This is a genomic window from Pedobacter sp. GSP4, from assembly GCF_051857575.1.
Taxonomy (GTDB): domain Bacteria; phylum Bacteroidota; class Bacteroidia; order Sphingobacteriales; family Sphingobacteriaceae; genus Pedobacter.
In genome coordinates this window covers 634245-749587 of sequence record NZ_JBPZIR010000002.1, presented here as the reverse complement: position 1 = coordinate 749587, position 115343 = coordinate 634245, and the positions used below count along the sequence as shown (strand labels likewise).

At 39.6% G+C, this 115343-nt stretch carries 102 protein-coding genes and 1 other RNA gene; 42 read left to right on the top strand and 61 right to left on the bottom strand.

What is annotated here, in order from left to right; all coding sequences use genetic code 11:
- Positions 1-148: 148 nt before the first annotated feature.
- The 6 genes from ACS5PU_RS06725 to ACS5PU_RS06700 form a co-directional block, all read right to left on the bottom strand.
- Positions 149-598 carry a hypothetical protein gene (locus tag ACS5PU_RS06725; RefSeq protein WP_439458510.1) on the bottom strand — a complete coding sequence of 150 codons (450 nt, stop codon included), beginning with the start codon at positions 596-598 and terminating at the stop codon, positions 149-151.
- Positions 599-809: 211 nt separating this feature from the next.
- Entirely contained in the window at positions 810-962 is a 153-nt protein-coding gene (locus tag ACS5PU_RS06720; RefSeq protein WP_439458509.1) for a hypothetical protein, read from the bottom strand.
- A 65-nt stretch (positions 963-1027) separates the two neighbouring features.
- Positions 1028-1456 (bottom strand): hypothetical protein, encoded by a 429-nt coding sequence (locus ACS5PU_RS06715; protein ID WP_439458508.1) that lies wholly within the window; start codon positions 1454-1456, stop codon positions 1028-1030.
- Positions 1457-1654: 198 nt separating this feature from the next.
- Complete coding sequence (locus ACS5PU_RS06710; protein ID WP_439458507.1) at positions 1655-2065, bottom strand: hypothetical protein; 411 nt, start codon at positions 2063-2065, stop codon at positions 1655-1657.
- A 24-nt stretch (positions 2066-2089) separates the two neighbouring features.
- Positions 2090-4216, bottom strand: coding sequence for a hypothetical protein (locus tag ACS5PU_RS06705; RefSeq protein ID WP_439458506.1), 2127 nt, complete (start codon positions 4214-4216; stop codon positions 2090-2092).
- A gap of 59 nt (positions 4217-4275) precedes the next feature.
- On the bottom strand, positions 4276-4986 hold the full coding sequence (locus ACS5PU_RS06700) for a hypothetical protein (protein WP_439458505.1): 711 nt from the start codon (positions 4984-4986) through the stop codon (positions 4276-4278).
- A gap of 555 nt (positions 4987-5541) precedes the next feature.
- On the opposite strand from ACS5PU_RS06700, the gene ACS5PU_RS06695 reads away from it, so the two are divergent.
- On the top strand, positions 5542-5775 hold the full coding sequence (locus ACS5PU_RS06695; RefSeq protein ID WP_439458504.1) for a hypothetical protein: 234 nt from the start codon (positions 5542-5544) through the stop codon (positions 5773-5775).
- 258 nt (positions 5776-6033) lie between these two features.
- On the opposite strand, the gene ACS5PU_RS06690 is transcribed toward ACS5PU_RS06695, so the two are convergent.
- The 5 genes from ACS5PU_RS06690 to ACS5PU_RS06670 form a co-directional block, all read right to left on the bottom strand.
- On the bottom strand, positions 6034-6816 hold the full coding sequence (locus tag ACS5PU_RS06690) for an HAD-IIA family hydrolase (RefSeq protein WP_439458503.1): 783 nt from the start codon (positions 6814-6816) through the stop codon (positions 6034-6036).
- 140 nt (positions 6817-6956) lie between these two features.
- Entirely contained in the window at positions 6957-7685 is a 729-nt protein-coding gene (locus ACS5PU_RS06685) for an esterase family protein (protein ID WP_439458502.1), read from the bottom strand.
- Between the two features lie 66 nt (positions 7686-7751).
- A complete protein-coding gene (locus tag ACS5PU_RS06680) occupies positions 7752-8339 on the bottom strand; it encodes an SGNH/GDSL hydrolase family protein (protein WP_439458501.1) in 588 nt (195 codons plus the stop codon).
- A 603-nt stretch (positions 8340-8942) separates the two neighbouring features.
- Positions 8943-10052 (bottom strand): fatty acid desaturase family protein, encoded by a 1110-nt coding sequence (locus tag ACS5PU_RS06675; protein ID WP_439458500.1) that lies wholly within the window; start codon positions 10050-10052, stop codon positions 8943-8945.
- Positions 10053-10411: 359 nt separating this feature from the next.
- Positions 10412-10579 (bottom strand): hypothetical protein, encoded by a 168-nt coding sequence (locus ACS5PU_RS06670; protein ID WP_439458499.1) that lies wholly within the window; start codon positions 10577-10579, stop codon positions 10412-10414.
- A gap of 431 nt (positions 10580-11010) precedes the next feature.
- Here ACS5PU_RS06670 and ACS5PU_RS06665 point away from each other — a divergent pair, with 431 nt between their 5' ends.
- The 4 genes from ACS5PU_RS06665 to cysM all read left to right on the top strand — a co-directional run bounded on the left by ACS5PU_RS06665 (position 11011) and on the right by cysM (position 17389).
- Positions 11011-13620: a DUF7133 domain-containing protein gene (locus ACS5PU_RS06665; RefSeq protein ID WP_439458498.1), complete on the top strand. Its 2610-nt coding sequence runs from the start codon at positions 11011-11013 to the stop codon at positions 13618-13620.
- Positions 13621-13670: 50 nt separating this feature from the next.
- The gene (locus tag ACS5PU_RS06660; RefSeq protein WP_439458497.1) at positions 13671-15509 is read left to right on the top strand and encodes a heparinase II/III domain-containing protein; all 1839 of its coding nucleotides are present in this window, start codon (positions 13671-13673) and stop codon (positions 15507-15509) included.
- A gap of 177 nt (positions 15510-15686) precedes the next feature.
- Complete coding sequence (gene epsC / locus ACS5PU_RS06655; protein WP_439458496.1) at positions 15687-16499, top strand: serine O-acetyltransferase EpsC; 813 nt, start codon at positions 15687-15689, stop codon at positions 16497-16499.
- A 17-nt stretch (positions 16500-16516) separates the two neighbouring features.
- Positions 16517-17389: a cysteine synthase CysM gene (cysM, locus tag ACS5PU_RS06650; protein ID WP_439458495.1), complete on the top strand. Its 873-nt coding sequence runs from the start codon at positions 16517-16519 to the stop codon at positions 17387-17389.
- Between the two features lie 34 nt (positions 17390-17423).
- Here the strand turns inward: cysM and ACS5PU_RS06645 are convergent, their stop codons facing one another.
- The 3 genes from ACS5PU_RS06645 to ACS5PU_RS06635 all read right to left on the bottom strand — a co-directional run bounded on the left by ACS5PU_RS06645 (position 17424) and on the right by ACS5PU_RS06635 (position 20274).
- Positions 17424-17801, bottom strand: a complete 378-nt coding sequence (locus ACS5PU_RS06645) for a response regulator transcription factor (protein ID WP_439458494.1) — start codon at positions 17799-17801, stop codon at positions 17424-17426.
- Between the two features lie 24 nt (positions 17802-17825).
- On the bottom strand, positions 17826-18143 hold the full coding sequence (locus ACS5PU_RS06640) for a hypothetical protein (protein ID WP_439458493.1): 318 nt from the start codon (positions 18141-18143) through the stop codon (positions 17826-17828).
- Between the two features lie 544 nt (positions 18144-18687).
- Positions 18688-20274 carry a 7TM diverse intracellular signaling domain-containing protein gene (locus ACS5PU_RS06635; RefSeq protein WP_439458492.1) on the bottom strand — a complete coding sequence of 529 codons (1587 nt, stop codon included), beginning with the start codon at positions 20272-20274 and terminating at the stop codon, positions 18688-18690.
- A gap of 156 nt (positions 20275-20430) precedes the next feature.
- On the opposite strand from ACS5PU_RS06635, the gene ACS5PU_RS06630 reads away from it, so the two are divergent.
- Positions 20431-22044 carry a Na+/H+ antiporter gene (locus tag ACS5PU_RS06630; protein ID WP_439458491.1) on the top strand — a complete coding sequence of 538 codons (1614 nt, stop codon included), beginning with the start codon at positions 20431-20433 and terminating at the stop codon, positions 22042-22044.
- Positions 22045-22145: 101 nt separating this feature from the next.
- On the top strand, positions 22146-23441 hold the full coding sequence (locus ACS5PU_RS06625; RefSeq protein ID WP_439458490.1) for an ATP-binding protein: 1296 nt from the start codon (positions 22146-22148) through the stop codon (positions 23439-23441).
- A gap of 546 nt (positions 23442-23987) precedes the next feature.
- On the opposite strand, the gene ACS5PU_RS06620 is transcribed toward ACS5PU_RS06625, so the two are convergent.
- Positions 23988-24215, bottom strand: a complete 228-nt coding sequence (locus ACS5PU_RS06620; protein ID WP_439458489.1) for a helix-turn-helix domain-containing protein — start codon at positions 24213-24215, stop codon at positions 23988-23990.
- Between the two features lie 326 nt (positions 24216-24541).
- On the opposite strand from ACS5PU_RS06620, the gene ACS5PU_RS06615 reads away from it, so the two are divergent.
- Entirely contained in the window at positions 24542-27103 is a 2562-nt protein-coding gene (locus ACS5PU_RS06615) for a M1 family metallopeptidase (protein WP_439458488.1), read from the top strand.
- Positions 27104-27255: 152 nt separating this feature from the next.
- On the opposite strand, the gene ACS5PU_RS06610 is transcribed toward ACS5PU_RS06615, so the two are convergent.
- From ACS5PU_RS06610 to ACS5PU_RS06590, 5 genes are all read right to left on the bottom strand, one after another.
- The gene (locus ACS5PU_RS06610) at positions 27256-27390 is read right to left on the bottom strand and encodes a hypothetical protein (RefSeq protein WP_439458487.1); all 135 of its coding nucleotides are present in this window, start codon (positions 27388-27390) and stop codon (positions 27256-27258) included.
- A 246-nt stretch (positions 27391-27636) separates the two neighbouring features.
- Positions 27637-28707: an aminotransferase class V-fold PLP-dependent enzyme gene (locus ACS5PU_RS06605; RefSeq protein WP_439458486.1), complete on the bottom strand. Its 1071-nt coding sequence runs from the start codon at positions 28705-28707 to the stop codon at positions 27637-27639.
- Positions 28708-28714: 7 nt separating this feature from the next.
- Positions 28715-29917 (bottom strand): acetate/propionate family kinase, encoded by a 1203-nt coding sequence (locus ACS5PU_RS06600; RefSeq protein WP_439458485.1) that lies wholly within the window; start codon positions 29915-29917, stop codon positions 28715-28717.
- A 1-nt stretch (position 29918) separates the two neighbouring features.
- Entirely contained in the window at positions 29919-32006 is a 2088-nt protein-coding gene (pta, locus tag ACS5PU_RS06595; protein WP_439458484.1) for a phosphate acetyltransferase, read from the bottom strand.
- Between the two features lie 218 nt (positions 32007-32224).
- On the bottom strand, positions 32225-32443 hold the full coding sequence (locus tag ACS5PU_RS06590; protein ID WP_439458483.1) for a DUF6965 family protein: 219 nt from the start codon (positions 32441-32443) through the stop codon (positions 32225-32227).
- A gap of 177 nt (positions 32444-32620) precedes the next feature.
- Between ACS5PU_RS06590 and ACS5PU_RS06585 the strand changes: the two genes are divergently transcribed.
- Positions 32621-33298 carry a competence protein gene (locus tag ACS5PU_RS06585; RefSeq protein ID WP_439458482.1) on the top strand — a complete coding sequence of 226 codons (678 nt, stop codon included), beginning with the start codon at positions 32621-32623 and terminating at the stop codon, positions 33296-33298.
- Between the two features lie 169 nt (positions 33299-33467).
- Entirely contained in the window at positions 33468-33869 is a 402-nt protein-coding gene (locus tag ACS5PU_RS06580) for a LytR/AlgR family response regulator transcription factor (protein WP_439458481.1), read from the top strand.
- A 30-nt stretch (positions 33870-33899) separates the two neighbouring features.
- Here ACS5PU_RS06580 and ACS5PU_RS06575 read toward each other — a convergent pair whose 3' ends face one another.
- Positions 33900-34487, bottom strand: coding sequence for a DUF4142 domain-containing protein (locus ACS5PU_RS06575; protein ID WP_439458480.1), 588 nt, complete (start codon positions 34485-34487; stop codon positions 33900-33902).
- A gap of 449 nt (positions 34488-34936) precedes the next feature.
- Complete coding sequence (locus ACS5PU_RS06570; protein WP_439458479.1) at positions 34937-35143, bottom strand: hypothetical protein; 207 nt, start codon at positions 35141-35143, stop codon at positions 34937-34939.
- Positions 35144-35378: 235 nt separating this feature from the next.
- Between ACS5PU_RS06570 and ACS5PU_RS06565 the strand changes: the two genes are divergently transcribed.
- Both ACS5PU_RS06565 and ACS5PU_RS06560 read left to right on the top strand, forming a co-directional pair.
- Positions 35379-36023 (top strand): Crp/Fnr family transcriptional regulator, encoded by a 645-nt coding sequence (locus ACS5PU_RS06565; RefSeq protein WP_439458478.1) that lies wholly within the window; start codon positions 35379-35381, stop codon positions 36021-36023.
- Positions 36024-36034: 11 nt separating this feature from the next.
- Positions 36035-36619, top strand: a complete 585-nt coding sequence (locus ACS5PU_RS06560) for an NTP transferase domain-containing protein (RefSeq protein WP_439458477.1) — start codon at positions 36035-36037, stop codon at positions 36617-36619.
- Here ACS5PU_RS06560 and ACS5PU_RS06555 read toward each other — a convergent pair.
- Genes ACS5PU_RS06555 through nirB form a run of 7 tightly spaced genes read right to left on the bottom strand, consistent with a single transcriptional unit; the run spans position 36614 to position 46963 of the window.
- Positions 36614-38092 (bottom strand): rubredoxin, encoded by a 1479-nt coding sequence (locus ACS5PU_RS06555; RefSeq protein WP_439458476.1) that lies wholly within the window; start codon positions 38090-38092, stop codon positions 36614-36616. The genes ACS5PU_RS06560 and ACS5PU_RS06555 overlap by 6 nt on opposite strands.
- Position 38093: 1 nt before the next feature.
- Entirely contained in the window at positions 38094-38600 is a 507-nt protein-coding gene (locus tag ACS5PU_RS06550; protein WP_439458475.1) for a nitrate reductase associated protein, read from the bottom strand.
- Positions 38601-38611: 11 nt separating this feature from the next.
- Positions 38612-42160, bottom strand: coding sequence for a molybdopterin-dependent oxidoreductase (locus ACS5PU_RS06545; protein WP_439458474.1), 3549 nt, complete (start codon positions 42158-42160; stop codon positions 38612-38614).
- Between the two features lie 46 nt (positions 42161-42206).
- Complete coding sequence (locus ACS5PU_RS06540; protein ID WP_439458473.1) at positions 42207-43574, bottom strand: MFS transporter; 1368 nt, start codon at positions 43572-43574, stop codon at positions 42207-42209.
- 40 nt (positions 43575-43614) lie between these two features.
- Complete coding sequence (locus ACS5PU_RS06535; protein WP_439458472.1) at positions 43615-44010, bottom strand: hypothetical protein; 396 nt, start codon at positions 44008-44010, stop codon at positions 43615-43617.
- Between the two features lie 48 nt (positions 44011-44058).
- Entirely contained in the window at positions 44059-44409 is a 351-nt protein-coding gene (gene nirD, locus ACS5PU_RS06530; protein WP_439458471.1) for a nitrite reductase small subunit NirD, read from the bottom strand.
- A 43-nt stretch (positions 44410-44452) separates the two neighbouring features.
- The gene (nirB, locus tag ACS5PU_RS06525; RefSeq protein WP_439458470.1) at positions 44453-46963 is read right to left on the bottom strand and encodes a nitrite reductase large subunit NirB; all 2511 of its coding nucleotides are present in this window, start codon (positions 46961-46963) and stop codon (positions 44453-44455) included.
- A 244-nt stretch (positions 46964-47207) separates the two neighbouring features.
- On the opposite strand from nirB, the gene cobA reads away from it, so the two are divergent.
- Positions 47208-47972 carry a uroporphyrinogen-III C-methyltransferase gene (gene cobA / locus ACS5PU_RS06520; protein WP_439458469.1) on the top strand — a complete coding sequence of 255 codons (765 nt, stop codon included), beginning with the start codon at positions 47208-47210 and terminating at the stop codon, positions 47970-47972.
- A 118-nt stretch (positions 47973-48090) separates the two neighbouring features.
- On the opposite strand, the gene ACS5PU_RS06515 is transcribed toward cobA, so the two are convergent.
- Positions 48091-49440, bottom strand: coding sequence for an alpha-L-fucosidase (locus tag ACS5PU_RS06515; protein ID WP_439458468.1), 1350 nt, complete (start codon positions 49438-49440; stop codon positions 48091-48093).
- Positions 49441-49785: 345 nt separating this feature from the next.
- Here ACS5PU_RS06515 and ACS5PU_RS06510 point away from each other — a divergent pair, with 345 nt between their 5' ends.
- Entirely contained in the window at positions 49786-50610 is an 825-nt protein-coding gene (locus ACS5PU_RS06510) for an ion transporter (protein ID WP_439458467.1), read from the top strand.
- Between the two features lie 41 nt (positions 50611-50651).
- On the opposite strand, the gene ACS5PU_RS06505 is transcribed toward ACS5PU_RS06510, so the two are convergent.
- Positions 50652-50963: a hypothetical protein gene (locus ACS5PU_RS06505; RefSeq protein ID WP_439458466.1), complete on the bottom strand. Its 312-nt coding sequence runs from the start codon at positions 50961-50963 to the stop codon at positions 50652-50654.
- Positions 50964-51303: 340 nt separating this feature from the next.
- Here ACS5PU_RS06505 and ACS5PU_RS06500 point away from each other — a divergent pair, with 340 nt between their 5' ends.
- Complete coding sequence (locus ACS5PU_RS06500) at positions 51304-53253, top strand: glycoside hydrolase family 97 protein (protein ID WP_439458465.1); 1950 nt, start codon at positions 51304-51306, stop codon at positions 53251-53253.
- A gap of 161 nt (positions 53254-53414) precedes the next feature.
- Entirely contained in the window at positions 53415-54011 is a 597-nt protein-coding gene (locus ACS5PU_RS06495; RefSeq protein ID WP_439458464.1) for an FMN-dependent NADH-azoreductase, read from the top strand.
- 52 nt (positions 54012-54063) lie between these two features.
- Here ACS5PU_RS06495 and ACS5PU_RS06490 read toward each other — a convergent pair whose 3' ends face one another.
- Entirely contained in the window at positions 54064-54426 is a 363-nt protein-coding gene (locus tag ACS5PU_RS06490) for a response regulator transcription factor (RefSeq protein WP_439458463.1), read from the bottom strand.
- Between the two features lie 297 nt (positions 54427-54723).
- Between ACS5PU_RS06490 and ACS5PU_RS06485 the strand changes: the two genes are divergently transcribed.
- Complete coding sequence (locus ACS5PU_RS06485) at positions 54724-55038, top strand: hypothetical protein (protein WP_439458462.1); 315 nt, start codon at positions 54724-54726, stop codon at positions 55036-55038.
- A 186-nt stretch (positions 55039-55224) separates the two neighbouring features.
- Here ACS5PU_RS06485 and mnmA read toward each other — a convergent pair whose 3' ends face one another.
- Positions 55225-56316 (bottom strand): tRNA 2-thiouridine(34) synthase MnmA, encoded by a 1092-nt coding sequence (gene mnmA / locus ACS5PU_RS06480; RefSeq protein WP_439458461.1) that lies wholly within the window; start codon positions 56314-56316, stop codon positions 55225-55227.
- A gap of 253 nt (positions 56317-56569) precedes the next feature.
- On the opposite strand from mnmA, the gene ACS5PU_RS06475 reads away from it, so the two are divergent.
- Positions 56570-58855, top strand: coding sequence for a GH92 family glycosyl hydrolase (locus ACS5PU_RS06475; protein ID WP_439458460.1), 2286 nt, complete (start codon positions 56570-56572; stop codon positions 58853-58855).
- Positions 58856-59013: 158 nt separating this feature from the next.
- Here ACS5PU_RS06475 and ACS5PU_RS06470 read toward each other — a convergent pair whose 3' ends face one another.
- The gene (locus ACS5PU_RS06470; RefSeq protein ID WP_439458459.1) at positions 59014-59427 is read right to left on the bottom strand and encodes an EamA family transporter; all 414 of its coding nucleotides are present in this window, start codon (positions 59425-59427) and stop codon (positions 59014-59016) included.
- Positions 59428-59571: 144 nt separating this feature from the next.
- On the opposite strand from ACS5PU_RS06470, the gene ACS5PU_RS06465 reads away from it, so the two are divergent.
- Genes ACS5PU_RS06465 through ACS5PU_RS06455 form a run of 3 tightly spaced genes read left to right on the top strand, consistent with a single transcriptional unit; the run spans position 59572 to position 60937 of the window.
- A complete protein-coding gene (locus ACS5PU_RS06465; RefSeq protein ID WP_439458458.1) occupies positions 59572-59901 on the top strand; it encodes an ArsR/SmtB family transcription factor in 330 nt (109 codons plus the stop codon).
- A 37-nt stretch (positions 59902-59938) separates the two neighbouring features.
- Entirely contained in the window at positions 59939-60505 is a 567-nt protein-coding gene (locus tag ACS5PU_RS06460; RefSeq protein WP_439458457.1) for a DUF6428 family protein, read from the top strand.
- 12 nt (positions 60506-60517) lie between these two features.
- Entirely contained in the window at positions 60518-60937 is a 420-nt protein-coding gene (locus ACS5PU_RS06455) for an arsenate reductase ArsC (protein WP_439458456.1), read from the top strand.
- Between the two features lie 39 nt (positions 60938-60976).
- On the opposite strand, the gene ACS5PU_RS06450 is transcribed toward ACS5PU_RS06455, so the two are convergent.
- The 3 genes from ACS5PU_RS06450 to ACS5PU_RS06440 all read right to left on the bottom strand — a co-directional run bounded on the left by ACS5PU_RS06450 (position 60977) and on the right by ACS5PU_RS06440 (position 63689).
- Entirely contained in the window at positions 60977-61828 is an 852-nt protein-coding gene (locus ACS5PU_RS06450; protein ID WP_439458455.1) for an SDR family oxidoreductase, read from the bottom strand.
- 27 nt (positions 61829-61855) lie between these two features.
- On the bottom strand, positions 61856-62695 hold the full coding sequence (locus ACS5PU_RS06445; RefSeq protein ID WP_439458454.1) for an SDR family NAD(P)-dependent oxidoreductase: 840 nt from the start codon (positions 62693-62695) through the stop codon (positions 61856-61858).
- Positions 62696-62777: 82 nt separating this feature from the next.
- On the bottom strand, positions 62778-63689 hold the full coding sequence (locus ACS5PU_RS06440) for a helix-turn-helix domain-containing protein (protein ID WP_439458453.1): 912 nt from the start codon (positions 63687-63689) through the stop codon (positions 62778-62780).
- A 202-nt stretch (positions 63690-63891) separates the two neighbouring features.
- Between ACS5PU_RS06440 and ACS5PU_RS06435 the strand changes: the two genes are divergently transcribed.
- The 4 genes from ACS5PU_RS06435 (at position 63892) to fabF (ending at position 66842) form a co-directional block, all read left to right on the top strand.
- Positions 63892-64479: a TetR/AcrR family transcriptional regulator gene (locus ACS5PU_RS06435; RefSeq protein ID WP_439458452.1), complete on the top strand. Its 588-nt coding sequence runs from the start codon at positions 63892-63894 to the stop codon at positions 64477-64479.
- 97 nt (positions 64480-64576) lie between these two features.
- Entirely contained in the window at positions 64577-65344 is a 768-nt protein-coding gene (locus tag ACS5PU_RS06430) for an SDR family oxidoreductase (protein WP_439458451.1), read from the top strand.
- A gap of 16 nt (positions 65345-65360) precedes the next feature.
- The gene (locus ACS5PU_RS06425; protein ID WP_439458450.1) at positions 65361-65486 is read left to right on the top strand and encodes a DUF2798 domain-containing protein; all 126 of its coding nucleotides are present in this window, start codon (positions 65361-65363) and stop codon (positions 65484-65486) included.
- 105 nt (positions 65487-65591) lie between these two features.
- Positions 65592-66842, top strand: a complete 1251-nt coding sequence (gene fabF / locus ACS5PU_RS06420; RefSeq protein WP_439458449.1) for a beta-ketoacyl-ACP synthase II — start codon at positions 65592-65594, stop codon at positions 66840-66842.
- Between the two features lie 574 nt (positions 66843-67416).
- On the opposite strand, the gene ACS5PU_RS06415 is transcribed toward fabF, so the two are convergent.
- Positions 67417-68067: a YceH family protein gene (locus tag ACS5PU_RS06415; RefSeq protein WP_439458448.1), complete on the bottom strand. Its 651-nt coding sequence runs from the start codon at positions 68065-68067 to the stop codon at positions 67417-67419.
- Between the two features lie 132 nt (positions 68068-68199).
- Here ACS5PU_RS06415 and ACS5PU_RS06410 point away from each other — a divergent pair, with 132 nt between their 5' ends.
- The 4 genes from ACS5PU_RS06410 (at position 68200) to ACS5PU_RS06395 (ending at position 73303) form a co-directional block, all read left to right on the top strand.
- The gene (locus ACS5PU_RS06410) at positions 68200-68865 is read left to right on the top strand and encodes a (2Fe-2S)-binding protein (protein ID WP_439458447.1); all 666 of its coding nucleotides are present in this window, start codon (positions 68200-68202) and stop codon (positions 68863-68865) included.
- Positions 68862-69845 carry an FAD binding domain-containing protein gene (locus tag ACS5PU_RS06405; RefSeq protein WP_439458446.1) on the top strand — a complete coding sequence of 328 codons (984 nt, stop codon included), beginning with the start codon at positions 68862-68864 and terminating at the stop codon, positions 69843-69845. The genes ACS5PU_RS06410 and ACS5PU_RS06405 overlap by 4 nt, the downstream gene beginning before the upstream one ends.
- A gap of 2 nt (positions 69846-69847) precedes the next feature.
- The gene (locus tag ACS5PU_RS06400) at positions 69848-71971 is read left to right on the top strand and encodes a xanthine dehydrogenase family protein molybdopterin-binding subunit (protein WP_439458445.1); all 2124 of its coding nucleotides are present in this window, start codon (positions 69848-69850) and stop codon (positions 71969-71971) included.
- Between the two features lie 285 nt (positions 71972-72256).
- Positions 72257-73303, top strand: a complete 1047-nt coding sequence (locus ACS5PU_RS06395) for an NAD(P)-dependent alcohol dehydrogenase (RefSeq protein WP_439458444.1) — start codon at positions 72257-72259, stop codon at positions 73301-73303.
- A gap of 169 nt (positions 73304-73472) precedes the next feature.
- Here the strand turns inward: ACS5PU_RS06395 and ACS5PU_RS06390 are convergent, their stop codons facing one another.
- From ACS5PU_RS06390 to ACS5PU_RS06375, 4 genes are all read right to left on the bottom strand, one after another.
- A complete protein-coding gene (locus ACS5PU_RS06390; protein WP_439458443.1) occupies positions 73473-75086 on the bottom strand; it encodes a S8 family peptidase in 1614 nt (537 codons plus the stop codon).
- 150 nt (positions 75087-75236) lie between these two features.
- A complete protein-coding gene (locus ACS5PU_RS06385) occupies positions 75237-75833 on the bottom strand; it encodes a DUF4142 domain-containing protein (RefSeq protein ID WP_439458442.1) in 597 nt (198 codons plus the stop codon).
- Between the two features lie 56 nt (positions 75834-75889).
- Complete coding sequence (locus tag ACS5PU_RS06380) at positions 75890-76333, bottom strand: GNAT family N-acetyltransferase (protein ID WP_439458441.1); 444 nt, start codon at positions 76331-76333, stop codon at positions 75890-75892.
- Between the two features lie 123 nt (positions 76334-76456).
- Positions 76457-76948 carry a YajQ family cyclic di-GMP-binding protein gene (locus ACS5PU_RS06375; protein ID WP_439458440.1) on the bottom strand — a complete coding sequence of 164 codons (492 nt, stop codon included), beginning with the start codon at positions 76946-76948 and terminating at the stop codon, positions 76457-76459.
- Positions 76949-77024: 76 nt separating this feature from the next.
- On the opposite strand from ACS5PU_RS06375, the gene ACS5PU_RS06370 reads away from it, so the two are divergent.
- From ACS5PU_RS06370 to ACS5PU_RS06360, 3 genes are all read left to right on the top strand, one after another.
- Entirely contained in the window at positions 77025-77654 is a 630-nt protein-coding gene (locus ACS5PU_RS06370; RefSeq protein ID WP_439458439.1) for a hypothetical protein, read from the top strand.
- 100 nt (positions 77655-77754) lie between these two features.
- Positions 77755-79815 (top strand): polyphosphate kinase 1, encoded by a 2061-nt coding sequence (ppk1, locus tag ACS5PU_RS06365; RefSeq protein WP_439458438.1) that lies wholly within the window; start codon positions 77755-77757, stop codon positions 79813-79815.
- Positions 79815-80696, top strand: a complete 882-nt coding sequence (locus ACS5PU_RS06360; protein ID WP_439458437.1) for a Ppx/GppA phosphatase family protein — start codon at positions 79815-79817, stop codon at positions 80694-80696. The genes ppk1 and ACS5PU_RS06360 overlap by 1 nt, the downstream gene beginning before the upstream one ends.
- A gap of 283 nt (positions 80697-80979) precedes the next feature.
- On the opposite strand, the gene ACS5PU_RS06355 is transcribed toward ACS5PU_RS06360, so the two are convergent.
- The 5 genes from ACS5PU_RS06355 to ACS5PU_RS06335 all read right to left on the bottom strand — a co-directional run bounded on the left by ACS5PU_RS06355 (position 80980) and on the right by ACS5PU_RS06335 (position 85980).
- Positions 80980-81330: a DUF5655 domain-containing protein gene (locus ACS5PU_RS06355; RefSeq protein WP_439458436.1), complete on the bottom strand. Its 351-nt coding sequence runs from the start codon at positions 81328-81330 to the stop codon at positions 80980-80982.
- Positions 81331-81336: 6 nt separating this feature from the next.
- Complete coding sequence (pgl, locus tag ACS5PU_RS06350; protein WP_439458435.1) at positions 81337-82062, bottom strand: 6-phosphogluconolactonase; 726 nt, start codon at positions 82060-82062, stop codon at positions 81337-81339.
- Positions 82063-82172: 110 nt separating this feature from the next.
- A complete protein-coding gene (zwf, locus tag ACS5PU_RS06345) occupies positions 82173-83687 on the bottom strand; it encodes a glucose-6-phosphate dehydrogenase (RefSeq protein WP_439458434.1) in 1515 nt (504 codons plus the stop codon).
- A 30-nt stretch (positions 83688-83717) separates the two neighbouring features.
- Positions 83718-85133 carry an NADP-dependent phosphogluconate dehydrogenase gene (gene gndA, locus ACS5PU_RS06340; protein WP_439458433.1) on the bottom strand — a complete coding sequence of 472 codons (1416 nt, stop codon included), beginning with the start codon at positions 85131-85133 and terminating at the stop codon, positions 83718-83720.
- Positions 85134-85221: 88 nt separating this feature from the next.
- On the bottom strand, positions 85222-85980 hold the full coding sequence (locus ACS5PU_RS06335; RefSeq protein WP_439458432.1) for an ROK family protein: 759 nt from the start codon (positions 85978-85980) through the stop codon (positions 85222-85224).
- Positions 85981-86084: 104 nt separating this feature from the next.
- Between ACS5PU_RS06335 and ACS5PU_RS06330 the strand changes: the two genes are divergently transcribed.
- The 8 genes from ACS5PU_RS06330 (at position 86085) to ACS5PU_RS06295 (ending at position 98539) form a co-directional block, all read left to right on the top strand.
- Positions 86085-87365, top strand: a complete 1281-nt coding sequence (locus ACS5PU_RS06330) for a sterol desaturase family protein (RefSeq protein WP_439458431.1) — start codon at positions 86085-86087, stop codon at positions 87363-87365.
- A gap of 515 nt (positions 87366-87880) precedes the next feature.
- Entirely contained in the window at positions 87881-91210 is a 3330-nt protein-coding gene (locus tag ACS5PU_RS06325; RefSeq protein WP_439458430.1) for a SusC/RagA family TonB-linked outer membrane protein, read from the top strand.
- Positions 91211-91220: 10 nt separating this feature from the next.
- A complete protein-coding gene (locus ACS5PU_RS06320; protein ID WP_439458429.1) occupies positions 91221-92792 on the top strand; it encodes a SusD/RagB family nutrient-binding outer membrane lipoprotein in 1572 nt (523 codons plus the stop codon).
- 24 nt (positions 92793-92816) lie between these two features.
- Positions 92817-94436 carry a DUF5689 domain-containing protein gene (locus tag ACS5PU_RS06315; RefSeq protein ID WP_439458428.1) on the top strand — a complete coding sequence of 540 codons (1620 nt, stop codon included), beginning with the start codon at positions 92817-92819 and terminating at the stop codon, positions 94434-94436.
- 139 nt (positions 94437-94575) lie between these two features.
- Entirely contained in the window at positions 94576-95988 is a 1413-nt protein-coding gene (locus ACS5PU_RS06310) for a calcineurin-like phosphoesterase C-terminal domain-containing protein (protein ID WP_439458427.1), read from the top strand.
- Between the two features lie 5 nt (positions 95989-95993).
- Complete coding sequence (locus ACS5PU_RS06305; RefSeq protein ID WP_439458426.1) at positions 95994-96893, top strand: glycerophosphodiester phosphodiesterase family protein; 900 nt, start codon at positions 95994-95996, stop codon at positions 96891-96893.
- Positions 96894-96913: 20 nt separating this feature from the next.
- Positions 96914-97819: a glycerophosphodiester phosphodiesterase family protein gene (locus ACS5PU_RS06300; RefSeq protein WP_439458425.1), complete on the top strand. Its 906-nt coding sequence runs from the start codon at positions 96914-96916 to the stop codon at positions 97817-97819.
- A gap of 27 nt (positions 97820-97846) precedes the next feature.
- Complete coding sequence (locus ACS5PU_RS06295; RefSeq protein WP_439458424.1) at positions 97847-98539, top strand: GDSL-type esterase/lipase family protein; 693 nt, start codon at positions 97847-97849, stop codon at positions 98537-98539.
- A gap of 739 nt (positions 98540-99278) precedes the next feature.
- Here ACS5PU_RS06295 and bioD read toward each other — a convergent pair.
- The 4 genes from bioD to ACS5PU_RS06275 form a co-directional block, all read right to left on the bottom strand.
- Complete coding sequence (gene bioD / locus ACS5PU_RS06290) at positions 99279-99887, bottom strand: dethiobiotin synthase (RefSeq protein ID WP_439458423.1); 609 nt, start codon at positions 99885-99887, stop codon at positions 99279-99281.
- Positions 99888-101009: an aminotransferase class I/II-fold pyridoxal phosphate-dependent enzyme gene (locus ACS5PU_RS06285; RefSeq protein WP_439458422.1), complete on the bottom strand. Its 1122-nt coding sequence runs from the start codon at positions 101007-101009 to the stop codon at positions 99888-99890.
- A 72-nt stretch (positions 101010-101081) separates the two neighbouring features.
- The gene (locus ACS5PU_RS06280) at positions 101082-101534 is read right to left on the bottom strand and encodes a hypothetical protein (RefSeq protein WP_439458421.1); all 453 of its coding nucleotides are present in this window, start codon (positions 101532-101534) and stop codon (positions 101082-101084) included.
- Positions 101535-101614: 80 nt separating this feature from the next.
- Positions 101615-102391: an XRE family transcriptional regulator gene (locus tag ACS5PU_RS06275; protein ID WP_439458420.1), complete on the bottom strand. Its 777-nt coding sequence runs from the start codon at positions 102389-102391 to the stop codon at positions 101615-101617.
- Positions 102392-102524: 133 nt separating this feature from the next.
- Here ACS5PU_RS06275 and ACS5PU_RS06270 point away from each other — a divergent pair, with 133 nt between their 5' ends.
- Positions 102525-102875 carry a GIY-YIG nuclease family protein gene (locus ACS5PU_RS06270; protein WP_439458419.1) on the top strand — a complete coding sequence of 117 codons (351 nt, stop codon included), beginning with the start codon at positions 102525-102527 and terminating at the stop codon, positions 102873-102875.
- 156 nt (positions 102876-103031) lie between these two features.
- On the opposite strand, the gene ACS5PU_RS06265 is transcribed toward ACS5PU_RS06270, so the two are convergent.
- Entirely contained in the window at positions 103032-106184 is a 3153-nt protein-coding gene (locus tag ACS5PU_RS06265) for a peptidase MA family metallohydrolase (RefSeq protein ID WP_439458418.1), read from the bottom strand.
- A 235-nt stretch (positions 106185-106419) separates the two neighbouring features.
- A complete protein-coding gene (locus ACS5PU_RS06260; RefSeq protein WP_439458417.1) occupies positions 106420-108870 on the bottom strand; it encodes a transglycosylase domain-containing protein in 2451 nt (816 codons plus the stop codon).
- Between the two features lie 143 nt (positions 108871-109013).
- Here ACS5PU_RS06260 and ACS5PU_RS06255 point away from each other — a divergent pair, with 143 nt between their 5' ends.
- Complete coding sequence (locus ACS5PU_RS06255) at positions 109014-109892, top strand: polyphosphate kinase 2 family protein (protein WP_439458416.1); 879 nt, start codon at positions 109014-109016, stop codon at positions 109890-109892.
- On the opposite strand, the gene rnpB is transcribed toward ACS5PU_RS06255, so the two are convergent.
- From rnpB to ACS5PU_RS06215, 8 genes are all read right to left on the bottom strand, one after another.
- An RNA gene (gene rnpB / locus ACS5PU_RS06250) (RNase P RNA component class A) lies at positions 109892-110272 on the bottom strand. The two genes, ACS5PU_RS06255 and rnpB, sit on opposite strands and share 1 nt — an antisense overlap.
- Before the next feature lie 183 nt (positions 110273-110455).
- Entirely contained in the window at positions 110456-110878 is a 423-nt protein-coding gene (locus ACS5PU_RS06245; protein WP_439458415.1) for a c-type cytochrome, read from the bottom strand.
- 73 nt (positions 110879-110951) lie between these two features.
- The gene (locus ACS5PU_RS06240; protein WP_439458414.1) at positions 110952-111602 is read right to left on the bottom strand and encodes an SCO family protein; all 651 of its coding nucleotides are present in this window, start codon (positions 111600-111602) and stop codon (positions 110952-110954) included.
- Between the two features lie 136 nt (positions 111603-111738).
- Positions 111739-111996, bottom strand: a complete 258-nt coding sequence (locus ACS5PU_RS06235) for a YHS domain-containing protein (protein ID WP_439458413.1) — start codon at positions 111994-111996, stop codon at positions 111739-111741.
- A gap of 87 nt (positions 111997-112083) precedes the next feature.
- Positions 112084-112515, bottom strand: coding sequence for a hypothetical protein (locus tag ACS5PU_RS06230; protein WP_439458412.1), 432 nt, complete (start codon positions 112513-112515; stop codon positions 112084-112086).
- A gap of 11 nt (positions 112516-112526) precedes the next feature.
- Entirely contained in the window at positions 112527-113504 is a 978-nt protein-coding gene (locus tag ACS5PU_RS06225; RefSeq protein WP_439458411.1) for a transporter, read from the bottom strand.
- Positions 113467-114504, bottom strand: a complete 1038-nt coding sequence (locus ACS5PU_RS06220) for a cytochrome-c peroxidase (RefSeq protein WP_439458410.1) — start codon at positions 114502-114504, stop codon at positions 113467-113469. The genes ACS5PU_RS06225 and ACS5PU_RS06220 overlap by 38 nt, the downstream gene beginning before the upstream one ends.
- On the bottom strand, positions 114504-115274 hold the full coding sequence (locus tag ACS5PU_RS06215) for an MbnP family protein (RefSeq protein WP_439458409.1): 771 nt from the start codon (positions 115272-115274) through the stop codon (positions 114504-114506). The genes ACS5PU_RS06220 and ACS5PU_RS06215 overlap by 1 nt, the downstream gene beginning before the upstream one ends.
- Positions 115275-115343: the final 69 nt, after the last annotated feature.

Here is a 115343-nt window from a genome sequence, read left to right as displayed (position 1 = left end):
CCCCTTGGAATTTATTTATCCCCAAAAAGCTCACCATTTTCCTTTTCCATTGCTACCCAGTCCAACCAATAATCTTTACCAGTTTGTCCTGCGCCCGAGGGGTCGATTTGAAAAAAGTCAGGAATGATTTCAAAATTTTTCCGGGTTTCTAATTCATGTATGTAATGTGTAAAGCATTCCGAAAGGATGAAAAGATAATTTCACTCAACCCTTCAATATCTCCACCATAGTCATGATCATAAACCCTAATTGGGTATTCATTATTCTCTACCTCATATCTTCCGTCAAAAACCAAAGGACCGGCATCGTTGCCCTCATCTCCAAAAGGATATAATTTAGCTTCAATAAGATCCTCTGCTAAAGAGTAATCCAGGTTATCAATAATTTGCTGTAAAGGCTCATTTGGCGATGAAACAGGAAGATCTATGAGTTGACATGAACAATCCAAGAAAAAATATTGCTTATGCCACTCAACAAAACTTTTGGGGAATTTTATACCAAACTTATGTTCAACTTTTTGATAATCGCTATCAATTAATGTACCCTTAATAGGTTTCCATATATACCAGCCTTCTTCATCAACAGGTGAAGTCATCATATTTTCAGGCGTTCTTCCTTTAACCTATACCCTACTAAAACTGCTATATTTAAAATAGGCAGTAAAAAAAGATTTTATTGTACCATCCATAATGTAATATTGTTGCTTTGGTATTTGGCAATGTTTATATAATGTTCAGTGAAAAGAATATCTGTGATTTTTATTTATTGGTTGAAAAATGGGAATCATGTGAAATTGAGAACTCATCAACTTAAGATATCGTATTTTTTTTTTCTCCAACTTGGATAATTTCAAATTCGTTTATAGACCTTTCGACAAAACTTTTCGAAATATTTGTATTTTTAAAATCCTCTTCGCTTGGCTTTAATTTTTGAATTTTATCAACAAAATCTTTTGCTTTCATGCTTTTAACCGCAATTAAAAAAAGTGTTTATATCAATTTTTATAGACAACAGTGGTTTCGCATTTTTATGGATGAATAGATACCTCAACGTTAGGCAAACTTTCTTTTATTTTTTTTAATTGAGCATCTGGTATAATTGCAGTCATAAAAAGTAAAGCTTTAAGGTGTTTACAGGATTTTAAAACAGCTATGATTTGTGTTACGGAACTAGCATCTCCGATCGAAAAAGAGATGTTCTCCAAATTTGGCAGTTCCTGTAATTCAACTGGTAATTCCTTGATAAATAAACCATCTAAATGAAGGTTTACGAGTTTGCTATAAAATTTAATATAATGTGGAATCTCGTAATACGTTGCATCGGTCGGCATTTTATTAAAGGGTGGGTATACCGTAGTCTTATTATTCCTTATTAACATTGTTGTTGCCTCAACTGATGTAGGATTTCTTTTAAGGTATCCTTCATTGAAATGATGTATAGGAAGATCTAAAATCATAGGTTTGGTAAAATTAATTGAAGAAAAGGTTGCCTCATAAAAAATGGCAACCTTTTTATAATTTTAAATGTGATTGCTAACGATAATAAAAATTACATTTTATCTTGAAAACTTTACACTTTTATAAGGTGAGTCTAAAAACTTTGTGGCAGGCTTGTGTAACAGATTTATTGTGGGTTAATGCTTATAGATAGATTGTTAATTTTTTTTATCAACGAAAAAATGGATTGCCGTAGCAAAAAGACAACTGTAAATAGATGAACCAATTAAATAATATATATTTTTCCAGTAGGGCGACATCCATATATTATGAAATGTCCCAATTATACAAATACAGATAATAATTATCAGTTCAAATAAAATAATTTTACTAATTAGATTGCTTTTTTTCCTTCTAGTAATTATCAGATTATATGGTAGTAATATAAAAATTGCAAAACCTAATGGTAGGATCAAAAAAGTTGTTAACGCCATTAATTTCTCATATTCGATAAATGATCCCAAAAAAAATGAACTACCATCTTTGATTTTTATATAATCAAAAATTAATTTAATAATTGGTACAATAATAAATGCTAAAACGATATTTGATATAATTCTTCTTTTCATTTTATAAAACTAATTTAAAGCATTTTAATCTGGACATTTTTTTGATAGGGCACTTAATGGTTTTCTTCCTTCCATTACATCTTTTACCAAAGTCCAATCAGTTCTTTTAATTTCTTTCTGATCTATAATCGCACTTCCTCCATGGGAATCAACGAATGTTTTAATCCCCACTTGAAGAGAATTCCATAACCCATCTGCTTGGCTAAAGGGTACTCCATTATTTATGCCAAAGAATCTAGGTAAAAACTCCATTATATCACCAGATACTTTTGTGAGTCTATCGACCCCTCTAGTAAAAAATGTGTAGGTACCATTTGCATTGGTAATATAGCCAAAATCACGATGACCACTCACAGGATGATCGCCATACATGGGCTCGTAAATAGTTGTAAATGTCCAACCATTGGATGCTGATTTCGATGTTATTACGGAAGCATTTTCGGGACCCGAAATATCTAAGGCAATGATGCTGCCTTTAGGATTATTAGAATACCATAAATCTCTATCATCTATACCATTATTATTATAAGGTTTGAAAGTCTTAGATTGGTTGGTAAATTGATCTAAATTAACTCTTAAATAATGTAAAAATTGGTCAGCAGACAAACGTTGATTGTTAACAATAGGAAGTTCATTAATTGTAACAGGGAAATAATCCATATTAATTATTGGGCTAGATGCATCAGATATTTTTTGTATTCTGGCAATTTGTATTCCGATTAAAACCTGACTTAGTCTTGAATTTTTCAATTGATCCAATTTACTCCTTATGCTTAAATCAGGTGAAAAATTTGCTGTTGCAATCCACTTTTTTATTAAATCACAAGGAGCATCAGAAATAAGACCGAGTGGATTGTTAATAATAAACTCTCTAAATTCGAAAATACTATTAACGTTAACATTACTATTCTCCATCAAATAGCCAACCGCCCATTTTCCAAATTCCTTCGTTTCTGATGATTCCGAAATTAGATTAAGAAACAGTTCATTTGCGATTAAAGGATTATTATTCAGAAATGTTGCTTCAGCAACTGATAAATGTAAACCCAGATCAGGATCTGAATTAAACCAATCCAATAAAAGATCTGCTGTAGATTTCGGCGTGGGCAAGGGATCATTTCCTGGTAGTGGTGTACCATCTGTTGGTACTAATATTGACGAACAGGGTAGGATATATTCCATTCCGGGTGGCGGTGGGGTTGTTGGTACCACATAATTGGGATCTGGATTGCAACTGATAGGGGTATAGTCTCCCGGATTGGGAGTACCACCACCAGGTGTATTCGGCGACCCGGTTTCTCCCGTTCCTCCAGGGTTTCCTGTTCCTGTTGTTGGTTTATCCGGGTCAAAGGGTAAATCACAGTCATATTCTTTTGTTACCTGTATTGTACGCTGATATCCCTTTTCCGGTTTTACGGTGCATTTGCAAATTGCTGCTTGTTCGTAGGTATGTCCGAGGCAGGGACAGGTTTTTGGAGAGGTTTTAATTGTTGTTGTAGTGGTAACAAAACATTGTATATCGCTGTTTCCGGCATCCATTTTGGTGTCTTTAACACTTGCAAGCATTGTCTTTTTTAATGATGTTGTTTTGATCGGTACTCCATCACTAAAATTGTACAGCATTTTGATCCTGCCGTCCCAATCTTTCACCAATATCTTTCCATCATACTTACGCGAAAATTTGGCATCTATCCACTTTTCTGATGGCTTGAGCTCTACCCATTCTGTAATAATTTTGTTTTCCGAATCCTTACACATCATGAGATAGTTCAAAAAGCCATACTTCACCATTCTTTTTTCAGAAATGTGGATATATACGCCCGGCCTATATAAAGGTGTTAGAATAGCATTTGTACCGATACTTAAATCCTTAAGCTGAGAAGCATCCCACATAGGTAATTTATCATCAACAATTTCATTGGTGTTATTAGTACCGAATGGAATTATTCCGGTAGAGGAGAGTTTGGTTCCGGGCTTAAGCTTTAAAATATTTTGTTCGAAATACTGCTTAGCTTCCTCAACAGAAATTGATTTTTTTAAAACATTTGAATTAGGTTGTAATAGCTCTTTTTTACAACCTTCTACCAAGAACAGGTACATTAGAATTAGGCAAGCCATGGCAGTGCCTTTAATAAGCGTTAATTTGTACATTGTTAATTTAGTTTTTAAATGGAGAGGGATTTAGCAATAACAGCCATTGGATTTCGCAGCTAAGCATTCATCCTGGTGAAAGTAAGCGCTAAAATATGCTTGCGTTGCGGATGATCATCTTTTAGTGATGCTTTAATATAATTTTTAACCCCTAATACAATATCAATCAAACCAATTTGTTCGGCGTAAAAAATAGTAAAGCGTTTCTTCCGGGCATCATCAACAGGTGTTTTGGCTAGTGCTACAGCTGTAATGTTAGCCTCCATGCTGCTAAGCAAGTTTTGAAAAGAAGCAATGCTAATATCGGTTTCGACAGGTTGGTAAACTTTGCTTGTGATCAGTACATCAAGGTATTGTTTGAAATTTTCTACCCTAGCATCGTAAGATACCCTAGCATTAATACGCAAACTGGCTTCTTCTGCCGTTGTGTTTTTTTTGCCTATTCCCCTTAATTTATCGGCCAATGTTTTTGCCGTTTGTAATTCGGCAGGATTATTAATTGCTGCCTTTAAATAATTATAGCTACGGGTAATTAGACTGCTAAAGGGTTTAAAAATAAGTTCTTGGTCATCTACAGCTTTGCTGTAAACAGGTAAAACCTGGCTAACAGCGCGCGTAGCATCTTCTGCACTTTTTGATAACTGTTCTAAGTCATCTATCGAAAATTTTGGTTGAGGGGGCTGGTAATCGTCACCTAGGGTCTTTAAACGGATAATTAAATCTTTTAAATTAGCTGCATTTTTTGCAAAACCGCTTTCTGTGTTCGACATTGTTCTTCTGGTTTAGGTAAGTGTTAAGTTTTTGTGGCTTAATATTTTGTTCTACTAGGCAAAAGTTAAACCACATAATTTTTAACCCATTCTTAATAAGTTGTTTTAAGTGCTTTTATGGCGTTTTAAGGTTAACCAGGGCAATTAATTAGTACACAAGAAAAATTGTGATGTTAAAAAGTATAGCGCTGCTATTGGGGATTCTCTGAGTTGTCGTGGAAATTGTTCCCCAAAATTACCCGATTGAATAAGCTTTTCCCCATTTTTTTTGTTCGGTGAAATGAGCTTGCCATTCTAATAATATTTATGAATAGCAGTTATATGCTGTAATATGAGTTTTGTAAATGGCTGAGGTATTTCATACTTGATTTAAATGGATTATATATAAAAGATCGATCACTTAATATTTGGTTAATTTTTAAACACCGATTTTAACAATTTCATAACCCTATCTCCTTATCTAGCTAATAGTTTACATTCATCTTTGTAAACGGAAACAGCAGGATAAAGTCAGGTGAGGTATAATTTTTTTGTCGAACAATTAAGCAGCAAGATATGAGATTGGTAACATGTGTAGGTCTTTTAATGGTAATACCCGCCATTGCGCTGCTGACTCAAAACAATAATATTCCGGATCATAAATTGCCTGCTGTAAAAACGCATCAATACGTTAAACCGATGTCGAAGGAGCGGAGCGATTCTGTACAGTTGACTAAAACGACAGATGTACAGCTAGCAGCCCAAAACCATCCGGGGGTAATCTCAGGCAGTTCTGGAAAAGATAAATAGAAATAAACAGGTATTAAAATCTTCAATTATCATTAAGCCGGTTAAGCTCTATTTCTTAAGGATGATAAATTGGTGCCATCGTTTAAAAAGACCATTAAGGCATTAAGTTAGTTAAGACTTATTTCTTAATGTCCTTAATTTCTTAATGGTGAAAAATTAGTGGGGTGTTTTTTTTACTAACCATTAAGGCATTAAGTTAGTTATGACTTATCTATTAATTTTCTTAATGATAATAAATGGTTACGAGCTAAGCCCCAACTATTTCCCTTCCCACCAAGCCAAAGGAAACTGGATTTCATCAACCGAGCTAGCAATCATATCAGGTTTAAACGCATAATGCCCTAAAGTATCTTTGCTCGATATACCCGAAAGCACCAAAATAGTTTTATAACCCATCTGTACGCCGCCCTGGATATCCGTTTCCATGGTATCACCAATAACGGTAGTTTCACTAGTTTCAAGCCCAAGAAATTTACGTGCTGAACGCATCATCACTGGACTTGGTTTGCCTGTAACAAATGCTTTTCTCCCTGTTGCTTCTTCAATCATGGCCGTGGTGGCCGCAATGCCCAAGTTGTTCCAACCCGGTTTTTTAGGCGATGGGTCTCTGTTGGTGGTGATGAATTTTGCCCCTGCCAATATCATATCAACGGCGCGCTGTACCATTTCGAGGGTAAAGTTTCTACCTTCACCTAAAACTACAAATTCAGGGTCGGTATTAACCAATGTAATGCCATGATCGTGCAAGCTGCTCAACAAACCACCTTCGCCAAGCACATATGCAGTACCATTGGGACTTTGATCTGAAAGAAATTTTGCCGTTGCCATTGCACTGGTATACACATGGCTTTCTTCTACTTTTATGCCCAGCCCTTTAAGTTTGCGCACCACTTCCAGTGCCGTTCTTTGGCTGTTGTTGGTCATAAAGGCAAAAGGAATGCCTTCATCTATCAATTGTTTTATAAATTTATCTGCACCCGTTATCAATGCCTCCCCACTATAAATCACCCCGTCCATATCTATTAATAAGCCTTGTTTCATGTTTAAAAGATTTAAGTTTTATAAGCAAATTTAGTGTTTCCGTGTTCAATCTAAGTTAACAGAAGATATAAGAAACATGGCTATTCGGTGCGATTATGCCAAAGGCCCACTAGCTCGAAAGATGAAGTATCCAAAGTGGTTTAAATGTAGATGGGAGCCATTTTGCGCCAGTAGTGTGGCCGATGAGCATTACTTTCCCAGGTGTGGAACTGGTTCGGAATGCCTTTTTCCCACAAAAGACTACTGAGGTGTTGGTTGCCACTTAAAAAAGGATCCGTTTCGCCCACAGCCAGGATAATTTCCATATTCCTTACTGCTGATAATAAGCTATCATCGTTCAGGTTGGCAATGTACTGAGCAGGCATATTAAAATACACTTTTTCATCATGAAATCCGTTTAACAGATCCCTGAAATCGCCAATGCTATCCGTAAGATCATATCTTCCGCTAATACCCACCGCCTTTTTAAATAACCAGGGATATTTCATGGCTAAGTTAATGGCATGGTAGGCACCCATGCTACAGCCTGCCGTTTCAACGTAATTGCCATCGTTTTTTTGGTAAATGAGCGGCATTACCTCTTCTAAAAGATACTTTTCGTATTGGAGGTGCCGTTCAATCCTCACGGATGGAAAAACACTTTCATTATAAAAACTTTCGCCATCAATACTGTCCACACAAAAAAGCTGAAGTTCACCGTTTTCTATCTGGCTGTTTAAAGAAGCAATGATCCCCCAGTTTTCATAATCATAAAATCGGGCCATCCTGGTGGGGAAAAAAAGAACCGCTCTTCCGCCGTGGCCAAAAACCAGCAGTTCCATGTCTCTTTGCAGATTATGGCTAAACCATTTGTGGTATTCCCTGTTCATTGCATCAATTCTTTTTACCGAAAATTAACGCTCCGATATTATCAGTATATTAATTAATGGTAATGATTAACCTAATTTTTCGCTAACAACCTGGGCCCATAGGCGATAACCTGCTTCACTTAAATGTAAGCCATCACCATCATATAAACTAGGGTCGGGCTGACCGGATTTATCGAGCATTTTTTTAAATACATCTATAAATTTCCAGTTGCCATTCTGTTTTATAATCTCGCTTTCAATCAGGTTATTCGTATACCTAAACTGATCGGCCATATGCCAGCGTGTTAGACTTGGTTTTAGTGAAATAAAATAACAGGGCAGTGCTCCGAACCTTAAATTCGCCTTAACCATCAATTGCTGAAAAAAGATAAAAATTTCTTCCGGGTTCCGTCCATCGCCCAGATCGTTATCACCTGCATACACCACAAGCGATTTAGGGCGGTAATCGGTCATAATCCTTTCGAAAAACCATACGCATGCGGCAAGTGTTGAGCCTCCAAAACCTAAATTGGTTACTTTCGAATGTGGAAAATCATCTTCGAGGCTATTCCATAAACGTATAGAAGAGCTTCCATAAAAAACAATACCAGGATGCTCCCGGTCTAAGCGGTGCGTTTTTTCCAATTGTTTAACCTCTTCTTCGTACCAGTACATGTGCTAAAGATATAAAGATCTGTCAGTTCAAGAAATGGATTGTATGTTAAGTTTGTGTGAAGTGGTATCGTTCATTGGTCAATGGTTCATTAGTCATTAGTCATTAGTCAATGGTTGATAGTTTATGGCTAAGTGATCTAGAATCGGCCCAGCCTTAATGTTCTTAACTCCTTAATAGTAGTAGACTTGTGGTTAATCGGTTAACTGTTTAAATTGGTTAATGGACAGATAGCTACTAAGCCTTAATCTTCTTAACTCCTTAATGGTAGTAGACTTGTGGTTAATCGGTTAACTGTTTAAACTGGTTAATTGACAGATAACTGCTAAGCCTTAATCTTCTTAACTCCTTAATGGTGATAGACTTGTGGTTAATCGGTTAACTGTTTAAACTGGTTAATTGACAGATAACTGCTAAGCCTTAATCATCTTAACTCCTTAATGGTAGTAGACTTGTGCTTAATCGGTTAACTGTTTAAACTGGTTAATTGACAGATAGCTGCTATGCCTTAATGTCCTTAACTCCTTAATGGTAGTAGACTTGTGGTTAATCGGTTAACTGTTTAAACTGGTTAATTGACAGATAGCTACTATGCCTTAATGTCCTTAACTTATTAATGGTAAACCAACCACTTCCTGATGAGCCCTTCCCATTTTCTTCAATATCCGGTAATGCGAGCGGAGTGCCGATAAGAAAGTCGTGTTTTCATGGTAAGGCAAACCAAATTCAAGTGCGCTCTGCTTAACAATGGCCGATATTCTTCCATAATGTACATGGCAAATCTTGGGGAAAAGATGATGTTCAATCTGTCGGTTTAAGCCACCCAGAAAAAAGGCCGATATAGGGCACTGAGTAGCGAAATTCGCCGTGGTACGCATCTGATGTTCTGCCCAGGCCTCTTCCATATTGCCTTCTGCATTGGTTGAGGGAAAAGTGGTTCCTTCAACAACATGTGCCAACTGGAAAACAAGTCCCATGGTTAAGCCCTGAGCCATGTGTAGGATGACAAAGCCAATTGCAACCTGCCACCAAGGTAACGGCATAACCAATATAGGTAAGCCAATAAAAATGAAATAGTAAATAAATTTGTAGAAAAACAGGTTAAAATATTCAACCTTAGGATGTTTGTTCTGGCAGGCACCAACACTTTTTTGGAAAAACTTTTTATAATCTTTACGGAACACCCACGATAGCGAGGCCAAACTATACAGAGGAAAAGCATACCATTGCTGAAAACGGTGGTGTGGCTTCAGTTCATCAACCGTGCAGATGCGGATCAGGCCTGGTGCCACTTCAATATCCTCATCATGCCCGGGTATATTGGTGTACGTATGGTGTACAACATTGTGGGTAATATTCCAAACATATGGGTTAGCCCCAACCAGATTAAACAGGAAACTAAAGAAAGAATTGACGCGTTTAGAATTCGAAAACGAACCATGAATGGCATCGTGACAGATATTGAAACCAATAAATGCACAAACTGCACCTAACATAACAGTTAAAACCGAGATAAAAATTAGGTGGGAGGGAAGCAGCAGTATACTAAAGTAAAGCACCAGAAATAAAGCCAGAAAAAGACAGGCCTTGAACCACATTAAGCCATTCGCGTTGGTGCTTAGATTGTTTTCTTTAAAGTCGTTGTTTACCCTTCTGCGAACCTCAGAGTAAAAAGTTGTTCCCGGTAAGCATGGGAATTTTGCTTTTGATTTCATGATCTTGTGCTCTTATCTACCCCATGTACGAGGTCGATACTCCAAGTTCATTAAGCTTTTTTTTAAAAAGACCAATCGGCCTTCATACTAATATAAACGTAAAGCCACTAGCTTTAGTTTTCTGCGAAGATAATAAGATTAACCCATGCTACAGGTGCCTAAATGTTAAATAATCATAAAGTTAAATTAGTAACCTTGGTTTTGGCAGCTTATGGCGTTAGCTATCGGTTATAAAGCAATACGAAAAAATGCGAGTAGAGCCTTTGGCAGAAGTTATGGGCAGTAAGTTCAAAAGGTAAGGGCGCTCACTTTCAGCACGAAATAAAATGACGCGGTGTATAAAGCTCAACTAAAACAGACTACTCGCTGTAGTTCCTCTTGTTTGCATAAATGTGGTACCAAATGTACAGTAACCATATTAATATCACAGTGCTATAAACCAATTCTGAATCAAATGCACCATCAATACTTAATAAAGCAATAGAAGAGATCAGGGCAGTCAAGAAGAAATAAAATATATTTTTCATAACGTACTGATTTAATGAATATTGAATGATTAAATATATGCTATTTTTTTGTAAAAATCAAATAATCAATAGGTTAATTTATTATTTTGCAGTGATTAAGACATTTTATTGACTGTTTACCTTGTTTTATCGTTCTATTGTAGTGTTAGTGTTGATTTTGAATTTTTTTTAACCATATTTTTATCTATTTCGGTTAGGTGTGGAAATAAATACGGCTTAAAACAATATTATAATTGATAATTTCAGATTGGTTAACAATTATTTAATGGATTTGATAAAATCTGTAGCCTTTAGCGTATAATTGCTTAACAATAAACTCTAGCCGTATTTCATATAAGTAGTTAAGATTTAAATGTAATAGCACAAAATTGTGGCAAAAGTTAATTTGTATTTTTTTGTAAGTTTACCGTTCAACACAAACAACGCACACAATGATTAAATTTTCTTTAAGCTTAATTTATTTATCCTTAATTTTTCTGGGCTTCAAAACCCTGTTTAACGAACCACAGCCCAAACCAGCTACCCCAGCTGAATTGACCATTACCAATTTCGCCGGTCCAGATGTTACGCCAAGCCCAGCCTGTTTAGCAGTTGCCCCAACAGGCGAAGTTTACGTAGGCGTTGATATGATCGGTTCTTTAGGTAAAGATCCCGGTAAAGGCCATATCCTTAAATTAATAGATAAGGATAACGATGGTAAAATGGACCAGCACATTGATTTTGCCGCTGTAGATAACCCTCGGGGGATTATTGTTCAGGGCAACCAGGTTTTTGTACTGCACACAACTTTTTCAAAAGAAACCGGTAAGGCCACTGGCATGAACCTCGTGGTTTTTGAAGACAAGGATGGAGATGGCAAAGCCGATGGTCCCGAAAAACCATTGATCGAACACATTAGTAACGAAAAATACATCCGCGAACGCGGTACCGACCATGCAACCAACGGCATTAGAATGGGAATTGATGGATGGATCTATATCTCGGTAGGAGATTTTGGCTTTCATGATGCCATAGACCGTTCAGGCAAAAAACTGACCATGTTGGGTGGAGGTATCGTTCGGGTACGTCCTGATGGAACCGAAATGGAAATATTTACACATGGAACACGTAACGTATATGATGTGGCTATTGATCCATTGATGAATGTTTTTACCCGCGAAAATACCAATGATGGTGGAGGATGGAATGTACGCTTCTCACACCACATCCAATCTGGAGAATACGGTTATCCGGTTTTATTCCAGAATTTTACAGATGAAATTATTCCAGCCTTAGCCGATCTTGGTGGAGGATCTGGTACAGGTGCGCTGTTTATGGACGAGCCAAACTGGCCTGCACAATATAACCATGTACCAATGATGGCCGATTGGGGCCGAAGCATGCTCTACATCCATAGGGTTACTGCCGATGGACCAACCTTTACTCAAAAGGACGAAGAATTTATTAAACTTCCCCAAATTACTGATCTAGATGTAGATGGTTCTGGAAGACTTTATTTATCGGCCTGGGATGGTGCAGGTTACTCAGGTAGCCCGGATAAAGGTTACATTGTTCGTGCAGTGCCGAACGATTGGAAATACAAAGCCTTTCCTGATGTTAAAAAGCTATCTGTAAAAAAATTAACAGAACTGCTTAAATCGAATAGCGCAGTTGGCCGTCTTTCAGCCTCACAAGAATTGGTTGCCCGTAGCAGTAAACAGGCAATTGATGCTGCTTTAAAAACAGCTTCCGACCAGGCTTTGCCGCTTGAAGTACGTGTTGCCGGGATATATACTTACGCCCAACTGGCCAAAGCTAATGGTACAGCAGCTTTGTTAGAACTGGCGAAAGACAATACAGTGAAAGAATTTGCTTTAAAGGCATTAACCGACCGTAAAATTTATCTGGCCAATGTACCAATTGAACCCTTTGTACAAGGACTTCAAGATGCTTCTCCGCGCGTACATGCTGTTTCAATTATTGCATTAAACCGCTTAGGGAAAGTAGATGAAGCAGCAAAGGTACTTTTAGCTACTAAAGTTCCAGCTTCTTTTACTGCACCTGCAAAAGGGACAGAAGGACCTCATGCTACACCAAATGCAGATATTATTTTGCCACATTTAGCTGTTAGGGCTTTGGTAGATCTGCACGCTACCGATGCAACTGTGGCTGCCATTCAAACCGAAAATGCCGACCTTGCTCTATGGGCCTTACGTTATATGCACAATGCTAAGGCGGTAAATGGATTAATTGATAATTATAAAACAGCCAAGGATGAGAAACTGAAAAAACAGATACTCATTACATTGGCCCGTTTGTACAAAAAAGAGATAGCCTACGATGCCACTTGGTGGTGGGGTACCCGTCCAGACTCACACGGCCCTTACTTTAAAGCGGTTAACTGGGAAGAATCGCCGGTAATAGAAAAGTTTTTAAAAGAAGAAGCCCTTAAACTGGGTGCCAAAGAAAAACAGTTTTTTGTTGATTTAAATTCGCGCCACAGAATGGATATCGCCGAATTTGCTGAAGAAGAAAAAATTGCGGCCGCTGAAGAACCTAAAATTGACCTTGAAAAAATCAAGAACCAAAAAGGACAGGTAGGTAAATCATCCATAGAAGATGTATTGCTTGCCATTAATAAACTGCCAGGAAATCCGGTTAAAGGAAGAACAATTTTTAATAACCAGGGATGCATTGCCTGCCATAGTTTAAATAAAACCGATAAAATGAAAGGTCCTTTTATGGGGCAGATCGGTTCGATCATGAACCGCGAGCAGATTGCCGAATCGATTTTAAAACCGAATGCTTCTATATCGCAGGGCTTTGCTTCTGTAATGATCAGTGCAAAAGGTGATAAAACGTACATGGGCTTCGTTCAAGAAGAAACTGCTGCCAAAGTGGTATTGCGTAACATTGCCGGTGAAGTTTTTACCATTAAAACCGGAGATATCCTTTCGCGTAAAGAATTGGAAAACTCCATGATGCCAGAAGGTTTGGCCAACTCTTTATCTTATGAAGAGCTTGCCTCATTGGTTACTTTCCTTTCTGAACAGAAAAAATAATTCAGGTGATTCAAAAAAGGTCATTTATAACAATTTTATGTCTGATAGCCATGCTTCTTTACAGGGGCGTGGCTATTGGGCAAATTACTGCAATCGATTCTTTATACAAACTTCCTGATCATCCCCGCTTGCTGATCTCGGCGGCTAAAGAAAAACAGATTGTAGCAGGTGTAAATGCCGACACAGGTTTAAGGCAAATCCATCAGGCTATACTTTCGGGAGCTGGTAAAATGTTAAACCAGCCAGTGTTAGAAAGGGTTATGATCGGCAAACGATTACTGGATGTATCCAGAGAAGCCCTAAAAAGAATTTACTACCTGGCTTATGCTTACAGGATTACCCACGATAAAAAATACCTGCAAAGGGCAGAGCAGGAAATGCTGGCTGTTTCTGCCTTTAAAGATTGGAACCCAAATCATTTTCTAGATGTTGGCGAAATGACATTGGCTTTAGCTATCGGTTACGATTGGCTTTACCATGATTTAGCTTTAGCAACACGCAATACAGTATCACTAGCCATTTTGGAGAAAGGTATAATGCCCTCAATGGATAAACGGTATAACAACTGGCTTAACATTACCAATAATTGGAACCAGGTATGCAATGCAGGTATTACCTTTGGTGCAATAGCTACTTTCGAATCTCACCCGGCACTTTCGGCTTCATTGGTTAACAGGGCTATTAAAAGTGTAGTATTACCGATGAAACAATATGCACCTGATGGTGCCTATCCGGAAGGCTATGCTTATTGGGAGTATGGAACTTCTTTTAACGTGATGTTGGTCAGCGCACTGGAAAGTGTATTTAAACAGGATTTTGACTTGAGCAGCCAGCCAGGTTTTTTGAAAACTGCCGCATACATGGTAAATATGACAGGCCCATCCGGTAAGCCTTTTAATTATTCGGATAGCAGGGCTGTAGCAGAGTTTAATCCCGCACTTTTTTGGTTTGCCTCGAAATTAAAAGATCCCTCAATACTGTGGGTAAGCAAAAAGCAGATTAACGATCATAAACTCTTAAATAATCGCTTATTGCCATCGGCTATGTTATGGGCCAATGGAATATCATTTAATCAGGTTCAACCGCCTAAAGTTACCTTTTGGAGTGGAAATGGTACTACACCAGTAGCACTGATGCGAGGCTCTTGGACCGACCCTATGGCTACTTTTGTTGGCTTTAAAGGAGGCTCGCCAGCTACAAGTCATGCACACATGGATGTGGGTTCCTTTGTAATGGAATCGCAGGGCGTACGATGGGCTATGGATCTGGGCATGCAAGAGTATGAATCTCTAGAATCAAAAGGGATCGATTTATGGAACAGTAAGCAAGATGCCCAACGCTGGAAAATATTCAGGTACAATAATCTGGCGCACAATACCCTCTCGGTAGACAGTACTTTTCAGCTGGTTAGCGGAAAGGCAAATTTTCAAAGCAGCTCCAATAACAGTAAATTTATGAATGCTGTAGTTGATATGAGCACGCTTTATGCCGGTAAACTCAAAAAATCGCAGAGGGGTGTGGCACTCATCAATAAAAATACAGTGTTTATACGCGATGAAGTAGAAGCAGGAGATCAGGATATTGCCTTACGCTGGTCGATGGTTACACCTGCGGCCTTGAAAGTGTTAAATGCGCATACCATCGAATTGAATAGTGAAGGCAAAAAATGTTACTTGTTTATCGAAACTGATGGTGAAATCGAATTTAAACAATGGCCAACCGCTCCAGTTACTGCTTATGATGCTCCAAACCCGGGAACCACTATTATCGGTTTTACTACTCAGGTTAAGGCTAACAGCAGTAAAAACATATCAGTTTTTTTAACGACAGAAAAACCTTTGGTTAAAAAGCTTCCAACAACCGATCTTGCCAAATGGCCTAAAAACTAATTTCTAAATACTATATTCCTCATAGTTTTATGGCAGGCATTGAACTTATTGTTAGAATAAGGCAATTTTTGCAATAAAAATGTTTTATAAGTTCTGGTTTATAAAAACAAAACTTAGATTAGCGATTAAATCTATATATCTAGTCGATGAGCAGATCGGCCGGGTAACACCACCATTATGGATAACCATTTTTTTGAGTATATTTTTAAAAAACCACTCGAGCAACCCAATATTCCACCCAACGAAGTCATATCGAATTGGGCAGAAAAACTGATTAAGGTAATTTTTCCGGAAAATGCCGGACAGGCCTTTGCCGATATTTCGGAGGTAAAACAATATGTATCTAGTCTTGAACTCGAGCTTTTTATCATCATATCGGCCAGTTGCAAACTCAAAAACAGCGAATGCAAAAATGTTGCAGCCGATTTTTTTGCGAACCTGCCCGAACTTTACCGCGTTCTCAACACCGATATTGCTGCCATATATGAAGGCGATCCGGCGGCACAGAGCAGGTTCGAAGTAATCAGAACCTATCCGGGTTTTTATGCCATCTGCTTCTACCGGATTGCACATTTGCTTTATAACTTCAATATACCGCTGGTTCCACGCATACTTACCGAGCATGCACATTCAAAAACTGGAATCGATATCCATCCTGCAGCCAGTATTGGCGAATATTTTTATATCGACCACGGCACCGGAATTGTAGTTGGCGAAACCAGTATCATTGGCCAGTATGTTAAACTATATCAGGGGGTAACCCTGGGCGCCTTAAGTGTTAATAAAGTGCTTGCCGGGAGCAAAAGGCATCCAACGGTAGAAGACCGGGTAGTTATTTACTCGGGTGCAACCATTTTAGGCGGCGAAACGGTTATTGGGCACGACAGTATAATAGGTGGAAATGTATGGCTTACCGATAGCATTGCACCTTTTTCTACGGCCTATCATTCGCCAGTAATTACCATCAGAAACCACAAAGAAACACGTTAAAATATATAATAATTAGTATGGCAGGAATAATCGATCTGATCGGAAACACGCCAATGGCCGAACTTCAAAAGCTGAATATCAATCCGGCAGTAAAGATTTTTGCCAAATTGGAAGGCAATAACCCCGGTGGAAGTGTGAAAGATAGGGCTTCGCTTAACATGATCAGGAGTGCAATAGAGCGCGGCCAGATTACACCGGAAACCAAATTGGTAGAAGCTACCAGTGGCAACACAGGCATTGCACTGGCCATGATTGCAAGCCTATATGGTTTGGAAATAGAGCTGGTAATGCCGGCAAACTCTACCCGCGAACGCAAAGTAACCATGGAGGCTTTTGGCGCCAAGGTAACCTTGTTAGAAAGCATTGAAGTATGCCGCGATTACGCAGAAGAAAAAGGTGTTTCTAAAGGATATTTCTTATTGAACCAGTTTTCAAATCCTGACAACTACCTGGCTCATTATAAAACTACCGGACCTGAAATATGGAAGGATACCGATGGGCAGATTACCCATTTTGTAAGTTCAATGGGTACTACAGGTACCATTATGGGCTGTTCGAGGTTTTTAAAAGAAAAAAATGAGGCCATTCAGATTGTGGGCTGCCAGCCCACCGAAGGTTCGTCTATTCCGGGTATTAGGCGCTGGCCACAGGAATATCTGCCGAAAATTTTCGAGGCAGAACGGGTAGACCGGATAATGGATATTGCAGAAGCAGATGCAACCCTAATGTCGAGAAGAATGGCCAAAGAAGAAGGCCTTTTTGCCGGTATGAGTTCTGGAGGCGCTTGTGCAGCTGCCTTGAAACTTGCAGGCGAATTGGATAAAGGTGTTATTGTATTTATAGCCTGCGACCGTGGAGACCGTTACCTGAGCAGCGAGCTTTTTGGATAAATAAATTATTACACAGGTAAATTAGCCCATTTAGCTAATCTACCTGTGTTCTTTTGGCAACAAGCAATCTAACCTTTTCCACTATGGTTTCCATTTCAAAAGGTTTTTCCATGTAGTCATCACAATGTGTAGTTAAAAAGCTTTCGTTGGTTAAACCGATGCGCGATGACATAATCAGTAACGGGATTGCAGCATGTATGGATAGCTTTAATTCTCGGCATATTGCCCTACCATCATTAAACCCCAGCAAAACATCAATTAAAATAACATCTGGCTGAAAAGAATTTACCTTGGCATGCAGATGAGTGGCACCCGAAAGCGCCAGTACCAAATAACCCTCAAATTCGAAAATCATTTTAAGGGCATCAAGAGTTGCAGGATGATCATCAATGATCATAATCTTTGGAGGCATTGTGAAATTGCGTTTTGGTGAGCGTTAGCGCTGGCGGAGATTGCCCGTGTTCCTTTTTTTGATTAGGAAATCAATAATCTTTGAATCCGACCGGGTTAAGCTATCGAGCGAATTGCGCAGGCTTTGATTTACCAGACTGAGATTGGTAAACATAAGCCTGAGTTTTTCATTTTCATCTTTCAGTTCTAAAAGCTCATTCGCAATAGCTCCAAAATCTCTTATCCATCCGTTAAAGCAGTTTTTATCAATAGCCATTTCCGAATAGATTTCTTCAGGCTCTCTGCCATTGTAAAATTCCTGTATGCTGCGGATGATTTGAGCAGGCGTGTTATTCAGTTTCATAGTTTAATTAATATGCCGGCGTAGGGAAGTAGAACCGTCCCCTGTCCAAACTTCCCATAGCGCAGCATCTGTTATCATATTTAATTAAGGTAGGGACAAAGAAATGGTGGATTTAAGGGTTCTCAAAATTATTGTCTACGCAGTGATACGCAGTATTTTTAAAGGATTGATTTTCAGTGTGTAAAATAAAATCGGTGCTAATATTTATGCAGCTCTATATTGTTTTGGTTCAATTCGCGTTTTTTTAATAAACCATGCCAACAGTCGTGTAACAAATCATCCCGAATAAGACCGTTTCTGTTGACATGGTTAAATAATGGGTACTCCAAGACAAAAACATTACGCTTGTTTGGTTATAAAACGGTATCGCACCGCCTGTACTCCGATAAGCTATATGCAAAGAGGGTGCGGCAGGTGTTTTTGGTTACTACGCAATTATACGCATGCCTTTGTAAAGGGTTGTATCAAAGTGATTTAACTGCTGTTTCCTGTCTGTTGCTCAATAAACTAAGCTTTTTAAATCAGTAAATGTTTTGTATGCTATTTAGGACATTCTAGCTAAATTCAATATCCAGGTCTGCATGTTGGTTTCACCATCTATACCCAGTTTTTTGCGGATCCTGTATTTTCGGCTTTCAACTGCCCGCACGCTGATTTTACAGGTGCGGGCAATTTCTTTGGTATCGAAATTTAACCGCATATACGCACAAAGCTCCAGTTCGGCGGTTAAAAGAAGTGGCGAGCGCTTTAGCAATTCATCAATAAATACCGTTTCGGTTGCCCTAAACCTTTCCATAAAAGATGGGTCGCGGCTATGTGCCAGATCAGTAAGTTCTTTAAGCGATAAATAAGTGGCCGGTTTAATGGTTCTTTCCTGCAACTGTTTTTTATATCCTTCCATCTGCTCCTGTAAAATAATGCGCTGCCTGCGGAAATGCGCATTGTGCCGCGAAAGCAGTTTCAGCCGCTGTCCGAAAAGGCCCAAACTTATCATAACACCTTCGATTATCCCGGCAATGGTAAGCAAACTGAATGCATGAGACTGAAAAGGGATAATATCCATTAAACTCAGTACCAGATAAATGGAAACCAATGCAACAGGAATCCAGCCCAAAACATAAAAACTGATCAGTGGGGCTGTTTTGGAGTATCCGCGGATGATAATTACCTTAACGCTGCTCACCAGGAAAAGCGATGAGGTAAGAAAAAATAAGAACTGCGTTAATGCATTGGTCATGCTTCTGGCATCCCATAACGAGCAGACCAAGATTAAGGCCCATCCAATGGTAAGGATATTGAACACCTTATTCAGCAATGGAAGCCGCCTTTTTAGTTTTAAAAACCTGCTGTTAAATAGGATGGTGCAAATGTAGCCAAGGGCGATAAAAAAGTGCGCGTGTAAAAAGATAAACCTGGCAACAGTTGGCCCCAAGAAAAGCTCATAACCTTGTACGTAACATACCATTGCAATAAAATAGAGCAGGATTATCCTGGCAATATAAAGTGCAAAAAGCTTGCTGCGGGTAACAAAGAACATAAAAATGTGAAAAATTAAGATCATTACCGCAATACCTACATAAATAAGCTGTGCGCTGTATTCTTTAATTATAGCACGGTTCAGTACGGGTTCTGTTACCAGTTTTACAGGCACGAGTAAAGAATTCATGGTCTGCATTTTCAAATATATATCACTAATTGGCCCTTTTACCTGCTGTAATGGAAATACATAACCGGTACCCAATGGAGCATCATTTTTTTGAAGGCCAAGCATGCCCGAGCGCACCTGCCGTATCCGGCCAAGTGTATCGCGATAAAAGAGAGACAGCGAATCGATACTGGCATAATCGATAAACAGGTAGGGGATAGTTTGGGGCTTCCGGCTAAAGCGGAGTTTCATCCACCATACTTTTCCTTTGGTGCCACCATTAAAAATTGGCGATCTGCCCACCGTAAATTTCTCTGATCCGAACTTTTCTACCACCTCGAACGGGGTTTTGCCCGTACTATCCTGCCAAAAATACCCTGATTTCCCTAAATTACTAAAAGATTGTGCTTCAACACGGATAACCGGTTGGGCAATACATAGGCCGCTAACCACACAGAAAGCAACAACAATAAAAATGGCCTTCATTAATAAAACCAATGTAAAAGAATTGGGATGATCTATTACAAAGGAGAAATTATGGCTTTATAATAGAAAATCCAAATTTTATCTCAAAAAAGAACAAAGCATTTCAATTTGGCATTCAATTCAAAAATTGTATTTTAGAACCAAGCCCCATCCACTATGCACCAACAGATTATCCAGTACACTTTTTTGCTTGCCATTATACTTTTTATTGTAATGTTAGCGCAAAAAATACGTGTAGCTTACCCTATACTATTGGTTATTGCAGGGTTGGCACTCAGTTTTGTGCCCATACTCCAAAATATTGAGATAGAGCCCGAACTGATTTTTGTGATTTTCTTGCCTCCCTTACTTTACGAAGCGGCCTGGAATACCTCATGGAAAGATTTTTGGAAATGGCGCAGGGTTATTAGCAGTTTTGCCTTCCCGATTGTAATCCTTACCTCGAGTATTGTAGCTTTAATATCGTACAACTTAATTCCTGGTTTTACGCTGGCATTGGGGTTTTTGCTGGGCGGTATTATTTCTCCGCCGGATGCGGTATCCGCTTCGGCCATACTTAAAAATGTTAAAGTGCCCAAAAGGTTAACCACCATTTTAGAAGGAGAAAGTTTACTCAACGATGCATCCAGTTTGGTGGTTTTTAGGTTTGCGCTGGTTGCAGTAACTACCGGAAGTTTTGCATTTACCGAAGCCGCTGGCAACTTTGTACTGGTAATTACCATGGGTATTCTGATCGGTATCCTGGTTGCCCTTGTTTTTTACGCACTGCACAGGTGGTTGCCCACTACAACCAACATCGATATTATTTTAACCTTTTTAACACCCTATGCCATGTACATGGTGGCAGAAGAGTTTCATTTTTCGGGTGTGCTGGCAGTGGTAAGCGGTGGATTGTTCCTATCTGCACGTCGCGACCGTATTTTAACACACCGTAGCCGCCTACAGGCCATAAATGTTTGGGAAGCAGTAGCTTTTGTACTTAATGGCTTTGTTTTTTTGCTCATAGGTTTAGAATTTCCGGTAATTATTAATGGTTTAGGCAAAGAAGGCCTCATGCCTGCAATCCGCTATAGTTCTATTATTTGCCTGGTGCTCATTATAACCCGCTTGGCCAGTACGTACGGAGCCCTATATTTTACCCGTTTCATTAGCCGGTATATTACCACGGCAGATCCGCATCCTACATGGCATGCGCCCCTGCTTTTTGGCTGGGCCGGTATGCGCGGTGTGGTATCGTTGGCTGCGGCACTCTCTATTCCAATTGCTTTAAAATCGGGCGAGGCCTTTCCTCAGCGCAACCTCATCCTTTTTATTACTTTTAGTGTAATATTGGTTACCCTGGTGTTGCAGGGCTTAACGCTGCCGCCTTTAATTAAATGGGTAAATATGCCCGATCCTGATTATACCATTTCTTTTGAGCAGCAAAAACAGTTGGTAAGGAAAAAACTTTCGATGCTTTCGTTAAAAATACTGGATGAAAAGTACCATGAGGCACTAAGCCATAATGATATGATCAGATCAATCAAAATTCGGATAGAAGCAGAGATGGAACTATTGAGAGATTGGGAAAAGGAAGAAAATACCGCCAGGGCAGAAGAATTTTACCACGATTATAGGTTGGCACTGGAAGATATTATGGCCCAACAGCGGATTTTACTCAAAGGATTGAATAAAAAAGAGCAGATTAACGATCAATTGATTAAAGAACAGCTGGAGCTGCTCGATCTGGAAGAAGAAAAATTAAGAAGGCATTTTAGTCAGGCAGAGTAATTTAGATGGTTCCGTTTCATACCTCATGTTTAAAACTTATCGTTAGGCTGTAGCTGCCATCATAACGATTTAATGTTATATTTGCTAATTAAATTAGTAATATGTCGGTTAGTGTTAACATTACCTCCAAGGGTATTCAAAAGGTATTAAAAAATTATAATGAGAAGCAGGCCATTGCAGAATACATCTGGAATGGTTTTGATGCCAATGCCGATACCATTAAAATAGATTACGTGGCCAATGCACTTGGCCATTTAGAAAGTTTGGATATTGCCGATAATGGTTATGGAATAAACTTTGACCGTTTACAGCAGAAATTCGATCCATTTTTTGAATCGGAAAAGGCTATACAGATTGTTGCACCGAAGCATACCTCTAAAATGCATGGCCGTAACGGGGTAGGGAGGCTTACTTTCTTTACTTTTGCACACAATGCTACCTGGCGTACCACCTATCAGGCCGAAAATGGTTTTAGGCACGGTGAAATATACATCAGTACTGGTGGGCTTAACAATTATAACCACGATTTTACCGCGCTGCCAACCGCAAGAGGAAAAACTGGTACAGTGGTTTCTTTTACCAACCTGCGCATTTCGCAACAAGATTTCGACGAAACGGTACTGCCGTTTTTAATCAATGAATTTTGCTGGTTTATTGAACTGAATAAGCATAAAAATTATTCGGTTATTGTGAATGGCATGGCGCTGAACTTTAGCGATAATATGAAAAGCTCGGAAGAGTTTACGCTCTTTTACCCCGATACTTCAGTTCATTTTAAGATAAAATATGTGCACTGGAAAGATAACCTGCACAGAGAATTGTCTAAATACTATTTTTTAGCCGGCGGAGAAGAAGTGTATAAAGATTATACTACCCTGAATAAAAAAAGCGACGATTATTTCCACAGCATTTATATTGATAGCGATTTTTTCCATGATTTTGACTTTAAAAGTTTTGAGAGTGAAGGTCAGGTAGCCATATTTGGTGCGGCCAAATCATCTGCAGAATACCGTTTTTTAATTAAAGAGCTTACCGAATACCTAAAAAGTAAACGCAAACCTTTTTTAAAAGAGTATGCCAACCGATTGATAGAAACCTACGTGCAGGAAGATATATTTCCTGGCTATGCTACCGAAAGAGAAGCTGCAATTAGAAAACCTGAACTGGTTAAGCTGATCAAAGCCTTGTACGAGGTGGAGCCTAAGCTTTTTGGTAGCTTAAACACCGGTCAGAAGAAAACTTTGGTCAGATTACTGGATCTTTTGCTGCGCTCCGATCAGCGCGATCAGATTTTTGACCTCTTTAACGGGATGATTGAATTAGAGGTAGATGAGAAAGCCGAACTTGCTTTATTACTTAATAACCTGAGTTCGATTAATCAGAATACGAAAATTTAGGATGTTTTTTTGTTTGATAATGAATAGCTGGCTTTCTAGGGAAGAATGAGGTTAATAAAGATTTAGCTTCACTGAGCATTCGGGTTCTCGACTGCATTGCACCCTATAGCTATAGCTTTTCAGCCTGCGAAGCAATCTTATAACGATCGCTACCTCGCGTGTGCATTAAGATTGCTTCGTGCCTCGCAATGACGGGCAAATAAATTAAGCTGCATGGACAAAATGATTAAGCTGCATAATCAAAATGATTAAGCTGCATAATTAAAAATGCCACAGATGCACAGATTGAGATTCTTTACTAAAAAAGATTCTTCACTGCGTTCAGAATGACAATTAATGGACCTCGCTGTCATCCTAAGCTCAGCGAAAGGTCTTTTTCTTCAGATTATCGCCAATGCTACTCTGTGTACTCCGTGCTTTTTTCTTTGTGTACTTTGCGGTCATTAAGCATAAAATATTAATGGAACTCAGGTTAATAGAGTAACGCCGTGGGTAATTTATGTAGGGGGTTAAATTTTAAAAACTGAACTATTATAACCGGAGAGGCTATTCATAATCCAGTAAATCTTTAGGATGAACATCTAAAGCCTTTGCCAGTTCAAAAATAGTGGCAAGCTGAACATTAAATTTGCCATTTTCAATTTTCGAAATGTTACTGTCGTCTATTTCGCAGTTTCTTGCCATGGCACGAAGGCTCAATCCTTTTTGGTTCCTTATTTTTTTGAGATTAAAACCAAAATTTTCCTGAATTTTTGAGCCGTCTTTTTTGATCATTTAGCTTAAATATTAAGCGATCAAAGTCTTCAACTTATTTAAAATAATCGCGGTTGTTGGTTACCGCAATTTCATTTTCATTTCAAATGTCTGCTCCCATTCTTAGAAATTACAGCTTAATATTACCCCTTTTTAGAAAATCTTGCGATTTTGATATTATATAATCACTTTTACGGTTAAACTTTAAAGCAAATTCGCCATAAAAATTAAGATGGTTATATTAAGCCTTGTTCGGGAGATATACAGTACAAGATACAGTAGATTTCCCTTGGCAGCGAACTTAATGCAACCTTAATTATGATCAAGAGGCTTAAATAGCTGCTAGCATGAACTTTATGATTAGATATTTTTACTTTTTTTTATTATTATCTGCAACGGCTTTTGCACAGCAGAAACCTGGAACTGTTGCCGTTGAACCCGGTGTATCACTTGCTTTGGCCAACGCCAGAAGTGCAACCATTAGCAATATTCAATACCAGGTTCATTTTGTTGTTCCGGCTGAGAAAGATAGCTTAATTAAAGGGACAGAAAGCATCGGTTTCAGCTTGAGCAAAATACAAGGTCTACAGGTAGATTTTAAGCAGAATGCAAGCCATTTAAAGCAGGTTTTGGCCAATAACCAGGTGGTTCCTGTGCATTTTGAAAACGAGCATGTCGTAATAGCTGCCCAATATTTGCGGTTGGGCAATAACCGTATAACCTTTGAGTTTATTGCCGGTAACGAATCGCTAAACAGGAATAAGGATTTTTTATACGCACTTTTTGTTCCCGACCATGCAAGGTCTGTTTTTCCCTGCTTTGATCAGCCAGATTTAAAAGCGAGGTTTTTGCTTTCGCTTACCGTGCCGAACGATTGGAAAGTATTGGCAAATGCAAGCAAAAAAGATTCGTTGGTGAAGGGTAATGCCACCACCTATAATTTTAACAATTCGGATAAACTGCCTACCTACCTGTTCTCTTTTACCGCCGGAAAATATACCTACATCCATAAAAAAATAAGTAACCGTGGGATGGAATTTCTGCACCGCGAAACAGATTCAGCTAAAATTAAATTGAGTGTCGATTCGGTTTTTGCTGCGCATCAGCATGCGATTGATTTTCTAGAAAACTGGACTGCTATTCAATATCCTTTTCAAAAAATTGGCTTTGCCGCCATTCCCGATTTTCAGTTCGGGGGGATGGAGCACCCTGGCGAGGTGCAGTACAAATCATCCGATCTGTTTTTAGATGCAGGAGCCACAAAAGATCAGTTTATTTCACGTTCCAACCTAATTTCCCACGAAACCGCGCACATGTGGTTTGGCGATCTGGTTACCATGAAATGGTTTAATGATGTATGGATGAAAGAAGTGTTCGCCAATTTTATGGCCGATAAGGTAACCGAGAAATTAATGGGCAAAAATACATTTAACCTCAAATTTCTGCGCGATCATTATCCTGCGGCCTACGGTGTAGACAGGACTTTGGGTGCCAATCCCATTCGCCAACAGTTGGATAATTTGCAGGAAGCCGGATCTATGTACGGAAATATTATTTACCACAAGGCCCCGATAATGATGCGCCAGTTGGAACTGCTGATGGGGAAAACCGCCTTTCAAAATGGAATAAGGGTATACCTTAAAAAATATGCGTATAGTAATGCCACTTGGAATGATCTGATCACCATATTGAGTAATTATACCAAACAGGATCTTTATAACTGGAACAAAGTTTGGGTTAACCAGCCCGGCCGTCCGGTATTTGATTACAATATTCAATATAAGGATGGAAAAATAAGCCGTTTAGCCATCACCCAGCAAAGTGAAACGGGCGATAAACGCATTTGGCCGCAGGCTTTTACCCTTAAACTTTGTTACCCAGGCCATACCAAAGTGTTACTGGTAAATGCGGTTAATGCCACAACTGTTTTAACGCAAGCAAACGGACTTGCCAAACCGCAATACATCCTTTTTAATGCTAATGGCGAAGGTTACGGCGTATTTCCTGTTGATAAAATGATGATGGATAGGGTATATGCGCTCAATGATCCTTTGGAAAGAGCATCAGCCTATATTAATAGTTACGAAAATATGCTTTCGGGAAAAGGTTTTACGCCCAAGCAATTGTTGGAGATATACATTAAAGGTTTGGACATTGAAAACAATGAAATGAATTTGAGGTTAATTACCGGTTACTTAACAGGAATTTACTGGACCTTTTTAAAACAGGAGGAAAGAATGGCAACACATGCAAACCTGGAGCAATCTATTTGGGCTGCATTGCAAAAGCAAGAAATGCCAAATCAGAAAAAAATTCTTTTTAATGCCTATCAAAATACTTACCTCAGTGCAGGAGCAGCAAAGAAAATGTATGAAATATGGCAAAATCAATCGGCGCCTGAGGGCGTTAAGCTACAAGAAGATGACTACACTGCCTTGGCTTTAACCCTGGCCCTTAAAACCGATACGGCCAATACCATTTTAAAAACGCAGCTATCGCGCATCAACAACAACGACCGTAAAAATAGACTGATTTATTTAATGCCGGCACTATCTATTGATGTGAAAGAACGTGATGGCTTTTTTAACAGTTTAAAAGACCGCAAAAACAGGGCAAAAGAAGCCTGGACAACTACTGCCTTGGCTTATCTTCATCATCCCATAAGGCAGGCCAGTTCGTTTAGATACCTTGATGAAAGTTTAGCACTGCTACAGGAAATACAACAAACAGGAGATATTTTTTTCCCGCAATCGTGGCTGAGTGCAATATTTTCGAATTACAACAGCGCCGAGGCCAATGCAGTGGTGCAAAGGTTTTTAAAATCGCATCCCAATTACAACCCTAAACTGCGCGATAAGATTCTACAGACCACGGATAATCTGCGTAGGGCACAAGAAATTGTACATTAATGCTTTAGCCAAATTGCGCTTATGTATCATTATTTGTTACATAAAAGTATGGCCATAATTTATACTTTTGTGGCGAGAGCGTTAATTTAAATAGAAAGGGGTAAACATTAATTTGTTTGCCCTTTTCTTTTCGTTAAAAAATCATTCTGGCCCTAATTAAATGATGCTGTTTCGTTATTTAAATCTTCCAGTATGCTGTTTAAAAATGAAGCTCTTATATCCTCAATTGCAGTATCATCTTGGACGTAAACAGTAATGTTGGTGTTTTCTGTAGGTTGCGTGTGCATAAGGATATCGTTTAGTTAAATAATGTTTTCCTAATTATTTAACGCATATTTTTCAATATCGTTTGTAACAATATTATTTAATCTTTACGCATAACCTGATTTCGATTAACATTTTATTCGTATCTGCCAATTTTAGCCATTTCGTTTCGCCAGTTCCTCAGGCTGATCCGATGGCTATCGGATTTATTTCAGCGTCTTCCTAGTAGGTACATCCTAAACTACTATACATTTGAAAACAAAGTTTTTTTAATTTCGGTCTAAAATTTCTAAGAGGTGGTTTAAATCGGCTTCCGTGTTGTAATAGTGAAAAGAAATACGCGTGCCAGCACCTCTTGGTGAGCATAGTATCTTGGCATTAGCCAACTGCGCAACCTTTTTTTCATCCAAGGGCAAGCTCATAATGTTTGATTGATATTTTCTGTCCATTAACCAATCTGCAATCAGTCCACGTGAGTGTAGCGCCAGTCTTGCCTCATTGCTAAGCACTTTCGTAGTGTTTTCAATATGTTCGAAACCCAAGCTGCCCAGCGCGGTAAGGCTTTGGTTTAAGGTGCCAAAATTTAAGGTATCTAAATGGCCCGGTTCAAAATAAAGCGATAAGTGGTCCCTATCTTTTAAAAATGGAGCTGTAGGCAGCGGAGTCATTTTATTTTTGGTATAAAGTTTATCCTTTAGCTTATCAGAAAGAAAAACATATCCATTGCCATAACCGGCCAAAAGCCATTTATAACCGCTCCCAATTAAAGCATCCAATCCTGATTTTTCGAAGTCGAAAACCGTAGTACCGGTGAACTGGGTTCCATCACCAATTAATAACAGGTTGGGATAAGTGGTTTTTATTTTTTTGATAAATTCCTCGTCCATCCGTAAGCCGCCAATGTATTGTACCATGCTAAAGGCTAATACAGTGGGTTTAAAGTTTTCGATGGCCTTAATTATGTTGTTTTCCAAATCTGCATTAATCTGAACTGTTTGATACTCAAAACCCATGCTTATTACCGGAAAACTTACTGAAGGATATTCTTCTTCCAACAAAAGAAAGCGGTGACTTTTTTCTAAACCGTTCAATAAAGCATTAAAACCAATTGAAAAATTCTGTGTCAGGTAGGTGTTATCAGCTTTCGGACCAAAAAATGAAGACAGATTGTTTCGGAGGTTACCGATAATGTTGGCATTTTCTAGTCTGAAATTGCTGCCTCCTGCAATAAAAGCTTCATCGTGGGCGGTTCTCCATGCGGCTATTTCGGTTGATAAGATGCCTGAATTTGCGGTGTTAAGATAAGTATATGATTTTAGGATCGGGAAAGATAGGTTCATGAGTAAATTAGTTAATGGTTAAAAGATCAAAACATTGGTGCGCAATTTCATATTCCTCGTTGGTTGGGATCACCATTATTTTAACTTTAGATGTGGTATTGCTGATTTCTTTAAGTTCGCCCTTGTAGGCATTGTTTAGTTCCGTATTTAATTCGATACCCAGATAATCCATCCCGGTACAAACTGATTCGCGCATATTGCTATCGTTTTCGCCAACACCTGCGGTAAAAACAATGGCATCTATACCATTCAGTATGGCAGCATAGGCGCCAATAAACTTTTTGATGCGGTAGGCATACAGCTGGAGCGCCAAAACTGCCGCTTGGTTTCCTTCGCCAACCAGCTTTCTGATGTCGCGCATATCACTCGAACCACCAACGCCCAAAAGCCCCGATTGTTTATTCAGCAATGTACTCAGCTGATCTAAGGTATAGCCCGAATGTTCCATCAAATGAAAGATCACCGAAGGGTCTATATCGCCAGACCTCGTGCCCATCATCAATCCGCTTAACGGACCAAAGCCCATGCTGGTATCAACCGATTTACCATCTTTAATGGCCGTAATGCTACAGCCATTGCCCAAATGGATGCTGATAATTTTGCTGCTAACTTTATTTAACTGTTTAATGGCCTGTTCGCTTACATATTTGTGGCTGGTGCCATGAAAGCCATATACCCTAATGCCGTGTTCTTTGTAATACCATTCGGGTATGGCGTAACGATAGGCCTGTTGCGGTATAGTTTGATGGAAAGCTGTATCAAATACCGCCACCTGTTTGGCTTTTACAAAAGTTTGTTCGGCAACTTCTATGCATTTGTAATTAACCGGATTGTGTAAAGGTGCTAAAGAAAATAGTTTTTTAATCTCTTTTTTAACGCCATCGGTAATCAATGTGGCACCGGCAAAATGCTCACCGCCATGTACTACGCGGTGGCCAACTGCCGAAATATCATCCGGACTGGATATTACCGCATATTCTCCTTCGCTTAATAAAGCTAAAACCTGTTTTAAGCCTTCGCCATGGTTGGCAATAAAGGCAGATAGCTCTATGCTGTGCTTACTGTTGTTAGAAAAAACATTGTGTTTGATAAACGAACCTTCAATGCCGATCCGCTCTACCAGACCGCTGCATATAGGAGCCTTTTCGGGCATTTTAAACAATTGGTATTTTAAAGAGCTGCTTCCTGAGTTAATGACTAAAATGTTCATGTTAAATATCTTGGCATTGAATCGCTGTAATTACAACGGTGTTAAAAATATCATCAACCGTACAGCCACGGCTTAAATCGTTTATTGGCTTGTTTAATCCCTGAAGCATTGGGCCAATGGCTAATGCCCCGGTTTCCCGTTGTACGGCTTTATAGGTGTTGTTGCCGGTGTTCAGATCAGGGAAAATAAGCACACTTGCTCTTCCAGCCACTGCTGAGCCCGGCAGCTTTTGTTGGCCAACCAGCGGATCAACTGCGGCATCATATTGTATCGGTCCCTCAATCTTTAATTCCGGATGCCTCGATTTAACAATGGCTGTTGCTTCGCGCACGCGTTCTACATCTTCGCCTTCGCCTGATGTACCCGACGAGTATGAGAGCATGGCAATCCGTGGTTCGATACCAAATTTGGCACTGCTCTCGGCCGATGAAATGGCAATCTCAGCAAGTTGCTGTGCGGTGGGGTTGGGGTTTACCGCACAATCGCCAAATATAGCCACACGCTCTGGCAGGCACATAAAAAAGATGGATGAAACGACCGATACCCCTGGCTTGGTTTTAACAAACTGTAATGCCGGCCTTATGGTGTGCTGGGTGGTGTGTACCGCGCCCGATACCATTCCATCTGCATCGCCTTTATATACCATCATGGTTCCAAAATACGAAACATCGGTCATCATATCCCTCGCCATTTCGAGGTTAACATTTTTGGCTTTACGCAATTCATGCAGGGTATCTACATAATCGTTATAATGCTCGGAGTGTACCGGATCGTATATTTTCAAGACATTGATATCCAAATTCAGTCCGAGCCTTTTGATGCTTGAACCAATTTCTGCCGGATCTCCCAACAGGGTAATGTCCACTATATCCTGGGCAATCAGTTTTTCTACAGCCTTTAGTATCCGTTCGTCGTTCCCTTCTGGTAAAACAATGTGTTTTTTATCACGCTTGGCCCATTTAACCAATTGATATTGGAACATGTGCGGCGTAATGCCTTGGTAACTGAAAGTGATGATTTTATTATCCAGTGCTTTGCTATCTACATATTTTTCAAAAAGTTCAATGGCCAACGCAATTTTCTTTTTGTTCTCTATGGTAATTTTGGAATGGATACCACCAATGGTTGTAGTGGTTTCGAAAGTACCTTTCTGTACAGATATAATCGGGATAATGGTTTGTAAACCTTCAATAAGTTTTATAATCGGTTCATCAGGAACGCTTCCGGCAGTTAATACAATTCCCGCAATTTTAGGATAATTGGCCGATAAGTTGGCCTGTAATGAACCGATAATGATGTCGCCCCGATCGCCAGGGGTTACAATAAGCAGGTTATCTTTAATGTGCCTTAAAAAGTTGGGCAGCATCATGGCACCAGTTACAAAATTATCAACCTGGTTATCCATCAGCTCGGCACCAAAAAGCACCTCGCCGCCCAATGCCAGTGTAATTTCTTTCATGGTAGGGCTTTGCAGTCCTGTTTCGGTAGGTATTACGGCAATAAGCAGTTCGGCCGGAAGCTGGTTGGTTAAGGCCTGCTTAATCCGCTCTGCTTCATCGGGATTAACCATATTGGCAACCACACCCAATACCTGTACATCCCTGAGTAAAAAGTTGCGGTAAATGTTAATGGCTGTTTTAAAAAGCTGACTGGCCGTTTTATTCTTGCCCGATACCACGATTAAAACCGGGGCGCCTAAATTTTTAGCCATCAATGCATTCGATTCGAACTCGAAAGCAATGCCCTCGCCCAAAAAATCGCTGCCCTCAATCACCGTAAAATCGTAATTATCTTCTAGTTTTTTGTATTTACTGATAATGGTATTGATCAAGGCGCCACTATCATCTGATTGATGCAGCATCTCTTGTCTGGTAAAAGCAAAAGCATCCTCATAATTTACTGGAAGTGAAAAATAATCCAGCATGGCTTCAATATGCTCATCTTTTTGATTAGGATCATCCTGCGCAATAATGGGTTTAAAATAGCCTACCTTTTGGGTTTTTGCCAGCAGCATATTGATCATTCCGAATGCGATTACCGATTTTCCTGTGTAAGGTTCGGCAGAGGCAATGAATATATTTTTAGTCATAAGGGTACATCAGGATAAATGGAAACCAATTATGCCCAATATAGTCCGAAATATTTATTTTAAAAACTAATGCCTGTTAAGTTTTAAAATTTTACCCATTACAGAAATTCCGCTGAAAAACGGCTACAGGCATGCGCAATGGAAATGTAATGGGGGCAATAGGTTCCTGCCTTTGTTATTTTAGGTGTGGATAATAAATAATATGCTGTTTATTAAATTTAACCGTTGGATTCGATGAGGAGTTTTAACATTTTTAACCGGTGTATAAGCGGTAAATTTACTTTCGCATCAGGATTTAGCTTTAAAGGGACTAAATGGCTTTCTAAAAAATGTTCGTAATTGGTAATCACAGTGGCCTCATTTAGGTAAATTGGAACCTGCTGTTTTCCGGCATTGGCAAAAAAATCTTCTAGTTGTTGTACTTCTGCGATGGTCATGCTGCAAAGCTAATAATTTTTGTGCAGTGAGGAGTTTAAAGTAGGACAATCAATTTTCAGGTCCTGCCGTCGCCAACCGCTACACGCCCATCGCTAAACCCTTGCCATACTAAAATAATTAGTTTAAATTTGTGTTCCCTAATTTAATTTTTGATTTGCCAAGCGTATTGTAAGAGAATGGAGAATAGCGAATTGAATAAAAATATTCCACTTCCTGTACCTATTCAGGACGTACCCTTACTGAAAAAAGAACATTACAGAAAGGAAACGGCTTGGCACCGCGATTGGAAATTGGCTTTTCCTCCTTCATTCAGGGAAATTGGCTTTTACGATGCCGAAAATGCAAACATTCACCGTGCCGATATATTTACACCTGCTGGCTACACCATCGAATTTCAAAATTCGCCCATTACCTTGGCCGAGCTCAATAGCAGGGAGGCATTTTATCCCAATCTGATCTGGGTTTTAAATGGAAAGAAATTTAAGGGCTTCAAAATTTTAAAACACCTGCCAGATGTAGACGACCCCAAACTGGAAGGCTATGAATTTTGCCATTCCGATCACTTATCGATGGTAAGGAAGGTAGAGGTGGAGCAAGGCTTGCTTAATCCCAAGGTACTTAATTTTTATCACCCCGAGCTGCAGGGTATTAAATTTACCTCAAACCTTTATTCTTTTTGCTGGAAACAACCACATAGTGTATGGTATTTAGCTACCGCAAAAATAATTGTAGACTTGGGAGGACATTTTTTATACGAGCTCAAACAGCGCAGGCAATTAAATGGAAATTATCCCTACTTAAAAATTTTAAGCCGCAAAACCTTTATCGATTGGCATACACCGCCTGAACTTTAGCTTTAAAATATATCGTACAGCCCTGTAGGTTAGGATTTACATGTGCGCAGGTTTAAATTGGCGCTGTGTTTTTTATGCAGATGCTTGCCCCAATCGGTAATCTTGGTCATTCAAAAGAAAATTTAGGCATGTTTTTTGGCTTATGTACCCCAAAAATACAAACCAAACTATGCAAGTAATTGACAGCCCTCAGCTCACCTGTGTTATTATAGATGATGACCAGCTCAGTATTGATATTTTAGAACATTTTATTGCCCGGACCGAAGAATTGACCACGGTTGGTACTTATACCGATCCGATAGATGGTATAATGGGTATTAGAGATAAAAATAAAGTAGATTTTTTATTTCTGGATATTGGCATGGAGGTTTCGGGAATTGATGTAGCCAAGGTAATCCGCGACCATGTTCGGTACCTGGTTTTTGTTACTGCCCACCAAAAATATGCCCTTGAGGCTTTTGGCGTGTATTGTGATAAGTTTTTGGTAAAACCGATAACCTACGAAAAAATAAACTCGGCCATTCAGGATATTCTTAAAAGAGATAGCCTAAGGAAGCTAAAAATGGATTAAACCTCCAAGAGATTTAATCCATTATTGCTATTATTTCATGCTGTCATTGATCTTGTTGATCATAACCAAATGGCTTTGTACCACTGGTGCAGTTTTGGTTGCAAATGCTTTTAAATCTACATCTTTACCATCTCTCGATTCATCTTCCATTAGTTTTAAGGTAGATTTATGTCCACTAACCATGGCATCTACATAAGCTTTGTCAAAATCTTTACCCGATTTTTTGCTCAGATCTTCCATTTTTTTCTTGTGTTCATCATCAACCGTACTGGGCAGGGTAATGTTTTTTTGCTTTGCAATGGCCATTAATTCGGTGTTTGCCATGCCATGGTCTTTAACCATCATCGTGGCAAATTCTTTAACCTGCTCATTGGTGCTTTTTTCGAGGGCCATTTTCCCCAGCTCTACTTCTGCCATACCACCAACTGCTGCCTGGGTTGTAAATTTGGCATCTGCTTCATCTACTGCAATACCGCCTGTAGCCATGGCATTTGTGGTGGTATCTTTTGCCATGTTTAAACTGTCGGCACTTTCTTTGGCATCCTTATTACCTCCGCTACAAGCCTGAAAGGCTATTGCGGAAGCCGAAACTGCCAAAACATACATTAACTTTTTCATATATATAGGGTTTTGTTGTATGTAAAGAACAGCTATTTTTTAAAAGGGTTTTCTTTTTAAAAAAATTATAGGGAATCTTAGTGTAAGTTTAAGCTAATTGTCAGCCTTAGGAGTTGATTGTTTTTATGAAAATCAATATGAATGCCCGCCTCTAAAATCGTCATTTCGAGCGGACCCGATAGCTATCGGGTGTAGCGCAGTCGAGAACCACGTATGTGCTCAGCGAAGCTAAATCGTTCTTAATAGATCTCTTTCCCGAATATTAGGGACATCGCTTCATCCGATAGGTATCTGATCGGGATGATGTTGGTTCTATAGGTGTCTGCCAATGGTAGCTTGTCGAATAGCTTTTGTTAAGCGTGTGTGTTGCGCATGCGTTATGGAAAGTGTAAAAATATGGCGGTAAACACCATAAAACAAAACCCGAACATTTGTCCGGGTTTTACTTTTTAAGCCTGAAGTTTTACTTTTTTAGCTTTTGGTTCTGCTTTTTCAGGCAGTTGTATCGATAAAATTAAATCGATGCTTTCTGAATTGGTTTCATAATCTGCTGCGATTTTTTCCCATCTTTTTAATTCTGCCTGTAAAGTTTCAATTTCTTTACCTAATGATTCGATCTTATTCTGAATTGATTTTCTAACGTTCGTATTTGCCATAACACAAATTTATAATTTGGCAGCATATCTTTAAACTTCTTTATGCCGGCGATGATTATTAAAAATGCTAAGTGTTCTATTTCAGGCAGTTTTGTTGCCATAAAATTTTCAACACTGGTTAATAAACTCCTAATTTGATTGCAACCTACAGAAATACCCAATCATTTGTTACTTTTACCTTACATCCTTGTAAATTATGAAGAAAAATAGTGGCTGCGATCTTAAAACCTGTTTTATGTGCCGTCTTACCTTAAAAGAATGGCATCCTGCAATTGAAAGCCATAAAAAGAATTTTATTGCCAAAAAAGGTGAGGTAATTATTCAGGAGGGAGATCCAGTCCGTGGGGTTTATTTTGTAAATTCGGGCAATGTAAAGGTGCACAAACATTGGGGCGATAAAGAATTGATTTTGCGTTTTGCAAATACTGGGGCTATTATTGGGCACAGGGGAATCAGCAATAACATTTCTACCTATCCAATATCTGCAACGGCTTTAGAAACCACCAAACTCTGTTTCGTTGATCTCGAATTTTTTAAAGCCACAATCAGGGTAAACCAGGAGTTTGCTTATGGCCTGTTGATGTTTTATGCCGATGAACTGCATACTTCTGAAAAGAAAATGAGGGATCTGGCGTTAATGTCGGTAAAAGGCCGTTTGGCTGTGGCTATTTTGGGGCTTAAAGTTCAGTTTGGTTTAAACGCAGCAGGTTTTTTAAATTTAGCCCTGAGCCGTCAAGATCTTGCCGCTTTTACCGGTGCAACCTACGAAACTGTTTTCAGAACGATGAATGAGCTGCTGGCAGAGAAATTAATTGTGGTAGAGGGCAAGCAAATTGGGATATTAGACGAAGCAGGACTAAAAGAACTGGGCAGTAAATAAAGCTGATTATAATGTTAGGTGTTATTTTATGTGGTGGACAAAGTTTAAGGATGGGGGCCGACAAGGGCTTGTTAAGCCATCAGAATAAACTTTGGGCACAGATTGCGCAGCATAAACTGCTTTCACTCCATATTCCGGTTAAATTTTCTGTTAACCACGCCCAAAGAGAAAGTTATGGCAATTATTTTGATCAAGAGGAACTTATCGTTGACCAAGCTGCTTTGGCTGTTAAAGGACCGCTGTTGGGAGTGCTTTCTGCGCATCTAACCAATCCACACGAAGATTTATTCTTATTGGCCTGCGATTTATTGCTGATGGAAAACAGGTTATTGGAAAAGTTATTTGAAGCCTATAAATCGACAACTCATTTCGATACTTATATTTTTACCAAAAGTGGCCAGGAAGAACCTTTGTGCGGTATTTATACAGCTAATGGCCTGAAAAAGATTACGCATATCTCGGAAACTACAGGTTTGGCAAAACACAGCATGAAATTTATATTGGGCCAGTTAAAGGTTTGCCAAATAGCTGTTGAGGATCAAGATTACCGCAGTTTCGAAAATTTTAATTCGCATGCCGAAATAAACGGCTTATAATAACTGTAATGCAGATTGCTCAATCTTGGTGAAATTGTCTTTTTCGGCTTCGCAAAGGCTGCAGCAGTAATTATCGGGTAAATCTGTAAATAACGTGCCGGCACTAATATTCTGCTCCAAATCCCCAATACGTTCGTTATATACGGTTAGGCAGCTGTTGCATTGATATAAAAATACCCCATCTTTTTTTATCGGTTCTTCTGCCTGGAAATGATGTTGTTGGTTGGTTTTGATGGCGTTGAGCCGGTATTTATAAAACTTGAAAATAGAACGTCTTAACTGCTCGGGCAGTAAAAAGCCCGGGTTGCCGCGGCTAAATATTTCTCCTGTACGTTCGTTCGGGTTAAAGTCTTTCGCACATAAAATATCGTAAACGGGCAAAAGCTTTAGGCCAAATAGGTTAATCAGGTAGCGTTGCTGGATGAGAATACTGCTAAACACTTCACTTTTTTTACGCGTCTTAATGCCGAAACAGATACCAAAAGTTCGGGTATCATCTATACTTAAGTGCTTTACCAAAAAACTTTTTAGGGCCAAGCCTTCATTGCAGTTATCTTCTACCTGAAAATTAAGTTCGTTAGCGGCATGGCGCATATTTACCTCAAATTCTTCTAGCAGCACATTCCAAAGGCTTTTATCCTGTTCGCTAATACCTTTTACAATAATGGTTTTCCAAGAGGTACAGCATAGTTGCCCCAATTTAGTACTTAGGCAAAGCTGACATAGTTTTTTTAAAAAAGCAATGCTGAAAAGTTCATCGCGCCGGTATATGCCCAGCCAATATTTATTGTTGTAGCGGTTTAAACCTTCGTAATAAGGTAAGTTAAAAGAAGATAGGGAAACGGACTGTACTGCCGGTTTGATGATGAATTCTTCGCAATTGAGCAAGGCAAAAAGCGCTTCGCCACTGGCATTGGCATTATCGATAAACTGAGCCGGGTTATTTTTAATGATGGATTCTATGGCCTGGGTTATACGCGCAATGTGGTTGGTGTAACAAAGCTGGTTCCACTCGTATATTACATTTGTTTTTGGGAAACGGATAATCAGGTGCCAGTAATGTTCTGAGTTTGATGAAGCTATCCAATTGATATTGCCCGTTAACATTGGGGTAAAACTTTGGTCGCTATCGCAGATGTTTACCTTTACCGATGGCTTAAAATCGATATCATCTAAAATATCCTTATAAACCCCTTCTGTGAGCCAGGTGTTTCTGATAAATATTTCTTCGGCAGGGTATGAACTGATGATGTTTGGGAAATTATTGGTGTTTTCTTCGTAATCAATGCCCAGTTTATTCAGTTCGGTGGTAAAAATGGCAACATTATAGGTCGTGGTATCAATCAGTAACTGTTGGCGCAGGCCAAAACGCACATACTGTATACTGGCTTTGCTGGCAGCAACAAGGATGTTATATAGGTTTCCTGGTGAAATTATGCCGCCAGGAAAGTTAATGATGATGGTTTGATACATATTAGCGTGCTATAAGTCCAAATTCTGTTATCGCTTTTGGGAAATTTTTGTTTTCATGCCCAGGGCGGCACAGTTTTAAAAGTGCAAACCTTTGAATATTGCTGAGTTTTTGCCATTGGCCAATGGATAAGTTCCATTCAAATTCTGCTAATTTTTCCTCTAGCATGGCGGGTATCTGGTTTAAATTCCCCCAATCCGGAGATGGATCTACAGCCAATGTTGTAGCCTGGTTTCCGGTGTATTTCGTTATCAAACTAATCAGAAACTGATGGTACCTGACAGTTTCTTCACGTGTAAAAACGGGCAAAAGGGCCAGCTGTATTCTTTCTGTTGGATGAAATCTGCTCCATTCTGCCAGTTTCAGTTTAATACCTGCTGCATCCATGTTAAAGCGTACAACCATCGGAATGCAGCGCATGTTTTCTTCTATAAAATCTTCTTCGAACTGGAAATATTCAATCCCTTTAAGGTTTTTAAATTCGGAAGGCTCCATTTTTACTTTCATCATTGCCATGTTATTTATTCTGCCAATACAGCCTTAGGTTCTGTTTTTAAAACATTAACAAACGAATCTAAAATGGCTTTTACTTCTGGTCTGCAGCTGCCACAGCCCATTCCGGCGCCTGTGAGCTGGCAAAGCTGCAAATGGTCTTTGCAGCCATCTTTTATCTTGTTAATTAAATTGCCTTCGCCCACATTGTTGCAGCTGCAAACTGTTTTGCCTATAATAGGTTCGCTTGTTTTGCCACTTCTTAGAAGCTGAAGCCGTTTTTCGCTCAGTTCCATTTTGTTTTCAATAAGGTTGCGGAACTCTAAAAACTCACTTTTGTCTCCAATCAATATGGCGCCAACCAATTTATCATTATGTACAATGCACTTTTTATAGTAGCGTTTGGCCTTGTCGATAAAAACAATTTCCTCGTAAGTGGGGTCGTTGTTCGGAATTTCTGCCAAACCCAAAGAGCAAAGTTCCAGACTGTGCATTTTAAGGATATTCATCAGCAAACTTCCCTGGTAATATTTGGCGATATCTCCGCACAGAAACCTGGCTACAATTGCGGCCTGCTGCTCTGCGGCGGCGGTTATGCCATACATTTCGCCCTTAAATTCGGCAATTTCGCCAATAGCATAAATGTCTTTTTCGTTTGTGCGCAGGTATTCATCTACCACAACTCCTCTTTTACATTCTATACCTGCTTCTTTAATCAATTCGGTATTTGGAACAGTGCCGATCGCAATTACCAATGTTTCGCAATCCAGTATCAGCCCACTTTTTAAGCGGATACCCGAAATGTTCTTCTCGCCGATAATACGGTCTACTTCATCGTTGTAAAAAATCTCGATGCCCTTGCTTATCAGTTCTTCATGCAGCAGCTGACTGCCCAATGCATCGAGCTGGCGGCCCATTAAACGCGATATTCTTTGTATGATGGCCACTTTCGAACCTGTTTCGGCAAGTGAGGTGGCCATTTCGATTCCCAATAAACCGCCTCCAATAATGACCACCTTACCATTTGTGGTATCAACATGTTTTTTAAAACTATCGGCATCGGTTCGGCTCCGCATGGTAAATATGCCGTTCATTTTTGGAAGATCTTTAAGCACAAAAGCCCTGCTTCCAGTAGCCAATATAAGCACATCATAGTGGTGGGCTTGCCCTTTACTATCAATAACGGTTTTGTTCTCTTTGTCGATCTTTTCAATGCCAAGGCCCCTGTGCAGTTTTATCCTGTAATCAGTTTCCTCGCTATCGCTCATTTTAATCAGGTTGTGCCATGGCAGTGTACCGATAATGTAATCGGGGAGGAGCACCCTGTTGTAAAAAGGGAAATTTTCTTTGCTGAAAATTTCTATATCATCTTCGGTATTTAAGACCCTATAGCTTTTTACAAAACCACATGCACCAGCTCCGGCTCCGATAACAATGATTTTTTGCCTGGCCTTTTTATACAGTTTTACCTGTACCGCACTGAATTTAAAATCGGGTTCTTTGCTCAGCGGATCTACAAGGTTGTTGGTCAGGTTATTTACCCGGTTTAAATCGCTTTTCAAAATTAAACCCCAGTGCATAGGCATAAAAACAACCCCAGGTTTAATGTCTTCAGAAAATTTTGCCTTTACACGCACGTTCCCGCGTAAGCTTGAAATTTCAATGATATCGTTGTCCTTAACGTTGCGTTCTGCCGCATCTAAAGGATTTATTTCTAAAAACGACTCGCTAATGTGCTGGTTCAGTTTGTTAACCTTACCAGTTTTACTCCGCGTATGCCATTGATCGCGGATTCTCCCCGTGGTTAAAATCAAGGGGTGTTCTGGTGTTAAGGCTTCAGATTGATTGTGGTGATCGAATGAAACGATATTGGCTTTTTTATCCGGTGTATAAAACTGATGATCGGTGAATAATCTGGCCGTTCCATGGGCCTTTTCGGTTTTTGGGTATGGCCACTGTACGGCTCTTTTTTCTTGTAACAATTGATAATTAAGTCCACTGATATCGATGTTTGTTCCGGCGGTGAGGGCGGCATGTTCATCGTATATGGATGCCGCATCTTTAAAATCAAATCCATGAAAACCCATTTTCTGGGCAAAGCGGCAAATAATCTCCGAATCCGGCAAGGCCTCACCAGGTGCTTCAGTTATCTTGCTCAGGTAAGAGATGTACCTGCCCGCATTGGTCATGGTGCCTTCTTTTTCTACCCAGGCGGCAGCTGGCAATACCACATCAGCATATTTTAAGGTTTCTACTTTATTGCTGATATCTTGTATCACAACAAATTTAGCTTTTTTTAAACCTTCTTCTGCTACGCGTACATCGGGCAGGCTTATAAGTGGATTGGTACATAAAATCCATACGGCTTTAAGTTTTCCGCTGCTCAGTTCATCAAACATTTCGGTAGCCGTTAAACCTGGTTTGGACTGGATGGTGCCCAACGGTATTTTCCAGAATTTTTCTACTTCGTTTCTATGGCCTTCGTTGGCTAAATTGCGGTGTGCCGGAAGTAAATTGCTTAAACCGCCAACTTCCCGTCCGCCCATGGCATTGGGCTGGCCAGTAAGCGAAAAAGGGCCGCTCCCCGGTTTTCCGATATGGCCGGTAATGAGGTTTAGGTTAATTAGCGAAAGATTTTTGTGCGTACCTACTGCACTTTGGTTAAGTCCCATGGTCCACATGGAAATAAAACCTGTAGCATTGCCAATAAAATTGGCAGCCAGGCGGATATCGTTTTCTTCTATCCCACATATGGCTGCTGCTGCTGTAATTGAAGTTTCGAAAACGGTGCTACGGTATTTTTCGTAACCGTTGGTGTTGTTAATGATAAAATCGGTATCAATCTTTCCATTTTCTATCAAACAGCGGCCAATGGCATGATGCAAGGTAATATCTGTGCCCGGATTAAGCTGCAGGTGTACATCGGCCAATGAACAGGTTTGCGTTTTGCGCGGGTCGCTGACAATAATTTTTAAGTTAGGATTTTTTTGCTTTGCGGCTTCAACCCGGCGCCATAAAATAGGATGGCACCATGCCGGGTTTGCGCCTGCAACAAAAATACAATCGGCAATTTCAATATCATCATAGCTAATGGGCACGGTATCTTCGCCCAGGCTCATTTTATAACCAACAACCGCACTGCTCATACATAAGCGGCTGTTGGTATCGATGTTATTGCTACCGATAAAGCCTTTAATTAATTTGTTAACTACGTAATACTCTTCGTTTAAACATTGTCCGCTGGCATAAAAAGCCACACTGTCCGGACCATGTTTTTTAATAAGCGCCTTAAAAACAGCTGCTGTTCTATCCAGAGCGGTGTCCCAGCTTACTCTTTGCAATGGCATATTTTTGTTGTAGCGCATTTCGGGGTAGAGCAGGCGGTCGCTTTTATCATTTGCCGTGTAATGAAGGTTCATGCCTTTGCTGCATAACATTCCTTTATTTACAGGATGGTTTTTATCCCCTTCAACGGTAATCCTTTCGTGTGCATCTTTGCTTACCACAATGCCACAGCCTACGCCGCAGTAGCAGCACGTGGTTGTGTTGTTGGGCAATATGTTCTTTTCCTCTTTCAAATGATCGGCAGTGTTTGGGTAGGTTTACAGCTTGTCTTATCGGGTATTATTTGCTTGGTGTTAGCACAAGTTCATCTATTTCGGCTCTTTTCTGTGCCATAATGGTTCTGAAAATAAATACGGCAACGCCAATGCCAAGGATGATGAAGCCCAATAAGGTAAAGGCACTGGTATAATCAATCAGATCCTTTTGAACATTAATTCCGTTTTCGACTACATTTTTGGTGGCATGACCCGCCTTGGCCTTAAACATAAAGGCGATGAGCATGGCGCCAATATTGCCGCCAGCACCTACAATGCCCGCTACGCTGCCCACCGCAAGTGGATTAATGAAAGGAACAAGGCTGTAAGTTGCGCCATTGGCCATTTTTAGGCTAAGGCCAAAAAGAAACATCATAAAAATAGCCATGCCGATATTTCCCGATTTGGCAAACCAGATTAAGCCAATACCTTCTACCAATAATAGTATTGCTAATAGCAGTGTTTTGCCATCAAATCCCCAGGTTTTTCCAATTTTATCGGCTACAATTCCGCCCAATGGTCGTGCAAAAACATTTATCCAGCCAAAAATACCGGCCACCATTCCGGCTACAGCTATTGTTGCTCCAAAGGAATCGGTAAAGAAGATGGGCGCAAAATTATCGACTGTAATTTCTACACCAAAACAGGCAGCATAGGCAACGGTGAGTATCCAGGTGCGGTAATCTTTAGCGGCAATTAAAAAGGTGTTTTTGGTGCTTTTGATGTTCTCGTCTTTTATGTTTTTAAAATCACCCTGTGGAGAATCTAAAGTGTACCTGTGGTATAAAAATGCACAGATTAAAAGCATTACGCCGGGAAAAATCATGGCGAAGCGCCAGCTGTCTGCCGAGCTGCAAAAACCTAGCGCGGTAATTCCGGATGCAATTAAAGGCATAAACAAATTGGCGGCGCCACCACCTGCATTACCAAAACCACCTGCTGTTGCATTTGCAGTGCCTTTAATATTGGCCGCAAACATGATAGAAGTGTGGAACTGGGTAATTACAAATGAGGCGCCAATTACGCCAATTGCCAAGCGGAACAGTAAAAAAGAGGTATAAGATTGGCTGGTGCCAATTAAGAGTACTGGAATGGCACAGAGTACCAAAAGCCAGGTGTAAATCAGTTTCGGTCCGAATTTATCAATTAAGCGGCCAATAAGGAGGCGGGCAACTATAGTTGCAGAAACGGATGCAATTTGAATATTCCCTACCTGATCTTTTGTAAGGTGTAACTGCTCTCTTGCAATTTTCATTAAGGGAGCCATACCGAACCAGGCAAAAAAACAAAAGAAAAAGGTAAGCCAGGTGATGTGGAAGGTTTTCATCTGCACACCTTTAAAAGAAAATATATTAAGTTTATCCAGTGGTTTAGTAGCGGTTTGAGGTATCATAATAGTCGGTTTAAGCGTAAATAAATAAAAGTGGTTCCTGTTAAAATTTATAGCCTAAGCCAACGCCAACGTTCCATTCTCCATTTTTGGCTGCAGTTTTAGGGTTGTAGTATAATGGCATTTGTACCGCAACATGCTTAAAGGCAGCGGTTAAGCCGAAGCCAAGGTTTGGGGTTAGCATTTTGTTTTTGGGCGCGCCGGCTGCAACCTTATCTTCTTTAATTCTTAGGCTTGGCAGTAGGCCCAGTAAAACGGTGTAAGGTTTTTTGCTGAATTTAATGCTGGGGCCGGTACAATTGATAAATGCGCCATCATCTACATATCCGGCAACCAAAGTGCCATCAAAAAGAACGGCTTTTGTTTGTGCTTTTGCCGAAAAAACAGACATGGTAAGGGCAAGGCAGCCCATTATGGCTACATAATTTTTAATTTTCATGATGGTTGGTTTAAGTTTTTAAGAAGCGGTTGATCTTAGTGGGTTAGGTTAAGATTTTGGTGATGTACCGATGTAAACTGTTCCGTTCTCTATCTTTACGGGATAGGTTTTTATTGCACATTCATCTCCACTTAGGCATTCGCCAGTGTTTAAAGAGAATGTTTTTTTGTGAAACGGGCAGGCTACCTTAGGTTCATCGGTAATCGATCCAATCATTCCGCGGCTTAAAGCCATCTGTTTTTTGTGCGGGCACTCATTCTGCGTGGCGTACCATTCATTTCTTCTGGTAAAATAGAATAACGCAATTTGCTCTTCACCGTGTTTTACACATACCCCTCCATTTTCTACTGCATCTTCAACACGACATGCGGCTAACCAATTGTTTGTTGTTTCTGTCATAAAGATTAAGTTTAATTTAATAATTGTTGTTGATTATATTTGGTTAGACTATTTTCCATTCTGCGGTTCTTTTTTGTCCGCGCATTTCTACAAATTCAATTGAAGGGTCTTTTTCTTCAGGCGCATTTACGAAGTGGGAGAAGCGTTTTCTGATTGCTGGGTTTTCCACGGCTTCTTTCCACTCGCATTTGTAAGAACTGATCAGTTTTTCGATCTCACTTTCCCATTGTTCGGCCATGCCTAAACTGTCGTTAACAATTACATTGCGCAAATAATCAATTCCGCCTTCCATTTTATTTAACCAGGTAGCTGTTCTGGTAAGCGGATCGGCCGTACGGATGTAAAACATTAAGAACCTATCAATATATTTAATACAGGTTTCGCTGTCTAAATCGGTTGCCAGCAATAACGCGTGCTGCGGTTTGCTACCGCCATTTCCGCATACATATAAATTCCAGCCTTTTTCGGTCGCGATAATGCCAAAATCTTTGCTCTGTGCCTCTGCGCATTCTCTTATACAGCCACTTACTGCCGATTTAAATTTATGCGGTGCACGTATGCCGCGGTAACGTTCTTCAATCTGGATGGCAAAGCTCACACTGTCGTGCAAGCCGAACCTGCACCAGGTACTGCCCACGCAGCTTTTTACGGTTCTTAAGCCTTTGCCATAAGCGTGTCCGCTTTCAAAACCGGCTGCAATCAGTTCCTCCCATATGATAGGAAGATCGTTTAAGTGCGCACCAAATAGATCAATGCGCTGACCTCCTGTAATTTTGGTGTATAAATTGTATTTTTTGGCAACCTCGCCAATTACGATCAGTTTTTCAGGGGTTATCTCGCCTCCCGGTACACGCGGTACAACAGAATATGATCCGCCTTTTTGGATATTGGCCAAGAAACGGTCGTTACTGTCCTGTGCAACATCATTTCCTTTTTTTAGGATCATCTCATTCCAAAGACTGGCTAGGAGAGATGAGACCAAAGGTTTACAGACTTCGCAACCATCATTTTTACCTAAGGCATTTAATACTTCATCGTAACTTTTTAGTTCGTGGATATGGATCAGGTCGAAAAGTTCCTGCCGGCTGTAGTTAAAGTGCTCGCAGATTACGTTTTTGATATATTTTCCCTGCGATTTTAAGGTGTAATTCATTAAATCCTTAACCATTGGGATACAGCCACCGCAACCCGTACCTGCTTTGGTGCGTTTTTTAATGTCATCTACATTTTCACAGCCGTCTTCCGTTACTGCCGAGCAGATATCGCCTTTGCTTACGCCCTCACAGCTACATATTAATGCACTATCCGGCAAACCTGTAATTCCGGCACCAGCTGGTTCACTGCCGCCACGGCTGCCCAAAATAAGCTCTTCGGGATCTTCAGGAAGTACTATTTTGTTGTTAGAGGTTTGCAACAGCAGGTTATACGCTGTTGCATCTCCAATTAATATACCTCCTAAAAGGTATTGCCCGTCATTACTGATATTAATGCGTTTATAAATTCCTTTGTGTTTGTTTTCAAAAATGATGGTGCGGCAATCAGGTTCGGTAATAAAATTATCGCCAAAGCTGGCTACATCAATACCGATCAGTTTAAGTTTGGTACTCATGTCGAAACCGGTAAAAGTTTTATCGCCTGCACAAAGGTTGGCCGCCAAAACTTCGGCCATTTCGTAGCCAGGGGCAATTAAACCATAAATCATACCGTCGTACAGGGCACATTCGCCTATGGCAAATACAGCAGGGTCATTGGTCTGCATTTTTTCGTTCACTACGATTCCACCACGTGGACCAACCTCAATACCGCAGGCTTTTGCCAGCTCATCCCGAGGTTTAATGCCGGCCGAGATAACCAGCATATCGGCCTCTAAATGGGTATCGTCGCTAAATTTTAACGAAGTGATGCGGCCATCGCCCTCAATGCTCGAAGTATTTTTATTTAAATGTATCTGAAGGCCAAGGTCGGCCAGTTTGGATTTAAGCATATCGCTGCCGGCAGCGTCAATTTGCCTTGGCATTAACCTTGGTGCAAATTCAATTATACTGGTTTTATCAATACCCAGATCAATCAAGGCTTTGGCAGCTTCCAGTCCCAATAAACCACCGCCGATAACCGACGCGGTTTTTGCTTTTTTGGCATAATCGCTAATCAGGTCTAAATCTTCTATGGTACGGTAAACAAACACACCTTCCTTTTCGATGCCGGGAATGTTGGGTACAAAAGCACCAGAACCGGTGGCGAAAACAAGTATATCGTAAGCATAATCCAAACCATTACCGGTATATACCTTTTGTTGTTCGCGGTCTATCTTAACAATAGGGTTGTTTAAATATAGGGTGATATGCTGTTCCTGGTACCAGTTTGCTGTAGAAAGTGAAAGATCTTCGGCTGTTTTACCGTTAAAGTATTCGCTCAAGTGAACACGGTCGTATGCCCTGCGCGGTTCTTCGCCAAAAACAATCACATTAAATGAAGCTGTTTTTGATCTTAATTTTTCGCAGAATTTATAACCCACCATTCCATTTCCTATAACGATTATTTGTGGTTCTTTCATAAATCTTAAAGGTGTTTTGTTAGTGTTTGTTGATTTTAGTTTTGTTGGTTTGGTTGTTTTGTATTTTTTATCATAATGCGACCGTATTTAAAATGATCACTTTTTATTATTTATGATTATTGATATTCAAATATAGGTTAAAATTGAATTAAAAGTTATTAAAGTGTGATAAATATCATAAAATATTGAATTTTTTAATAAATTTTCATCACTTTTATATTTAAATAGTGAAATCATTAAAATTATGAATCAAAAAACTAACGATTTTGGGCTTTTTATAATGGGTGGAGGGCCTGGTGATCCTGAATTAATCACAATGAAAGCATTTAATGTGCTAAAAAGAGCAGAAGTTATACTATATGATAACTTAAGTAATGAAAAATTGCTAGAAATTGCTCCGAAAACCTGTAAAATGATCTATGTTGGCAAACAACCTTATAGTAATTACACGCCACAAGAGAAAATTAATGAATTAATTGTAGAAAATGCGCAAAATTATAAGGTGGTAGTACGTTTAAAGGGCGGCGATCCATTTATTTTTGGTAGGGGCTTCGAAGAATTGATTTATGCAGAAGCCAGGGGCATTAAATGCCACTATATTCCGGGGATTAGCAGTATGCAGGGCGCTGGTTTTATTGATGTGCCATTAACGCACCGCGGCATTAGCGAAAGTGTGTGGATATTGACCGGAACAAAAAAGGATGGGAGTTTAACAGCGGATTTAAAATGTGCCATGAAAAGTTCGGCTACTGTAGTAATATATATGGGTATGAAAAAAGTCGGCGAAATTGCTAAAGCCTATTGCGATGCAGGATTAGGCGACATGCCTGCTGCTGTTATACAACATGCTACACTGCCAAATCAAAAACAAATTGTATGTTCAGCAGGCAATTTACAGCAAGCTGCCGAAAATGCTGGATTAACTTATCCTGCCATTATTATAATAGGTAACGTGGTACAGGCTAAGGCTTATGCCAATTTAAACCAATCAGAATTGCTGTCGGCTTAAAGAGGGAAGATGTAGGATGGAAGATGTGCAATGGAAGAGGTAAAATGGAAATCAGGTGGTTTTAAATAAAAAAAGCCCGCAAGGTTTATTTTGCAGGCCTGCTAATTTAATGGGTTATTTATTTTAGCATTAATTCTATTACGGGAATTTCGAAGTCTGGTTTTTTCTTAGGTAGTTTTAAAACCAGCATATTTCCTGTTGATTTTTCAGTATCTACCTGGATTTCTGAGTTATCGTGCAGAAATTGCGTGTAGTTAACCTTGTCCTTATATCCATCTAAATAAATATAGCCTGTATTTGGATAGTCGAATAAATGAACGTATAAACGCTTTGCATCTTTATTATAGGTAAGTTTAGTGCCTTCTGCTTCCTTAAAATCTGCCGGTGCAAAAGTACAGTGGTATATCGATTTGGAGTTGGCATGCATCCATAGGCTCAAGCTGTCTAAAGCAATGTTTGCCCTGTTATCGAACTCGCCACGTGCAGTAGGACCAACATTCAACAATAAATTACCACCGTTTGCTACTGATGTAATTAACAGATCCAGTAATTTTCTGTTGCTTTTCCAGGTGTTTTCATCACGGTGATATCCCCATGATCCTGAAAAGGTTTGGCAGGTTTCCCATACCTTGCCGCGGTATTTTTCCAGTTCTTTTGGTCCTACCTGTTCTGGTGTTTCAAAATCTGTACCATCTTCATAATCGTTTAAATCCAATCGGTTATCTACAATAATTCCGGGCTGTAATTTTCTTATCTGTTTCAATAGCTCAACTGATCCCCAATCATCCCGTCCTTTACCATTTTTGCCTGGGTACGAAAAATCTGCCCAAAGGATATCAATCTTACCGTATTTAGTTAACAACTCGGTAACCTGGTTGTACATGTACTTGCGGTACTTGGCCATGTCTTTGCCTTTATTCAGTTCGGCATAGCCATTGTCGTCATTTTTATCCAGCCTTTGCGGATGCATTACATCTATGGTAAAATCTGGATGGTGCCAGTCTATCAATGAGTAATAAAATCCAATTTTAATGCCCTCTGCTCTAAAAGCATCTACAAATTCTTTTACCAGATCTCTTTTGGCCTGTGTATTGGTGGCTTTGTAATCGGTGTATTTACTGTCAAAAAGCACAAAACCTTCATGGTGTTTGGTGGTCAAAACAGCATACTTCATTCCTGCACTTTTGGCTTCCTTAGCCCATTTTTTAGGGTCGAACTGATCGGGGTTAAACTGATCAAAGTATTTCTGATAATTGGCAGTGGTAATCCGCTCCCTGTTTTTTACCCATTCATGGCGTGCAGGTAAAGCATAAAGTCCCCAGTGGATGAACATCCCGAAACGGGCATCTGTCCACCATTCCATTCTTTTTGTTTTCTCGGCTGCAGTTTCGTTGCCTAAACGCTTTTGGGCAGATGCTGTATAAGCCAGGTTTAGCAATAATAAAATTGAAAGGATTGTTTTTCTCATGGTGTGTTCGATTTGGTTAGTGATCTAAAGGACTAATTTAGTGAGGTATATCCGATCATAATGATGGATTATGAGCAAATTATTAAGTGAAATTGGTTTCAACTTTCGGTTGAATTCGTCCATCGAAAAAAATGATCTCGTTTGATTGGTATTAATAAAAACTTTGCCACCGGTATGCTTGTTTGTTTTAACGTTGAACGATTAACCTGAAAGCTGTAACGATGAAAACTGAAAAGATACCTGAAAAACAGAATAAACAACCCGGTATAGAAGCCACTATGAACCCTAGGCCGGTGAAGTGGTAAATGGTTAAGTCGTAATTTTAATTGTAAAATTCAACAATACATGGCATCTGGTCTACCCAACGATTGGCGCTTTAAGCTGCACGAAGTTATTTATGAATCAAATACATCGGCCGGTAAGGCTTTTGATGTAGGTTTACTGATTGCCATTTTTTCGAGTATAATTGTAGTCATGCTCGATAGTGTGGTCAGCATCCATCAGCATTATGGAAAGCTGTTCAATATCATGGAATGGATTTTTGCCGCACTTTTTACCATTGAATATGGCTTAAGGTTAATCTGTATCCGAAAACCGATCAGATATGTAATCAGCCCTTTGGGGATTATTGATCTGATTGCCCTGCTTCCTTCTTACCTTAGCCTATTCTTTATCGGCGCACAATCGTTATTGGTTTTTAGGGCACTTCGGCTGCTCCGCGTATTCAGGATATTTAAGCTCGGACATTTTTTAACGGAGATTAATTTCCTCACCGCGGCCTTAAAAAACAGCGTAAGGAAAATCAGCATTTTTTTATTGACTGTTTTAACCATTACGGTTATTCTGGGATCGATTATGTATTTGGTAGAAAAGCGTGAAAATGGATTTTCTAATATTCCCGAAAGTATTTATTGGGCCATTGTTACCATTACAACGGTGGGTTATGGCGATATTTCGCCCATTACGCCGCTCGGTAAATTCGTGGCTTCGGTGGTGATGTTGATCGGCTACGCCATTATTGCTGTGCCAACTGGTATTATTACCCACGATATAGCCGTTGCAAGCCGGCAAAAAAAGGAACTGCCCGAATCATGTCCAAGTTGTAGTAGGGAAGGGCACGATAGCGATGCTTTGTTTTGCAAATTCTGCGGCTCATCCTTATTCAAATAAGCAATGCCAGCTCAATTGCAAGCTGGCATTGGTTGTGGAGCTTACAGCATTTCGCCATCCTCTTCATCATAAGCATCTGGATCTTTGTCCAGCTCCTCTATGTCCGATTCATTATAATCTTGAGTTTCTTCCTCCTCCTGGTCATCTTCTTCCTCGTCTTCCGGTCCGTTAATTTCTTGGTTTAACTGCGTACCTTCACCATCTGCAAACTGAACTTCTCCAGCTGTGTATTCCTCATCTTCATCATCGCTGGGGGCATGTCCATCAGCAGCGTTTCCCTGCGAACGGTTAATCTGAAACTGCTCGATATTTTGAATATCGTCTTCTGGTTGGTTGTTTTCTTGATTTTCCATGGTATTTTTTTCTATTAAAACAGGTAGAAAATAGATTAAGTTTAGTCAATCTATAACTTGCTTAGATGCTGAAGTTGTAGATAGGAATAACTCACGTACGGGCAATCAAAGATTGGCCAATCATTTAAATCTATGTTGTATGCAACTTTTATCTGTTTAAATGTGCGTGATTTAAGCTAGGTTAAAGCAGGTCGTAATATTTTAGCAGGCTATTGGGTTTGCTGATTTAGAAAAACATCATGAAAAATTTATTGCTAAATCAAAAACTGTGTTTATCTTTAATTTACTAAAACGATTTATTTACTGTTCAAACACACACAATTTAGAAACCTAACCGAATATGAAGAAACACTTTGCAATAGCTGTTTTATTGCTGTTATCGGCAGTTAAAGTTTTTAGTGCGCCGATAGATCTGCTATCGCCCGATAAACGCATTAAAGTATCCGTAAATGTTAACAAGAGGATTGGTTATTCCCTTACTTTCAATGGTGATCCATTTCTGGCCGAAGCTTATTTACAGTTAAATTTAGATCAGGCAAAGCTCGGTGCCGATGCAAAACTCCTTAAAAAAACATTTTCAACCGTAAACACCAGTTCAAATCCAATTGTTCCCTTAAAAAACGCAACCGTAGTAAACCATTACAATTTATTAAGATTAGATTTTAAAGGAGATTTCAGTGTAGAATTTAGGGCTTACAATGATGGTATTGCGTATAGGTTTATCACCAATAAGAAAGATTCGGTTATGGTGAACAGTGAAGATGTACACCTGAATTTTAACGGTGAAGTGAAGGCATCGTACCTGGAAACGGGTGGTTTTAAAACATCATACGAAATTCTTTACCGCCAAAATGAACTTGCAAAGGTTAATAAAGATAAAATGAGCGTACTGCCTATTTTATTTGATAACGGTAAATATAAAGCACTTCTATCTGAAGCCGACCTATACGATTATCCATGTTTGTTTGTAAAAGCTACGGATGGTAAAACGGTTGATGCCATTTTTCCGAAAGCACCACTGGAATTTGGCGAGGATGGCGATAGGAGCAAGAAAATTTTGAAAGAAGCTGGCTACATTGCAAAAACAACTGGCAAAAGATCATTTCCTTGGCGTTTTTTGGTAATTACCGATAAGGATACCCAATTGGCAGCTAACCAGATGGTGTATAAACTGAGTACGCCAAACCAGCTACAGGATACCAAATGGATTAAACCTGGGCAGGTTACCTGGGAGTGGTGGCACAATGCCTATGTTTACGGTGTCGATTTTAAATCGGGCTACAATCAGGATACCTATAAATATTACATCGATTTTGCCTCAAAGTTTGGCATTCCCTACATTATTATGGATGAAGGCTGGGCAAAAACCACACTTAATCCTTTCGAACCCAATCCTACCATCAACCTACAGGAACTGATTGCCTATGGTAAGCAAAAAAATGTAAAAATTGTACTTTGGTTTACCTGGCTGGCCGTAGAAAATAACTTCAATATTTTCGAAACCTTAGAAAAATGGGGCATTGCAGGTGTGAAAATAGATTTTATGGATAGGAGCGACCAATGGATGGTAAATTATTATACCCGTGTAGCCAAAGAAGCAGCCAAGCACCATATCCTCGTCGATTTTCATGGTGCATTTAAACCCGCGGGTTTAGAAGTGGCCTATCCCAACGTACTTTCTTACGAAGGGGTTATCGGAATGGAGCAGAACATTGGCGGTGGCTTAGCTACCCCGAACAACAATTTATTCCTTCCTTTTTTGCGTAACGCCGTTGGGCCAATGGATTATACACCGGGTGCCATGCGTTCGGCACATAAGCAGGATTATAAGCCAAGCTGGGTAAATACGATGAGTATTGGAACCAGGGCACACCAGTTGGCCATGTATATCGTGTTTGAAAGTGGCTTTCAGATGTTGGCTGATAATCCTTTCAATTATTTAAGAGAGCCGGAAACAACCGCTTTTATTACCAGTGTTCCGGTAACCTGGGATGAAACCCGGATTTTGGATGCGCGTGTGGGCGAATATATTGTTACGGTTAAGCGCAAAGGCGAAAAATGGTTTATCGGTGCCATGGGCAACGATCAGAAACACGATTTGAAAATAGAAACCGGTTTCTTGAAAGCAGGTACCAACTACCAGATTACGCTGATCAAAGATGGTATCAACGCAGACTTCCAGGCAATGGATTTTAAACGTACTGTAAAATCAATTAAAGCTGGAGAAAGCATTGATATCAATATGGTAAAAGATGGTGGATTTGTAGCCGTAATTGAACCTGTTAAATAGCCGAAATAAGATGTTTTATAGTAAAAGCCGATCGTAACCGATCGGTTTTTTTGCTTATTAGCATAGCTGCTATACTTAACGATAGCGCTATCCTTTGGTATAGTAGTAGCTTTTCGATACTTCATATCTATAATTTTGCCTGAAATAAAAAGGCAAAAAAAATGAAAATATTACATGTAATATCAAGCCCAAGGGGCGAAGCATCTTTCAGCATCAAATTAGGAAATGCAATTGTAGAAAAATTACAGTCAGCAAATCCTGATAGTAGCATAACTACACGCAATTTAACAAGCTCGCCATTCCCGCATTTAGAAGAAGTGCATATCAATTCTTTCTTTACACCACTCGAAAGCCAAACACCTGATCTGGCTGAAGCGGTAAAACATTCGGACCAGGCAATTGCGGAGCTAAAGGCTGCCGATGCCATTGTAATTGGTGCGCCGATGTATAATTTTGGTATCCATTCTACTTTAAAGGCATGGATTGATCATATTGCCCGTGCCGGCCAAACTTTTAGTTATTCAGAAAACGGTCCTGAAGGTTTGATCAAAAACAAAAAGGTGTATATCGCAATTTCATCAGGCGGTGTATATTCTGAAGGACCAATGAAAGCCTATGATTTTACAGAATCATACCTGCGATCGGTACTTGGGTTTTTGGGGATGGTAGATGTTACCGTTTTTAGGGTAGAAGGCGTAAGTATGCCAAACCTAAAAGACGAAGCTTTGGATAAAGCGGTAGAGGCTATTGCCCTTTAAGAAAACATTACAACAGCGGTGAATTTTGCCGCTGTTGCTTTTTTTATGAAATTTAATTCTGTAAATATTTTTCAACCCTGCTTGCAAAGTCGTTCAGATCAAAAGGTTTGTTGATAAAATCTTCGGCATCACATTTGGCTTTAACTGCATTGAGGTGATTGTTTGCCGACATCATCATTACGGGTATATCGTGGGTTTTGACGTTCCGTTTCAGCGAATTGCAGATGTCGAGGCCATTGCCATCGGGCAGCATAATATCTAAAATTACCATATCCGGAATGTGTTTGTTCATCTGTAGCCAAAAGTCGTTGGTGTTCGGACAGGTTTTTACCTCATAGAGTTCTTCGATCAGCAGAAACTCGATAATCTCTCTGATATTTGGATTATCTTCTACTACATAGATGCACTTTTTCATAAGCTCTCTTTTTATAATTAGATAACTGTTCTAGCTTTCAGATGTTTAAGATAGTTATGCACAATGCAGAAGTTATTAACCGCTGTAACTTTCGTTGTCATGCTTTGATATAATTTTCTTTCCGGCTAAAAAAAATATCAGAATAAATTTGGATGCTAATTTTTTTAGTATAGATTTGCTTTTGGAGAAACCAGCATACGCTAAAAGGCATCTTCACAGGTGTGCTGCGTATGATATTTAATTATTTTAAACAAAAAGCTCATGGCTTCGTTTGTTTGCTGATATATTTATTTTTCTATGACCGTTACCGTTTTAGCTATTTTCGAAACAGACTTTAGACCGGATCATTCATTGGGTAAGATTATGAATGAGCGCTTAAGGATTGCTGCTGCAGATCTTCAGGATATTCATTTACAGCCCATGCAGGCCATTGGACAACGCAGTGAAGATTTGGTGGTGTATATCAGTTATAACCCGAAATATAAAATTAGGTGGCGCGTGGTAAACGATGTGTCCGAAGGGGTAGAAAACTTTGTTGCGCAGGCCTGTGGCAACTTGGGTTATATCCATTGGAAAACAGCCTCGATCAATATTTTTAAAGGGAGTGAGTGATAAAAAACTTAACGAAATTGGTTATTTAAATTGACTATTTAAGTGTTTTTTTGTAATTGCCTGTTAATTAATGTAATGAATAAGTGCTTTAATAGTTTAGTAAATAATGGTGTGCGTATTTTTTAGGCAAAAAAAAACGGATAACCTTAAGGATACCCGTTTTTGATAATATATACTGAGGTGTATTTAAACTAAAAAACCGCCACCCAATAAATCATTGCCTTCGTAAAAAACTGCCGATTGGCCCGGTGCAATTGCAGAAACATTGTGATCGAATACTACACGCATTCTATCTTTTTCCTGTACAATTGTACTCAGCATACCTGCATCTTTGTAACGTATTTTGGTTATTACATCGTTCATTGGTTCTTCAATGCTGGCATATTTAATCAAATTAATATTCCTTACCATGGCTTCGCGGCGTTCCAGTTCTTCTGCCTTGCCCAAAACAACCGTATTGCTCTCCGGAAGGATCTGCGTAACAAACATAGGCTCGCCGAAAGCAACGCCCAGACCCTTACGTTGACCGATGGTGTAAAAAGGATAACCTTTATGCTGGCCAACAACCATTCCGTTGCTCAAAATAAAATTACCTCCTGCTACTTTATCTTCCAGATCTTCTACCTTATGTTTTAAGAAAGCACGGTAATCGTTATCTGGAACAAAGCAGATTTCGTAGCTTTCTGATTTTTTTGCCAGTTCTTCCTGTCCCATATCCAAAGCCATCTGTCTGATTTCAGATTTGGCAAAACTGCCCAACGGGAATTTGGTACGTGAAAGGTTTTCTTGCGAAACACCCCACAATACGTAAGACTGGTCTTTATTCTCGTCTTTTCCTTTCGAAATTACATAACGGCCGCTATCTTGCTGGCGGATGTTGGCATAGTGGCCAGTTGCAATAAATTCGCAATCCAGTTTATTGGCACGTTTTAACAATGCTTCCCATTTAATATGCGTATTGCATAGTACACAAGGGTTTGGAGTTCTGCCGGCTAAATATTCATCCACAAAATTATCGATTACATAATCGCCAAATTCATCTCTAATATCGAGTATATAATGGGGGAAACCGTAGTTAACGGCCAGTGTACGCGCATCGTTAATGCTATCTAACGAGCAACAACCAGTTTCTTTGCTGCTTCCGCCCGAGCTTGCGTAGTCCCAGGTCTTCATAGTTAAACCAATAACCTCATAACCTTGCTCATGCAACATTACCGCCGCTACCGAACTATCAACCCCGCCACTCATGGCAACCAGAATTCTACCGTGTTTACTCATTTTAAAAATATAGGATGCAAAAATAAGGTTTATTTGCTTGAAATTAATTAATGCAAGTCAGTTACTTGTAAAAAGGGTTAAACTGCAAGGGTTTTTAAACGTGTAGCACTTCAAAGCACAATAAATTGTATCTTCAAGGATCTAAAATGTATTTTTTGTTTTACTTAAACGTTTTAGTGTGATGTTTTATGCATATTTGGCAATAAATTTATACCTTAGAATTTTCAACAAAACAAGCTAATTTTTAAAAGATATGATTAAAAAAGTTATCCTGCCTTGTCTTTTGCTCTCAGCCATGGTGGCATCGGCACAGCAGAATTTGGTGCAGTATGTAAAGCCGATTATCGGCACCTCTAAAATGGGGCATACCTATCCTGGGGCTACTGTTCCATTTGGTTCGGTTCAACTGAGTCCCGAAACCGATACCTTATCTTACGAAGTAAACGGGAAGTACAATGGCGATGTTTATAAATACTGTGCCGGCTACAAGTACGAAGATAAAACCATTACAGGGTTTAGCCACACGCATTTCAGCGGTACGGGCCACTCTGATCTGGGCGACTTTTTGATTATGCCTACGCAGGGTAAATTGCAGTTAAACCCAGGTACTGCTGCAAACCCAAAAGGTGGTTACCGTTCGGCATTTTCTCATGCCAACGAAGTTGCCGAAGCAGGTTATTACAAAGTTAAACTGGACGATGATAACATTACTGCCGAGCTTACCTCAACTACAAGGGTAGGCATGCACCAGTATACTTTCCCTAAATCAGATCAATCGCATATTATTTTGGATCTGATGGCCGGCATTTACAACTATGAAGAAAAAACCGTATGGACCTATGTCCGTGTAGTTAACGATACTTTAATTACCGGTTACCGCCAAACCAATGGCTGGGCCAGAACCAGAACAGTTTATTTTGCCATGAGTTTTTCTAAACCTTTTAAAAGCTACGGCCGCAAAAGTTACGATGCAAAACAAGCTTACAGAGGTTTTTGGGGTAAGTTTAACCAAGAACAGAACTTCCCAGAAATTGCTGGCAAAAAGCTGAAAATGTTTTTTGATTTCAATACACAGGAAGGGGAGAAGATTAAAATTAAATTTGCACTATCGCCTGTTAGTCAGGAAAATGCATTGCAGAACATGCGTGCAGAAATTACCGGATGGGATTTTGAAAAAGTAAAAGCCCAGGCACAGGCAACCTGGAATAAAGAGTTAAACAAAGTGCAGGTAAGCACCTCTAACGATAATAAAATCAACTTTTATACCGCTTTATATCACGCTTTTATCAACCCTACAACCTATACCGATATTAATGGCGAGTATAAAGGTTTAGATCAAGGTGTACACAAAGCTGATGGTTTTACCAACTACACCACTTTCTCGCTTTGGGATACTTACAGGGCCCTGCATCCATTTTTTAACATTACGCAGCCTTCACGCAGTAACGATATGGTAAAATCGATGCTGGCACATTACGATCAGAGCAGTTTGCATATGTTGCCAATCTGGTCGCATTATGCCAACGATAACTGGTGTATGAGCGGTTACCACAGCGTTTCTGTGATTTCTGATGCGATTATTAAAGGTACTTATAACGGCGATGCCAATAAAGCTTTAGATGCCTGCATTGCAACAGCCAAACACCGCGATTATGAAGGAATTGGATATTATATGGATAAAGGTTACATACCGGCTGAAAGATCGGGTATATCGGTTTCCAATAATCTTGAATATTCCTATGATGACTGGTCTATTGCGCAACTGGCCAAAAAATTAAACCGTATGGATGTTTATGATGAATTTATTAAACGTTCTAACAACTGGAGAAACAATTTCGATAGCGCTTCTGGTTTTATGCGCCCTAAGTTGGCCGATGGAACTTTTAAGAAAGAATTTGATCCGAAAGATACTGAAGGACAGGGTTTTATTGAAGGTAACAGCTGGAACTACAGTTTCTTCGTTCCACAGGATCCAGCTTCGTTAATCGAGGTAATGGGTGGTAAAAAGAAATTTGCTACGCGTTTGGATACTTTGTTTACCATGCATTTACCTGACGAATTTTTTGCCCACACTGAAGATATTACCCGCGAAGGTATTATAGGAGGCTACGTACACGGTAACGAACCTGCACATCATATTGCTTATTTTTACAACTGGGCCGATCAGCCTTGGAAAACCCAGGCGCAGGTGCGTCACATTCTGAATATGCAGTACAAGCCTACGGCAGATGGTTTAGGTGGAAATGACGACTGTGGACAGATGAGCGCATGGTACATGTTTTCTTCTTTAGGTTTTTATCCGGTTGCACCTGGTTCTGATGTATATTCTTTAGGTAGTCCGCTGGTTAACAGTGCTGTAATTAACCTCGAAAATGGCAAAACCTTTACAGTGGAAGCCATAAAACAGAGTGAGAAAAATGTTTATGTAGAAAAGGTTTTATTGAACGGAAAAGAAATCACCGATCATAAAATTAAACATGCCGATATTACTAATGGCGGAAAGCTTACTTTTTACATGAGCGCAAAGCCTAAGAAATAACAATCATCCCAAGTATAATGTTAAATCGTTGGCTATGTATTTAGCCAGCGGTTTTTTTTGTTTTTGAGCGTTGGTTATACGTTCACTGGTTCATTAATCAATAGTTTATTGGTTTTAACAATGTGTCAGATAGAAATAGCTGACACATTGTTAAATTCTTAAAGTAAAATAACCAGACTGCCGGCAACAATCAAGCCTCCACCAACTAATGTTTTGGCATCAATCGGCTCTTTTAATATCAAAAAGGCTAAGCCCATCGCAATGGCCACACTCAATTTATCGATAGGGGCAACTTTAGAAACGTTGCCCGTTTCGAGTGCCTTAAAATAAAAAATCCATGATAAACCTGTTGCCAATCCAGATAAGCTCAGAAATATCAGGTTGTTTTTGCTTAAAGTTTTAAGCTCGGAAATTTCTCCCGTGGCTAAAACTATTCCCCAGGCAATAAATAGTATTACAACGGTTCTGATCGCTGTTGCTACATTCCCATTTACACCTTTTAATCCAACTTTGGCTAAAATGGCTGTTAAGGCTGCAAAAAGTGCAGAGAGTATGGCATAAAATTTCCACATGAGTTAAAGTTATCCTCTTAAAATACAAAATTTAACGGCAAAATAAAAGTAGGTTGTTTTTTTAATATCGCTGAACTGAAATTAATGGACAAAAAATAAATTTTGATATCCAAACTATCTATCGTAATATTGCGATATAAAATTATGGGACTTACCAGAACAGAAATATTTACAGAAGAGCAGAACCAGCTGGCAGCATGGTTAAAAGCAATGGCACATCCGGCCCGTATTGCCATTCTTCAGCGTATCCTTAAATCAAATACCTGCATCTGTGGCGATTTGGTAGAAGAGTTGGGCTTAGCGCAGGCTACTATTTCACAGCACTTAAAAGAACTTAAAAATGCAGGTATTATCCAAGGTACAATAGAAGGGGTGAGCATTTGTTATTGCATTGAGCCCAAAACCTGGAAACTGTTGCAAAACCGGTTTGGCGATTTTTTCGCATCCTATAAGGGCGAGCAAAACTGCTGTTAAAATTTTTTATATCAATCAATCGTTAAATTGCAATATTATGATCAATAACTTATCAACTGAGTGGAGCAGTTTCAAAGCTGAACTTCAACAACATCCAGAACTGGTATTACAGTTCCAGTACGCTACCGATAAATGGGTTAACGCCAATTATCACATCACCGAAATTAAGCAGGCCCCAATTGTTTCTGTTGATTGCGGTGGGGTAATGAACGCCTGGACCGAAATTATTGTACAGCTATGGGAGCCCACAACGGAAGAAGAAGGTAGGGCTATGCAGGTAAAAAAAGCACTGGCTATCATCAATTTGGTAGAAAGTAAACTTCCGCTAAATCCAAAAGGTATTGTGAAAATTGAATTTGGCAATTCGCAGTTTGATACCAGGCAGATGTACCCAGGGGAATTTAAAATTGAAGGCGAAAACCTTGTTTTAAACTTAACACCTGATGCCACACAATGTAAAGCGATTGGCAGGGGCGGAAGCTGTGGAACTACAGCTGCGGGCGAGGAATGCTGTGCGCCTGCCCAACCTGAAAAAAGAAAAGTTGAACTGGTTAATCTGGCTGCAGATGAAAAGAATTGTAAACCTGGAAGCGGCTGTTGCTAATTGTTAAATAGGATGAAAAATATATTGGTACTTTGTACGGGAAATAGCTGTAGAAGTCAGTTGGCAGAAGGCTACCTGAAACATTTTGCTCAACATAAAGCGAAGATCTACAGTGCTGGAATTGAAGTTCATGGGGTAAATCCGAGGGCGGTAAAAGTAATGGCAGAAGATGCGATTGATATTTCGGCCCAAACTTCAAACCATATTGAAGAATATTTTGATGTTCCGTTTGATTATGTGATTACCGTGTGCGACCATGCCAAAGAAAGTTGCCCGTATTTTCCTACTCAGGCAGTAAAATTACATCATAATTTTCCTGATCCGGCAAAGGCAAGCGGTACTGAAGCAGAAATTATGGCGGCGTTTAGAAATACCCGTGATCTGGTAAAGGCTTACATGGAAGATTTCGTTAAGCAGAATTTAATTAATTAACCCTCACAGATCAATAATCCGATCTGCGAGGGAATAATTTTATGCACCTACCTCATCAAAATTGGTGGCTGTGGCCAAAAACTTCCAATTGGCCATATCGCGTTGTACATCGGCAATTTTGGCTTCTGCAACATGGTAAGCATCAGCACCAAGAAACAAATGAAGCGGCGGATTTTCGCTATTTGCTGCTTCGATCATTACATCAGCTGCTTTGGCCGGATCGCCAGGCTGTTGATTGTTGATGTCGTTCTGGTGAGCGGACTGCGAATCGCGGACTTCTTTATAGGCATCGATAGGTTTTTCCGGAACGGCCAATGAACCTGCTGATAAAAAGGCTGTTCTAAAATAACCCGGTTCTACAACTGTAGCTTTTATTCCCAAAGGTTTAACCTCTGCCGCCAGCGATTCGGTAAAACCGGCCACTGCAAATTTTGTAGCACAGTAAATGCCAAAACCGGGGAAATTGCCAGAGAAACCACCAATTGAAGAAATATTGAAAATATGGCCAGACTGCTGTTTTCTCAACTGTGGCAGTGCTTTTCTGATCACGTTTAGGGAACCGAATACATTTACATCGAAGTTTTCGCGCGATTCTTTATCGCTAAGCTCTTCCAGCGCACCCAACATGCCGTAGCCTGCATTGTTTACCACCACATCAATCTGTCCGAATTTGCTGATGGTTTGGCTTATTGCAGCCTCTACACTGCTTTCGTTAATGAGATCTACAGCTAAAGGCAAAAAGTTTTCATATTCGCCGACTGCTTTTGATAAGTCGCTCAAATTCCGCGATGTTGCGGCAACCAGATAACCTTGGTTTATTAATTTTTGTACTAGGGTTAATCCCAGGCCTTTTGATGCGCCTGTTACAAACCATACTTTTTGATTTTTCATAACCTGTTTTTTTAATCCGTTAAAATGTTAATTGTCGTAATCTGTTGAAATTGAAATGGCTTTCCAATCATTGATTTCTTTTGCCAAAGCTTCAATTTTGGTGTTGGCCCGCTGAAAGGCATCTTTGCCCAGCAGTAAATGAATGGGCGGATTGGGCATGCTCACCAATGAAATCATAGCCGCTGCAGCTTTTTCTGGATCACCGATCTGTTCTCCGTCCATTTTCAGGTAGCGGGTGTGCGTGGCCCTGATCGCTTCGTATTCAGCAATCGGGTTTGATGTTAATACCAACGATTCTGGTGTTAAGAAACTTGTTCTGAAAGCTCCTGGCGCAACTACCGTAACTTTAATTCCAAATTCTTTCAGGTCTTCTGCAAGCACTTCCGATAAGGCAATCACTGCCGATTTTGCTGCAGCGTATATGGCCCATCCTGTGGCGCCTGCAATGCCTGCTATAGAAGCGATGTTGATGATATGTCCCGAGCGCTGTTCTCTTAAATAGGGTGAAGCTTTTCTGATTACATTTAATGTTCCGAAAACATTTACGTCAAAACTATTGCGCGTTTCGGCGTCGGTAAGTTCCTCAATGCTTCCCCCTATACCATATCCGGCATTATTGATCAGCACATCAATCCTTTCAAATTTTGTTACTGTTGCTTTAATTGCTTCTTCAACACTCTGCTCGTTGCCCAGATCGACAGCTAGTGGAAGGAATTTTTCAGTGCCGATGGCCACTGCTTTTTTGAGTTCGTCAATATTTCTTGAAGTAGCCGCAACGTACTGGCCTGCATTTAGCAATTGATGAACTAAGCTTAAGCCTAAGCCTTTTGAGGCTCCTGTAATAAACCAAACTTTTTTCTTGCCCATAATTTTTTCTTTTTTGTTAACACAAAATTACGCTGCAAATAGATCGGGTTTATTACGTTAATCAAACCGATGATTACGAAATTCAAACAATACGGTAGGAGGTAGGCGTATGCTTGGTCAGTTTTTTAAAGAAATTGTTAAAATGTGTGGGCTCTTCAAAGCCAAGGCAGTAACCAATTTCAGATATATTCCAATCTGTATGTTTCAGTAAGGCCTTCGCTTCGGTTAATAAGCGTTCTGTTATGTAATGGGTAGTGGTTTTGCCCGTGGTTTCCTTTATGGCCCGGTTCAGGTGGTTTACATGTACTGAAAGTTGGTTGGCATAATCTTTTGCCGAGCGCATGGTAAACCTTTGCGAGGTGGTTTCTATCGGGAACTGGCGCTCCAGCAGCTCCGTAAATACAGAAGTTATCCTGCTGTTGGCATCTGTATGTTTAAATAAAGCTTCAGAAGGCTGGGTTTTTAAGGCAAAATGGGTAATTTCTGTGATGTAATTTCTCAACAGGTCGTATTTGTACACGTAATCGGTGTTGATTTCCTCAAACATTTTGGCAAAAATCCCTTCTACCTGCAGATCTTGGGTCTCATTTAAAAAATAGGCAGGATTTCCACCAGGTACAAACATGGGCAGGTCGCCAATGTTACCGCGGATTTTCTCCTTGAAAAAAGCTTCGGTAAAAATGCAGAAATATCCGGTTATATCACTTTGCTTTCCGCTGCCCAGTTCCCAGGTGTAAGGTACCAAGGGATTGAAAAAAACCAGTGCAGTGCCATCAATTTCAATACTTTTATCGGCATAATGGTATACGTTATGGCCACGGGTAAGGCATATTTTGTAATAATCCCTGCGGTTATAGCTCATGGGCTTATGGTCGTCCCTTAAACAATCCTCTAATTTAAAAACGTTAAAGTGGCCTACACCATCCTGCAGGTTATCGGGTAAAAAACTGAATTTATTTTGGTAAAAATCCTCAATGCTTTCTGGTTTGTTCATGAATCAAAGTTACGAAATTCAAACGTTAAAACTGAAACTCTATTTTTTAGCGCTGTTGCACTTCTACCTTTATCTGTTTAATCATTAAAAAGGATTGGGTTTTATTTCTTATACAGTATGAACCAGGCACGTAAAAAAAAGATTTTGTTGTGACAAATAAATATACCGATTGGTATATATTTGTGCTGTTAATTTAAAGCAGATGAGTAAGGCAGAAAAAACGCGGAATTTTATTGTAGAGAAAACAGCACCTATTTTTAACATGAAAGGTTATGCCGGTACTTCTTTAAATGATATTACAGCTGCTACAGGCTTAACAAAAGGCAGTATTTATGGCAATTTCGCCAATAAGGACGAGGTAGCTTTAGCAGCGTTTGATTATAATCTGGATAGTTTGGTAACCCGCATTAACGCTCAATTGGCCAAGCAAACAGAGACCAAAAGAAAGCTATTGGTTTATGTAGATGTTTATCAGGATTTTATCAAGGATACCAATTCTATGGGCGGTTGCCCAATTTTAAATACTGCAATAGATGCGGATGATACACACCCTTCGTTAAGAGAAAGAGCTGTTAAAGCAGTTTTGGGCTGGAAAAAAGCAATCATCAAATTAGTGGAAGAAGGCATTGCCAATCAGGAAATCAAAGCTGAAAACAATGCCGAACAGATTGCATTAACCATGATTGCGATGATAGAAGGTGGGATTATGATTTCGCGCTTAACCGGTAAAACCGACAATTGGAATTTAATTATGGATTCATTAAAAAAATACATCAATAGCCTCGGCTAAAAAATTTGATTAAAAATATACCGATTGGTATTTTGTAATTGAGCTATGCTCATACTGTGAGCACTTATTTAATCTTAAAAATTTTAAAAAAAATAAAATGAAAACTTCACAAAACACTGTTTTATTGATCGGCGGTACTGCCGGTATCGGTTTAGAGATCGCAAAACAACTTACAGCTTCAGATAATCATGTAATTGTTACCGGTAGAACTCAAGAGCGCCTGGATGCCGTTGCCGCATCTTTACCCAATGTAACCACCATTCTTTCTGATGTGAGCAAAGCCGAAGACGTTGAACTTTTGGTTTCAAAGATCAAAGCCGACTTTCCGCAGTTAAATATGGTAATCAATAATGCAGGGAGAGCCATTCTGTATAATTTGGCAGATCCTGATCAGGATGCTTTTGCCAATGCAGAAGATGAAATGCTGACCAATTACCTGTCAATTATCAGAATCAACCAAAAGCTTTTACCTGTATTGAAGAAACAGACAGAATCTGCTATCGTTAATGTTTCATCTATTGTGGCTTATGTGCCAGGTGCTACGCTACCTACTTACGGTGCCAGCAAAGCAGCATTGCATTCGTACAGCACTTCGTTAAGGTTAAGCCTTGAAGAAACATCTGTTAAGGTTTTTGAGTTAATGCCGCCATTGGTTGATACCGAATTCTCAAAAGAAATTGGTGGCCATAATGGTATTAAGCCCAGTGTAGTAGCCGATAATCTTTTAACTGCGCTGGCCAATGATGATTTTGAAATCAGGGTTGGGGATACTGCCAAAATCTATGAACTGTTCAGACAATCGCCCGCAGATGCATTAAATGTAATGAATGCAAACAGAAAGGCCTGGATTGAATCAACAAAATAATAAAGCTGTAGCAGGAATGAAAAAGAAAATCATGTTCGCATTTGTAATGGCTGTTTTCACTACAGGAATAGTTACTTTTGCGGCAATAAGTGTTAATCTTGGATTTACATCGGCCTTTTTAAAAGTTTGGCTAAAATCGTAGGCAGTTTCTTATGTAGTGGCCATTCCTGCTATATTGATTATTGCCCCCAGAGTACAAGCGTTGGTCGATTATTTATTCAGGGATATTGACTAAAAAAATATTAAAATGAAAAGAGTAGTAGTAACAGGTTTAGGTGCTATAACCCCGCTTGGCAACACCGTTGAGCAATTTTGGAAACAGATAACAGCAGGAAAAAGTGGTATTGGTCCAATTACCAAGTTTGATCCGGCAAAGTTTAAAACGCATTTTGCCGGCGAAGTAAAAGATTTTAATCCAGAAGAATACCTGGAAAAAAAGGAAATTAAAAAATACGATCTGTTTACGCAATATGCTTTAGCTTCGAGCGATCAGGCGATACAAGATGCTGGTTTGGATTTCAGCGCGATGGATAACGATCAATTGGCTGAGGTTGGTGTAATCTGGGCAACAGGAAACGGCGGGATAGGTACTTTCGAGAGCCAGCTGGAAGAATTTTATGCCGGAGATGGAACGCCAAGGTTTAATCCTTATTTTATCCCTAAAATGATTGTTGATATCGCTGCAGGGGCAATTTCGATCCGCCATAAGTTGCGCGGACCCAATTATTGTACCGTATCGGCCTGTGCATCATCAAACACTGCAATTATAAGTGCATTCGATACCATCCGTTTGGGTAAAGCCAATGTAATGATAGCTGGTGGCTCCGAAGCTGCACTAACTAAATCATCTATCGGCGGTTTCAATGCCGCTCAGGCTTTATCTAAAAACAATGATGACCCACAGGGCGCATCTAAGCCTTTCGATACAGCCAGGGATGGTTTTGTGATGAGCGAAGGTGCCGGAGCATTGATATTGGAAGATTTGGAGCATGCTTTAAGCCGTGGTGCAAAAATTTATGCGGAGCTAATCGGTGGAGGGATGGCCGCTGATGCTTATCATTTAACCGGCACACCGCCAGATGGTATTGGAGCAGCTTTGGGCATGACAAAGGCTTTGAAAGATGCAGGTATCACTGCTGATAAAATTGATTACATAAACGCACATGCAACTTCAACTGGTTTGGGCGATTTGAGTGAATTACAGGCGATTAACACGGTGTTTAATGGTTTGCCGGTTGTAATCGGCGCAACTAAATCGATGACTGGGCATTTGCTTGGTGCAGCGGGAGCAGTTGAGAGTGTAATCAGTGTGCTTTCGATCAGGGATAATATTATTCCGCCTACAATTAATACCAAAAATTTAGATGAGCAAATCCCTAAAGGTTTAAATATTGTATTGGGTGAGCCAATTAAGAAAGAAATCAATTATGTTTTAAATAATACTTTTGGTTTCGGCGGACACACAGCCAGTACTATCTTTAAAAAATATGAGGCTTAGTTAAGTTTATATTTGTCTTGTTATTAGGTGCCTAGCTAATTGCCAGGCACTTTTTTTTGTAATTACGAGAATTACATTTTTGTCATTCTGAACGCAGTGAAGAATCTTTAGGCATTCTTACTGGTGTTAGGTTTCATTAAGACCTTTTTGTGGTTTATTTTGCCACGGAGGCACGGAAAACACGGAAAATTGTTTGAGTGTAGTTTAGCTTTAGCAAACTAACGAAACTTACTGGTCTTAGCGTTTCGCTAAGACTTTTCTTTATTGCAGTTATTTGCCAAGGAAACACGGAAATCACGGAAATATTGTAAATGTAGCTTTAGCACACCAATGAACTTATGGCTAATGAACCATTGAACAATTTTCTTTATTGCAGTTTATTTGCCACTGAAACACAGAAACCGCGGAAACTTTGTGAATGTAGCTTTAGCACACCAATGAACTGATGACTAATGAATCATTGAATAATTTCTTTACTGCGGTTTATTTGCCACGGAAACACAGAAATCACGGAAGCTTTGTTAATTCTTTAGCAAACCAATAAACTAATGACTAATGAAAGATTGAACTTAAATTATTTATCCATCAGTAAGTTTACCAGTTCTTTCAGCTCCTCCAGTTCCTGCTCCAGTTTTTCGACGCGGCTTTCCAATGCGCTGGTATCGAAAGGCTGTGCTGAAACGTTTTCAGTCTCGGTTTCTACAGCTGTTTCTGCCTGTTCTCCCAAAAGATGGACAAAGCGGGCTTCTTTTTGGCCTGCTCTTTTTGCCAACTGTTTTACAAAAGCGGGTTCTTCATCCGAAAGTTTTTGCAGTTGCGCCAAAACCTCTTCTATGCTTTCAAATTCGTATAAACGGCCAGAGTTGCTGTTGATTTCGCCGGGCGTTAAAGGGCCGCGTAAAAGCAATAGGCAAATAATTGCAAGCTCTGATGGCAATAAAGGGTAAACTATAGCTAAATTATGTTTGTATTTAGTTGCTCGGCTTGAACCGCCTGTTGCAGTGGATATTAAGCCTTTAATTTTAAGCTGGTTTAACGTAAGTGTAACGGTTTCTTCATCATAGTTAACCACCGGATTTCTCGAACTTTTTTGATTGCATGCAGCAGTTAAGCTGTTTAAAGTCATGGGATAATAATCGGGTGTTGTTCTGCTTTTTTCTATGAGAGCGCCTAAAACGCGTTGTTCTTCTGCTGATAAATCGGGTAGTGCTTTTACATTGTCCATTGTATAAAAATATAAATTGACTGAACATTTTGAAAATTATTTTGTTATCGTCTTGTTCCTAGTAAGTTATATCAAAATATTACTCGATAGAATTATTCTAAATTTCCAATTTGTTAAATTCTGAGCCATATATTGACGAACTTAGAAGAACATCTCATCTCTAAATATCAGATTATGCAATCTTCGGATAACAAAAAAAATCAGGGCGATAGCCGGAGGGATTTCCTTAAGAAGAGTTCGGTCATCACAGCCATTGCTTTAACGCCAGGTGTAGCCGTTAAAGCTGCAGAAGTTAATGCAGATGAACGCTTTGCCGAACTTTTTGAGAAAATCCCGCTTAACCTAACTGTAAACAATAAAGCATACAAAACTTCGGTTGAGCCCCGGGTAACCCTTTTGGATTATTTACGCGAAGAACTGCATTTAACCGGAACTAAAAAAGGCTGCGACCATGGTCAGTGCGGTGCCTGTACCGTGCATGTAGACGGGCAGCGGGTAAATTCCTGCTTAAGTTTAGCAGTTATGAATGAAGGAAAAAAGATTACCACAATTGAAGGTCTGGCCAATGGAGAAACATTACATCCTATGCAGGCCGCTTTTATTAAGCACGATGGTTTTCAATGCGGTTACTGTACACCGGGGCAAATTATGTCGGCAGTAGCCTGTGTGCGCGAAGGGCATACGAACAGCAGGGCCGAAATTAGTGAGTATATGAGCGGAAATATCTGTAGGTGTGGTGCTTATCCAAATATTGTTGATGCAATTATTGAGGTAAAGAAAGGAGGGATGGACGTATGATCAATTTTCAATATTTAAGAACAACAACAGCAAAATCGGCTATCGCTTTGCTGGGAAAAGATAAAAACGCTAAATTTTTGGCAGGTGGAACCAATCTGATCGACCTGATGAAAAGAGGGGTATCCGCTCCTGAAAAGCTGATTGACATTAACCATGTGCCGCTTAAACAGATTGAGCAGGTTGGCAATAAAATACATATTGGTGCCTTAGCTACAAATACTGCAGTGGCAGATCATCCGCTGATTAAAGAAAAGCTGCCATTGCTTTCGTGGGCTTTGCAGGCTGGTGCTTCAGCACAATTAAGAAACGTAGCAACGGTTGGGGGCAACATGATGCAGCGTACCCGTTGTGGCTATTTTTATGATACAGAAATGCCCTGTAACAAACGCCAGCCCGGAACAGGTTGCGGTGCCTTAGCCGGTTTTAACCGCATGCATGCCATTTTCGGAACTTCAGAAAAATGTATAGCCGTTCATCCCAGCGATATGTGCGTAGCTTTAACGGCACTGGATGCCGAAGTAGTGCTCGCCAATGGCAAGGGAGAGCGTAAAATGCTATTTAAAGATTTTCATCGCTTAGCCGGAGATACCCCGCAGTTAGACAATAACTTAAAAGCTGATGAAATGATCATCAGACTGGAAATTCCGGTAAATAACCTGGCCAAGAACTACCACTATCTTAAAGTTAGAGATCGGGCATCTTATGCTTTTGCACTGGTTTCGGTGGCCGCCGCATTTGAGCTCAGCGAAAACAAAATAACCAATATCAGACTGGCTATGGGGGGCGTGGCACATAAACCTTGGCGTTTAACTGCATCAGAAGATTTCTTAAAAGGAAAAGAAGCTACTTTAGCTAATTTTGAAGAAGCGGCGAAACTGGCTATGACCAGGGCAAAAGGATTTGGAGAAAATAACTTTAAACTTAAGTTGGCACCCAATACGATTATTGAAGCGTTGAACCTTGCAAAATCAAAAGCTTAATTATGGAAAAACGAATTTTAAAAGAGGATAGCGACCGCGTAGATGGGTTTTTAAAAGTAACCGGACAGGCCAAATATTTTGCTGAATATGAATTGCCGGGCTTAACCTATGGCGTTTTGGTTACGAGTACCATAACCAAGGGCAAAATTACAGCATTGGATACCAAAGCTGCAGAAAAGGCGCCCGGTGTAATTGCCGTTGTTTCGCACTTAAATAAACCATCGGCTACAACCTACGAGCAGGAAGGCGGGCCGCAGATGAAGATTTTTTATACAGATAAAATATTTTATAACGGACAGCCCATTGCCATTGTAGTGGCCAATACTTTCGAAAGAGCAACCTATGCTGCTTCGCTTGTTAAGGCAACCTACGCAAAGGAAGAGTTTAATACCGATTTTGAGAAAGCTTTAAAAGATCCAAAAGCCAAAAAACTTCAAGGTCAGGCCGATTATAAACGGGGGATAGAAAATGCTTATAAAACTGCAGAGGTTAAATTGGAAGAAAGATATTTTCTTCCAATCGAAACCCATAACCCGATGGAGCTGCACGGAATTATTGCCGATTGGCGGCCAAATAATCAGGTAACTGTTTATGCCAAAACCCAGGGCGTAAAAGCTACCCAGGGTACCATTGCCAACGTATTCAAAATACCGATGGAAAACATTCAGGTAAATTCTGAATTTGTAGGCGGTGGTTTTGGTATGGCCTTGCGTACCTGGCCATTGGAAATTGCCACGATAATGGCTTCTAAGCATATAGGCAAACCTGTAAAACTGGTGATTACCCGCATGCAGATGTTTACCATGGTTGGCAATAGACCCGCGGCGATACAAACTATAGGCTTGGGCGCCAATAAAGATGGCAAATTAACCGGAATTACACACCGGGCCTACGGAGAAACTGCTACTTACGAAAATTTTACTGAAGGCGTGGTTAACATGGCTAAATTTATGTACCAATGCGATAATGTAAATACGGCTTATGCCATTGTTCCTGTTGATTTAGGTGTACCGATATGGATGCGTGGTCCTGGTGAAGCTACTGGCGCATTTGCCTTGGAGAGCGCGATTGATGAAATGGCACATGCACTGGATATGGACCCTCTCGATTTTAGGATTAAAAATGACCCTGAAACCGACCAACAGAAGAACAAACCGTTTTCGAGTAAAAACATTAAAGAAGCCTATAAAATTGGTGCCGAGAAAATAGGATGGAGCAACAGGAAGAACAAACCAGGCAGTTTGATTGATGGACCATGGCAAACTGGTTATGGTGTTAGTGTTGGGGTTTTTAATGCCAACAGGGGGAAAGCCAGCGTAAAAGGGATTTTAAAGGCCGATGGTTCCTTGCTTTTGCAAAGTGCTACAAGCGATATCGGTCCTGGAACGGGTACCGGTATGACTTTGATAGCCAAAAAAGTATTAAATATTCCAGTTGGTAAAATTACTTTCGAACTAGGCGACTCATCGTTGCCTCCTGCGCCCAGTCAAGGTGGATCAGCCACCTTATCAACAGTTGGCTCTGCCGTTAATGATGTATGCGTGGCCTTAAAAAACACCATTGCCGAGCTGGCTGCAAATTCTAATATGGATGCTACGGCCAACTTTGTTGAGGTATTAAAGAAAAACAATCTTCCATCAATAGAGATTACCAAAGAAAGCCAGGGCGGAAAAGAAAGGGATAATTATTCGATGTATTCCTTCTCTATCCATTTTGTGCAGGTAAAAGTACATGCTTTAACAGGAGTTGTAAAAGTGAGTAAGGTAGTTTCAGTTGGCGATTCGGGTACCATTGTAAGTCCTAAAACTGCCCGAAGCCAGATGTTGGGCGGTGCTGTAGGTGGCATAGGTATGGCTTTAACCGAAGAATCTATTATCGACCACCGTTATGGAAAATATATCAATAACAATTTTGCCGATTACCATGTGCCGGTAAATGCCGATGTACCCGAAATCGATGTGAATTTTATCAATAAACCCGATCCATACATTAATCCAATGGGAGCAAAAGGAATGGGTGAAATTGCTTTGATAGGCTTTTCTGCAGCAGTAGCAAATGCTGTTTTTAATGCCACAGGGAAAAGGATCAGAACCTTGCCAATTACGCCTGATAAGGTATTGGCTTAGGTTTTTTAGACCTCGCAGGTCTCAAAGACCTGCGAGGTCTAATCTAAAGAGGTAGATTCAATCGCAAAAATCGTCTTCGTTTGCAACGAGGATGCATGAGAAAAGCGATTGTATCGCTGCATGGATTGCTTCTGTCTGTGCATTACAAATGCACTTCTCGGTAATCCTCATTAAAAACGGGGACGCTTAATGTCGTAATTGCAACAAGGTGGCAGATACCGAAATGAACCAGCCATGACGATGCGTAATGGTTAATCTTCTAGATTTGAACAAAATTTAATAGATATGATAGCTGCAAAAGGATACGCTGTTCACAGCCAAACCGATAAATTGGCTCCATGGAATTTCGATAGGAGGAATGTTGGACCGAAAGATGTATTAATAGAAATTTTATTTAGCGGAATCTGCCATTCCGATATCCATCAGGTAAGGAGCGAATGGGGGCCTGCAAAATATCCGATGGTTCCGGGGCATGAAATTGTTGGCCGTATTACCGAAGTTGGATCGCAGGTAACCAAGTTTAAGGTAGGCGATTTAGCAGGGATTGGTTGTATGGTAGATAGCTGCAAAGAATGTCCTACCTGCAAAGGCGGCCAAGAACAGTTTTGCGAAAAAGGCGAAACGGTATGGACTTACAACAGTATAGAACGGGATAAAATTACGCCAACTTATGGCGGTTACTCAAACAAGATTGTGTGTACCGAAGAATTTGTAGTGCTTGTTTCCGATAAATTGCCTTTGGCTGGCGTTGCACCACTATTATGCGCGGGTATTACTACCTATTCGCCTATAAAGCGCTGGGGAATTAAAGCAGGACACCAAGTTGCAGTTTTAGGCCTTGGTGGATTAGGTCACATGGCTGTTAAATTTGCCGTGGCCTTCGGGGCAGAAGTTACGGTTTTAAGTACTTCGCCTTCAAAAGAAGAAGATGCTAAAAAATTGGGGGCTCATCACTTTGTGGTAACCAAAGACCCTGAGCAGTTAAAGCAATATGCCAAACATTTCGATTTTATTATTGATTCGGTTTCTGCGCCACATAATTATGAAATGTACTTTAAGCTGTTGAAAATAAACGGTGTACACATCTGTGTGGGTTTACCTCCTGAGCCTTTAAAATTCCCCGGTTCGGCGCTTATGCATGGTAACCGGGCTTTAACAGCTTCGAGTATTGGCGGTATAGCCGAAACACAGGAAATGTTAGATTTCTGTGCCGATCACGGTATTGTTTCGGAAGTAGAAGTAATCAACATCAATTATGTTAACGAAGCTTATGAGCGTGTGCTTGGCAGTGACGTAAAGTATAGGTTCGTAATCGATATGGCTACGATATAACATTAGAGATTTAAATTTTATGGGCAATATGCCTATCAACCTCACTTCTCTGATCTATAAACAAAAAAAATGCGTTCCGATTTTTCAGAACGCATTTTTTGTTATTCCAGTAACTGGGAATTATGCCGAAGAGATGCATAGGCTCCACTCAGCATTAAAATTCAGTTGATTATTTAGCAGTTGCTTTACCTGAATAGGTTGCAGCTAATTTTAATGCATTGTAAGCATTAACAATACCGCCACTGATACAAAGATCAGAGAAAGGCACTGATACCTTTTCGGCACCAGGTTCTTCGCCTTTTGCGTATTCTACGTTGTGGTTTACTTTGGTAACCGATTTTACAATGATTTCTTTTACCTGAGCAGCTGTTAATTTAGGGTAATAAGAACGGATTAATCCAGCTAAACCTGCAACAACAGGAGAAGCCATACTTGTACCATCCAATTTTTTGTATTTAGAACCCGGAACAGTTGAGTAAATCTGAACACCAGGGGCAAAAACATCTACCTGCGTTTTACCGAAATTAGAAAAGCTTGCTTTAAGTGTTTCATCATCTTTAGGACCAGAGGCACCTACTGTAATCCACGAAGCAATGGTTTGCTCATCTAAATCTTTGTGGTTAGGGAAATTTGTTTCCACATCAATGTCTTTGTTCTCGTTTCCGGCTGCCTGTACAATCAATACATCTTTAGATGCCGCATATTTCATTGCATCGTTAACAACGGCTTTGTTCCAGCTATAAGCTTTACCAAAACTCATGTTGATTACTTTTGCACCATTATCAACCGCGTAACGGATACCGTTTGCCACGTCTTTATCGCGTTCATCGCCATTTGGCGTACAACGAACACCCATAATGGCTACATTATCGGCAACACCATAAATGCCGATTTTATTAGTTCTATCTGCAGCAATAATACCGGCCACGTGCGAACCGTGCATCGCATCAGGACCAGCTACATCATTGTTTCCATAAAATTTCTCAGTAACATCATTAGGGTTATCACCAACAATAGCACGTGGATCATAATCTAAATTGAGGTTGTATTTAGCCTGGCGGGTATAGTAATCTAAGCCCTCTGCAATCTGATCTTCGTAAAAATCTTTGAAGCTTCCGTTTTCTAACTGTTTAACCAGTACACCTTGAATTCTACCCTCAATTGGCGTGCTTGGTTTAAAGTTTTTAAAATCTTCAATTGTAGGGTTTTCCTTTCCGATTTTTTTCACAACAGCATCTAATGCATTTTTAAAACCAGTTATGCCTGCTAAATTCTCTTTCGCTTCGGCCAACTGTTTTTCCAGGTCAGCACGTTGTGCCTTAAAAACTTCCCAGTCTTTTTTATCTTTTTCTGCAACATTCGCATCAGTGGTATTGGCAAAGCGGGCCTGATCGCGGCGCACCAGGCGGGTTAACTCTAAAGTTTCGAAATTGATCGATTCTTTTGGTCCACCGATAAAGTTCCAGCCGTTTATATCATCTGCATAGCCATTCTTATCATCATCCTTACCATTGCCTGCAATTTCTTTTTTGTTTACCCACATAATGCGTTTCAGGTCTTCGTGGCTGGCTTCTACACCGCCATCGTTAACTGCAACGATTACCTTAACCGATTTTTTGCCCTTTAAAAGTTCCTTATATGCTTTTTCGGTACTTATCCCGAAGGTACTATCACTTTTAAGATCAAGATTTTGCCAATTTGCTTTTTGCGCATTGGCCAACATTGGCACCGCACTCACTAGCGCAACACCTAAAAGCGCTCTGAAAATTCTACTCTTATTCATTTATGTAATTTTGTATAAAACGCCGAAAGTTAATTTTAATTTTTTTATTAGAAGAAAATGTATTAAAAATGATGTTATTCGCATATTTTTAAAAAGAAAAAATCCTGAGATTTTCAGGATTTTCGCTAAGTTGTAATTATTTAGCTTTGCTTATTTCAGTTCGGTAACCAACTGTTTAGCCAGCGCATCGTGCGATTCTATTACCTTTAAAGTTTTCGAAGCCCATTCTTTAATGGATTGATCGCGGTTTTGCATGCCCAGTTTAAACAATTCTACTGTTTTTTCATGGTCGGTAACCATCATATCCATATAATGCTTATCGAAATCAGCACCGGTCATTTTTTTCATTTGATCCAAATGCATCTGGTCATCGGCAGGTAAAGCATCGGGTGTAATTACCTTTTTCTTTACGGCCAGCGCTTTCAGTTCTACATTGGCTTGAGTATGGTCGGTAAGCATTTTAGCTGCAAAATCTTTCACTTTCTGATTCTTAGCATTGCTTTTAGCAAGCTTGGCCGCTTCAATTTCCATAATGCCGCCCACAGCCGCTTTTCGTAAAAAGGTTGCTCCGGCTTCATCTACGCCCGATTCTGTACTTTCTGAGCCAATCACATGGTTGCCATTTACCATGTTGGTATCGCCGGCTACACTATCTTTTGTTGTTGATGATTTTTTATCTGCTATTTGACAAGCCTGAAAGGCAAGTGTAAAAGAAAACGCTGCAGACAATAGAAATATCTTTTTCATGTTTTTCAATATTTTGGTATGTATTGAAAACAGGTATACGAAGAAAAGGTTTGCCGCTATTCCCCGCTGCTATAGGCATTGGCAATTACAATACCCATTTGCCTTTCGGGATTTTGGATGGGGCTGAAGCCAAACTGCTCATAAAGTCCATGTGCATCTAAAGTAGCTAACTGGTAGCGGCGTAAACCCTGCAGGTTAGGGTGGAAGATCATGAACGACATCAGTTTTTTAGATAAACCAAGGCCGCGGTAATTTTCTTTAATGTAAACATCGCAAAGCCAGGCAAAAGTGGCGCTATCGGTGACCCAACGGGCAAAACCCACCTGTTCAGCACCTTTAAAAACGCCGAAGCAAAGTGAATTTTCTATCGAACGCTTTACCGTTGCCAAGGGGATATGCTTCGCCCAATAAGACTCTTCACTCAGGTACTGATGTATGGCTGTTATATCCAACAGGTCCTTTTTATCAGAAAATATAAATCCGTTTTCGCTAATTTCCATGCTAGTGAATTGATAGAATGATAGAATGATAGAATGTTTGAAGGATAATAAACCACTCAATTCACATTTATTGGTTAATCGAGTAATAATAAGTTATCCGATTAACCAGTTTAAACAATTAACCTAATTGCGCATGTTGATGTATTGCAATGGCTGCCCAAAATCTTCATTTCTGCAAAGTGTGATTACAGCCTGCAGATCGTCGATTTTTTTTGCGGTAACACGAACCTGATCATCCATAATGGCAGGTTGTACTTTTAATCCGCTTGCTTTTATTTTGGCAACCACCTTTTTTGCTGCTTCTTTATCCAGGCCCTCTTTAATGCTGATCTCTTTTCTGATCATATTGCCCGAAGCCTGCTGCTCATCGCCAAAATCCAAACTTTTTGGATCAAGGTTCTGTTTCATCATCCGCGAAATAATAGATCCTTCAATGGCCTTTAAGCGCATATCATCTTCAGTAACTATGGTTACAACGTTTGTTTTTTTATCCAGATCGATGGTGCTTTTTGATCCGTTGAAATCAAATCGGTTAAGAATTTCTTTTTTAGCATTGTTAATGGCGTTATCAAGTGTCTGCGCATCAACTTTACTTACAATATCAAAAGAAGGCATGGTTTTAGCTTTAAAGTAAAAAAATAAGTAGATTTAATAGAAATTAATCTGTCCTCACAAAAAAACGAAAAATAATATGAAAACCACTAAATCGAAGTCTCAAAAAAAGATTACCAAGAAAGAAGTTAAAAAGCAGTTGGAGCAATCTATAACTGATAAATTCTTAGATGTGATTAAAAGTTTAGGTCATGATGTATCGGAGATTAGTGCAGAGGTTGGAAAAGCCAGCAAGCGTGTAGCAAAAAAACTGACCAAAAAATTTACCATTGTGAAAGCTGATGTTGGCCAAAAAATCGAAGAGCTGATGCACTCATCTAAAGAGAAAGCAAAAGAAGCCAAGAAACCGGTAACCAAGGCCATCAGTAAATCAGAGAAATCGGCCGAGAAGGTGGTTAAAAAAGCTGTAGCCAAAGCTAAGCCTGTGGTGCAGAGCATCAAGGTTGCGGCAATTGCAACGGAAGAAAAAGCCGAAAAAGTATTGGCAAAACCTGTTGAAGCGGTAAAGAAAACAGTTAAAGAGGCAGCTCCAGCAGTAAAAAAAGCGGCTGCGACTCCAAAAGCCGCAGTAAAAACAGTTGCTAAAGCCACAGCAGAACCGAAAACTGCACCTGCAAAAGCTGAAGAAGCAACAGCTAGCGCGAAAAAAGCACCGGCCAAAGCGGCAGCTACTGTTAAAAAAGTTGTAAAAACACCAGCTAAAAAATAGATTTGTTAACGTTAACGTGCAGATGAATTAACATCAATTTAACAAATTAATGTGCAGTTTTGAGCATCCCTGTTTTGGCAGGGATTTTTTATTTTTTTAAATGAGCAAGAAGAAGATTCCATTTTTTAACCGCGAAATTAGTTGGCTTTATTTTAACGACCGTGTGCTTCAGGAAGCAGCAGATGAAACTGTACCACTAATTGAGCGTATCAAGTTTCTTTCTATCTTTTCATCCAACTTGGAAGAATTTTATCGTGTTAGGGTAGCTACAATGACCAGGCTAACCAATTTAAACGATAAAGCAAAAGCACTTTTAGGCTTTAACCCTAAAAAAATACTGAACGAAATCAAGAATATTGTTGTAAAGCAAGAACGGAAATTCGACCAGCTTTTTCAGGCTACCTTGATTAACGAACTTGCCCAGAACAGGATTTTTATTTTAAATGATACCCAGTTGAACGTAAGCAGGGGCGAGTTTGTTAAAAACCATTTCAGGGATAAGATTTTATCCAACTTGGTTCCGATCATGATTGATATGGATAAGCCTTTTCCTGAATTGAAAGACAGGTTCTTATATTTCTTTGTTAAGCTATCCAAAAAAGACAGTAAGGTGAGGGAAAAATATGCCCTTATTGAAATTCCACCAAGCTTGCCGCGGTTTTTGGTATTGCCCGAAACCAATGATTTAAAGTTTATTATCCTTGCCGAAGACATTATACGCTATTGTTTAGACGATATTTTTTATGTTTTTACCTACGATAATTTAGAAGCCTATTCTATTCAGCTTACCCGCGATGCGGAATTGGATATTGATAAAAATATCAGCGATAAATTTATTGATGATTTAAAGAGCAGTTTAGAAAAGAGGAAAAAAGGCAAGCCCATGCGTTTGCTTTACGATTCGGCCATGCCTTTAAATATGTTGACCGTTTTGGTAAATAAGCTGAAATTAGAGGCCGAAAGTTTAATTCCGGGTAACCGTTACCATAAATTTGGCGATTTTATTGCCTTTCCGAATGTGGGCAAAAAAGAACTGGAATATGCGCCCAATGTACCGCTTAAGGTGCACGATCTTCACCGTACACAGAGTGTGTTTACCAAAGTGGCACAGCGCGATTACCTGGTTAATTTACCTTATCAATCTTACGATTATATTATTCTCTTTCTGCGTGAAGCAGCTATTGATCCAAAAGTTACCGAAATACAGATTACCCTTTACCGCTTGGCAGAAAATTCGAAGGTAATCAATGCCTTAATTAATGCAGCTAAAAATGGGAAAGCGGTTTCTGTACTCTTAGAGCTGAAAGCACGTTTTGACGAGCAGGCCAACATTTACTGGACCAGCCGTTTAATGGAAGAAGGCGTTAAGGTAAACTATGGGTTAACCGATTATAAAGTACACTCCAAAATATGTTTGGTAAAACGGATGGAGAAAGATAAACCCGTTTATTATGCCAATTTAGCCACAGGTAATTTTAACGAAAAAACAGCTGGTTTATACTGCGACCACAGCATTTTTACGGCTAAAAAGGAAATTACGAATGATCTGGTTAAGTTATTTGATGCTTTGAGCAAAAGAACCGTTACAAAAGGTTTTAAACACCTGATTGTTTCGCCCTTAGAGAGCCGATCTAAGCTCGTTAATTTTATTAACAGGGAAATTAGAAATGCCAAGGCAGGAAAAATAGCCTATATTTTATTAAAAGTAAACAGTTTGGCCGATGAAGGTATTATTGGCAAACTCTACGAAGCCAGTAATGCCGGCGTTAAAATTCAGTTGATTATCCGCGGTATATGTTGCCTTGTGCCAGGTGTTAAAGGTTTTAGCGAAAACATAACCGCCATCAGCATTATCGATAAGTTTTTGGAACATGCCAGGGTTTATATTTTCGGCAACAACGGCAAAAACGATATGTACCTTTCTTCAGCAGATTTAATGAGCCGTAATTTTGAGCACCGCGTAGAGGTAGGTTTTCCGGTATTAGACCACGATGTGAAGCAGGAAATACAGGATATTATCGATCTGCAACTGCAGGATAATACTAAATCAAGGCAGATTAATGCCCTGAACAACAATAAATATCACAAAAACAGATTAAGCAAAAAAATAAGGGCGCAAGTTGATATATACAACTATTTAAAAACCAAGCATCAATCATAATGTTAAGATACGCAGCCATAGATATCGGTTCGAATGCCGTGAGGTTACTCATTGCCGATATCAGTAAACAAGAAGGAGAATACAAATACAAGAAAAATACACTAATCCGCGTGCCGTTGCGGTTAGGTGATGATGCATTTTTGGATCAGCATATTTCAGAGAAAAAAACCGGCGATCTGGTTAAAACCATGACCGCTTTTAAAAATCTGATGGATGTTTACCACGTTTCTGAATATTTGGCCTGTGCTACATCGGCCATGCGCGAGGCCAATAACGGGCAGGACATTGTTAAGTTGATTAAAGAAGAAACAGGTCTTAGCCTCGAAATTATTGAAGGCCAAAGAGAAGCCAATATTATTTACGCTAACCACATAGAGGCCGAGTTGGATGATAGCAAAACATATCTGTATATTGATGTAGGTGGTGGAAGTACAGAGCTGTCTGTTTTTGTAAAAGGAGTGCCCGAGGCTTCTAGATCTTTCAATATCGGAACCATTAGGATGCTCGATAACCAGGACAAAGAAGAAACCTGGGATGAAATGAAAGACTGGGTAAAGGAACATACCAAGGCTTACAAACATTTAGCTGGTATCGGAACAGGAGGGAACATCAATAAACTCTTCCGCATGTCGGATGAGAAGGATAACGCGCCACTTTCTTTACAGAAGTTGAATGCAATGTACAATAAGCTAACCAGTTATTCTTTAAAAGAACGGATTAATACCTTGGGTTTAAATCCAGACCGTGCAGATGTAATTATACCGGCCTGCGAAATTTACTTAACCTTAATGAAATGGACAGGTATTAAGCAAATTTATGTGCCAAAGGTTGGAATGGCGGATGGGATTATCAAATTATTGATTGAGGAAAAGTTGGATTAAAGAACGCTAATCCTAAAATCTCCATTTCAATCGAATTGGAGAAATGATTTATAACTGTCGGATGGCAACATCCGACAGCACACCGAGTCGTCATTTCGACCGGAGTGGAGAAATCTACAACGATACCTGGTATTAGATGTTACCATCCGATGCTCATATTAGTCTGGTTTTAACTGTTGGATGGCAACATCCGACAGCACAATTAGAAACATTAGACTTACATATGTATCTAGCGCTCTGCATTCCGTGCTTTCCTCTGTGTACTCGATAGTTAAAAAACGGGTTACCCCATTGCCAATTTCAAAAAACCTTTAACCTCTTCATTTATATCTTCTTTAAATAAAATCCTTAAATGGTGGTTGTACTGCTTGGTGCCGGGTACCTGGGCAATTTTACTAAAACATAAATTATCTTCATAAGGCCGATTGAAGGGGATAACCACATGGATAAAATTTTTGCCCAATTGGGTAATGTAGGCAAAGCTGGTTTTGGCTTCGAGGGCAATCATAGATTTGGTTGGACGCAGATTAACTTCTCCCATTTCGGCCAATTGATCAATAAAAAAACGGAATAACCCCAAGGTGTATTCCGTTTTTCCGTTTAAAAAGTCTGATAAAAGTTTTTCCTCAGACATGGTGCTTTAATCTTCTAATAATTTTGTTGCAGCCTCGTCGGTAAACCAGGTTAATTTTCCATCAACAGGATTAATTAACTGCGAAGGGTAGGTGTCAACATCTTTTTGTTCATCACCAATAATGTGTTTCAGTGCTTCGGCCTTATTTTCGCCAAAAACCAAAAATGCCACATTATCTGCTTTGTTAATTAACGGAGCAGTAAAGCTGATGCGGTAAGTGTTTAATTTTTCTACAAAAACAGAGGCAATGTTTACTTCTTCATCCTTAACCAAAGTGGTATGCGGAAAAATAGAAGCCGTGTGTGCATCATCACCCATACCCAAAAGAATAAGATCGAAAGCAATGTCTTCGCCATTAAAGTGCTTATCAATTGCTTTTTTATATTCAATAGCAGCTTTTTCTGGCGCTAGGGTCGTATCAACATAAAAAATATGATCTTCTTTAATTCCCAATGGATCTAAAATTGCTTTTTTAGCCATTAATCCATTATAGTTATCATCATCTGCTGGTACATTGCGTTCGTCTCCGAAAAAGAAATACACCTTCTCCCAATCAATTCTATGCGCGCATTCGGTAGCAAGAAGATGGTACAGTGCTTTTGGAGAACTCCCTCCGGTTAGCACAAAATTGAAGCGGTCGTTTTCCTCAATCGACATTTCTGCGATTTTGATGACGTAGTCCGCTAAATCCTGATTTAATTCTTCGAGGGTTTTGTATATGAGTAAATTCATTTTTATAAGTTAATCGTCACCACGAGGAACAAAGCAATCTTAAAGCGCCTGGTTTTGAATAACAATCGTAGTAGGATTGCTTCGTGCCTCGCAATGACGGTGTTTTTTGTTTAATCCTTATTCTTTAATGGCAGGTTAAACCAGTGGAAACCGTCTCTTGCAATTAATGCCTCGGCTTCTTCAGGTCCCCAGCTATCAGCAGGATAATTAGGGAAGTTGATTGATTTTTTGCTTTCCCATGTATTTAAAATCGGCATTACCAATTCCCATGCCGCTTCAACCTGATCGCCACGCATAAATAAGGTTTGATCGCCCATCATAGCATCCAACAATAAAGTTTCGTATGCTTCTGGCGTATCGCCTTCGTAGGTTCCTTTATAATCGAAAACCATATCAACCGGATTTAATACCATATCCAAACCAGGTCTTTTAGCCTGTACCTGCATACGGATACTCATTTCGGGCTGGATACTGATTACCAAGCGGTTTTGCTGCCAGTTTTCGGTTACGCCAGAAGAGAAAATCTGATGCGGAACATCCCTGAACTGAATGGTAATCAATGATGAAGTTTGGTTTAAGCGTTTTCCTGTTCTCAGATAGAACGGAATGCCCTGCCATCTCCAGTTATCGATATGGAATTTAACTGCTGCAAATGTTTCGGTATTGGAATGGTCATCTACACCTTTTTCCTGGCGGTAGCCCGGAACTTCTTTACCTTCTACCCAACCTTTGCTGTACTGCCCGCGAACGGTGTGGAAACGGATATCTTCAGCAGAGAACGGACGCATGGCCTTTAAAACCTCTACCTTGCGGTTCCTGATCTCATCGGCATCAAAATTAATCGGCGCTTCCATACCAATAAGGCAAAGTAGCTGCAACAGGTGATTTTGGATCATATCGCGCAATGCACCCGAACCTTCGTAATAACCTCCACGGTCTCCAACGCCCAATTGCTCTGTTACCGAAATCTGAACGTGGTCGATATACGATCTGTTCCAAAGTGGTTCGAAAAGGGCATTGGCAAAACGGAAAGCCATCATGTTCTGCACAGTTTCTTTACCCAGGTAATGATCAATACGGTAAATCTGTTTTTCCGTAAAAATGGTGCTTAGCAGTGTGTTCAGCTCTTTGGCTGATTCTAAATCATGACCGAAAGGTTTTTCAATTACGATTCGGCTGTTATCCTCATCCTGTGTTAATTTATATTTCTGTAAACACTCTGCAATAATAGGGAAGAAATTAGGTGCAACAGCCAGATAAAAAATTACCTGTGTACCTGCGCCATATTCTGTTTGATATTTTTCTACCGCTGCCTTTAAATTTTCGAATGTTTTAGGCTGTGCAAAATCGGTAGGGCAATAGTGGATGGTATTTCCAAACTCATCCCATTTTTCTTTTTTTACTTTTCCGCTTCTCGAGAACTGATTAACAGCATCTTCTAAAGCAGCTTTATAGCTATCATCGGTAAATTCGGTCCGGCCGGTACCAATAATTGCAAACTTATTTGGCATGTAACCCTCCATAAACAGATTATATAGGGCAGGTGCTAATTTTCTTTTGTTTAAATCACCTGTTCCGCCAAATATTACAAATATGGTCGGGTTTAATGCGGTTTTAGTTTTCATTTTATTATTTTGATCGTAAATACAATATAGTTAAGATAATTTATTCCAGTCAGCGTGGAATACACCCTCTTTATCAATGCGTTCGAAAGTGTGCGCACCGAAGAAATCGCGTTGAGCCTGAATTAGGTTAGAAGGCATTCTGCCTGTGGTAATGGTATCGAAATAGGTTAGGGTAGATGCAAAAGCAGGTATGCCCAGTCCTGAGTTAATGCAGGCTGATATGGTTTTACGTGTTCCGGCTAAGGTACCTTTAATGATGTTCTGGATTCCAGCATCACCGAAAAGGTGCTCTAAAGCATTATTCTTCTCATAAGCCTGGTAAATATCGGCCAAGAAAGTAGCCCTGATGATACAGCCACCACGCCAGATTTTTGCAATTTCCTGCAATTGTAAATCGTACTGGTATTCTTTAGAGGCCTGAACCAATAGGTGCATACCTTGTGAATAGGCACTGATCATCGAAAAATAGAAAGCATCTTCCAGCTCATCAACAGTAACGTCTATCTTGGTATCTTTTTTACCAAAAGCTTCTTCTAACGAAACCCTAAGTTTTTTGAATTTAGATAAATCGCGGTTAGATACGGCTTCGTTAATGGTAGGTACGGGTAACTGCAGTTCCATCGAAACCTCCGAAGTCCATTTTCCGGTTCCTTTAGAGCGGGCTTCATCTTTAATCTGATCTAAAAGGTCGTTCTGGGTTTCTGTATCTTTAAACAGGAAGATCTCGGCAGTAATTTCGAGTAAAAATGACTGAAGTCTACCTTCATTCCATTTTTTGAATACTTTATAAATTTCTTCGTTTGAGTAGCCTAAGCCATTTTTAAGGATACCATAAACTTCGGCAATAAGCTCCATGATGGCATACTCAATACCATTATGCACCATTTTAACAAAGTGGCCAGAAGCACCCGGGCCAATATAGGTTACACAAGGATCGCTGCCAACTTTTGCAGCAACGGCATCAAAAACTTCTTTAACAACGTTGTAAGCCTGTTTATCGCCGCCTGGCATCATACTAGGACCAAAACGTGCGCCTTCTTCTCCTCCTGATATACCCATTCCGAAGAAATGCAGGCCATCTTTTTCCAGTTCATCTACACGGCGGTTGGTATCGGTAAAGTGCGAGTTTCCGCTGTCAATAATAATATCGCCTTTACTTAAAAGCGGCTTCAATTCGGCAATAACGCTATCTACAATAGGACCGGCTGGAACCAATAAAATTAAGGTACGTGGTGTTTGTAAGCTCGAAATAAAGCTTTCAATATCATTAAATCCCTCTAAGTTATGTGTCTTGCCTTCTTCTTCAAGCTTCGCGATCATTTTTTGATCTTTATCGTAACCTGTTACAGAAAAGCCCTTATCAGCCATGTTCAACAATAGGTTTCGGCCCATAGTGCCCAAACCGATCATGCCCAATTTATATTTTTTTAAATCGTTATTTGCCATTTTTTATTTTTTTGAATGCACCCAAAAATAGGGTTTACAAATTAATATTGCAGATTTTGTTGTTAAAAGATTGTAATTATATGCGGTTTTATTTTTTAGGTTCGACCGTAAATATGTTGTACTTATCGGCCAGTTTCCACAGTTTGGCACCGCCTTTAATGCCATCTCTGTTGGTTACGGTTTTAATGTTCGGTTCCAGTTTAAAATCTATCTGTTTCGAATTGCCCCCGCCTATATATAAGGTATCGTAATTGAATACGGTTTTATAGATTTCGATTACCTTTTTGAGCCTTTTGTTCCAGCGTTCCTGGCCAATTTTTTCGAAAGCTTTGTTGCCTATATAATCATCGTAATCTTCCTCTTTGCTGATGGGGAAATGTGCCAGTTCTAAATGCGGAAGCAATTCTCCATCAAATAAAAGGGCAGTACCAAAGCCTGTACCCACTGTAAACACAATTTCGAAGCCTTTTCCTTTTACCACACCCAAGCCCTGTTGGTCGGCATCGTTAACCAGGCGCACCGATTTGCCAAGTTCGTTGGCTACGCGCTGGGCCAGATCTACATCTTCCCATTTTCCTTTTGCAAGGTTAGGGGCCGTTTTTACGATCCCGTTTTTAACGTAGCCCGGAAATCCGATAGAAACGCGGTTGTAGCTATCAGGGAAAGTTTTTATCAGTTCTACAATTCCAGTAACAATATCTTTAGGGGTAGCTTCGGATGGGGTTTTGCTTTTTAAATATTCGGTAAGCATATTGCCTTCTTCATCCAAAAGCACTGTTTTTATGCTCGTGCCGCCAATATCTATCGATAATATGTTGTTGTTATCACCTTTTTTCTTTGTAGCCATAATAATGTATTTCTAAAATCGAAGTTCTACAAATAAATTAAAACCACAAACAATAATTGAAGATAGCCGTAATCTATATGTAATAAAATAATTCTATTAAATCTATGTATTTACTAGAATATATTTATGTTTGCAACGTTAACATAAAAAAGAAACAGACCACTATGACCTTAAACTATCTGGCATTTGCGATTCCGGCATTTTTTATTTTTGTATTTATAGAGTTCAAAATTGCCGGCCACCAAAAAAAAGCAAAGGTTTTTAAATACGAAAGTACGGTAGCTAATTTTAGTGTTGGAATTGCAGAGCGTTTGCTTAACCTGTTTATAGCGGCCAGTTTTTATCAGGTGTACCAATGGGTTTACGTAAATTATGCCATTTTTGATATTTCTACCAAATGGTATGTATGGATTTTATTGCTGCTTGCAACCGATCTGGTTTGGTACTGGTACCATAGGCTAGGGCACGAAATTAATTTTTTATGGGCCGCGCACATTGTGCACCACCAAAGTGAGGAGTTTAATTTATCTGCAGCGGCAAGGATTACGACCATTCAGTCTATTTTCCGCAATGTTTTCTGGTGTATATTGCCTTTAATCGGTTTTCATCCCAATATGATCATAACCATACTTTTGGCGCACGGGGCCTATTCGTTTTTTACGCATACGCAATTGATCGGTAAACTTGGGTGGTTGGAAAATGTATTAATTACACCTTCTCTTCATGGTGTTCATCATGCTTCGGACGAGAAGTACCTGGATAAAAATTATGGTGATGTTTTTGTTTTTTGGGACAAGATTTTCGGCACCTTTCAAAAAGAGGAAGAACCGCCTAAATATGGTTTAACGCATCCGATTAAGAGTTATAGTTTTCTTTGGCAGCATTTTCATTATTATCTGGAAATAGGAGAAGCCTACAGGCGCGCAAATGGTTTTAAGGGGAAATGGAATGCTGTTTTTGGCAGTCCAGCTTTAATGGACCAGAACATTAGGCCTGTATTGGAGGAACGCTATTTTCAAAATAAGGGCCAGCATGCCGATAAGCCTAAATTTAGAAACTATTTAAATATACAACTGGTTATTGTTGTTGCCATGCTCACAGCAGTTACATTATGTTATGGCAATTTAAGTCTTTTAAACAAGGTTGCTGTTTTGATATTTATTTTGGTTACACTTATCAATATAGGTGCGCTTTTGGAGCAACGTAAATGGATTTACTATTTGGAATGCTTTAGATTGATTTTAATTTGCGCTTTCTTTTTCTACATTTTTGGTTTACTTGAATTTTTAATATTTCCGGTAATTATCCTTATTGCACTTGAGCGAACATTCTCTTTACGTAAACTTTACATGAAACACGTGTTTGAGTACGTAAAAGCAAGTTAAAAGTGTTTCTTTAGCTTTCGATTTGGCTTAAAGTATAAATGTTACAATTGGATGTTTAATTTTATTAAAAATTATTGAATTTTAATTTAATAGTATTTAATGTAACTGTTGTAACGAAATTATTACCCCGTTTTCAGTATACCTATTGTTTCATTAAAATCTGCTTAAACTTTCTTTTAATGCTTAATAGGACTTGTTTTTGGCCTATTGAGCGATGTTTTATTTCGTTTATGTTATTGAACGTCCTTCTGGTATAGAAAACTTTCTTTTCTCTCCTTTAAATATTATTTCCGAAATTAATAAATTGTTTATAGTTTCGATTATGTTAACATTTTTTGAATATCGAAAGTATTGAAAATGTTAAAACCAACAATTCGTAATTTTATGAGCGTTCCTTTTGTTTTCTTAACTGCTGCTTAATACAAATTTAATGTTAACGCCATTACTTTGCCGCTAATCCGAAGACGAATAAAACGAAAATTACTAATTATTGAAATCTAATAACCGGATATAATATGAACAAACTTTTTACGCAAAAAACTTCTGTGCATCGACATGGATTAAACGTTGGTGATGTCCCTAACTCCCCGCGTAATGAAAAGAATCCGTTCCTCAACATTTTGAAACATCCCTTTTCATTTTACTTTAAAATCTTTCTGTTATCGATTGTTATCCAATCTCAATCTATCATAGCAGCAGTTGCACAGCAACCTGTTCCGAAAAATATCGTGGTTAAAGGAAAAGTATTGGATAGCGAAGATGGTTTGCCTTTAGTGGGTACAACCATAACCGGTAGTTTAAGAAAAGTATTGGGTGTAACCAACGAAAATGGAGAATTTTCGGTTAGCCTTGCAGCTCCGGGCGAGATTTCTTTTAATATGGTTGGTTACGAAGTTACTAAACGCAACTTCAGTGCCAATCAGAATGGTATTGTTATCCGCTTAAAATCTTCTACCGGACAGCTAAGTGAAGTGGTTGTAACGGCATTGGGTATTAAGAGGGAAGAAAAAGCCTTAGGTTATGCGGTTACCAAAATAGACAGCACGCAATTAACTGATGCGGTAGCTACCAACTGGACCGATGCACTTTCGGGTAAAGTGGCCGGTTTAAACTTAGTTAGGTCTAACAGTGGCCCTGCGGGTTCAAATAAAATTATTTTGCGCGGTGAAAACAACCTAACCGGCGATAACGAAGCACTTATCGTAGTAGATGGTGTGGTAATTAACAATAGTGGAGGTAGGCGTACAGCAAATGGATCTGACGGTGTTTATGGTACCGGAAGTGATAACATGCCAGCCGATTACGGTAGTACCATCAACGATATCAATCCGGAGGATATTGAAAGTGTAACGGTGTTAAAAGGCCCGGGTGCGGCTGCATTGTATGGTCAGCGCGGTGCAAACGGTGCTATTATTGTAACGACCAAATCTGGTAACGCAAAACGTAAAAAAGTTGGAATCAAATTCACTTCTAACGGATCTTTTGAAGAGGTTAACCGTTGGCCGGATCTACAATACGAATATGGACAAGGTTTAGATGGTGCTTCATATTATTCTTACGGTACAACTGCCGATGGCGCCAGTACCAGCGGAACAAGTTCGGCTTATGGTCCGCGTTTCGATGGTCAGATGTTTTTTCAGTACGATCCGGTTACGCAAACAACAGGCAAAACCAGAACCCCATGGGTACCTTATAAAAACGAAATCAGAGATTTTTTTGCCACAGGCGAGAATTTAACAAACTCTTTAAGTATTGATGGCCGTTATAAAAATACTACAGCACGTTTCTCTATCACCAACCAGAATAATACCTGGATTGTTCCTAAAACTGGGGTAGAGCGTACTACAATTACTTTATCAACCAATACTGATGTAACTTCTAAATTAAAAATTGCCACTAAAATCAATTATGGCAATAGGTTTAGCGATAACCTTCCAGGCGCTGGTTATGGTAACCAATCTTTAATGTACTGGTTTATTTTCTGGCAGCCAAACGCCAGTTTAGAGTGGATTAAAAACTACTGGGCCAATGGTCAGGAGAACCGGGTAATCAAATATCCATTCAGTTCTTTCCCTGAAAACCCTTACGCTGTGGTTAACGAATTTATCAATAAAACTGGCCGTAACAACGTAACTGCAAATATTCAGGCCAGCTATCAGTTTACCAAAGAATTAAGCTTACAGTTAAGGTCTAGTATCGATTATTCTTCTGAGCAACGTGCACAAGAACGTCCTTACGATTCAGGTAGCCGTTTGCCGCAGGGATCTGTACGTAAACAGGATATTCATGCTCAGGAAACCAATATTGACTTCTTGTTGAGATATGATAAAAAGATCTCAAAGGATATCAATATCAATGCTTCATTGGGCGGTAGTGAGCTAAGAAATAAATACGATAAATCAGATCTTCGTGCAGATGGTCTTAAAATTCCTGATATTTATGAGTTAACCAATAACTTATATCCGTTAATTTCTATACCGGATACCAGTAGATACAGGATTAACAGTTTCTACGGAATTTTATCTACCAGCTTTAAAAACTATTTGTATGTAGATATTACCGGTCGTAAAGATTGGAGTAGTGTATTGGCAACTGCAACCAGAACAGATAACGTTGGATTTTTCTATCCATCAATCAGTACCAGTTTTGTATTGTCAGAATTCTTCAAATTGCCTAAAGTAATCAGCTTTGCGAAATTAAGAGCTTCAGTATCGCAAGTAGGTAGCGGTGGTACAACACCTTACCGTACCGCTTACACTTATTCGTTAGCTTCAAATGGTACTTATCCTGATAGCTCATTGGTAAACCCTTCTATTTTGCCTAACGAAAATTTAAAACCGCTTAAAACCACCACTTACGAGGTGGGTACCGAGGTGAGTTTACTTAAAGGTAGATTAGGTTTCGATGTAGCCGTTTATGCTGGTAATACCAAAAACCAAATCTTAACCCGTATTATCGACCGTTCATCGGGTTATAACCAAGCGTTAATTAATGCCGGACAGGTAAACAACACCGGTGTTGAGGTTGCGCTGAACGGAACACCGATAAGCCAAAAAAATGGATTTAAATGGACTTTAAATGCGACTTTCGCTTCTAACTCTAACGTAATTAAAGCCTTAACCGATAGTTCTATTATTTTAAGAACAGGACCAGTTGCCGGCGGACAGATTGTAGCTAAAGTAGGCGGAAGCATGGGCGATTTGTATGGTAGAGGTTATGTACGCGATCCACAAGGAAATGTAGTGTACGATGCGACTACTGGTTTCGCGAAAATTACCGAAGGTGTGGTTTACTTAGGTAACACAATGCCGAAATATAAATTCAGTATCGGTAGTAATTTCAGCTACAGAAACTTTAGCCTTAATGTATTGTTCGATGCACAGGTTGGTGCTGTTGCACACTCGCTGTTAAACTATAAAATGGTTGAACAGGGTAAGTTAACCAGTACTTTACCGGGCCGTTACAATGGTATTATTGGTAATGGTGTGGTACAGTTAGCCGATGGTTCTTATGTTAAAAACACTACTGTAGCTTACGATATTGATGAGTACTACCGCTCGCACATGGGCGCAGATAATGCCGAAGGAAGTACGTTCAGTACCGATTTTATCAAGTTCAGGGAAGCTTCTTTAAACTACAGGTTTAATCCTCGCTTCTTACGTAAGCTTGGCTTATCAACAGCAAGTTTTGGTGTGTATGGCCGTAACCTTTTCATCTGGTCGCCATGGCCAATGTTCGACCCGGAATTTGGTACACTTAGCGGTTCGGATATTGTTACCGGTTTCGAGATCGGTCAATTCCCATCAACCAGAACTTATGGTTTCAATTTATCAATTGGTATATAATCTTTTAAAAATGAAAAAGAATCTATATAAGAGTATTGCGGTTTTGGGTGTGTTAATGACTACACTTTCCGCTTGCGATAAAAATTTTCAGGAAATTAATATTGATCCGATCAATATTCTTTCTACAACACCAGATAAGCTGCTTGCACCAGCCCTGGTAAATACCCTTACGCCCGGCATGATCCGTAACCGTAACTTTAACAATGAATTGATGCAAGTAACCGTAAGCATCAGCGATGGTGATGGAACTGTATTTAGGTACGAATACCGCAACACCTTTTCTGATTATTTGTGGAACTCTTGGTATGTGCAGTTAACCAACTTTAAAGATATTTATAAGCTGGCCGGAAAACCGGGTATGGAAAATAAATCATACCAGGGGATTTCTTTGGTATGCCAATCGTGGATTTATTCGATGTTAACCGATACTTATGGCGATATTCCTTACTCGCAATCTAATCAGGGCAGCACCGGTACTTTAGAGCCTGCGTTCGATAAGCAGAAGGATATTTACCTTGATATGTTTAAAAAACTGGAAGAAGCCAATACTTTATTAAGTGCGGGTACTGCCATTACCCCATCAAGCGATCCTGTATTTAAAGGCGATGTGGCCAAATGGCGCAAATTTTGTAACTCTTTATATTTAAGGCTGTTGTTGAGGGTTTCAGGTAAATCGGAAGTTTCTGCTCAGGTAATTGCAAAGATTAAGGATATTGTGGAAACCAATGCAGCCAATTATCCGATTATGAAAGCCAATAATGAATCGGCTACTTTAGCATGGACAGGCTTAACCGGAACCGATCCTTTCGTAAACCCATACGTTAACGGCGTTAGGGTACAGGATTTCAGGTCGCCGGCAATCGGTAGCTTTTTTATTGAGCGTTTAGCAAACTGGAACGATCCACGTATTGATATCAACGCCGCTAATGGTTATGCAAATAATGGGATCAACCGTTTGGGTATCTCGCAGGGACCGGGCGGATTTGTAGGCGTACCAAGTGGTTATGCCATTGGAGCCGGCGTAGTTAAACAGGCATATTTTTACTCTTACGATCAAACGAGCTCGAGTGTAGCCATTGGCGCAAGATCTTTGCAGCAATCGCCACTAACCGGAATCCTGATGAATTATGCTGAGGTTCAGTTTATTTTAGCTGAGGCTGCGCTGAAAGGTTATATCGGTGGATCGGCAGAAAACTATTATTATACAGGTATGGCGGCGGCAATCAACTATTGGGTGCCTAATTTCCCTACTGCCATTACCAGCCCGGTATTTACAAAGTATGTGAACGAAGCAGATATCGACTGGTTAAACACAGGTTCAACTGAAGATAAGTTAGAGCAGATTCACGTTCAGAAATATTATGCCTTATTTCTGGTAGATATGCAACAATGGTTCGAATATCGCCGTACCAGCCATCCAAAATTACCAAAAGGAGATGGTTTAAGAAATGGTGGTGTTATGCCTGCAAGGATGACTTATCCCGTTTATGTTCAATCTGCAAACCCAACAAATTACCAAAATGCTGTTGCAGCACAGGGTGCAGATGTAATATCAACCAACGTTTGGTGGCAAAAACCTTAATCAGGAATTATTAAAATTATTAACATGAAAAAGATATTATTATATAGCATTCTTCTGTTCACTGTTCCTTTATTATGGACCAGTTGTAAAAAATCGAATTATCCGGGGGGAGTTGTCAGTAACTATATTCCGCTTTACGATTTAAGAAACCTTTATAAAGGTGAGGATGTGACGTTGAGTACAGATAACATGTTTGGCTCTAACAGTATTGCTGCGGTAGTAATTTCAGATCACTCTGGCAAAAATCTACCAGAAGGCATCCTTTTTGTGCAGGACCGTATCAGGTTAAATGAATTGCGTGGTATTCAGATCCCTTTGGGCAGTGAAGCCGCTAAGTACGTTCCCGGCGATTCAGTACAGATAAATGTGGAAGGTGCAGTATTAAAACGCGTAAACGGCAACTTGCAGATTACGAACGTAAGCCCATCGGCAGTTAAAAAAGTAGCTTCAAACCGAACAATTGCTAAAAATAGAGTTCCAAGTAGTTTTATTTTGGCCAATCCAGATAAATACGAAAGTACTTTGTTAGCCATTGTAAAAGGTGGTTTTGATCCGCTTCCATTGCCTACTGATATTTTATCGGGCGACAAAAAGTTAAACGATGGTTTTGGCGATATTACCTTACATACAGATGCCAATGCAACTTTTGCGAAAAATGTGCTGCAATTTTCGGCAAACTATTATGGTATCCTTATCAATAAAGTGGATAGCAAAGGAGCTTTGGTTCCCGAGCATCATATGAGAACAGCAAAAGATGTAATTACCTTAAGTTCTACACCAGAAATACCTGATTTCATTATCTCTGGATGGATACCTGATCCAAAAGGAACCAATGCGAACAATAACTACATTCAGTTTATTGCTACAAGAGATATCGATTTTGCAGCTACGCCATTTTCGGTAGTAACCACAAATAATGCAGGTGCCTCAACACCAACAGGTTTCCCTGCCAATGGCTGGGCTACTGGCGGATTACGTACCTATAAATTTAACCTAACCAGCGGATCGGTGAAAAAAGGTGGTTACTTCTACGTTGGTGGTGCAGGTAAAATGATCAATAGTTCGAGCTCTACGCCAATTCCTGCTGCACAGTATATCAGAGCAATTAATTATTCTACAACTGCTGGTGATGGTTTTGGCGCGATTACAAGTACATTATTGGCCAATAGTGGTAATGCTTACGGTATTGCTGCATTTAAAGGTACAACTGTTACTGCAACAACCAGACCAATGGATGTGGTATTTATCCATAACGGAGGAAGTTTATTTAACCCGGGTCCACCGGCCCAAGGTTATTTAATTGCCAATACGGATTTTTATGATGTTTATGATCCTCTAGAAGTCGACAACTCTGATCCAACCAAAGGATATCAGCCTTATTACTTACAAGGTACAAATACGCTCAAGTTTAATTATCATCCAAATGCAGTAGCAGATGTGGGCTGGTATTATAAAGCTGGCGGAGTTTACAGTGTAACATTGGGTAAATGGGTTAGAGCAAGAAGCATGAAATATATTATTTTATCGAAGGTTGCTCCAGTTGCTACGATGGCTACAATAGAAGATGATAATATCGTGATCAATTACGGTACTGCTGGTGAAGAATTAAGTAGAGATACTATTCCACCTACAAGAATCAGATAATATTTTATTAACAATAAAAAGATACCCAGGCATTCATTTAATGTTTGGGTATTTTTTGTCACATATACATTTTAATTACAGTGTGTGATAACCGTTAGCAAAGAAATTGCGATGCATAACGATAAGCACTTCAGCAATAATGATGAACAGAAGATCTTTCATACAAAAAGGTGGATTATTGGCCACAACCTTATTTGTAAGCCTTAAAAGCCATTCATTTTCTTTTCTAGAAACCGATAAAAAAATAAGCGGTAAAATAACCAGCAAGGGTAAAGGCGTAGCAAATGTGGTGGTATCTGACGGTTATAGCGTAGTGCAAAGCGATAAGAAGGGAAACTATACCATAGAAGTGCACGAGCTGGCCCGGTTTATCTGGATCAGTACACCTTCCGGTTTCGAATTTACCACCGATAGCTTTCTGGCTAAATATTATGAAAAGCCCGGTGCAAAGGCCGAATTAAACTTCGAGCTTAAAAAAATGAAGGTTGATGATACGAAGCACAACTTTATTATCTGGGCCGATCCGCAGGTAAAGAATAAAAAAGATGTGGCACAAATGATGGAAACATCGGTGCCTGATACCAAAAAGATAATCAGATCGATAGGTAACCTGCCCGTACATGGCATTACCGTAGGCGATATAGTTTGGGATAACCATGAACTGTTTGCCGATTATAATAAAGCTGTTGTAGAAATGGGGATTCCGTTTTTCCAATGCCTGGGCAATCACGATATGGATTACCGGATGGGCGGCGATGAAACCTCTGATGTTACTTTTCAATCGCATTACGGGCCAACTTATTATTCTTTTAACAGGGGCAAGGCCCATTACGTAGTTTTAGATGATGTACGCTATTTAGGCGTAGAACGTACTTACGATGGCTATATTTCGCAAACCCAATTGGATTGGCTGGCTAAAGATTTAGAATTTGTGGCAAAGGATGCGTTGTTGATCGTTAATACCCATATTCCGATCCACAATTCGGTAAAAAACAATACCGATTTTTACGCTTTGCTTAATGGCTTTAGCAATGTGCACATCATGTCGGGACATACCCATTACAACAGAAATGTAATTACGAACAGTATTTTCGAACATAACCATGGTGCCGTTTGCGGTGCTTGGTGGACAGGCCCGATATGCGAAGATGGAACCCCGCGTGGTTACGGTGTATACGAGGTAAACGGTACCGATTTAAAATGGTATTACCAGCCTACTGGTTTGGACAGAAAAGAGCAGGTACATATTTATGTAGATGAATTAACCAACCAGAAAAGATTGATTGCCAACGTTTGGAACTGGGACCCGATGTGGAAAGTAGAGTACTTTTTGGATGGTAAGGCTATGGGCAAACTGGAGCAGGAAAAAGGATACGATCCTTTATCGGTAACCCTGTATAAGGGCGATAAACTACCTGCTGGCAGAGCATTTCCTGAACCAAGTAAAACCGATCACCTGTTTGTAGCGCATTTTGAACCCGCTGTTAAGCAGGTAAAGGTTGTGGTTACCGATAGGTTTGGAGAAGTATTTGAAGCTGAATTTAAAGGATAAATCAAATGAAAGTACTTGCAGCTGTTTCAGGATTAATGGTGCTGTCAACCTTATCGTTATACCGGTTAAAAGTGGCAGGCACATTGCCCGAATACCCTAAGTTTAGCAGCGAAGCACACCGTGGCGGCAGGGGGCTTATGCCCGAAAACACCATTGAAGCCATGTTGTTTACGCTAAAAAACCATCAGGTAACTACTTTAGAAATGGATACCCATATCACTATGGACGGGGAAGTAGTAGTTACACATGATAATTACCTAAGCAGGGCTTTTACACTTTTACCAAACGGAACCGAAATTCCAAAAGAGGATGCCAAGAAATATGTTGTTTATAAAATGAATTACGACAACATTAAAAGTTTCATTTTAGGCTCAAAACCTTATGCTGCATTTCCTGATCAGCAACAAGTTAAAAGTTATATCCCACGGTTGGGCGATTTAATAGATTCTGTTCAGCACTATATCAAAACCAACCACAAAAAGCAGTGCTTTTACGATATCGAAATTAAATCAACAGAAAAAGGTGACGATCTGCTACATCCAAAACCCGAAAAGTTCGCCGATCTGGTCCTTGGAGTGATCAAGAAGAAAGGTATATTAAATTATACCATTATCCAGTCTTTTGATAAACGTGCCCTGCAGTATATCCATAGAAAATATCCCGAAGTGAGGTTGAATTATTTGGCCAATAATGATAAGCCTTACGAAACGCATATGGCCGATCTGGGCTTTAAGCCATTTATTCTAGGCTCATCCTATAAAGGTTTTGATCCCGAAATCATCAATAAGGCCCATGCCGATGGGGTAAGGGTTTTAACCGCTACAGTGAATTCAAAAGAGGAAATAGAAAAATTAAAGACGTTGGGAATAGATGGCGTAATGACCGATTATCCAGATCTTTTTTAAAGCAATAACAATAAAATACTATGAAATTAAGCGTATCTGCGCTGTTAATTACAGCTTCAACTTTAATTTGTGCCGAAACATTTGCACAGAAAACAGCCGAATTTCCAAAGTTTAGTGCCGAGGCGCATCGGGGTGGCCGCGGTTTAATGCCCGAAAATACCATTTCGGCCATGCTGAACACCATGAAAATTGAAGGCATTACCACTTTAGAAATGGATACCCATATCTCTAAAGATGGAAAGGTAGTGGTTACCCACGATGATTACTTAAGTCCGGCCTTTATGCTTACGCCCGATGGAAAAGAGATTGCCCAGGCTGATGCTAAGAAGTATCCCATTTTCGGAATGGACTATGCCGAAATTAAGCAGTTCGATTTGGGGAGTAAATATTACGATCTTTTTCCCCAGCAGAAAAAAGTGAAATCGCATTTGCCTTTACTTTCGGAGCTGATAGATTCAGTTCAGCGCGATATTAAAACCAATAAACGCAAACAGTTTTTTTATAACATCGAAACCAAATGCAGTGATAAGGGCGATGGTATTACCAATCCTGAACCAGCGGTTTTTGTTGAGCTTTTGATGGAGGTAATCACCAAGAAAAAAATTACACCCTACGTTGTGATCCAATCTTTTGATAAAAGGACCATTCAGCTCATTCATCAAAAATATCCAAATGTTAAAACCTCTTTTTTGGTAGCCAACAAAAAAACGTACGAAGAAAATATTGCCGACCTTGGTTTCAAACCTTTTATTTTAAGTCCGGTATGGCAAATGGTTAACGAAGACCTGGTAACAAAAGCCCATGCCGATGGTGTAAAAATTATTCCGTGGACAGCCAATACCTTAGCCGATATCCAAAAATTGAAAGCTTTAAATGTAGATGGAATTATTTCTGACTTTCCCGATATTTTAGTTCAGGCGAAATAGTAATTTAGGCATTTATATTTAAGCTATATGAAAGCATTTTTTAATAAAATTTTACTTGCTGCGGTAATTGCATTGAATGTTACCGCAGTAAGTGCACAGGTTGTTAAATGGGACAGTACCTACCGCCCCGGAAAATATGTAGAACAGGTTGCAAAATTTAAAGCCGATCCAAAATCCAAAAAAGATTTCGTATTTCTGGGCAACAGCATTACCGCAGGAACCGATTGGGCCAAATTATTGGATCTTCCGCAGGCTAAAAACAGGGGTATTTCTGGTGATATTACCTTTGGCGTTTTGGATCGCTTACAGGATGTTATTGATGGTAAGCCCGCCAAGGTTTTTATTCTGATAGGCATAAACGATATTTCACGGAACATCCCGGATAGTGTGATCCTGCGCAATTATAAAACCATCGTGAGCCGGATCAGAAAGGGATCGAAGAAAACGCATATTTACTTCAATACACTTTTACCAGTAAACAGTGCCTTTGAAAAGTTTAAAAACCACTATGGAAAAGATGAGCATATCCTTTGGTTAAATGACGAGATCAGAAAATTCACGGCAAAAAATGTAACTGTTATCGATCTGTATCCAAATTTTACTGATCAGGATAAACACTTAAGGGCAGAACTAACCAAAGATGGGCTGCACCTTATTCCAGCTGGGTATCAGGTATGGGCCGATTTTCTTAAAAAAAGTGGCTATTTAACTGAGCGATAATTGGGAGGATGCCCCCAGGGCCTAATTTATTTTCAAGATTGTCAGTTTGAGGCTGTCGAAACATTTCAAAATAGCTTATTGAAATCATTCTATAAACTACCATTAATATGGGACCAGCGTGCAAATTAGCCAGGCCATAAGCAGCATCTAGTTCTCCGCTCACTGTATTTCCGTGTACTATTTGATGTCGAAGCAATATTGAAGTTAATTCGTAGCACAGTCTATTGAACAGACCCAACTGCCGCACGTAAGCATGATGGATTGGTGTAATGTAATGGTTCAATTAGCTTTTTCAAGAAGATACTTCGCTGCGTCCGATAGCTATCGGACCAGGATGATAAATTATGGCAGGAGTCTTTACAAGCTGCTATCGGCATCTTGCTATCTGCGCCCTGCTACCGGCCTAGGATATGATGGAAGGAGAAAACGTTAAAGCTTTTAGAATCACTTTGTATTTACCCCAAACAAGGCAGCGCGTCCTTAAAAGCTTTAACGAATTTATCCGACATCAGATCCAAGCCTTGATCTTTTGTTTCTTTTCTATCAAGAGAAAAGAAAGAGCCCCAACGGCGGTGAGTTGGGAAAGACTGAGCAAGGGGCAAGACATAGCGAATGCATTAAGATTCCCGTCTGCGCTGGAATGACGGATTGGTGTAATGGAATGGTTCAATTGGCTTTTCGAGAAGATCCTTCGGCTTCGCTCAGGATGACAATCTATATTTATAAGGTTTTTTAATTTTTAAAGCGAAATATACCCCCCAGCCAAGGCGATCTGCTCTTGGTCAATCTGATTTAAATGAGGCACATGGCCCAGCTTTTTTGCGTTGCTATATTGCACAATATATCTTTCAGTCTCTGCATTCTCGTCTCCGTTAAAAATAATTCCCTTAATTGGAATATGGTATTGTTTTAGCAGATTAACCGATAGGAGTGTATGGTTTATGCTCCCTAGGTAATTTTGAGAAATTAAGATCACTTCCACATCCAGTTTTTTGATCAGGTCAACAATCAGTTCCGATTCATTTAATGGAACCATCAATCCGCCGGCACCTTCAACAATTAAATTGTTCTGCGTAACCGGTATTGTGATATTGTTCAGGTCGATTTGAATACCATCTAACCTGGCCGATAAATGCGGTGATAAAGGTTGGGTTAATCGGTAGCTTTCGGGATGAATAAAGGTTTGTGTATTGCTGATGAGACTGCTGATGGTTTTACTGTCGCTGCTATCCAGATCGCCCGATTGAATCGGTTTCCAGTAATCGGCTTTTAATTTTTCTGTTAAAATTGCACTGATCAAAGTCTTTCCAATTCCGGTTCCAATACCGGTAATAAAATATTTAGCCATTTAATTAATCGTGTTTAAGTGGTTTACCAATGCGATAATTTCATCATCGGTATTAAAGGTGTGTAGGCATATTCTCAGCCTTTCTTTGCCAACAGCTACCGTGGGGCTTAATATTGCACGTACATCATAACCTTTGTGCTGTAATGTGGCCGCTGCAAGCTTTGTGGCCTCGTTCGATGAAAATAATATGCCCTGTATAGTGCTTTCGGTATCTAGCGCAGATATGTTTTTTTCTTTTACTAATTTTCTAAAGAGCGCTATTTTTTTGTGGATTAAGCCATGGTTTATTCCATTTAATAACTGATATGCTGCATTAACAGCAATAATATTGTGTATTGGCGCTGCGGTAGTATATATAAAAGCCCGGGCAAAGTTGATTAGGTAATGGCGTAAATTGTTGCTGCCCAAAACAATAGCGCCATGAGCACCAATCGCCTTGCCAAAAGTTACAATACGGGCGAATACCTTCTCGTTTAAATTGAACTGATCAACCAGGCCCTGGCCTTTTTGACCAAAAACACCGGTTGCATGTGCCTCATCTACGATTAGATTAGCCCCATACCGATCGCAAAGGTTGGATATTGCCGTTAATGGAGCGGTATCGCCATCCATGGAGTACACACTCTCTACCACGACAAAAATATTTCCCTTGGCCAGTTTAAGTTTGTCTTCCAGATCGTTTATATCGTTATGGCTAAATTTATAGCGTGTTGCATAACTTAACCTGCATCCATCTATAATACTGGCATGTATCAGTTCGTCGGTAATAATGGTATCGCCACGTTGTGGAAGGCTTGATAACAGTCCAACGTTGGCATCATAGCCAGAGTTGAAGATCAATCCGCTTTCAGCACGGTGGAAATTGGCGATAAACTGTTCTGTTTGTTCGGTATAAAGTGTGTTGCCGCTTAATAATCGGGAGCCGCCAGAACCATTTTTATAATCAGGTAAATGATCGATAATTTCGTTGATGCGGTCTTTTAATTCTTGTGATCTGGCAAAACCTAAATAGTCGTTTGAACAAAAATCGACAGGAGGGATGTTTGTAGAAAGATTTCTGATCGATAGGTTATCTTTTCGTTGCTGAAGTTTTCCCTGAAGAAACTGCTCAATGTTACTCATCGGCCAAAAATAAAGAAAGCGCTCCGGATAATCGGAGCGCTTTCAAAAAAAATGTAATTAATTAATGTTCAGTTATCCCTGTGTAGGTGGATTAGAAACTACTGGTGCTTTGTCTTTTCGGCCTTTACCCATTCCTTTTCTCATTTTCTCGCCTTTTTCTTTAGCTTCTGTACGGAAAGCATCCATTTTAGTTTTTTGATCTGCAGTTAACACGGCATCAATTTTCGCTTTTTGCTCATCCATTGCTGCTTTACGTTCTTTAAACTTGCCTTTCATATCGCCTTGGTCAGCAGATCTCCAGGTATCTATTTTCTTTGCGTTTTCGAGCTCAATTGCGTAGATCTTGGTTTTTTGATCGGCGGTTAAGCTTAACTGTTTTTCTAACTTGGCAGTTACCTTTTCAGCACGTTGTTCTGCTGTCATTTTTGGCATCTGTCTTCTCGCTCTTTTTGTGGTGTCTTGTTGGGCAAATGCAGCGGTTAAGCCCATTACTGCAATTGCCAATGTTAAAATTGCTTTTTTCATGTTTATGTTTTTTTATGTGTTTGTTAAATGGATAGATATAAAAAAACGCAAACGGTTTAATCGGGTATCGTTAAAAAATGTTAATTTTTATTGAGCTGAGAAATAGATTTTTGCATCTGGGCCATCATTTGGGTTAAGGTTTCCATAGTTGGATCAGGTGCAGGCTCTGGCAATGAGGTAGAAATGTAGGCTTTGGCTTTCCAGATTTCCAAAATATCATCAGCGGCAATGGTATAAGGATCGTATACCTTATTGTCTGATATTAACTTTAGGTCTTTGTTCTCTTTAAAGCGGTTACCTGCTCTTTTGTATACAACACCTTCATTTTTGCTGATGATGACGTAAGTTTCGCCGGTTTTTACTTCGTTCCAGTTGTCTAAATACTCGCCAATAATTACACTGCCAGGCTGGACAGGCAGCATGCTATCGCCCATAATTTCAAAGGCCCTAAAAGTTCCCTGTCTTAAAGCTGCCAATGGCAACTGAAATTTAGGAAGATCACTTATATATTGTGGGTCGGAAAAACCGTTCAGGTAACCTGCACTGGCTTTAACCGGAACCAATTCTATATTCTCTCTATCGTTCTGATCAACTGAAATACTTAGGACCCTAAGGTTAGATCCTTGGCTTTTTGGCTTCGGTTTCCAGCTGTCAGATATTTTTTCATTGATGAATTCATCAATGGTTAGGTCAAAATATTCTGCTATTTTTTTTAGTAATTCATATTTGGGCTCAGCACGGTCTTCCTCATAGGCGCCGATTAAAGATCTTTTAATTTCCATAATATCAGCGAAATTCTGCTGTGTATGGCCTTTTTTCTTCCTGAGGTACTTTAAATTATTTGAAATATTTGACATAAAAATAAATTTTAAAATAAATTTGGAATTACTAAAATAGTTAGTAATTTTATGCTCATAAAGTTAGTAATATTATTTTGAATTGCAAGAAGGTATACTAAATAGTTTAGTTTTAATTTTTAAACATAAGAAGATGAAAAAGTTTGTTTATATGGTTACCGACAGAAATCGTACAAGTATGCACGTAGGCATGAGTTCTGATCTGATTAAGACATTGGATTTCTACAAGCAGATGCCAAACTTATTCTTTGATAATGGAAAACAGTTAACACGTTTAGTTTACTTTGAAGAGTTTAAAACAGAAGCACAGGCTTTGGTTCGTTTTAAAACCATTAGCAGGTTTACCCGTATGCAAAAAGAACGCCTGGTACGTTCGTGCAATCCTGATTGGATTGATCTTACCATCGGGCTCGATTTTGAAAATATCCTCCTGCATAGAAATATTACCAACCAGGTAAAACTAGCATTCACCAGTTTATCTTAAAAACATATCCTATAAAAAATAGTGAACCCCAAAAGTTTTTGTCTAACTTTTGGGGTTCACTTCAACCTTGACCGCTTTTTTTATGTACTGATAAATGATTGAATTAACTATTTTACCATTCAATCATTCACTAATTCAATACTTCATTAATTCAATTTACCATCCTGGCGCAAATGTTAAACCAAATACACCGCCTTTAACATCTTTACGTTGAAAAGGAATTGCATAGTAAGGTTCTAATACAAAATAACCAAAAACGTTTACACGCAGTGATACACCAACGCTTAAAGCGGGTACACGCTCTGTAGTACTTTGGTAAGAACCGATAACGTTGCCCGCATCATCTTTTACAGGAACATCTGTGTAGGTTGGTTCACTTTTGAAAACCACTTTGGTATCGTTGGTCCAGGCTACACCTGCATCAAAGAAAAGGTTCAGATCAGAAAATAAGAATTTAGAAGGAATTGCCGCCAACTTTTTAGGACCTGTAAAAGGTAAACGTACCTCGAAGTTAACCACGGCAATTTTACTTCCGCTTAATTGGTTAATATCAAACGATTCTGAAGCTCTGGCCGATGTTGTCTTGTAAATAGAGTTCGATTCGTAACCTCTAATCAGGTAAGGATAACCCAGGTACATGGGATATAAACGATCCGCATCTTTACCAATTCTTAAGGTATTGTAACTTCTAACGGCAAATGTTACTGGTTTTGCTCTCCAGTATTTACGCAGATCGGCAGTTACCCCTGCAAAATTATATGTTCCAAAATACTTTTCGCCACTCACACGGTATCTAAAACCATCCAGTGGACCAGTTAATCCGAAAATAGAATTATCGCCAACAAAACCGGCATTTAACTGGTACAATGTGAAAGCATTAAACGGAATGCCATAATCCAGAGAAGCCTGATCGTTTGAGATTTTGCTTCTGTCAGATCCCAGGTAAAAACCTGCTGGACTGTAATAATTGCTGTAACGGTCTATACGGTAACTGTAGTGCGAAAATGCGCCACCAAGTTCGAAACGGTGTATTTTGCTAAAAGGGTAGGCACCAAAAACCTGAACCTGATCTTCAAATGTTCTGATAATATCGGTACGGTAATTAATGGCATCTGTTGATGAGTTATTGTTTGTTGGCAGCTTTTCGAATCCGTAAGAACTAAAGCCTGAAACATAGGGGATGTGCGATACGGCAACACCCCAGTTAATTCTGCTTTTTTGGTTAATGTAACCAACCAATCCGCCGAAATCGTAAATTTCTCCATTTACAGATAAATTGGCAATAATCTGGTTGGTACCTAAAATATCACTGAACATCCCTACAATACCACCCGAAACACCGGTTCCGAAACGGCTGGTAGATACACCGACACCGCTATTGGCCAAATAATCTAACCTGAATTTTGGCGTGTAAGGTACTGTTTTCATCGAATCGGCTACGATTTTTTCAAAGCGGTCGAAATTATTCAGGTTGGAGTTGATGATATTCACCCCAATATTTTCCATTGGCGGAAGAATTGCTGCATCAAAGTTTTCTTCTTGATTTCCAACACGTTTTGCTTTAAAGCTGCTCAATTTAGCATTGTATAAGGTGTAACGCTGATAGCGGTAATAGCTATACACAATCTCATCAGTTGTAGATACCGAAATTGCTGGTGAAAATTCGGTAATACCACTAATCCCTGTAAAGTAATCAGTTAACTGATCAACAGAGTTATCGGCAAAGTTGTATTTGTATAAATTTCTAAAGCCATCGCGGTTGGAAAGGAAGTAGATATTTTGACTGTTTGCAGAAAACTGTGCATTTAAATTGTTCGCTCCGGGAAAAACATCCAGATTTTTTACGGTTTTAGATGCAATATCGTAAACAGCAAGGTTTATAGGTAAAACGGCATTCACTACATTGGCTTGAATGGCAGCTCTATCTGATGAAAAAACTAGGTTTTTGCCGTCAGGAGAGTAACTAGGTGCGTAATCCGAATAAACATCATCGGTGATCTGTGTTACGGCTTTGGTATCCAGGTTATAAGAAAAGATATCACTCTGGCCTTCAACCATACCCGAAAAGGCAATGTCCTTGCCATTAGGCGACCAGGTTAAATTTCCGAACTGTTGCACCTTATCCATAGCGGTTTGCGATACCGTAGAACCATTTGCAACATTGATAATCATCATCTGGTTTTTGCCATGGCTAAAAATACTAAAAGCAAACTGTTTGCTATCCGGCGACCAAGCTCCTGCTGATTCGATAAAGTTAAAATCATCAATGTGGCCATTGGATATCTGACTGCTCAACTTTCTGATAATACGGCCTGTTTTAGCATCGGCGAGAAATAAATCAATACCGAACAGATCCTTTTCAGACATAAATGCCAGATATTTTCCATCAGGGCTAAGGGCAGGGGCAACGTTCATATTCCCTGCATTCTTATTGTCGATAATTTTTGTTCCGGTAATCTTAATCTGCGAACTATCTGCCTTTAACATTGGTTTATAGTGTGCATCGATAGAGTTTTTCCAAAGCCCCGATAAGGTTTTATCATCGTAGCCGAAGGTGTATCTTATTGCATTTTCGTAACCATATTTGGCAGTGTTCTTAAATAATGGAACAATAGTGGTATCGCCATATTGTGAGCCAATGTAGGTCCAAAATGCCTGACCATAGCGGTAAGGGAAATATTTGTTCGAGTTGGTTAAATCTTTTAATGAAGGAATGTCGCGGTTTAACATGGCATCGCGCATCCACATCGAGGTAAATGCATCTTTTTTACCGATTGATAAATACTCGGCCATACCTTCAACCATCCATAAAGGGGTTTGACCCACATTTTCGAGGCTGATCGAATCTTTTTCTAGCAGGATGTGGTATTGGAAAGCATGCACAAGCTCGTGGCCCAAAACGTGTCTGGTTTGACTATTAAGCTCCATAACCGGCATAATCACACGGTTTTTTAGTGCTTCGGTAACCCCGCCAGTACCAATACCGATTTCACCGTTCAGTGCTGTGGTTTGCTGAAAATCAGGGTGGTTATTGTAAAGGATAATGGGATTTTTCTTTAAAAAAGTATCTCTAAAAACCTCCTGGTGCATTTTGTACCAGGTTTCGGCATCCTGCGAAAAGCGTTTTAAAAGTTTTTCATTTTTAATGTAGTAGTAAATCTCAAAATGTGGGGTTTGCAAAACCTTGAAATCGAGCTTTTTATATCTTACTTTATTTTGTCCGAAATACTGGGCTTTAACAGAAAGAGAAAGCATAAGCAGGAGCAGAATGGTAAAATACCGCTTTAATAAAGTAACGCTTATTTTCATATGTATGGTGTTTAAATAATATGCAATAATTTACGAAAATGAAATAGTATGAGATTTGCAAAATAAAAATAGTAATTGTTTAAAAAACTATTCAAATTTTAACACTTTTTAGGGCTTTTAATCAGGCAAATGGGTTTAAAAGGTCATTTACCTGATTTTTTCAAAGCATTAATCTTCAACAAGTTTAGACCAAATTGCAGTTTTAATCTAAATTTAAACGCTTTCCTGAAGCTGATTAATTGTTGTTATTATCGATCTTTTTCTTTTCTTTTTCTTCTTGGCGCTGTTTTCTACGCAGTTCTCTCTCTTCCTTTCTGGTTAGGGGAACCGTTGCTGCAGGTGGTGCCTGAACAGGTTCAGTTTTCTTTTCCTCTTTTTTAACCTCAGGCTCTACAGTTACGGGCACTTCAGTTTCTTGTGTTTCAGGCACTGTAAATTCAGTAGAATCAACCATCACACTGTCTGAAGTTGTGGTATCTCTGATAATCTCAGGACTAGGGCAGTTGTAAGTTCTGGTAATATCAACAGTTGCTTTAGGGAAAGGACCGTAAGTGTATCCAGAATTGGGATCTAAATATACCTTTTCCATAAACTTGGCAAAAATAGGCAAGGCTGTTCTAGAACCTTCTCCCTGTTCGCCGTTTTTAAAGTGGGCAGTTCTTTCATCGCAGCCAACCCAAACACCCGTTACCAGATCTTTCGTTAAGCCCATGTACCAGGCATCTACATAATCGGAAGATGTTCCGGTTTTTCCGCCAATCTGGTTGTTTTTCTTAAATAAGTTAGGCCATTCCCAAAGCGCTTGAGAAGTTCCACCTGGCTCTTCCATACCACCACGGAACATATAAGTCATTAACCAGGCAATTTCTTCGGTTAAAACCCTTTTGGTTTTCGGCTTAAATTCGTCAATTACGTTATTGTCCTGATCGGTAATTTTTTCTACCAGGATAGGATCGGTTTTTACGCCTTTGTTCATAAATGTGGCGTAAGCTTTTACCATTTCGTAAACAGTAACATCGTTAGAACCTAAACTTACAGATGGAACAGATTCTAAATGGCTATCTATACCACATTCGTGTGCATATTTAACCACATTATCCCAACCTACTTTTTCGGTAACCTGCGCGGTAATGGTATTAACCGATTTAGCCATGGCCCAACGCAAACTCATTTCTCGGTAAGAGATGCTGTAATCTGCATTTTTTGGTTCCCAATATTTGGTTTCACCTTTATCCTGATAAGCAATTTTAACGGGCTTATCGGTAAATTTATCGCAAGGGCTCATGCCTTGCTCTAGCGCGGTTAAATAGGCAAAAGGCTTAAAAGTAGATCCAGCCTGGCGTTTAGCTTGGTTAACATGGTCGTACTTAAAGAATTTGTGATCAATACCGCCCACCCAAACTTTAATTTTTCCACTGGCAGGTTCCATGGTCATCATACCTGTATTCATGATTTTTCCGTAGTAGCGGATAGAATCCAGGGTCGAAAACAAAGTATCACGGTCACCTTTATAAGTGAAAATCTGCATCCTTTTCTTTTTATTGAAATAGGCGAGTACTGAATCTGGATTGTTAGGGAATTTCTTTTGAAGCGAAGTATAAATAGGCAGGTTTTTCATTGCCCTGTCCGGATAATCTACTTTTTGTTTTTCGGAGTCATACCAAGGATCTTCATTTCCCCAAACGTTATAAAACCTGCGCTGCAAAATCCTCATCTGATCTGCAACAGCCTCTTCGGCATATTTTTGAAGTTTTGAATCGATGGTGGTATAAATTTTCAATCCATCCTCGTATAAATCATAACCATTATCGGTACACCATTTCTCCAGGTATTTGGCAACTGCCGCCCTTAAATAAGAATCGCCATCACTACCATCCTGCATTTTACCTTCTTTAAGCTTAATTGGCTCTTTGGATAACTGGGTTAAACTGTCTTTACTCAGGTATTTATACTTATTCATTTGGGCAAGCACCACATTTCTTCTTTCTAAAGCCTTTTCTGGGTTCTTTGTTGGGTTGTACAGCGTTGTGCCCTTTAACATGCCCACTAACATGGCGGCATCAGTTGTGGCTAATTCTTTGGCTTCTTTGTCGAAGTAAATCCTCGCTGCTGTTTTTATTCCATAAGTATTGTTACCAAAAGAAACAGTATTCAGGTACATCGTAATGATGTCGTTTTTAGAATAGTTAGATTCAAGCTTTACGGCTGTCATCCATTCTTTTAACTTTACGATCAGCGTTCTGATTAAAGGGATTTTTACCAATAAACCCTGCGATTTGTTGTACCTGGTGCGGTAAAGGTTTTTGGCCAACTGCTGGGTAATGGTACTGGCACCACCGTCTTTTCCTAAACCAACCACTGCACGGCCAACAGCCTGGGCATCAATTCCCCAGTGTTTATAAAAACGTACATCTTCTGTAGCTACCAATGCCTGTATTACACTCGGCGCAATTTCTTCATAATTTACAGGTGTGCGGTTTTCTTTAAAGTACCTGCCAATCAGTTTTCCATCGGCTGTATAAAGCTCTGAACCTATGCGGAGTGTTGGTGCCTTAATATCGCGAACACTTGGCGAGTAGCCAAACAACCATAAAAAGTTCAGTTGAAGTGCAGAGAAGAAAATTATTATAAAAAATAAAAAAATGGAAAAATAACGTAAGTACTTGTTTTTTATCTCTTTAAACATATTGATTAAGATGATCTTTAGGTAAAAGCTAAGGGGCTAAATATAAAAAACTCTATATGCAAATTAACGTATTTAATTTACTTATTTTTTAGTTCTATATTTAAATTATTGATGCAGGGGTTTATCTAAAATAATACAGGAGTATGAAGAACGAATTTAAAGGATTAATTGTACAAGGAGATAAGAAATTTTCATTAAAAAACCATAAAACCGACTTTACCGGCGGCTATAATAAGGAAAAAGCGAAAGATGCGCTGGTGAATTCAAAGATCGAGCTTAACCATCTGCAGGAAAAACTATATGCTTCGGGCAAACATTCACTGCTGATTATTTTTCAGGCCATGGATGCTGCCGGAAAAGACAGTGCCATTGAGCATGTAATGAGCGGGTTAAATCCACAGGGTTGCCAGGTTTATAGCTTTAAAGTGCCTACCAGCGAAGAATATGAACACGATTTTTTATGGAGGCATTATAAGGCTTTGCCCGAACGCGGTAGGATAGGCATCCATAACCGTTCGCATTACGAAAATGTGCTGGTTTGTAAGGTGCATCCAGAATATGTGTTAAGCGAAAATATTCCGGGTTTTACCGATGTAAAAAAGATTAACAAGAATTTCTGGCAGCAGCGTTATAAAAGTATCAAAAATTTTGAGGAGCATTTATCGGCCAACGGAACCGTAATTCTGAAATTCTTTTTGAATGTGAGCAAAGATGAACAGAAACAGCGTTTTTTAGATCGGATAGAAGACCCTACCAAAAACTGGAAGTTCTCTTCGGGCGATATTAAAGAAAGGGCTTTGTGGGATAAATATATGGAGGCCTATCAGGATGCGATTAATGAAACCAGTACTGCCGAATCGCCGTGGCACATTATACCGGCCGATAAAAAATGGTTTGCGCGGCTGGCAATAAGCGAGATTATTGTAGATAGACTAAAAAGCCTTGATATTAAATTTCCTGTTCTGGGCGAAGAGGAGGTGGGCAAACTCAGCGAAACTAAAAATATCCTGTTAAGTGAATAAAAAAATGCAGGTCTATAAGCCGGGTTCTGTTTCCTGATTGCTCAGGATTTCTATCATTTATCCACTATAAACGTTGCCGTTTATCTCTAACGACCTACCCACTAACATCGGACGGGCAGCCCTACGTGCGTTAGCCTATTTGGTCTTTCAACTCCCGGGGTTTACAAACCACTACAGTCGCCTGTAATGCTCGTGCGCTCTTACCGCACGTTTTCACCCTTATCCCGATGTAAAAACGGGACGGTATATTTTCTGTTGCACTAATCCGTGGTTCAGGTTTTCATTCCTCAACCCCTTTCCGTTAGAAAGCGGGATGCCCTGCGTTGCCCGGACTTTCCTCTCTCCCGATAAATCGGGACAGCGATAGAACAACCTGCATTTTGCGCAAAGATGGGGTTTTTATTCAGAAAGGCACAATTAACAATTAAATTTTTCAAAAGTTATCTTCATTTCGAGCGGACCCGATAGCTATCGGGTGCAACGAAGTCGAGAAATCTATCTCGAGATAGATCTCTCCACTCCACTGCGTTTCGGTCGAGATGACGGGTTTTTTTATGACAATTTTATTTACAGTTCTGCAAATCTTTTGATACCTGCGAATAAGGTACAAAGCCTTGCTTGTTGCCAAACGAATTAGTTACGAAAACCATTACCTGCGCAACATCAATATCTGCCAGTTCGGGGAAAGCGGGCATTTTTTCCTTGTATTCTTTTCCATTAATGATCAAAGGTTCATTAGTTCCATTTTTGATGAAACAGGCTAAACGGCTTTTGTTTGTTTTTAAAAATACCGAATCGGTTAAAGGAGGGGCAAGCTCACCTAAACCTTCACCATTTTCGCCATGGCAGTTTTGGCATTTGGCTTTGTAAATATCTTTGCCGTTCGACATATAATTCTGCAGATCGATTGTTTCCTGGCTTTGGCACGAAACAATGATGGCGATAATGGAAATTAAAAAGATAGAATTGATGATGTATTTGCGCATGTATATTTTGTTGTTAAAACCGTCATTTCGAGCAGACCGGATAGCTATCAGATCGAGATGACGGTTTAGGTTATTACTTTTTATATTCCGCCAGTAAAACCGGAATATCTTTTTTCAACTGTTCTACCTGATCTTCTTTCGTGCCATCATATGCGCCACGGATACGTCTGTCTTTATCAATTAAAACCAGGTAACCTTGGTGGATATATCCATCTTTAGCGGTACTATCTTCGCCAACGGCTACCAGATAATTCTTTTCGGCTAAAGTATATACGCTATCCTTAGTTCCATAAAGAAACTGCCATTTCGGACCATCAACACCTAACTTTTGAGCATATTTTTTCAATACATGTGGTTTATCGTATTTAAAATCTATCGTATGAGATACAAACATCACATCAGGATTGGCCTTAAAATCGTTGTAAACCGTCATTAAGTTGCGGTGCATGGTAGGGCAGATGGTGGTGCAGGATGTAAAAAAGAAATCAGCTACATAAATCTTTCCATCTGTTGCCTTGTTTGTGGTTACCACGCTATCCTGGTTCAAGAACGACCATTCCGGAATGGTTTGATAAACGGTGTCGATTTTTTCTGTTCCGGCAGCATCCTTAACTGTTTCTGCATGGCGTTCGCCGTAAAATGGAAGTTTTCTTTCTTGTTTACAAGCACTAAATATAGAAATGGCTAGCAATGATGTAGCCAGGTATGAGGTAATTTTATTCATGATTTTATTTTAAAAATGTAAATATACAACCTAATTTGTTTGTGATATCGTCATGCTGGATTTATTTCAGCACCTCAGTAATAGGTGAGACCCTGAAATAAATCCGATAGCTATCGGATCAGGGTAACGAAGAAGTTTATTTTTTTACATACTTCGCCGGTTCTGCCAAAAACTTTTGTTTGCAGCTTTCTGAACAGAAAAAGTAACTTTCTTTGTTATAAACAGTTGTTTTTGCGGTGCTGGATTTTATTTTCATTTTGCACACCGGATCTACCACTTTTTTGGTAGAATCGACCAGGTTCGTTTTAGTGCCGATTGTTAATGCATTTGCATTTGATTTGATGGCTATGGTTGCTAATCCAATTAGGATTACTACGATATTTAATTTTTTCATGTTGATTTTCTGTTAAGCAGGTGGGCGAATGTCCGAAGATCTAGGTTTATATGCATTTTGACTTCGGACCTCCGACCTCCGGCTATTCTATTTATACTGATATACTTTAATTAACGAATCTGATGCCCTGGTTGCTTTGATGTAACTATCTTCAACCGCTCTGATTTTGACCATTTCTGCTTTGTAATAGTTAAGCTTATCCTGCTCTGTTTTACCTTTAAAATCATCTTTGAAGAAATGCATCCAATCCATCATCTTCTCATCGGCAGCATTTAAATCGCTTATTAAATGGCTAACTTTTTGTTTTTGTAAAGCCGAATCCGGTGCTTGTTTTATTTGATCAGAAAGCAATATGGTATCTAACTTCATCTTGTTTTTGATCACCTTTTCGCCATCAATCATTAATTTATCGTGGATGTTAAGCACTTCCTTTTTAACGGCTTCCGAATCTGGTTCTGTTTTGCAGGAAATAAGAAAAATGGCTACCAAACCCAGTAGTAAAATATTTAATCTGTTCATAATATGCTGATTTAGAAATTGTAAGTAATTCCGATATACGCTTTTCCGGCGCTCATGGGGTGATCGGTTTCGGCCTCCCAGATATTTTTCTGTACACCTACATTCAGTGCCATATTTTTATAGAAAATATCTGCGCCAATACCGCCCATTAAATTGTTCATTACATGCTCTCCGGTTTTCTGCCCTTTGTATGTTTCGCCAGCCGAATATTCGTAAAAGAACTGTGCCGAAGGCATTAGCTGCCAATTGGTACCAATGCTTTGTTTGTAAAAAATATTCAGGAAACTGGTTGTACTATTGGCAATTCCCTCATCGCGACTGTTGGTGCCATTCACCTTGTAAGATGTATTTAAACTTGCACCAAAATTACCCAGGCCAACCAGGTAGTTCAGGTAAATAAAACCATCGGTACTGCCGGTTCCGGCCTGCATTAGCGAAGAATAACGGATACCAGCCGTATTTTTGAAATCATTTTTCCCAGTAGGCAATTTAATTCCGGCCCCTGCAATAAGCTGTTGTTTAAAATCAGCATCGAGCTTTTGCACCAGGTGATAACCAGCATACACATTAATGTCGCCCAGGCCACCAATGGTTGAAGTATAGCCATTATAACGTTCGCTGTTAGAAACATAAGGCAAAATAGCATTTACTTCTAATCTGTTGCCGATAAAATATTTACCCCTAATTTCCAATGAGCGGTATAACTCGTAATCGCCCGGATTACCCGCATGACCGGTAATTGGTGAATCTTGGCTGCGTGCCGGAATAAAGAATTTTCCACCGTTTGGAAACAGCGAATGCGATTGCCCATCATAGCCGTTAAACGAGCGATAACGGTATAAAAGGCTGATGCTGTTGCGGTTGTAGTATGGCGTAATGCCCATAAAACAACCACAGATATCGCAGGCAATAGCTTGGCTGCTGATTATAAGGAAAACAAAAAGCAGTAGTTTACGATTCGCTAAATAGTGTATTTTTGATAAATTCATTGTCTGTTAATGTTTTTAAAAATGCTTTGATCTGCTCTTTTTCTGAGGTGTTTAATGGGATACCGGTTGTAAGTTGGCCATCTAAATTTGCTGATGCTTTAACTCCGGAATTGTAGTGTTCTAAAACCTCGTCTAAACTATAAAAACGGCCATCGTGCATGTAAGGACTGGTGTATTCGATATTACGTAGTGTAGGCACGCGGAATTTCCCCAAGTCTGTAGCTAAGCCTGTAATATGCGCACGTCCTTCATCGCTGCTTACCACATCTAAACCGTTACTGCGGTAAGAAAAATCGGTAAAAAAAGGCTCTGTATGGCACGAGGCACATTTTTGTTTGAAAAGATTGTATCCAGCAAGTTCCGTGGCTGTAAAAGCAGCACCACTTTCTTTGCGCATTACCTTATCGTACTTGGAATTGCCCGAAACCAATACTGCCGTAAATTGTGTAATCGATTTTAAAATGAGCTGCGAGTTGATCTCTGTTGAGCCAAAAGCCTGTTTAAAAAGATCGGGATATGGTGCGGTATTTTTAAGAAATGATACAATGGTTTGGATATCTGTTCCCATTTCGCAGGCATCGGTAATTGCATTTAGTGGCGAAGTTTCGATGTTTTTTACACCACCATCCCAAAAGAAAGCTTTTTGCCAGGCCAGATTAAAAAGGGGAGGTGTATTCCGCTTACCCTGGCAATTGTTTACACCATGGCTAACCTTATGATCGAGTTGGGTAAAAGCTGCGAACTGCTGATGGCAGCTTCCGCAGGAAACACTTTTATCTGCCGATAACCTGGCTTCATAAAATAACTTTTTGCCCAGTGCAAAACCTGCATTGCTTAAGGTATTGTTTTCGAAATTATATGCCGGAGCTGGGAAGTTGGCAGGAACCGAAAAGGTGATTTTTTTCTCTTCGGGCGCAACCTCATCTTCGGTTTTACTACAGGCATACATCAACGCAATGCTTAACAAAAGCATTGCGAAGACAGTAGTTTTCTTTAACATTAGTTATGGATATGATCTAAACGGAATAATCCATTGACATAATTATTAGCCACAATTACAGAGTTTGCACCACCCATGGTAAAATTTAAACTGGCGAAACTGATATCGGTTTTGCCTGTAAATAAGGCTGCTGCGTTTACAATAAAGTGCATGTTTGGCTTGGCATCGGTACGTACACGGAGCGGGTTTGCTGCATTAATTTCTGCAGCAAATGTTCTGATGGTGTTATTCGGATTGGTAACACCACCAATATGAAAGGTAAGTGCATTTCCGGTAGCTATGGATTGTGGCGAGGTGCCTTCCAGTTTTACAAAGATGTAGCCGCTGTTCCAGGTCCAGAACATTCCATTTATAGGATCTAGTGCGCCTGTTTGCGCACCGGCAAAGTTGCGTGCATAATCTACCCCAATGGTGTATTCGATTTTGGTATAATCGCCTGTTGGCACATCTTTTAAGGTAATATTGGTCGACTCTTTTTTCGAAGCATCAATCAAGAAATAACTTTCTGGTATTAAATAAGTTGTTCCATCGGCTTTGCTCAGTTTAATGTTGCTTACGTAATATTTAAATACATTGATTTTAAAATCTTCTCCTTTTGCATTTTTATAGGTTGCTGTATTTAAAACCAAAGGATTTCCATTAACCTGATTTTCGAATTCGATAGAGAAAGTAGATTTTGTATCTGCTGTAATTTCGTCGGTTTCTTTTTTGCAGGCAGATAATAATATAATAGGGCATAACAATGCCAATAAGTATTGTGATAATTTCATTTTAAGAAAATTGGATAAGTAAAAAAATAATTGAAGAAATTCTAATACAGTCGTCATGCTGAATTCATT

What these genes read in the sequence shown, in the direction of transcription:
- ACS5PU_RS06725 (WP_439458510.1), bottom strand. Translation starts at nt 598, where the DNA reads ATGATGACTTCACCTGTTGATGAAGAAGGCTGGTATATATGGAAACCT.
- ACS5PU_RS06720 (WP_439458509.1), bottom strand. Translation starts at nt 962, where the DNA reads ATGAAAGCAAAAGATTTTGTTGATAAAATTCAAAAATTAAAGCCAAGC.
- ACS5PU_RS06715 (WP_439458508.1), bottom strand. Translation starts at nt 1,456, where the DNA reads ATGATTTTAGATCTTCCTATACATCATTTCAATGAAGGATACCTTAAA.
- ACS5PU_RS06710 (WP_439458507.1), bottom strand. Translation starts at nt 2,065, where the DNA reads ATGAAAAGAAGAATTATATCAAATATCGTTTTAGCATTTATTATTGTA.
- ACS5PU_RS06705 (WP_439458506.1), bottom strand. Translation starts at nt 4,216, where the DNA reads ATGTACAAATTAACGCTTATTAAAGGCACTGCCATGGCTTGCCTAATT.
- ACS5PU_RS06700 (WP_439458505.1), bottom strand. Translation starts at nt 4,986, where the DNA reads ATGTCGAACACAGAAAGCGGTTTTGCAAAAAATGCAGCTAATTTAAAA.
- ACS5PU_RS06695 (WP_439458504.1), top strand. Translation starts at nt 5,542, where the DNA reads ATGAGATTGGTAACATGTGTAGGTCTTTTAATGGTAATACCCGCCATT.
- ACS5PU_RS06690 (WP_439458503.1), bottom strand. Translation starts at nt 6,816, where the DNA reads ATGAAACAAGGCTTATTAATAGATATGGACGGGGTGATTTATAGTGGG.
- ACS5PU_RS06685 (WP_439458502.1), bottom strand. Translation starts at nt 7,685, where the DNA reads ATGAACAGGGAATACCACAAATGGTTTAGCCATAATCTGCAAAGAGAC.
- ACS5PU_RS06680 (WP_439458501.1), bottom strand. Translation starts at nt 8,339, where the DNA reads ATGTACTGGTACGAAGAAGAGGTTAAACAATTGGAAAAAACGCACCGC.
- ACS5PU_RS06675 (WP_439458500.1), bottom strand. Translation starts at nt 10,052, where the DNA reads ATGAAATCAAAAGCAAAATTCCCATGCTTACCGGGAACAACTTTTTAC.
- ACS5PU_RS06670 (WP_439458499.1), bottom strand. Translation starts at nt 10,579, where the DNA reads ATGAAAAATATATTTTATTTCTTCTTGACTGCCCTGATCTCTTCTATT.
- ACS5PU_RS06665 (WP_439458498.1), top strand. Translation starts at nt 11,011, where the DNA reads ATGATTAAATTTTCTTTAAGCTTAATTTATTTATCCTTAATTTTTCTG.
- ACS5PU_RS06660 (WP_439458497.1), top strand. Translation starts at nt 13,671, where the DNA reads ATGCTTCTTTACAGGGGCGTGGCTATTGGGCAAATTACTGCAATCGAT.
- epsC (WP_439458496.1), top strand. Translation starts at nt 15,687, where the DNA reads ATGGATAACCATTTTTTTGAGTATATTTTTAAAAAACCACTCGAGCAA.
- cysM (WP_439458495.1), top strand. Translation starts at nt 16,517, where the DNA reads ATGGCAGGAATAATCGATCTGATCGGAAACACGCCAATGGCCGAACTT.
- ACS5PU_RS06645 (WP_439458494.1), bottom strand. Translation starts at nt 17,801, where the DNA reads ATGCCTCCAAAGATTATGATCATTGATGATCATCCTGCAACTCTTGAT.
- ACS5PU_RS06640 (WP_439458493.1), bottom strand. Translation starts at nt 18,143, where the DNA reads ATGAAACTGAATAACACGCCTGCTCAAATCATCCGCAGCATACAGGAA.
- ACS5PU_RS06635 (WP_439458492.1), bottom strand. Translation starts at nt 20,274, where the DNA reads ATGAAGGCCATTTTTATTGTTGTTGCTTTCTGTGTGGTTAGCGGCCTA.
- ACS5PU_RS06630 (WP_439458491.1), top strand. Translation starts at nt 20,431, where the DNA reads ATGCACCAACAGATTATCCAGTACACTTTTTTGCTTGCCATTATACTT.
- ACS5PU_RS06625 (WP_439458490.1), top strand. Translation starts at nt 22,146, where the DNA reads ATGTCGGTTAGTGTTAACATTACCTCCAAGGGTATTCAAAAGGTATTA.
- ACS5PU_RS06620 (WP_439458489.1), bottom strand. Translation starts at nt 24,215, where the DNA reads ATGATCAAAAAAGACGGCTCAAAAATTCAGGAAAATTTTGGTTTTAAT.
- ACS5PU_RS06615 (WP_439458488.1), top strand. Translation starts at nt 24,542, where the DNA reads ATGAACTTTATGATTAGATATTTTTACTTTTTTTTATTATTATCTGCA.
- ACS5PU_RS06610 (WP_439458487.1), bottom strand. Translation starts at nt 27,390, where the DNA reads ATGCACACGCAACCTACAGAAAACACCAACATTACTGTTTACGTCCAA.
- ACS5PU_RS06605 (WP_439458486.1), bottom strand. Translation starts at nt 28,707, where the DNA reads ATGAACCTATCTTTCCCGATCCTAAAATCATATACTTATCTTAACACC.
- ACS5PU_RS06600 (WP_439458485.1), bottom strand. Translation starts at nt 29,917, where the DNA reads ATGAACATTTTAGTCATTAACTCAGGAAGCAGCTCTTTAAAATACCAA.
- pta (WP_439458484.1), bottom strand. Translation starts at nt 32,006, where the DNA reads ATGACTAAAAATATATTCATTGCCTCTGCCGAACCTTACACAGGAAAA.
- ACS5PU_RS06590 (WP_439458483.1), bottom strand. Translation starts at nt 32,443, where the DNA reads ATGACCATCGCAGAAGTACAACAACTAGAAGATTTTTTTGCCAATGCC.
- ACS5PU_RS06585 (WP_439458482.1), top strand. Translation starts at nt 32,621, where the DNA reads ATGGAGAATAGCGAATTGAATAAAAATATTCCACTTCCTGTACCTATT.
- ACS5PU_RS06580 (WP_439458481.1), top strand. Translation starts at nt 33,468, where the DNA reads ATGCAAGTAATTGACAGCCCTCAGCTCACCTGTGTTATTATAGATGAT.
- ACS5PU_RS06575 (WP_439458480.1), bottom strand. Translation starts at nt 34,487, where the DNA reads ATGAAAAAGTTAATGTATGTTTTGGCAGTTTCGGCTTCCGCAATAGCC.
- ACS5PU_RS06570 (WP_439458479.1), bottom strand. Translation starts at nt 35,143, where the DNA reads ATGGCAAATACGAACGTTAGAAAATCAATTCAGAATAAGATCGAATCA.
- ACS5PU_RS06565 (WP_439458478.1), top strand. Translation starts at nt 35,379, where the DNA reads ATGTGCCGTCTTACCTTAAAAGAATGGCATCCTGCAATTGAAAGCCAT.
- ACS5PU_RS06560 (WP_439458477.1), top strand. Translation starts at nt 36,035, where the DNA reads ATGTTAGGTGTTATTTTATGTGGTGGACAAAGTTTAAGGATGGGGGCC.
- ACS5PU_RS06555 (WP_439458476.1), bottom strand. Translation starts at nt 38,092, where the DNA reads ATGTATCAAACCATCATCATTAACTTTCCTGGCGGCATAATTTCACCA.
- ACS5PU_RS06550 (WP_439458475.1), bottom strand. Translation starts at nt 38,600, where the DNA reads ATGATGAAAGTAAAAATGGAGCCTTCCGAATTTAAAAACCTTAAAGGG.
- ACS5PU_RS06540 (WP_439458473.1), bottom strand. Translation starts at nt 43,574, where the DNA reads ATGATACCTCAAACCGCTACTAAACCACTGGATAAACTTAATATATTT.
- ACS5PU_RS06535 (WP_439458472.1), bottom strand. Translation starts at nt 44,010, where the DNA reads ATGAAAATTAAAAATTATGTAGCCATAATGGGCTGCCTTGCCCTTACC.
- nirD (WP_439458471.1), bottom strand. Translation starts at nt 44,409, where the DNA reads ATGACAGAAACAACAAACAATTGGTTAGCCGCATGTCGTGTTGAAGAT.
- nirB (WP_439458470.1), bottom strand. Translation starts at nt 46,963, where the DNA reads ATGAAAGAACCACAAATAATCGTTATAGGAAATGGAATGGTGGGTTAT.
- cobA (WP_439458469.1), top strand. Translation starts at nt 47,208, where the DNA reads ATGAATCAAAAAACTAACGATTTTGGGCTTTTTATAATGGGTGGAGGG.
- ACS5PU_RS06515 (WP_439458468.1), bottom strand. Translation starts at nt 49,440, where the DNA reads ATGAGAAAAACAATCCTTTCAATTTTATTATTGCTAAACCTGGCTTAT.
- ACS5PU_RS06510 (WP_439458467.1), top strand. Translation starts at nt 49,786, where the DNA reads ATGGCATCTGGTCTACCCAACGATTGGCGCTTTAAGCTGCACGAAGTT.
- ACS5PU_RS06505 (WP_439458466.1), bottom strand. Translation starts at nt 50,963, where the DNA reads ATGGAAAATCAAGAAAACAACCAACCAGAAGACGATATTCAAAATATC.
- ACS5PU_RS06500 (WP_439458465.1), top strand. Translation starts at nt 51,304, where the DNA reads ATGAAGAAACACTTTGCAATAGCTGTTTTATTGCTGTTATCGGCAGTT.
- ACS5PU_RS06495 (WP_439458464.1), top strand. Translation starts at nt 53,415, where the DNA reads ATGAAAATATTACATGTAATATCAAGCCCAAGGGGCGAAGCATCTTTC.
- ACS5PU_RS06490 (WP_439458463.1), bottom strand. Translation starts at nt 54,426, where the DNA reads ATGAAAAAGTGCATCTATGTAGTAGAAGATAATCCAAATATCAGAGAG.
- ACS5PU_RS06485 (WP_439458462.1), top strand. Translation starts at nt 54,724, where the DNA reads ATGACCGTTACCGTTTTAGCTATTTTCGAAACAGACTTTAGACCGGAT.
- mnmA (WP_439458461.1), bottom strand. Translation starts at nt 56,316, where the DNA reads ATGAGTAAACACGGTAGAATTCTGGTTGCCATGAGTGGCGGGGTTGAT.
- ACS5PU_RS06475 (WP_439458460.1), top strand. Translation starts at nt 56,570, where the DNA reads ATGATTAAAAAAGTTATCCTGCCTTGTCTTTTGCTCTCAGCCATGGTG.
- ACS5PU_RS06470 (WP_439458459.1), bottom strand. Translation starts at nt 59,427, where the DNA reads ATGTGGAAATTTTATGCCATACTCTCTGCACTTTTTGCAGCCTTAACA.
- ACS5PU_RS06465 (WP_439458458.1), top strand. Translation starts at nt 59,572, where the DNA reads ATGGGACTTACCAGAACAGAAATATTTACAGAAGAGCAGAACCAGCTG.
- ACS5PU_RS06460 (WP_439458457.1), top strand. Translation starts at nt 59,939, where the DNA reads ATGATCAATAACTTATCAACTGAGTGGAGCAGTTTCAAAGCTGAACTT.
- ACS5PU_RS06455 (WP_439458456.1), top strand. Translation starts at nt 60,518, where the DNA reads ATGAAAAATATATTGGTACTTTGTACGGGAAATAGCTGTAGAAGTCAG.
- ACS5PU_RS06450 (WP_439458455.1), bottom strand. Translation starts at nt 61,828, where the DNA reads ATGAAAAATCAAAAAGTATGGTTTGTAACAGGCGCATCAAAAGGCCTG.
- ACS5PU_RS06445 (WP_439458454.1), bottom strand. Translation starts at nt 62,695, where the DNA reads ATGGGCAAGAAAAAAGTTTGGTTTATTACAGGAGCCTCAAAAGGCTTA.
- ACS5PU_RS06440 (WP_439458453.1), bottom strand. Translation starts at nt 63,689, where the DNA reads ATGAACAAACCAGAAAGCATTGAGGATTTTTACCAAAATAAATTCAGT.
- ACS5PU_RS06435 (WP_439458452.1), top strand. Translation starts at nt 63,892, where the DNA reads ATGAGTAAGGCAGAAAAAACGCGGAATTTTATTGTAGAGAAAACAGCA.
- ACS5PU_RS06430 (WP_439458451.1), top strand. Translation starts at nt 64,577, where the DNA reads ATGAAAACTTCACAAAACACTGTTTTATTGATCGGCGGTACTGCCGGT.
- ACS5PU_RS06425 (WP_439458450.1), top strand. Translation starts at nt 65,361, where the DNA reads ATGAAAAAGAAAATCATGTTCGCATTTGTAATGGCTGTTTTCACTACA.
- fabF (WP_439458449.1), top strand. Translation starts at nt 65,592, where the DNA reads ATGAAAAGAGTAGTAGTAACAGGTTTAGGTGCTATAACCCCGCTTGGC.
- ACS5PU_RS06415 (WP_439458448.1), bottom strand. Translation starts at nt 68,067, where the DNA reads ATGGACAATGTAAAAGCACTACCCGATTTATCAGCAGAAGAACAACGC.
- ACS5PU_RS06405 (WP_439458446.1), top strand. Translation starts at nt 68,862, where the DNA reads ATGATCAATTTTCAATATTTAAGAACAACAACAGCAAAATCGGCTATC.
- ACS5PU_RS06400 (WP_439458445.1), top strand. Translation starts at nt 69,848, where the DNA reads ATGGAAAAACGAATTTTAAAAGAGGATAGCGACCGCGTAGATGGGTTT.
- ACS5PU_RS06395 (WP_439458444.1), top strand. Translation starts at nt 72,257, where the DNA reads ATGATAGCTGCAAAAGGATACGCTGTTCACAGCCAAACCGATAAATTG.
- ACS5PU_RS06390 (WP_439458443.1), bottom strand. Translation starts at nt 75,086, where the DNA reads ATGAATAAGAGTAGAATTTTCAGAGCGCTTTTAGGTGTTGCGCTAGTG.
- ACS5PU_RS06385 (WP_439458442.1), bottom strand. Translation starts at nt 75,833, where the DNA reads ATGAAAAAGATATTTCTATTGTCTGCAGCGTTTTCTTTTACACTTGCC.
- ACS5PU_RS06380 (WP_439458441.1), bottom strand. Translation starts at nt 76,333, where the DNA reads ATGGAAATTAGCGAAAACGGATTTATATTTTCTGATAAAAAGGACCTG.
- ACS5PU_RS06375 (WP_439458440.1), bottom strand. Translation starts at nt 76,948, where the DNA reads ATGCCTTCTTTTGATATTGTAAGTAAAGTTGATGCGCAGACACTTGAT.
- ACS5PU_RS06370 (WP_439458439.1), top strand. Translation starts at nt 77,025, where the DNA reads ATGAAAACCACTAAATCGAAGTCTCAAAAAAAGATTACCAAGAAAGAA.
- ppk1 (WP_439458438.1), top strand. Translation starts at nt 77,755, where the DNA reads ATGAGCAAGAAGAAGATTCCATTTTTTAACCGCGAAATTAGTTGGCTT.
- ACS5PU_RS06360 (WP_439458437.1), top strand. Translation starts at nt 79,815, where the DNA reads ATGTTAAGATACGCAGCCATAGATATCGGTTCGAATGCCGTGAGGTTA.
- ACS5PU_RS06355 (WP_439458436.1), bottom strand. Translation starts at nt 81,330, where the DNA reads ATGTCTGAGGAAAAACTTTTATCAGACTTTTTAAACGGAAAAACGGAA.
- pgl (WP_439458435.1), bottom strand. Translation starts at nt 82,062, where the DNA reads ATGAATTTACTCATATACAAAACCCTCGAAGAATTAAATCAGGATTTA.
- zwf (WP_439458434.1), bottom strand. Translation starts at nt 83,687, where the DNA reads ATGAAAACTAAAACCGCATTAAACCCGACCATATTTGTAATATTTGGC.
- gndA (WP_439458433.1), bottom strand. Translation starts at nt 85,133, where the DNA reads ATGGCAAATAACGATTTAAAAAAATATAAATTGGGCATGATCGGTTTG.
- ACS5PU_RS06335 (WP_439458432.1), bottom strand. Translation starts at nt 85,980, where the DNA reads ATGGCTACAAAGAAAAAAGGTGATAACAACAACATATTATCGATAGAT.
- ACS5PU_RS06330 (WP_439458431.1), top strand. Translation starts at nt 86,085, where the DNA reads ATGTATTTACTAGAATATATTTATGTTTGCAACGTTAACATAAAAAAG.
- ACS5PU_RS06325 (WP_439458430.1), top strand. Translation starts at nt 87,881, where the DNA reads ATGAACAAACTTTTTACGCAAAAAACTTCTGTGCATCGACATGGATTA.
- ACS5PU_RS06320 (WP_439458429.1), top strand. Translation starts at nt 91,221, where the DNA reads ATGAAAAAGAATCTATATAAGAGTATTGCGGTTTTGGGTGTGTTAATG.
- ACS5PU_RS06315 (WP_439458428.1), top strand. Translation starts at nt 92,817, where the DNA reads ATGAAAAAGATATTATTATATAGCATTCTTCTGTTCACTGTTCCTTTA.
- ACS5PU_RS06310 (WP_439458427.1), top strand. Translation starts at nt 94,576, where the DNA reads ATGATGAACAGAAGATCTTTCATACAAAAAGGTGGATTATTGGCCACA.
- ACS5PU_RS06305 (WP_439458426.1), top strand. Translation starts at nt 95,994, where the DNA reads ATGAAAGTACTTGCAGCTGTTTCAGGATTAATGGTGCTGTCAACCTTA.
- ACS5PU_RS06300 (WP_439458425.1), top strand. Translation starts at nt 96,914, where the DNA reads ATGAAATTAAGCGTATCTGCGCTGTTAATTACAGCTTCAACTTTAATT.
- ACS5PU_RS06295 (WP_439458424.1), top strand. Translation starts at nt 97,847, where the DNA reads ATGAAAGCATTTTTTAATAAAATTTTACTTGCTGCGGTAATTGCATTG.
- bioD (WP_439458423.1), bottom strand. Translation starts at nt 99,887, where the DNA reads ATGGCTAAATATTTTATTACCGGTATTGGAACCGGAATTGGAAAGACT.
- ACS5PU_RS06285 (WP_439458422.1), bottom strand. Translation starts at nt 101,009, where the DNA reads ATGAGTAACATTGAGCAGTTTCTTCAGGGAAAACTTCAGCAACGAAAA.
- ACS5PU_RS06280 (WP_439458421.1), bottom strand. Translation starts at nt 101,534, where the DNA reads ATGAAAAAAGCAATTTTAACATTGGCAATTGCAGTAATGGGCTTAACC.
- ACS5PU_RS06275 (WP_439458420.1), bottom strand. Translation starts at nt 102,391, where the DNA reads ATGTCAAATATTTCAAATAATTTAAAGTACCTCAGGAAGAAAAAAGGC.
- ACS5PU_RS06270 (WP_439458419.1), top strand. Translation starts at nt 102,525, where the DNA reads ATGAAAAAGTTTGTTTATATGGTTACCGACAGAAATCGTACAAGTATG.
- ACS5PU_RS06265 (WP_439458418.1), bottom strand. Translation starts at nt 106,184, where the DNA reads ATGAAAATAAGCGTTACTTTATTAAAGCGGTATTTTACCATTCTGCTC.
- ACS5PU_RS06260 (WP_439458417.1), bottom strand. Translation starts at nt 108,870, where the DNA reads ATGTTTAAAGAGATAAAAAACAAGTACTTACGTTATTTTTCCATTTTT.
- ACS5PU_RS06255 (WP_439458416.1), top strand. Translation starts at nt 109,014, where the DNA reads ATGAAGAACGAATTTAAAGGATTAATTGTACAAGGAGATAAGAAATTT.
- ACS5PU_RS06245 (WP_439458415.1), bottom strand. Translation starts at nt 110,878, where the DNA reads ATGCGCAAATACATCATCAATTCTATCTTTTTAATTTCCATTATCGCC.
- ACS5PU_RS06240 (WP_439458414.1), bottom strand. Translation starts at nt 111,602, where the DNA reads ATGAATAAAATTACCTCATACCTGGCTACATCATTGCTAGCCATTTCT.
- ACS5PU_RS06235 (WP_439458413.1), bottom strand. Translation starts at nt 111,996, where the DNA reads ATGAAAAAATTAAATATCGTAGTAATCCTAATTGGATTAGCAACCATA.
- ACS5PU_RS06230 (WP_439458412.1), bottom strand. Translation starts at nt 112,515, where the DNA reads ATGAACAGATTAAATATTTTACTACTGGGTTTGGTAGCCATTTTTCTT.
- ACS5PU_RS06225 (WP_439458411.1), bottom strand. Translation starts at nt 113,504, where the DNA reads ATGAATTTATCAAAAATACACTATTTAGCGAATCGTAAACTACTGCTT.
- ACS5PU_RS06220 (WP_439458410.1), bottom strand. Translation starts at nt 114,504, where the DNA reads ATGTTAAAGAAAACTACTGTCTTCGCAATGCTTTTGTTAAGCATTGCG.
- ACS5PU_RS06215 (WP_439458409.1), bottom strand. Translation starts at nt 115,274, where the DNA reads ATGAAATTATCACAATACTTATTGGCATTGTTATGCCCTATTATATTA.